The sequence below is a fragment of the Actinacidiphila acidipaludis genome (genome assembly GCF_019890725.1).
Classification (GTDB): domain Bacteria; phylum Actinomycetota; class Actinomycetes; order Streptomycetales; family Streptomycetaceae; genus Actinacidiphila; species Actinacidiphila acidipaludis.
Map to the genome: position 1 here is coordinate 1 of NZ_JAINZZ010000005.1, position 114,657 is coordinate 114,657.

95 protein-coding genes and 2 pseudogenes (1 of these 97 only partly in view) are annotated in these 114,657 nt (G+C 70.7%); 38 read left to right on the forward strand and 59 right to left on the reverse strand.

Annotated features, from left to right (window positions below):
- Nucleotides 1–441 precede the first annotated feature (441 nt).
- From K7862_RS05995 to K7862_RS06010, 4 genes are all read right to left on the reverse strand, one after another.
- Nucleotides 442–1,203, reverse strand: a complete 762-nt coding sequence (locus tag K7862_RS05995; RefSeq protein WP_222961545.1) for a carbohydrate ABC transporter permease — start codon at nt 1,201–1,203, stop codon at nt 442–444.
- Nucleotides 1,204–1,304: 101 nt separating this feature from the next.
- Entirely contained in the window at nt 1,305–2,300 is a 996-nt protein-coding gene (locus tag K7862_RS06000; protein ID WP_222961364.1) for a carbohydrate ABC transporter permease, read from the reverse strand.
- Between the two features lie 189 nt (nt 2,301–2,489).
- Nucleotides 2,490–3,734: a sugar ABC transporter substrate-binding protein gene (locus K7862_RS06005; protein ID WP_222961365.1), complete on the reverse strand. Its 1,245-nt coding sequence runs from the start codon at nt 3,732–3,734 to the stop codon at nt 2,490–2,492.
- A gap of 62 nt (nt 3,735–3,796) precedes the next feature.
- A complete protein-coding gene (locus tag K7862_RS06010) occupies nt 3,797–5,743 on the reverse strand; it encodes a glycoside hydrolase family 127 protein (RefSeq protein WP_222961366.1) in 1,947 nt (648 codons plus the stop codon).
- Between the two features lie 260 nt (nt 5,744–6,003).
- On the opposite strand from K7862_RS06010, the gene K7862_RS06015 reads away from it, so the two are divergent.
- Nucleotides 6,004–7,023 (forward strand): LacI family DNA-binding transcriptional regulator, encoded by a 1,020-nt coding sequence (locus tag K7862_RS06015; protein ID WP_308011867.1) that lies wholly within the window; start codon nt 6,004–6,006, stop codon nt 7,021–7,023.
- Nucleotides 7,024–7,085: 62 nt separating this feature from the next.
- Here K7862_RS06015 and K7862_RS06020 read toward each other — a convergent pair whose 3' ends face one another.
- Nucleotides 7,086–8,822, reverse strand: coding sequence for an RICIN domain-containing protein (locus K7862_RS06020; protein WP_222961367.1), 1,737 nt, complete (start codon nt 8,820–8,822; stop codon nt 7,086–7,088).
- Between the two features lie 416 nt (nt 8,823–9,238).
- Between K7862_RS06020 and K7862_RS06025 the strand changes: the two genes are divergently transcribed.
- The 7 genes from K7862_RS06025 (at nt 9,239) to K7862_RS06055 (ending at nt 18,246) form a co-directional block, all read left to right on the forward strand.
- Nucleotides 9,239–10,420 carry a GH12 family glycosyl hydrolase domain-containing protein gene (locus K7862_RS06025; RefSeq protein WP_222961368.1) on the forward strand — a complete coding sequence of 394 codons (1,182 nt, stop codon included), beginning with the start codon at nt 9,239–9,241 and terminating at the stop codon, nt 10,418–10,420.
- 163 nt (nt 10,421–10,583) lie between these two features.
- A complete protein-coding gene (locus K7862_RS06030) occupies nt 10,584–12,119 on the forward strand; it encodes a glycoside hydrolase family 43 protein (protein WP_222961369.1) in 1,536 nt (511 codons plus the stop codon).
- Between the two features lie 365 nt (nt 12,120–12,484).
- Complete coding sequence (locus tag K7862_RS06035; RefSeq protein ID WP_222961370.1) at nt 12,485–13,777, forward strand: ABC transporter substrate-binding protein; 1,293 nt, start codon at nt 12,485–12,487, stop codon at nt 13,775–13,777.
- A gap of 11 nt (nt 13,778–13,788) precedes the next feature.
- Nucleotides 13,789–14,724 (forward strand): carbohydrate ABC transporter permease, encoded by a 936-nt coding sequence (locus K7862_RS06040; protein WP_222961371.1) that lies wholly within the window; start codon nt 13,789–13,791, stop codon nt 14,722–14,724.
- Nucleotides 14,724–15,635 carry a carbohydrate ABC transporter permease gene (locus K7862_RS06045; RefSeq protein WP_222961372.1) on the forward strand — a complete coding sequence of 304 codons (912 nt, stop codon included), beginning with the start codon at nt 14,724–14,726 and terminating at the stop codon, nt 15,633–15,635. The genes K7862_RS06040 and K7862_RS06045 overlap by 1 nt, the downstream gene beginning before the upstream one ends.
- A gap of 48 nt (nt 15,636–15,683) precedes the next feature.
- The gene (gene arfA / locus K7862_RS06050; RefSeq protein WP_222961373.1) at nt 15,684–17,183 is read left to right on the forward strand and encodes an arabinosylfuranosidase ArfA; all 1,500 of its coding nucleotides are present in this window, start codon (nt 15,684–15,686) and stop codon (nt 17,181–17,183) included.
- Nucleotides 17,184–17,520: 337 nt separating this feature from the next.
- On the forward strand, nt 17,521–18,246 hold the full coding sequence (locus K7862_RS06055; protein ID WP_222961547.1) for a FadR/GntR family transcriptional regulator: 726 nt from the start codon (nt 17,521–17,523) through the stop codon (nt 18,244–18,246).
- Between the two features lie 28 nt (nt 18,247–18,274).
- Here K7862_RS06055 and K7862_RS06060 read toward each other — a convergent pair whose 3' ends face one another.
- The 4 genes from K7862_RS06060 to K7862_RS06075 all read right to left on the reverse strand — a co-directional run bounded on the left by K7862_RS06060 (nt 18,275) and on the right by K7862_RS06075 (nt 24,446).
- Entirely contained in the window at nt 18,275–19,708 is a 1,434-nt protein-coding gene (locus K7862_RS06060) for a non-reducing end alpha-L-arabinofuranosidase family hydrolase (RefSeq protein WP_222961374.1), read from the reverse strand.
- Between the two features lie 181 nt (nt 19,709–19,889).
- On the reverse strand, nt 19,890–21,083 hold the full coding sequence (locus K7862_RS06065; protein WP_222961375.1) for an aldose epimerase family protein: 1,194 nt from the start codon (nt 21,081–21,083) through the stop codon (nt 19,890–19,892).
- Between the two features lie 296 nt (nt 21,084–21,379).
- Nucleotides 21,380–23,170, reverse strand: a complete 1,791-nt coding sequence (locus K7862_RS06070; RefSeq protein WP_262412748.1) for an amylo-alpha-1,6-glucosidase — start codon at nt 23,168–23,170, stop codon at nt 21,380–21,382.
- A gap of 28 nt (nt 23,171–23,198) precedes the next feature.
- On the reverse strand, nt 23,199–24,446 hold the full coding sequence (locus K7862_RS06075) for a sugar ABC transporter substrate-binding protein (RefSeq protein ID WP_222961376.1): 1,248 nt from the start codon (nt 24,444–24,446) through the stop codon (nt 23,199–23,201).
- Nucleotides 24,447–24,726: 280 nt separating this feature from the next.
- Between K7862_RS06075 and K7862_RS06080 the strand changes: the two genes are divergently transcribed.
- A complete protein-coding gene (locus K7862_RS06080) occupies nt 24,727–25,746 on the forward strand; it encodes a LacI family DNA-binding transcriptional regulator (RefSeq protein ID WP_222961377.1) in 1,020 nt (339 codons plus the stop codon).
- A 335-nt stretch (nt 25,747–26,081) separates the two neighbouring features.
- On the forward strand, nt 26,082–27,878 hold the full coding sequence (locus K7862_RS06085; protein WP_222961378.1) for an RICIN domain-containing protein: 1,797 nt from the start codon (nt 26,082–26,084) through the stop codon (nt 27,876–27,878).
- 62 nt (nt 27,879–27,940) lie between these two features.
- On the opposite strand, the gene K7862_RS06090 is transcribed toward K7862_RS06085, so the two are convergent.
- The 9 genes from K7862_RS06090 to K7862_RS06130 form a co-directional block, all read right to left on the reverse strand.
- Nucleotides 27,941–29,875, reverse strand: coding sequence for a DUF8034 domain-containing protein (locus tag K7862_RS06090; RefSeq protein WP_222961379.1), 1,935 nt, complete (start codon nt 29,873–29,875; stop codon nt 27,941–27,943).
- A gap of 100 nt (nt 29,876–29,975) precedes the next feature.
- Nucleotides 29,976–30,929 carry a carbohydrate ABC transporter permease gene (locus K7862_RS06095; RefSeq protein WP_222961380.1) on the reverse strand — a complete coding sequence of 318 codons (954 nt, stop codon included), beginning with the start codon at nt 30,927–30,929 and terminating at the stop codon, nt 29,976–29,978.
- On the reverse strand, nt 30,919–31,833 hold the full coding sequence (locus tag K7862_RS06100) for a carbohydrate ABC transporter permease (protein ID WP_308011868.1): 915 nt from the start codon (nt 31,831–31,833) through the stop codon (nt 30,919–30,921). The genes K7862_RS06095 and K7862_RS06100 overlap by 11 nt, the downstream gene beginning before the upstream one ends.
- Nucleotides 31,830–33,200 carry an ABC transporter substrate-binding protein gene (locus tag K7862_RS06105; RefSeq protein WP_222961381.1) on the reverse strand — a complete coding sequence of 457 codons (1,371 nt, stop codon included), beginning with the start codon at nt 33,198–33,200 and terminating at the stop codon, nt 31,830–31,832. Before K7862_RS06105 ends, K7862_RS06100 begins: the two co-directional genes overlap by 4 nt.
- Before the next feature lie 333 nt (nt 33,201–33,533).
- A complete protein-coding gene (locus K7862_RS06110) occupies nt 33,534–35,516 on the reverse strand; it encodes an alpha-L-fucosidase (protein WP_222961382.1) in 1,983 nt (660 codons plus the stop codon).
- Between the two features lie 65 nt (nt 35,517–35,581).
- The gene (locus K7862_RS06115) at nt 35,582–37,981 is read right to left on the reverse strand and encodes a ricin-type beta-trefoil lectin domain protein (protein ID WP_222961383.1); all 2,400 of its coding nucleotides are present in this window, start codon (nt 37,979–37,981) and stop codon (nt 35,582–35,584) included.
- 140 nt (nt 37,982–38,121) lie between these two features.
- The gene (locus K7862_RS06120) at nt 38,122–39,639 is read right to left on the reverse strand and encodes an endo-1,4-beta-xylanase (protein ID WP_222961384.1); all 1,518 of its coding nucleotides are present in this window, start codon (nt 39,637–39,639) and stop codon (nt 38,122–38,124) included.
- 234 nt (nt 39,640–39,873) lie between these two features.
- Nucleotides 39,874–41,310 carry an arabinofuranosidase catalytic domain-containing protein gene (locus K7862_RS06125; RefSeq protein WP_222961549.1) on the reverse strand — a complete coding sequence of 479 codons (1,437 nt, stop codon included), beginning with the start codon at nt 41,308–41,310 and terminating at the stop codon, nt 39,874–39,876.
- Nucleotides 41,311–41,586: 276 nt separating this feature from the next.
- A complete protein-coding gene (locus K7862_RS06130) occupies nt 41,587–43,029 on the reverse strand; it encodes an arabinofuranosidase catalytic domain-containing protein (RefSeq protein ID WP_308011886.1) in 1,443 nt (480 codons plus the stop codon).
- 673 nt (nt 43,030–43,702) lie between these two features.
- On the opposite strand from K7862_RS06130, the gene K7862_RS06135 reads away from it, so the two are divergent.
- On the forward strand, nt 43,703–45,190 hold the full coding sequence (locus K7862_RS06135) for a ricin-type beta-trefoil lectin domain protein (RefSeq protein ID WP_308011870.1): 1,488 nt from the start codon (nt 43,703–43,705) through the stop codon (nt 45,188–45,190).
- A 138-nt stretch (nt 45,191–45,328) separates the two neighbouring features.
- On the opposite strand, the gene K7862_RS06140 is transcribed toward K7862_RS06135, so the two are convergent.
- The 4 genes from K7862_RS06140 to K7862_RS06155 form a co-directional block, all read right to left on the reverse strand.
- A complete protein-coding gene (locus K7862_RS06140; RefSeq protein ID WP_262412749.1) occupies nt 45,329–47,734 on the reverse strand; it encodes a ricin-type beta-trefoil lectin domain protein in 2,406 nt (801 codons plus the stop codon).
- Nucleotides 47,735–47,873: 139 nt separating this feature from the next.
- Nucleotides 47,874–49,403 (reverse strand): arabinofuranosidase catalytic domain-containing protein, encoded by a 1,530-nt coding sequence (locus K7862_RS06145; RefSeq protein WP_222961387.1) that lies wholly within the window; start codon nt 49,401–49,403, stop codon nt 47,874–47,876.
- Nucleotides 49,404–49,931: 528 nt separating this feature from the next.
- The gene (locus tag K7862_RS06150) at nt 49,932–51,143 is read right to left on the reverse strand and encodes an MFS transporter (protein ID WP_222961388.1); all 1,212 of its coding nucleotides are present in this window, start codon (nt 51,141–51,143) and stop codon (nt 49,932–49,934) included.
- 153 nt (nt 51,144–51,296) lie between these two features.
- Nucleotides 51,297–51,860 carry a TetR/AcrR family transcriptional regulator gene (locus K7862_RS06155; protein WP_222961389.1) on the reverse strand — a complete coding sequence of 188 codons (564 nt, stop codon included), beginning with the start codon at nt 51,858–51,860 and terminating at the stop codon, nt 51,297–51,299.
- Nucleotides 51,861–51,944: 84 nt separating this feature from the next.
- Here K7862_RS06155 and K7862_RS06160 point away from each other — a divergent pair, with 84 nt between their 5' ends.
- Nucleotides 51,945–52,829 (forward strand): NAD(P)H-binding protein, encoded by an 885-nt coding sequence (locus tag K7862_RS06160; protein WP_222961390.1) that lies wholly within the window; start codon nt 51,945–51,947, stop codon nt 52,827–52,829.
- Nucleotides 52,830–52,907: 78 nt separating this feature from the next.
- Here K7862_RS06160 and K7862_RS06165 read toward each other — a convergent pair whose 3' ends face one another.
- Nucleotides 52,908–53,369, reverse strand: a complete 462-nt coding sequence (locus K7862_RS06165) for a MarR family winged helix-turn-helix transcriptional regulator (protein ID WP_222961391.1) — start codon at nt 53,367–53,369, stop codon at nt 52,908–52,910.
- Nucleotides 53,370–53,449: 80 nt separating this feature from the next.
- Here K7862_RS06165 and K7862_RS06170 point away from each other — a divergent pair, with 80 nt between their 5' ends.
- Nucleotides 53,450–54,388 (forward strand): NAD-dependent epimerase/dehydratase family protein, encoded by a 939-nt coding sequence (locus tag K7862_RS06170; RefSeq protein ID WP_308011887.1) that lies wholly within the window; start codon nt 53,450–53,452, stop codon nt 54,386–54,388.
- Nucleotides 54,389–54,422: 34 nt separating this feature from the next.
- On the opposite strand, the gene K7862_RS06175 is transcribed toward K7862_RS06170, so the two are convergent.
- Nucleotides 54,423–55,298, reverse strand: a complete 876-nt coding sequence (locus tag K7862_RS06175; protein ID WP_222961393.1) for a LysR substrate-binding domain-containing protein — start codon at nt 55,296–55,298, stop codon at nt 54,423–54,425.
- A gap of 87 nt (nt 55,299–55,385) precedes the next feature.
- Here K7862_RS06175 and K7862_RS06180 point away from each other — a divergent pair, with 87 nt between their 5' ends.
- Entirely contained in the window at nt 55,386–56,597 is a 1,212-nt protein-coding gene (locus K7862_RS06180; protein WP_222961394.1) for an MFS transporter, read from the forward strand.
- A 304-nt stretch (nt 56,598–56,901) separates the two neighbouring features.
- Nucleotides 56,902–57,792 carry a D-alanyl-D-alanine carboxypeptidase family protein gene (locus K7862_RS06185; protein ID WP_308011871.1) on the forward strand — a complete coding sequence of 297 codons (891 nt, stop codon included), beginning with the start codon at nt 56,902–56,904 and terminating at the stop codon, nt 57,790–57,792.
- 135 nt (nt 57,793–57,927) lie between these two features.
- On the opposite strand, the gene K7862_RS06190 is transcribed toward K7862_RS06185, so the two are convergent.
- Nucleotides 57,928–58,836, reverse strand: coding sequence for an MmyB family transcriptional regulator (locus tag K7862_RS06190; RefSeq protein ID WP_222961395.1), 909 nt, complete (start codon nt 58,834–58,836; stop codon nt 57,928–57,930).
- Between the two features lie 185 nt (nt 58,837–59,021).
- Between K7862_RS06190 and K7862_RS06195 the strand changes: the two genes are divergently transcribed.
- Nucleotides 59,022–60,065, forward strand: a complete 1,044-nt coding sequence (locus K7862_RS06195) for an NAD(P)-dependent alcohol dehydrogenase (protein ID WP_222961396.1) — start codon at nt 59,022–59,024, stop codon at nt 60,063–60,065.
- A 110-nt stretch (nt 60,066–60,175) separates the two neighbouring features.
- On the opposite strand, the gene K7862_RS06200 is transcribed toward K7862_RS06195, so the two are convergent.
- Nucleotides 60,176–61,312 carry a Fic family protein gene (locus tag K7862_RS06200; RefSeq protein ID WP_222961397.1) on the reverse strand — a complete coding sequence of 379 codons (1,137 nt, stop codon included), beginning with the start codon at nt 61,310–61,312 and terminating at the stop codon, nt 60,176–60,178.
- Between the two features lie 301 nt (nt 61,313–61,613).
- Entirely contained in the window at nt 61,614–62,081 is a 468-nt protein-coding gene (locus K7862_RS06205) for a cupin domain-containing protein (protein ID WP_222961398.1), read from the reverse strand.
- 315 nt (nt 62,082–62,396) lie between these two features.
- Between K7862_RS06205 and K7862_RS37315 the strand changes: the two genes are divergently transcribed.
- Complete coding sequence (locus tag K7862_RS37315) at nt 62,397–63,068, forward strand: DUF3761 domain-containing protein (RefSeq protein WP_262412751.1); 672 nt, start codon at nt 62,397–62,399, stop codon at nt 63,066–63,068.
- Here the strand turns inward: K7862_RS37315 and K7862_RS06215 are convergent.
- The 3 genes from K7862_RS06215 to K7862_RS06225 are packed head-to-tail and all read right to left on the reverse strand — an operon-like array spanning nt 63,065 to nt 64,687.
- Nucleotides 63,065–63,436, reverse strand: coding sequence for a hypothetical protein (locus K7862_RS06215; protein WP_308011872.1), 372 nt, complete (start codon nt 63,434–63,436; stop codon nt 63,065–63,067). The genes K7862_RS37315 and K7862_RS06215 overlap by 4 nt on opposite strands.
- Before the next feature lie 40 nt (nt 63,437–63,476).
- Complete coding sequence (locus tag K7862_RS06220) at nt 63,477–64,127, reverse strand: hypothetical protein (RefSeq protein ID WP_222961399.1); 651 nt, start codon at nt 64,125–64,127, stop codon at nt 63,477–63,479.
- A complete protein-coding gene (locus tag K7862_RS06225; protein WP_262412752.1) occupies nt 64,118–64,687 on the reverse strand; it encodes an RNA polymerase sigma factor in 570 nt (189 codons plus the stop codon). Before K7862_RS06225 ends, K7862_RS06220 begins: the two co-directional genes overlap by 10 nt.
- A 267-nt stretch (nt 64,688–64,954) precedes the next feature.
- Here K7862_RS06225 and K7862_RS06230 point away from each other — a divergent pair, with 267 nt between their 5' ends.
- The 3 genes and pseudogenes from K7862_RS06230 to K7862_RS06240 all read left to right on the forward strand — a co-directional run bounded on the left by K7862_RS06230 (nt 64,955) and on the right by K7862_RS06240 (nt 66,192).
- A complete protein-coding gene (locus K7862_RS06230) occupies nt 64,955–65,446 on the forward strand; it encodes an Asp23/Gls24 family envelope stress response protein (protein WP_222961400.1) in 492 nt (163 codons plus the stop codon).
- Nucleotides 65,447–65,503: 57 nt separating this feature from the next.
- Nucleotides 65,504–65,707 (forward strand): annotated as a pseudogene (locus tag K7862_RS06235) (hypothetical protein); the annotation flags it as partial.
- Between the two features lie 86 nt (nt 65,708–65,793).
- Nucleotides 65,794–66,192, forward strand: coding sequence for an Asp23/Gls24 family envelope stress response protein (locus tag K7862_RS06240; RefSeq protein ID WP_308011873.1), 399 nt, complete (start codon nt 65,794–65,796; stop codon nt 66,190–66,192).
- A gap of 128 nt (nt 66,193–66,320) precedes the next feature.
- Here the strand turns inward: K7862_RS06240 and K7862_RS06245 are convergent, their stop codons facing one another.
- The 3 genes from K7862_RS06245 to K7862_RS06255 form a co-directional block, all read right to left on the reverse strand.
- On the reverse strand, nt 66,321–66,773 hold the full coding sequence (locus K7862_RS06245) for a DUF6069 family protein (RefSeq protein WP_222961401.1): 453 nt from the start codon (nt 66,771–66,773) through the stop codon (nt 66,321–66,323).
- Between the two features lie 138 nt (nt 66,774–66,911).
- The gene (locus K7862_RS06250; protein WP_222961402.1) at nt 66,912–67,610 is read right to left on the reverse strand and encodes a peptide deformylase; all 699 of its coding nucleotides are present in this window, start codon (nt 67,608–67,610) and stop codon (nt 66,912–66,914) included.
- Between the two features lie 16 nt (nt 67,611–67,626).
- Entirely contained in the window at nt 67,627–68,907 is a 1,281-nt protein-coding gene (locus K7862_RS06255; protein ID WP_222961403.1) for an MFS transporter, read from the reverse strand.
- Between the two features lie 329 nt (nt 68,908–69,236).
- On the opposite strand from K7862_RS06255, the gene K7862_RS06260 reads away from it, so the two are divergent.
- Nucleotides 69,237–73,391, forward strand: coding sequence for a S8 family serine peptidase (locus K7862_RS06260; RefSeq protein ID WP_222961404.1), 4,155 nt, complete (start codon nt 69,237–69,239; stop codon nt 73,389–73,391).
- A gap of 148 nt (nt 73,392–73,539) precedes the next feature.
- Here K7862_RS06260 and K7862_RS06265 read toward each other — a convergent pair whose 3' ends face one another.
- The gene (locus K7862_RS06265) at nt 73,540–75,219 is read right to left on the reverse strand and encodes a ricin-type beta-trefoil lectin domain protein (protein WP_308011874.1); all 1,680 of its coding nucleotides are present in this window, start codon (nt 75,217–75,219) and stop codon (nt 73,540–73,542) included.
- Nucleotides 75,220–75,377: 158 nt separating this feature from the next.
- The gene (locus K7862_RS06270; RefSeq protein ID WP_222961406.1) at nt 75,378–75,578 is read right to left on the reverse strand and encodes a hypothetical protein; all 201 of its coding nucleotides are present in this window, start codon (nt 75,576–75,578) and stop codon (nt 75,378–75,380) included.
- A gap of 513 nt (nt 75,579–76,091) precedes the next feature.
- Here K7862_RS06270 and K7862_RS06275 point away from each other — a divergent pair.
- Together K7862_RS06275 and secY are read left to right on the forward strand one after the other, a co-directional pair.
- Complete coding sequence (locus K7862_RS06275) at nt 76,092–76,604, forward strand: hypothetical protein (RefSeq protein ID WP_308011875.1); 513 nt, start codon at nt 76,092–76,094, stop codon at nt 76,602–76,604.
- A gap of 367 nt (nt 76,605–76,971) precedes the next feature.
- Nucleotides 76,972–78,288, forward strand: coding sequence for a preprotein translocase subunit SecY (secY, locus tag K7862_RS06280; protein ID WP_222961407.1), 1,317 nt, complete (start codon nt 76,972–76,974; stop codon nt 78,286–78,288).
- Nucleotides 78,289–78,367: 79 nt separating this feature from the next.
- Here secY and K7862_RS06285 read toward each other — a convergent pair whose 3' ends face one another.
- The 4 genes from K7862_RS06285 to K7862_RS06300 form a co-directional block, all read right to left on the reverse strand.
- On the reverse strand, nt 78,368–78,844 hold the full coding sequence (locus K7862_RS06285; RefSeq protein WP_222961408.1) for a hypothetical protein: 477 nt from the start codon (nt 78,842–78,844) through the stop codon (nt 78,368–78,370).
- Nucleotides 78,845–78,979: 135 nt separating this feature from the next.
- Nucleotides 78,980–79,675, reverse strand: a complete 696-nt coding sequence (locus tag K7862_RS06290) for a hypothetical protein (protein WP_222961409.1) — start codon at nt 79,673–79,675, stop codon at nt 78,980–78,982.
- On the reverse strand, nt 79,672–80,841 hold the full coding sequence (locus K7862_RS06295) for a hypothetical protein (RefSeq protein ID WP_222961410.1): 1,170 nt from the start codon (nt 80,839–80,841) through the stop codon (nt 79,672–79,674). The genes K7862_RS06290 and K7862_RS06295 overlap by 4 nt, the downstream gene beginning before the upstream one ends.
- A gap of 227 nt (nt 80,842–81,068) precedes the next feature.
- Entirely contained in the window at nt 81,069–81,785 is a 717-nt protein-coding gene (locus tag K7862_RS06300) for a G1 family glutamic endopeptidase (protein WP_222961411.1), read from the reverse strand.
- Between the two features lie 252 nt (nt 81,786–82,037).
- Here K7862_RS06300 and K7862_RS06305 point away from each other — a divergent pair, with 252 nt between their 5' ends.
- Nucleotides 82,038–83,579: a sulfatase family protein gene (locus K7862_RS06305; RefSeq protein ID WP_222961412.1), complete on the forward strand. Its 1,542-nt coding sequence runs from the start codon at nt 82,038–82,040 to the stop codon at nt 83,577–83,579.
- Nucleotides 83,580–83,669: 90 nt separating this feature from the next.
- On the opposite strand, the pseudogene K7862_RS06310 reads toward K7862_RS06305, so the two are convergent.
- The 6 genes and pseudogenes from K7862_RS06310 to K7862_RS06335 form a co-directional block, all read right to left on the reverse strand.
- A pseudogene (locus tag K7862_RS06310) lies at nt 83,670–84,053 on the reverse strand (GNAT family N-acetyltransferase); the annotation flags it as partial.
- A 56-nt stretch (nt 84,054–84,109) separates the two neighbouring features.
- Nucleotides 84,110–84,478 carry a hypothetical protein gene (locus tag K7862_RS06315; RefSeq protein WP_222961414.1) on the reverse strand — a complete coding sequence of 123 codons (369 nt, stop codon included), beginning with the start codon at nt 84,476–84,478 and terminating at the stop codon, nt 84,110–84,112.
- 147 nt (nt 84,479–84,625) lie between these two features.
- On the reverse strand, nt 84,626–85,402 hold the full coding sequence (locus K7862_RS06320; RefSeq protein ID WP_222961415.1) for a helix-turn-helix domain-containing protein: 777 nt from the start codon (nt 85,400–85,402) through the stop codon (nt 84,626–84,628).
- 411 nt (nt 85,403–85,813) lie between these two features.
- On the reverse strand, nt 85,814–86,023 hold the full coding sequence (locus K7862_RS06325) for a hypothetical protein (RefSeq protein ID WP_222961416.1): 210 nt from the start codon (nt 86,021–86,023) through the stop codon (nt 85,814–85,816).
- 191 nt (nt 86,024–86,214) lie between these two features.
- Entirely contained in the window at nt 86,215–88,068 is a 1,854-nt protein-coding gene (locus K7862_RS06330; RefSeq protein WP_222961417.1) for a glycoside hydrolase family 15 protein, read from the reverse strand.
- Between the two features lie 370 nt (nt 88,069–88,438).
- Nucleotides 88,439–88,945: a ricin-type beta-trefoil lectin domain protein gene (locus K7862_RS06335; RefSeq protein ID WP_222961418.1), complete on the reverse strand. Its 507-nt coding sequence runs from the start codon at nt 88,943–88,945 to the stop codon at nt 88,439–88,441.
- A gap of 169 nt (nt 88,946–89,114) precedes the next feature.
- On the opposite strand from K7862_RS06335, the gene K7862_RS06340 reads away from it, so the two are divergent.
- Nucleotides 89,115–89,720: a dihydrofolate reductase family protein gene (locus K7862_RS06340; protein WP_222961419.1), complete on the forward strand. Its 606-nt coding sequence runs from the start codon at nt 89,115–89,117 to the stop codon at nt 89,718–89,720.
- A gap of 111 nt (nt 89,721–89,831) precedes the next feature.
- Here K7862_RS06340 and K7862_RS06345 read toward each other — a convergent pair whose 3' ends face one another.
- A complete protein-coding gene (locus K7862_RS06345) occupies nt 89,832–91,145 on the reverse strand; it encodes an acyl-CoA dehydrogenase family protein (RefSeq protein WP_308011876.1) in 1,314 nt (437 codons plus the stop codon).
- A complete protein-coding gene (locus K7862_RS06350) occupies nt 91,142–92,272 on the reverse strand; it encodes a ScbA/BarX family gamma-butyrolactone biosynthesis protein (protein WP_222961420.1) in 1,131 nt (376 codons plus the stop codon). The genes K7862_RS06345 and K7862_RS06350 overlap by 4 nt, the downstream gene beginning before the upstream one ends.
- Nucleotides 92,273–92,437: 165 nt before the next feature.
- Between K7862_RS06350 and K7862_RS06355 the strand changes: the two genes are divergently transcribed.
- On the forward strand, nt 92,438–93,061 hold the full coding sequence (locus K7862_RS06355; protein ID WP_222961421.1) for a ScbR family autoregulator-binding transcription factor: 624 nt from the start codon (nt 92,438–92,440) through the stop codon (nt 93,059–93,061).
- Nucleotides 93,062–93,125: 64 nt separating this feature from the next.
- Here the strand turns inward: K7862_RS06355 and K7862_RS06360 are convergent, their stop codons facing one another.
- The 8 genes from K7862_RS06360 to K7862_RS06395 all read right to left on the reverse strand — a co-directional run bounded on the left by K7862_RS06360 (nt 93,126) and on the right by K7862_RS06395 (nt 100,776).
- Nucleotides 93,126–93,821 (reverse strand): HAD family hydrolase, encoded by a 696-nt coding sequence (locus K7862_RS06360; protein WP_222961422.1) that lies wholly within the window; start codon nt 93,819–93,821, stop codon nt 93,126–93,128.
- Nucleotides 93,822–93,934: 113 nt separating this feature from the next.
- Nucleotides 93,935–94,882, reverse strand: a complete 948-nt coding sequence (locus tag K7862_RS06365) for a thioesterase II family protein (protein WP_222961423.1) — start codon at nt 94,880–94,882, stop codon at nt 93,935–93,937.
- 81 nt (nt 94,883–94,963) lie between these two features.
- A complete protein-coding gene (locus K7862_RS06370) occupies nt 94,964–95,890 on the reverse strand; it encodes an NADP-dependent oxidoreductase (protein ID WP_222961424.1) in 927 nt (308 codons plus the stop codon).
- Between the two features lie 60 nt (nt 95,891–95,950).
- Nucleotides 95,951–97,420, reverse strand: a complete 1,470-nt coding sequence (locus K7862_RS06375) for an MFS transporter (RefSeq protein ID WP_262412753.1) — start codon at nt 97,418–97,420, stop codon at nt 95,951–95,953.
- Between the two features lie 11 nt (nt 97,421–97,431).
- Nucleotides 97,432–98,613, reverse strand: coding sequence for an acyltransferase family protein (locus tag K7862_RS06380; protein ID WP_222961425.1), 1,182 nt, complete (start codon nt 98,611–98,613; stop codon nt 97,432–97,434).
- A gap of 180 nt (nt 98,614–98,793) precedes the next feature.
- Nucleotides 98,794–99,219, reverse strand: a complete 426-nt coding sequence (locus K7862_RS06385; RefSeq protein ID WP_222961426.1) for a carboxymuconolactone decarboxylase family protein — start codon at nt 99,217–99,219, stop codon at nt 98,794–98,796.
- A gap of 184 nt (nt 99,220–99,403) precedes the next feature.
- The gene (locus K7862_RS06390; protein ID WP_222961427.1) at nt 99,404–99,967 is read right to left on the reverse strand and encodes a pyridoxamine 5'-phosphate oxidase family protein; all 564 of its coding nucleotides are present in this window, start codon (nt 99,965–99,967) and stop codon (nt 99,404–99,406) included.
- Between the two features lie 92 nt (nt 99,968–100,059).
- A complete protein-coding gene (locus tag K7862_RS06395; RefSeq protein ID WP_222961428.1) occupies nt 100,060–100,776 on the reverse strand; it encodes an SDR family oxidoreductase in 717 nt (238 codons plus the stop codon).
- A 173-nt stretch (nt 100,777–100,949) separates the two neighbouring features.
- Between K7862_RS06395 and K7862_RS06400 the strand changes: the two genes are divergently transcribed.
- Nucleotides 100,950–101,867: a LysR family transcriptional regulator gene (locus K7862_RS06400; protein ID WP_222961429.1), complete on the forward strand. Its 918-nt coding sequence runs from the start codon at nt 100,950–100,952 to the stop codon at nt 101,865–101,867.
- Between the two features lie 3 nt (nt 101,868–101,870).
- Here the strand turns inward: K7862_RS06400 and K7862_RS06405 are convergent, their stop codons facing one another.
- The gene (locus K7862_RS06405; RefSeq protein WP_222961430.1) at nt 101,871–102,803 is read right to left on the reverse strand and encodes an NADP-dependent oxidoreductase; all 933 of its coding nucleotides are present in this window, start codon (nt 102,801–102,803) and stop codon (nt 101,871–101,873) included.
- A gap of 223 nt (nt 102,804–103,026) precedes the next feature.
- Between K7862_RS06405 and K7862_RS06410 the strand changes: the two genes are divergently transcribed.
- From K7862_RS06410 to K7862_RS06445, 8 genes are all read left to right on the forward strand, one after another.
- On the forward strand, nt 103,027–103,434 hold the full coding sequence (locus tag K7862_RS06410) for a putative quinol monooxygenase (protein ID WP_222961431.1): 408 nt from the start codon (nt 103,027–103,029) through the stop codon (nt 103,432–103,434).
- Between the two features lie 35 nt (nt 103,435–103,469).
- Nucleotides 103,470–104,408 (forward strand): SDR family NAD(P)-dependent oxidoreductase, encoded by a 939-nt coding sequence (locus K7862_RS06415; protein ID WP_222961432.1) that lies wholly within the window; start codon nt 103,470–103,472, stop codon nt 104,406–104,408.
- The gene (locus tag K7862_RS06420) at nt 104,405–105,550 is read left to right on the forward strand and encodes an AvrD family protein (RefSeq protein WP_222961433.1); all 1,146 of its coding nucleotides are present in this window, start codon (nt 104,405–104,407) and stop codon (nt 105,548–105,550) included. Before K7862_RS06415 ends, K7862_RS06420 begins: the two co-directional genes overlap by 4 nt.
- A gap of 35 nt (nt 105,551–105,585) precedes the next feature.
- The gene (locus tag K7862_RS06425; protein ID WP_222961434.1) at nt 105,586–106,335 is read left to right on the forward strand and encodes an AAA family ATPase; all 750 of its coding nucleotides are present in this window, start codon (nt 105,586–105,588) and stop codon (nt 106,333–106,335) included.
- The gene (locus tag K7862_RS06430; RefSeq protein ID WP_222961435.1) at nt 106,332–107,336 is read left to right on the forward strand and encodes a beta-ketoacyl-ACP synthase III; all 1,005 of its coding nucleotides are present in this window, start codon (nt 106,332–106,334) and stop codon (nt 107,334–107,336) included. The genes K7862_RS06425 and K7862_RS06430 overlap by 4 nt, the downstream gene beginning before the upstream one ends.
- 141 nt (nt 107,337–107,477) lie before the next feature.
- Nucleotides 107,478–107,720 (forward strand): acyl carrier protein, encoded by a 243-nt coding sequence (locus K7862_RS06435; RefSeq protein ID WP_222961436.1) that lies wholly within the window; start codon nt 107,478–107,480, stop codon nt 107,718–107,720.
- Nucleotides 107,720–109,363: an FAD-dependent monooxygenase gene (locus tag K7862_RS06440; protein ID WP_222961437.1), complete on the forward strand. Its 1,644-nt coding sequence runs from the start codon at nt 107,720–107,722 to the stop codon at nt 109,361–109,363. Before K7862_RS06435 ends, K7862_RS06440 begins: the two co-directional genes overlap by 1 nt.
- 133 nt (nt 109,364–109,496) lie before the next feature.
- The gene (locus K7862_RS06445) at nt 109,497–109,925 is read left to right on the forward strand and encodes a nuclear transport factor 2 family protein (protein WP_308011877.1); all 429 of its coding nucleotides are present in this window, start codon (nt 109,497–109,499) and stop codon (nt 109,923–109,925) included.
- Nucleotides 109,926–109,980: 55 nt separating this feature from the next.
- Here the strand turns inward: K7862_RS06445 and K7862_RS06450 are convergent, their stop codons facing one another.
- A complete protein-coding gene (locus K7862_RS06450; protein ID WP_222961438.1) occupies nt 109,981–110,658 on the reverse strand; it encodes a response regulator transcription factor in 678 nt (225 codons plus the stop codon).
- On the reverse strand, nt 110,655–111,389 hold the full coding sequence (locus K7862_RS06455) for a sensor histidine kinase (RefSeq protein WP_222961439.1): 735 nt from the start codon (nt 111,387–111,389) through the stop codon (nt 110,655–110,657). Before K7862_RS06455 ends, K7862_RS06450 begins: the two co-directional genes overlap by 4 nt.
- 105 nt (nt 111,390–111,494) lie before the next feature.
- Here K7862_RS06455 and K7862_RS06460 point away from each other — a divergent pair, with 105 nt between their 5' ends.
- Together K7862_RS06460 and K7862_RS06465 are read left to right on the forward strand one after the other, a co-directional pair.
- The gene (locus tag K7862_RS06460) at nt 111,495–113,153 is read left to right on the forward strand and encodes an acyl-CoA carboxylase subunit beta (protein WP_222961440.1); all 1,659 of its coding nucleotides are present in this window, start codon (nt 111,495–111,497) and stop codon (nt 113,151–113,153) included.
- A complete protein-coding gene (locus tag K7862_RS06465) occupies nt 113,150–113,419 on the forward strand; it encodes an acyl-CoA carboxylase subunit epsilon (protein ID WP_222961441.1) in 270 nt (89 codons plus the stop codon). Before K7862_RS06460 ends, K7862_RS06465 begins: the two co-directional genes overlap by 4 nt.
- An 85-nt stretch (nt 113,420–113,504) precedes the next feature.
- Here the strand turns inward: K7862_RS06465 and K7862_RS06470 are convergent, their stop codons facing one another.
- Nucleotides 113,505–113,999: an RICIN domain-containing protein gene (locus K7862_RS06470; RefSeq protein ID WP_222961442.1), complete on the reverse strand. Its 495-nt coding sequence runs from the start codon at nt 113,997–113,999 to the stop codon at nt 113,505–113,507.
- A gap of 295 nt (nt 114,000–114,294) precedes the next feature.
- Between K7862_RS06470 and K7862_RS06475 the strand changes: the two genes are divergently transcribed.
- On the forward strand, nt 114,295–114,657 hold the 5' portion of the coding sequence (locus tag K7862_RS06475) for an NUDIX hydrolase (RefSeq protein ID WP_222961443.1). 177 nt of this gene lie beyond the right edge of the window; 363 of the gene's 540 nt are visible here — the first part of the coding sequence; it begins with the start codon at nt 114,295–114,297; its stop codon lies off the right edge, out of view.

Sequence of the window (114,657 nt, forward strand, 5' to 3'; positions counted from 1 at the left end):
ACTGCCTCTGCGACTCCCGGAACGGTCAGAGACGTGATCCATGCGCATGCTTCCTCCTCATGGGGGGTGGGACACAGCGGCGGGCTGTCGCCGTGCGGTGTTCAGGAGGTGACGGTGACGGCTTGTAGGCACCGTGCGGCAGGGCGTTGAACCGGGACCCCGCCGGAGCACCACCCCGGCTGGGGACCCGAGTGGCCGCCCCTGCGGTCAGCCGACGGCGAACAGTGTTGGGCGGAGCGTTCCCACTGTCAACAGTTTCGACCTCATCACCGAAAGCATCGGAACACCACATTCAGAGGCCTGGACGGATATGCACAGCTCAGACACGTCCAACGCTTTGGCCACTGATGCGACTTCAGACCACTGCCACGATTTCTTCCCCTCGGATACCGCACAGATCTCGAAACTTTCGGACCCTCTTCGTGCGCCCTGCGCACGGAGTCAGTCCTTGACGGCTCCGGACGTGACTCCGGCGGCGACGTAACGTTGAGCGAGCACGAGCAGGGCGGTGGCCGGAACGGAAGCGACGACGGCGGTCGCCATGATCGCGTTCCACTCCTGGTTGTTGTTGCCGATGTACTTGTAGATGCCGAGGGTGATCGGCCGCATGCTGCCGCCCCCGTCGAGGGTGTTGGCGAAGACGAAGTCGGACCAGGCCCACAGGAAGCTGAACAGGGACACCGTCACGACCGCGTTGCGGCTGACCGGCAGAACCACCGAGATGAAGGTGCGCCACACCGTCGCACCGTCGATCGTCGCCGCGGCCATGAGTTCGTCGGGGACACCCGACATGAAGGCCGTGAAGATCATGACACCGAACGGCACGGCGATGGTCGAGTCCGCGACGACCAGGCCCCACCAGGTGTTCATGATGCCGAGGTTGAGAAAGATCCCGTAGAAGCCCATGGCCATGACGATGCCGGGAATCATCTGGGCGATCAGCAGCAGCATGCCGACCGTGCCGCCGCCCCGGGGGCGGAGCTTGGCGAGCGCGAAGCCGGCGGGGGCCGACAGCAACAGGGTCAGGGCGACCGTTCCCAGTCCGACCAGCAGGCTCACCCACAGATACGGGAGCTGATCGTCCAGGACCGCGCGGTAACCGCTGAAAGTGGGGTGCAGCGGCAGCAGGTCGGGAGGATCTTTCCGCATGTCCTGCTGCGGCGTCAGTGAGACGTTGATCATCCAGTAGATCGGGAAGAGCATGACCGCGGTCAGCAACAGGCCGATGGCCGTGCTGCGCCGCGACGTGCACCGTCCGCCACGGCGGCGCGCCGGCGATCGGCGGTGGGCGGATGTCGTGGTCGTCACCTGGACTGCCTCCTCTGCACCTGGATGTAGAGCAGCCCGAAGAGGAGCGCGATCAGGATCAGGATGTTGCCGACGGCGGCCCCGGGGCCGAACGCCGGAAGCAGCGAACCGAAGCCCAGCCGGTAGGACCAGGTGGCGAGCGTCGAGGAGGCGTCCCCGGGACCGCCCCTGGTCATGATCCAGATCAGGTCGAACACCTTGAGGGTGTAGATGAGCCCGAGCAGCACGGTGATCGCGGAGACGGGCCGCAGCAGGGGGAAGGTGATCCGCCGGAACTGCTGCCAGGTATTGGCGCCGTCCAGACTCGCCGCCTCGTACAGCTCCGCGGGGATGGTCTGCAGGCCGCTGTAGAGGATGACGAGGTTGAACGGGATGCCGATCCAGATGTTCGCAATGATCACCGAGGTCAGGGCCCACGAGGGGGACGTCAGCCAGTCGACCTTGCCGAAGCCCATCAGGTGCAGGGCGTAGTTCACCACGCCCGACTCGCTGTTGAGCATCCACGACCAGGTCGAGGCGGACACGATCAGCGGCAGGAGCCACGGGATCAGGAACAGGGCGCGCAGCGTCGGCGCCAGGCGGAAGTTCCGGTTGAAGAAGACGGCCAGCGCCAGTCCGATTCCGTACTGGAACAGGATCGACGCGAGAGTGAAGACGAACGTGTTGCGCAGGGCGGTGGCGAACGTCGCGTCCCGCACGACCTGGTGGAAGTTGTCCCACCCTGAGAACGGCGCGTCACCCTGGACGAAGGAACGCACGGTGTAATGCCGCAGGGACAGGTCGGCGTTGCGGTACAGCGGATAGGCGTAGAAGGCCCCGAGATAGGCGATGACCGGGGCCAGGAACGCCCAGGCCGCCGTCCTCGAGGACCACGGACCGCCGCGGTCGCGCCGGTCGTGGGACCCGCGGGCCGACGCGGAACCGGGATCGGCGTCGGGGCCGCCGGGCACGGCCGGGGGCCCCTGCCGTCCGTCGGCATGGGTGATGGTCATGGTCCTCCTCGTTGAAAACCCTGTAGGGACGGGGCCGCGGCACGAGGCGTGCCGCACGCGCCTGCGCGGATGTCGGCCGTCCCACCGGCATGACCGCCGTGCCGCCGGGACGGTCGGCGGCACGGCGGGGTTCGCGGGGTGCCCCGGGCGTGTCACGTCTTTCCCGGGTGGCGCGACGGTGCGACCGGATCAGCTCTGGTGGTTCGCGGCGGCCTTCTGTGCGGCCTCGAGTGCCGACGCCGGGCTCTTGCTCCCGGACAGAGCTGCCTGCACCGCGCCCCACAACTGCTGCGAGATCACCGGGTAGCGCGTGCCGAGGCCGTCGCTGGTACGACCGCGGGCAGCGGCGACCGCCTCGACCCAGGGCTTGAGTTCCGCCGCCGCGGACGTCTGCTGGTTCTGCACCGACTGCGTCGGGGCCACGTAGGACAGCGTGGTGTCGGTGGACAGCAGGTTGGCATCACTGGTCAGGCACGAGACGATCTTCGCCGAGGTCGCGTACCGGGCCGTGTCCTTCTGGACGGGCACGGTCACGAACTCCCCACCCGTGGGGGCGGGGGCAGCGCCTCCGTCGCGCGCCGGGATGGCGATCACGCCGTAGGGGAATCCCGCCTTCTTGGCATTGGCCAGTTGCCATGTGCCGTTCTCCCCGAAGGCGTACTGGCCGGTCGCGAACTCCTGCCAACTGGTGGTCTGGGTGTTGTTCAGCACGTCGTTCGGGGCGAGCCCCTGGTCGACCCAGTCCTTCCAGAGGGACAGTGCCGCCTGGCCGTCGGCGTCGTCGAGGTGGGTCAGGTCGCCCTTGGCGCCCCAGAACCAGGGGAGGAACTGGAAGCTGCCCTCCTCGGTGCCGATCGCCGAGAAGGTGATGCCCTTCCTGCCCACGGCCTTCACCTTCCTCAGTGCCGCGGTGAGCGCGTCCCAGGTCGTGACGGAGGCGGGGTCGACGTGCGCGGCGGCCAGGACGTTCTTGTTGTAGTAGAGCGCCAGGGTGTTGGCCCCGATCGGCACGCCGTAGGGAGCACCGCCCACCACGCCGGCGCCGATGATGTTCTGCTGGATGGAGCCCGTCGGGACACCGACCTCGGTCATCTTGTTGAGGATCCCGGCGTCCACGAGGGTGGAGACCACGGGGTTGTCCACCAGCATCACGTCCGGGGCGTTGCCCTGCTGGGCGGCCAGGAGCGCTTTGTTGCCGAGGTCGGTGGTGTCGTAGGCGGTGCGCTTGACGGTGACGCCCGCTCTCGTCCCGCAGGTGCCGACCAGCTTGGCCCAGGCTGATGAGCCGTCGAACTGCGGATAGGGGTCCCAGAAGGTGTAGGTGCCTGCATCGGCCGAGTTTCCCGGCGCTCCCCCGGATCCGCCGCAGGCGGCTGCGCCCGCGAGCGCGGTGCAGACCGCGACGGCGGCCAGGGCGGTGCGTGTGAGTCTCATGGCGGTCCTTGCTTGACGCGTGAGGAAGTGGGCGACGTCGTGCTGCGGGTTGCGGGAGGCCGTCAGAAGGCCGGGATCCACACCCGCATGGGGCCGTCCTCGCGGTTGGCCCAGGCGTAGTAGGGGATGGCGGTGAGGGTCAGCTCACCCTCCTGGTGGGGGTTGTGGTCCGGGCCGGTGCCGTCGGCCCTGGGGACGGAGCGGTAGGGCCACCAGCCGGCCTCGGCCGGTGTGCGGCGACGTCCGGAGGCGGTGACGACGGTGAGCCCGCCGAGGAGTCCGGGGCGCTCCACCGCGGACAGCGGCCGGGTCGTGTCGATGACGACGTCGTCCAGGCCGCCGCCCGGGTGGTCAACACCTTCGAGGCAGTGGACGAGCGGCCCCCGCTCGATCGCCACACAGCCGCGGACGGCGTCGACGCGGGCATCGGCCCCCACCAGGCGCGGCCGCATGTCCAGCTCGAGAACGACCTCGTCGCCGGGCGACCAGGTACGTTCCAGCCGCAGCCAGCCGTCCCCGCCGGCTGGAGCCTCGATCCGCCGCTGCGCGACGGTCACGGTGTGGCCGGCACTCCACTGCGGGATGCGCAGGGAGAGCGTCCACGGGCGGTCCTGCGGGGATTCCTCGATGATCAGCCGGATGCGGCCCGACCAGGGGAAGTCGGTGTGAGCGCTAACAATCGTGGGCGCACCGCGTACCTCTCCGCCATAGCGGCCCGCGGCGTACTGATGGATCTGCAGCCCCGCGTCGTCCGTCGAGGCGACGTAGTGCTCCAGACTCGCCATCAGCCGCATGACGTTGGGCGGGCAGCACGCGCAGCGGAACCAGCGCGTGCGGCGTGCCGACTGGTCGCCGCCGCCGTCGGTGTGCCCGTCGCGGACCTGCAGCGGGTTGACGTACAGCCAGCGCTCGCCGTCCAGGGCGACGCCTGCCAGCAGGCCGTTGAACAACGTCCGCTCGATCAGGTCGCTGTAGCGGGCCCGCCCGGTCAGCAGGGCCATCCGCCAGCTGAAGTGGACGGACGCGACCGCCGCGCAGGTCTCGCAGTAGGCGCGCTCGGTCGGAAGCTCGTAGGCGTCGCCGAAGTCCTCCTCGTCGTGGTGGGCGCCGAGACCGCCCGTGATGTGCGTCTTCGTGGCCACCATCGCCGACCACAACCGCTCGCAGGATGCCGCCAGTTCCTCGTCGCCCGTCTCCGCGGCGAGGTCCGCGGCGGCCGCGAGCAGGTACAGCTGCCGGACCGCGTGCCCTTCGACGTTCTGCTGCGCTCTGAGCGGCACCCGGTCCTGGCAGTACGCCTCCCCGCCGAGAACACCGTGCCCGTGCCGGTCCACGAAGTGGCCCGCGAGCGTGAGGTAGCGCCGCTCACCGGTCTCCCGGTACAGCTCGACGAGTGCCGTCTCGACTTCGGGGTGACCGTCGAACCCGTCGATCGGTCCGCCAGGCCCGAAGGTCGCGTCGATGTGGTCCGCGAACCTCACCGCCACCTCCAGCAGTTCCTTCTTCCCCGTGCTGCGGTGGTGCGCCACCGCCGCCTGGATCAAGTGGCCCGCGCAGTACAGCTCGTGCCCCCACCGCAGGTCCTCGTAACGGCGACCGGCCCGGGTGACCTGGAACCAGGTGTTCAGATAGCCGTCGGGCTCCTGCGCGGCTGCCACCAGGCCGGTGATCCGCTCGACGTCACGGGCCAGCTGCGGGGTGTCCGCACGGGCCAGCTCCCACGCGGCGGCCTCCAGCCACTTGTAGACGTCGGAGTCCATGAAGGGAAAGTCGCCGCGGTACTCCCCCGGCTCGCCGCCGGCGGCGAGCCGGAGATCGTGCAGGTTGCCCGCCGCCTCGAGCAGCGCGGGACCTTGCGGGATGCACACATCGGCGTTGACGGCGCGGCGACGGTGCCAGAAGCCGCCGAGGATGGCCGCGTTGCCCACCGGACGCAACGCGGTGCGCGCTCCGGCCGTCAGGCGGACGGGGCCCGCCGCGGGGGGCGGGTGCAGAGTGCTGCGAGACATGGATCTCCCCTGGAAGTACGGTCGGCGCCCGGTCGGCTCGGGGCGGGGCTGGGGTTCCGCCCACCGGGAGTCCCCGGCCCGGGCTGAGTCGCTTCTCTCGGCTCGCTGTGCGCAAAGCTTTTCTTTTGCAGAACGTAGAAGTGGCTTGCGTCACAAGTCAAGATGTCTGCGCAGTCCGCCAGCAGTCGGGCATAACACTTGGGATACGGTGTGCCGGCTGGCACTATGAACGCAGTTGCTCCGTGAGCAAAGGATTGCCCGTGACCGAGACCGACCGGCGCCCGACGACGGGCCGCGTGACCCTGGCCGAGGTGGCCGGCATGGCCGGCGTCAGCGTGGGGACCGCGTCCAAGGCCCTCAACGGCAGCGGTCGTATGCGGCCGGAGACGCGCCAGCGCGTGCTGGACGCGGCCCGGCGGCTGGACTTCCAGCCGAACGAGGCGGCCCGCAGCCTGCTCGGCGGCAGAACCTGGACGGTGGGCCTGATCACGACCGACGGGATCGGCCGGTTCAGCACCCCGGTGCTGCTCGGCGCCGAGGACGCGCTGGGCGCGGGCAAGATCTCCGTCCTGCTGTGCGACACCCGCGGAGACGCCATCCGCGAACGTCACTACGTCGAGACGCTGCTGGCCCGTCGCGTGGACGGCATCATCGTCACCGGCCGGCGGACCGATCCGCGGGAGCCCCTCAACGGCCTGCGGGGTGTACCCACCGTCTACGCCCTCACCCCGTCCACCGACTCCTCCGACATGTCCGTGGCCTCGGACGACGAGGGCGGTGCCCGACTGGCCGTGGAGTACCTCATCGGCGCCGGGCGCCGCCGCATCGCTCACATCACCGGCCCGGCCCATCATGCCGCGGCCCGCCACCGGGCCCGGCTGACCGAGGACCTGATCGGTCAGGCCTCCGTCGAACTCTCGGGCGGGCGTGTCCACTTCGGCGACTGGAGCGAGGCCTGGGGCCGCCGCGCCGCGCACACCGTCCTGCGCACGGCTCCCGACACCGACGCCTTCTTCTGCGGCAACGACCAGATCGCCCGCGGCGCCGCGGACACCTTGCGCGAGGAAGGGCACCGCGTCCCCGAGGACATCGCCGTCATCGGCTACGACAACTGGGACACCATGGCGCTCGCCTCCCGCCCGCCGCTGACGACGGTCGACATGAACCTCCCGGAGATCGGCAGGATCGCCGCGCTGCGGCTGCTCAACGCGATCGACGGCCGGGCCGTGAGCGGCGTGGAGACGGTTCCGTGCCGGCTGGTCATCCGCGATTCCGCCTGATCGGCCCCCGCCGGGCCCATGGTGCCGCTGGGCGCCCGTGGGCGCCCAGCGGCCTCGGCGGCTCAGCGCGCGGTGAGCTGCCACAGATGGTCCGCGGTCCCGTTGTCCTCCCACTGCAGGACCTGGGCGCCGCTGCTGGTGCTCATGTTCTGCACACCCAGCAGGAGACCGCTGTTGCTGTTCACGATCTTGTAGGAGCCCGTGCCGTCCGGCACGACGCGCCACAGATGGTCCGCCGTTCCGTTGTCCGTCCAGATCAGCGCGGTGCCACCGTCCGCCGTGCTCATGTTGGTGATGCCGAGCAGCAGCCCGCTGGCCTGGTTGCGGATCTTGTACAGACCGGACCCGGCGGAGACCAGCGTCCAGGTCTGGGTGGTCGAACCGCCGGCGGTGGCCTGATCGACCGGCGTGCCCTGGCTCGTGCCCTGGTTCTGCGTGTCGAGCGCCAGCCCGCTGTTCTTGTTGGTGATCCGGTAACTGCCGTCGAGCGTCCCGGCGCCGCTCGCCGGGGTGATCACGAGGTGGTAGGCGTAGGCGCTGTTCGTGGTCACCGGGACGGTGACGGATCCGTTGCTCACCGCGTAGTCGGCCTCGGACACGGTGGTCGGCCCGGAGACCGCGACGGTGCGCCCGGGGGACGGGGTGTACTCGACCTTGACGTGCACGCCGGATCCGAACGCGGCCAGCCCGCCGAGTCCGTTGACGGTCACCGCCGAGTCCCCGGAGCTGCCGCCGAAGACGACGTCGATCTCGTTGCCTGCGCTGTTGCGGGCCGCCGCGCCGTCGATGCCGGTCTGCGCGGGCGGCGTGGTCACGAGCATGCTGCCGCTCATGTCGGCGTACCACTTGTAGAGCCAGAACGCGCCGTTGGGACTGCCGCCCTGACCGGTGAGCAGGTCGCCCAGCGCCCCGGACTGGTTCCAGAAGGCCAGCTCGGCGTCGTGGACACCCAGCCGCTCGAACTTCGCGATGTAGCCGACCAGGGCTCCGGGGACGCCGACTTCCGCGGGGGCGGCGTACTCCTCGATCGCGATGGGCCGCCGGCTGATGCCGTACTTGTCCTCCAGCGAGGTGACCGTGGCCACGTCACCGGCGATCTTCGAGGCACGGCTCAGCTCGTGCCAGGCGATGATGTCCGGCACGGTGTTCGTGGCGACCGCGTTCCGCAGGAAGTTGTCCATGTCGCTGATGTTGTCGGAGAAGCTCGGCCCCTGGATCGGGGTCGAGGCGTCCTTCGCCCTGATCTCCCGGTAGGTCCTGGTCCAGAAGTCCTCGAAGGTGCCGTTGGAGTTGAGCCAGGTGTTGTCGGACTCGTTCCAGGGCGCGTAGGCGGCCAGGTTGGTGATGCCGGAGGCCTTCGTCTGCGCGATCTGGTCGTCGACCACGCTCAGCCAGTTGCTCCAGCTGAACTGGTACGGCCAGCCGGCGTAGTAGTCGGAGAGGCGGTTGACCACTTTCGCGCCCGCCCGGGCAGCCTTCGGGGCGACGGTGAGGATGTCTCCGGTCGGCTGCTGGTGGCCGCCCTGCGGCTTCTGCACGAAGGTGTTCGGCTTGATCGCCTGCACCAGGGTGTCGGACGGGGTGTTCGCGTTCGCCAGGCCGTACAGACTGCCGGTCGCGACATGGGTGACGGGCCGCAGGACCTGGTCGGCCCGGACGACGAGCGTGGTGGACGGGGAAGCGGCCGCGTGGGCGGCCGGGCCGGTGAACGCGGCCGAGGCCGCCACCAGGACGGCGGCACCGAGACCGACGACGGAAGTCGGCCGGCACGAAGGTCGGGGATGCGCGATTCCACGCATGAGGACATGTCCTCCAGACAGGTGTGTGTGAGGGGATGGCGAGGCCGGAAGACCGCCGTCAGCGACGCCGCCCGTCCTGCGGCGTCGTATCGGCCGGCTTCGGCTCACAGACCGTTGAACAACAGAGCAACAGAGCAACAGAGCAACGGTTTTTCCACCCACAACGTAGGAGCGCCGCGCGGAGAGGTCAAGGGAGCGCACGCCCTACGGCCGGAAGCGCGTCGTGATTGTCAACGGACGCCGATGCGGCGGGGGTTGACACGACGGGCGCGGTCGGGCAGCCTGCCGCCGTTGCTGCGCGCACATCCCTCTCCTCCTCACGGAAGGGCGAGACTCAACCGATGTGATGTTAGCGCTCACCCTCTATCGGGGCCCGCTCCAGCTCCGATCCCCCACAGAGAAAGAGGAGCCAGCCCATGAGAACCCCTCTGCGAGCCTTCCGCTCGACGCGCAATGCTCTGCTGTCAGCCGCGGTGGCCATCGGCCTGGTCGTCGCGGGTCTTGTCACCCTGACGACCGCCCCGGCCGCACACGCCGACACGCAGATCTGCGACCAGTACGGCTCCACGACCATCCAGGGCCGTTACGTGGTGCAGAACAACCGCTGGGGAACCACGGCGACCCAGTGCATCAACGTCACCGGCAGCGGATTCCAGATCACCCAGGCCGACGGCACGGCGACCAACGGGGGCCCGAAGTCGTACCCCTCGGTCTTCTACGGCTGCCACTACACCAACTGCTCGCCGGGTACGAACCTCCCCGCGCAGCTCAGCACGATCTCCAGTGCGCCGACCAGCGTCGCGTTCACCTACGTCGGAAACGCCGTCTACGACGCCGCGTACGACATCTGGCTCGACCCGACACCCCGCAAGGACGGGGTCAACCAGACCGAGATCATGGTCTGGTACAACCACACCAGCCCCGTCCAGCCGGTCGGCTCCAAGGTCGGCACCGCCAACGTCGCCGGGCGCAGCTGGGACGTGTGGACGGGCAACAACGGCTCCAACAACGTGATCTCCTTCGTCGCGCCCTCGGCGATCGGCAGCTGGAGTTTCGACGTCAAGGCGTTCACCGACGAGACGGTCAGCCGCGGCCTCGCCCAGAACTCCTGGTATCTCACCAGTGTCCAGGCCGGCTTCGAGCCCTGGCAGAACGGGGTGGGACTGGCCGTGACGTCCTTCTCGTCCTCCGCGAACATCGGCGGGGGCGGCACGTCCGGTGGGACCAGCACCGGCGGGACCACGGGTGGGACGAGCAGCGGCGGGACCACGGGTGGCACGGGCTCCTCGTCCTGCAAGGTCAGCTTCACCCCGCAGACATGGGCGGGTGGTTACACCGCGAGCGTCACGGTGTCGAACACCGGCTCCGCCGCCGTCAACGGCTGGCGGGTGGGCTTCACCCTGCCGTCCGGCCAGACCGTCACGAGCGCCTGGAACGCCACGATCAGCCCTTCCTCCGGGTCGGTGACCGCGTCCAGCCTCGCGTACAACGCACAGATCCCGGCCGGCGGCTCCCAGTCCTTCGGCTTCCAGGGCGCCTACTCCGGGACCTTCGCCCAGCCCAGCGGCTTCACCCTCAACGGCACCAGTTGCTCCTGACCGCCTCACGCCGCGCCGGCCGCCCACCGCGGCAGCCGGCGCGGCTCGTCGGCTCCCGTGCCTTGACTGCTCTCGCGGTGATCCGTAGTTTCCCCACCGAACGTTCGGACATTGCGGCGAAACAATTCGCCGTTGACCGGCGCCCGGGAAGGGACAACGCGCTGTGCACCTCTACGACAACCCCGTGATCAGCGGTTTCCACCCCGATCCCAGCGTGTGCAGGGTCGGCGACGACTACTACCTGGTCTGCTCGAGTTTCGAGTACTTCCCCGGCCTGCCGATCTTCCACAGCAGGGACCTGGTGCACTGGCGGCAGATCGGCAACGTGCTCGACCGTCCCGGGCAACTGCCGCTGCCGATACCCGGGACGATGGCCTCCCGTGGGCTCTACGCCCCGACGATCCGCCACCATGACGGTCTCTTCTGGGTGATCAACACCAACGTCAGCGGCGGCGGCAACTACATCGTGACGGCTGAGCGTCCCGAGGGCCCCTGGTCGGACCCGGTGTGGATCGACCTGCCCGGCATCGATCCCGACCTGGCATGGGAGGAGGACGGCACGTGCTGGTGCGCCTTCTCCGTCCCCGGAGTCCGTCTGGCCCGGATCGACCCGGTCAAGGGCGAGGTACTGGAGGGGCCTTTCCCCACCTGGTCGGGCACCGGCCTGAAGTACGCCGAGGCGCCCCACCTCTACCGCATCGGCGACTGGTGGTACCTGCTGCTCGCCGAGGGCGGCACCGAACGCGGCCACGCCGTTTCCGTCGCCCGTGCGCGGTCACCCCGCGGTCCCTGGGAAGGCGCGCCGGGCAACCCCCTGCTGTCCCACAGCGGCACCGACCGGCCCATCCAGAGCACCGGCCACGCCGACCTGGTCACCGCGCCCGACGGCACGTGGTGGATGGTGCTGCTCGGCACGCGGCCCCGCGGCTACACCCCCAACTTCCAGGTGCTGGGCCGCGAAACCTTCCTCACACCGGTGGAGTGGGACGCCCAGGGGTGGCCCACCGTGGCTCCCGTCCCCGAGCGGCACTCCGCGCCCGCCGGCGCCTGGCACCCGGTCCCGGAGCTGCCCGCACGCGACGACTTCGACGCCCCCGCCCTGGCCCCGCACTGGATCTCGCCCTACGCCCGCCCCGCCGATGCCTGGTCGCTGACCGACCGGCCGGGGTGGCTCTCCCTCCGGGCCACCGGTCCCACCCTCGACCGTCCCGGGTACACCTTCGTCGGCCGCCGCCAGCAGCACCACGACTGCTGCGTCGGGGTGTCGGTGGACCCGGGCGCGGGGCGCGGCGGTCTGAGCGTGCGCATGGACGAGGCCCACCACTTCGACCTGGAGGTCGGCGGGGGCGAGCTCAGCGTCGTCGCCCGCATCGGCCCGCTGCGCCAGACCGTTGCCCGCCGCCCCGTTCCCTCCGGCCCGCTCACTCTCACGGTCACGATCCGCACCGACGACATCGTGTCGCCGTCGCCCGAGGCCCCCGGAATCGAGCCGACCGGGCCGGACACCATCGCCTTCCGGCTCGGCGATCCCGGCTCCACGGACGCCGCTCAGCCGCTCGCGGAACTCGAAGGGCGCTACCTGTCCACCGAGGTGGCCACCGGATTCACCGGCAGGGTCATCGGCATGTACGCGGTGGACGGGACGGTGGCTTTCGACTGGTTCCACTATGCCCGGGTGCCCTCCGGCGACGTCACCTGAGCCGGCCGGTGTGCCGGCCGCAGGCCCTCGGTGCGCGATGTATTGACGTGCCCAGGCCGACACCCTAGGGTTCCCGAAACGATCGCTCCGAGTTCGAAATATTTCGCTCTCGACTCTGGTGACCCTCGCACGGAAGGGCCGCCGGGAGAGGGGGCACCGCAGGGGCACCACCGCGGGTGAGCGTCTTCCGCACCCCGGTACGCAGGACCGGCGGCGAGGTCACGATGTTAGCGCTCACCCCGATACCGGTCGGTGACGACCGCTTGTCACAGCAGGCACCTGCTTCGGCAGGAAGCACGGCGCGCCCAGCCGACCACCGCTGTTCCCAGCACTCGACGCAATGACGACAGATCAGGGATCCGGGGATGATGAGGAAAACACACAGCGCGACGGCCATCGCCATCGGCCTGGGCTTCGTTCTCGCCACCACGGGCTGTGCCGGCGGCGACGACAACGGCAAGGACTCATCCGGTGGCAAGGTCACGCTGACCTTCTGGGAGAACGCCTCGCCCGGGCCCGGTGCGCAGTACTTCGAGGACGCCGTGAAGAGCTACCACGCGCTGCATCCGAACGTCACGATCAAGATCCAGCGGATCCAGAACGAGGACTTCGACGGCAAACTGCAGACGGCGCTGAACTCGAGCTCCGCGCCGGACATCTTCCTCCAGCGCGGCGGCGGCAAGATGCAGGCCATGCTCGACGCCGGCCAGATCCAGGCGCTGGACCTCACAGCCGCCGACACGGCGAACGTCGGCACGGCGGCCCTGGCCGCCGACTCGGTCGACGGGAAGGTCTATGCCATCCCGCTCGACACGCAGCCCGAGGGCATCTACTACAGCAAGGACCTGTTCCGGCAGGCGGGCATCACCTCGACGCCGACGACCATGGACGAACTCGAGTCCGATGTCGCGAAGCTCAAGGCGATCCATGTCGCGCCCGTCGCCGTGGGCGCCAAGGACGCCTGGCCGGCCGCGCACTGGTACTACGACTTCGCCCTCAGGGAGTGCAGCCGGGACACCATGCAGCAGGCCGGCAAGTCGCTGAAGTTCACTGATCCGTGCTGGACGAAGGCCGGCGAGGACCTCGCCGCGTTCCTGAAGGTCAGTCCCTTCCAGAAGGGGTTCCTCACGGCGTCGTCGCAGCAGGGCGCCGGCTCTTCGGCGGGCATGCTCGCCAACCACAAGGCGGCCATGGAACTGATGGGCAACTGGGAACCCGGTGTGCTCGCCGGCCTGACCCCCGACCAGAAGCCGCTCCCGGACCTTGCCTGGTTCCCGTTTCCCGGTGTGGCCGGCGGGCAGGGCGACCCCAGCGCCATCATGGGCGGCAGCGGCGGATACTCGCTGTCGAAGAACGCGCCGAAGGAGGCCTTCGGCTTCCTCGAGTTCATGGTGACCAAGGAGCAGCAGGAGGCCTACGCCAAGGCGTTCGTCACCATCCCGGTCAACAAGGCGGCCCAGGGCGTCGTCACGGACTCCTACAACATCTCCGCCCTGCAGGCGTTCAACAAGGCCGCCTACTCCATGCAGTTCCTCGACACCGAGTACGGCCAGAACGTCGGCAACGCCATGAACACCGCCGTCGTGAACCTCATCGCCGGCAAGGGCACGGCCGCCGACATCGTCAAGGACACCAACACCGCCGCCGAGAAGGGCTGAGCGGCCCGACCATGAGCAACCCCCTGGGTCGTGTGCGCCGCTCCGGGCGTGGCAGGGTGCGTCTGGAGATCGCGCTGCTGTCCGGACCGGCGACCATCGTGTTCCTCGCGTTCGTGGTCTTCCCGGTCGTGCTCGCCGCGTACTACGGCTTCTACCGCTGGCACGGCTACGGGGCGCCCACCGACTGGGTCGGCCTGAACAACTACCGGCTGATCCTCACCGATCCGGCGTTCCGGCAGGTCCTGCGGCACAGTTTCATGATCATGGTGCTGTCGCTGGTCATCCAGGGACCGCTGGCGATCGCTCTGGCGCTGCTGCTGAACCAGAAGGTCCGCGGCCGCTCGGTCATCCGCGTCCTGATCTTCGTGCCCTATGTCATCTCCGAGGTCGTGGTGGGCACCGGCTGGAGTCTGATGCTGCAGAGCAACGGCGCCCTCAACGACCTGCTGCGGCACAGCGGCCTGGGCTTCCTGCAGGCCGACTGGCTCTCCGACCCCAAGCTGGCCATCTGGACACTGCTGGCCATCATCTCGTGGAAGTACATCGGCTTCGCCGTGATCCTGATGCTCGCCGGCCTGCAGTCCATCCCGGACGAGCTCTTCGAGGCCGCTCAGATCGACGGCGCCTCCTACTGGCAGATCCAGCGCCGCATCACGCTGCCACTGCTGGGGCCGACCATCCGCATCTGGGCGTTCCTGTCGATCATCGGTTCGCTGCAGCTGTTCGATCTCGTCTACATCATCTGGGGTCCGTACGTCTCGGGGACCGCGGGCACATCGACGATGGCGATCTACATGGTCGCCCAGGGCCGTAACGCGGCCAACTACGGGTACGGCAGCGCGATCGCGGTCGTGATGTTCCTGATCACGCTCATCGTCGCCCTGATCTACCAGCGCTTCGTCCTGCGCCGCGACCTCCGTGGCGCCGTCACCGAAGGAAGGACCTGATGAGCGCGACAGCGGGGGCCGGCTACTGGGTTCGCCGCGGCGTGGATCCGGACGCGCCCCTCGAACCGGCCGGGCGTCCTCACGGGCGGCAGCGGCAGAAGTGGACGCAGCCCTTCGTCTACTTCGTGGCGCTGCTCTTCATCGGGGTCTGCGTCGCACCGGTGCTCTACGTCGTGGCCGGCGGGTTCCGAACCAACGCGCAGATCACCACGAGCCCAGCGGCGTTGCCGCACCCCTGGGTCACCGGCAACTACGCCGGTGTCCTGCGGTCCACGACGTTCTGGGGCGAGTTCGCGAACTCCGTCATCGTGGCGCTGGCGAGCACCGTCGGCATCGTCGTGCTCGGCCTCATGGTGAGCTTCGTGCTCGCGCGCTACGACTTCAGACTCAAGGGCGCGATGTACTCGCTGTTCGCCGCGGGCCTGATGTTCCCGCTGGTCATCGCGATCACCCCGCTGTACATCGTCGTCAAGGATCTGGGGCTCGTCGACAACCTGCTCGGCGTGATCGTCCCGCAGATCGCGTTCGGTCTGCCGATGACGGTCATCATCCTGGTGCCGTTCCTGCGCGCCATACCGAACGAGATCGAGGAGGCCGCCGCGATCGACGGCGCGAGCCGGCTCGGCTTCTTCTTCCGCATGGTGCTCCCGCTGTCGGTGCCAGGTGTGGTGACGGTGAGCATCCTGGCGTTCATCGGCAGCTGGAACAACTACGTCCTGCCCCTGTACGTCCTCAACTCCCAGGCCGACTTCACGCTTCCGCTCGGAGTCCAGGCGTTCTCCTCGCAGTACTCGACGGACACGGCGAAGGTCCTGGCGTTCACCTCACTGGCCATGCTGCCCGCACTGGTCTTCTTCTCGATCTTCGAGAGGCGGATCGTCGGCGGTCTCACCGGCGCCGTCAAAGGCTGAAGCACATCATCGCGCGCACCTGGGCCGCCCAGAGATTGGACCACCGCATTGCTCCGCGCCCATATCCACCTCGACCCGCAGGCCGTCGTCGCTCCTGTCCGGCGCCGCACCTTCGGCTCGTTCGTCGAGCACCTCGGCCGCTGCGTGTACACGGGGCTCTACGAGCCGGACCACCCCACCGCGAACCCTGACGGCTTCCGCATGGACGTCGTCGACCTCGTCAGGGAACTCGGAACGACGACCGTGCGCTACCCGGGCGGCAACTTCGTCTCCGGGTTCCGCTGGGAGGATTCGGTCGGCCCGCGTGACCAGCGCCCCGTGCGCCGCGATCTCGCCTGGCACGCGCTCGAGTCCAACCAGGTCGGCCTCGACGAGTTCGCGAGGTGGCTCAAGCTCACCGACTCCGAGCTGATGCTGGCGGTCAACGTCGCCACCCGTGGCATCCTTCCCGCCCTCGACCTGCTCGAGTACGCCAACCACCCGTCCGGTACCGCGCTGTCGGACCTGCGCGTCGCGAACGGCACGCCGGAACCGCACGACGTCCGCATGTGGTGCCTCGGCAACGAGATGGACGGCCCGTGGCAGACAGGCTTCATGACGGCGGACGACTACGGCAAGATCGCCGCGCGGACCGCCGCCGCGATGAAGATGGCCGACAAGAACCTCGAACTCGTCGTCTGCGGCTCCTCGGGCTCCGGCATGCCGACGTTCGGCGACTGGGAGCGCACGGTCCTCGAGCATGCCTACGACCATGTCGACTACGTCTCGTGCCACGCGTACTACCAGGTGCACGACGGTGACCTCGGGTCCTTCCTCGCCTCGGCCAACGACATGGACTACTTCATCGACACCGTCCTCGCGACCGCCGACCACGTCGGGCACAAGAAGCGTTCCGCCAAGAAGATCAACATCTCCTTCGACGAATGGAACGTCTGGTACCTCGAGGAGCACATGGCGTCCCAGGAGGCCGGCGACGAGTGGCGCCACGCCCCTCGGCAACTCGAGGACGTGTACACGGTGGCGGACGCCGTCGTGGTCGGCAACCTGCTGATGACGCTCCTCAAGCGGAGCGACCGCGTCACCTCGGCATCGCTCGCGCAGCTCGTCAACGTGATCGCACCGATCATGACCGAGCCCGGCGGCCCGGCGTGGCGGCAGACGACCTTCTACCCGTTCTCCATCACCAGCCGGCTCGCTTCCGGCGAGGTGATCCGTCCCGCGACCGAGACGCCGGCCTACGCGACGGCGCGTCATGGTGAGGCATCCGTCGTCGACGCCGTGGCGACCGTCGACGAGGATCGCTGCTCGGTCTTCCTCGTCAACCGCGACCTGCGGAAGAGCGCACAGGTCACGATCGACGTGCGCGGCCTCGGCTCGTCGCACATCGCGGAGGCGGTCACCCTCGCCGACGCCGATGTCTACGCGAAGAACACGCTGGCCGAGCAGCACCGGGTGACCCCGTACGCGAACACGAGTGCGGCGCTCGCCGACGGGGTGGTCACCATCGAGCTGCCGCCGGTGTCGTGGACGGCGATCGCCCTCCGCTGAGCGGCCGACCGGGCAGCCCAGGGCAGCCCTGGGCTGCGGTCGGACACAGTAGGGGACTTGGACGCATCTGCACACCCTGATGAGCAGGTCTATTTCCACGTTCCTCGTGGCCGACCGCTGCCGTGTACCGCGGAACTGCCTGTCGCCACGGGCCGTTGAACGCGAGGGACTGAGATGAGTCGTACTCATCGCGGGCATATGCGCCAGTCGGTGTATGCTGCGGCGTTGACGCCGCAGTGGTGGCACGCCGCGTCGCCCGCGACGGAGGACGAAGGAGGGGTCGTTGGATGGCAACCCCGCACCGGCGGCAGCGGACGACAGCGTCCCCGCGCAGGCGGTGGAGCAGACCCCGCCGGCGTACAGGCCCGGATACGAGCTCGTCGCCGAGGACATCCTGCAGCTCATCGCCGACACGAGACTGCAGCCGGGCGATCGGATGCCCACGGAGAACCAGCTGGCCGCGCGCCTGGGCACGAGCCGCACGGTCGTGCGGGAAGCCGTCAAGATCCTCTCGGCCCTCGGGCGGGTGCGTGCGCACAAGGGGCGCGGGCTGTTCGTCGCCAACGACGAGGGAATGCTGGGCTCCTCACGCTGGGGAAGCTTCTTCCTGCCCACCGACCTCGATCACGTCTACCGGCTGTTCGAGTTCCGCCGGGTGCAGGAGGTCGCCGCGAGCCGGCTCGCGGCGACCCGGGCGACCCCGGCGGATCTGCGGGCGATCGAGAAGGCCGCTCAAATGTGCCACGAAGGACACACGACCGGCCGGCGGGACCTGTTCGATCGCGGTGACGACGACTTCCACCTGAGCGTGGCCAAGGCCTCGCAGAATCCGTTCCTGGTGGACGCGGTCCGCGAGGTCCGCCGCCTCCAGCACCAGTCCAGCACCATCGGGCTGCACGGCACCGTCGGCGGCCACGCGGAGGAGGCGGTGGTGGAGCACGAGGCGATCTACCGTGCCATCAGGGAGGGCGACCCGGAGGCCGCGGCCGACGCGGCCACCGTCCACCTGGACCAGACCCTGGAGGACTACCGCCGCGAGATCCAGCGCCGCGTCTTCGGCTGAACCGGGTCCGCCCTTCGCTGATGCGGGTTCAGCGCTGGAGGGTGAGGAGCCCCGGCCGCCAGGGCAGCTGGTCGTAGGGGCCGCCGGCGCTGGGGGACTTGCCCTGGTAGAGGAACTGCAGGTTGCAGGGGTCGATGGTCATGGTCTGGTCGGGGTTGGCGCGGACCAGGTCACCGTGGCTGATGTCGTTGGTCCAGGTGGCGCCGCTGTTGGCCTTGCCGGCGAAGGGGTTGCTCTCGCTGGTGGCCTGGGGGGTCCACGAGCCGTTGAGGCTGGACGCCGTGAAGGAGCGGAAGTACCGGCCGTTGGCCCCGATCGCCTCGACGATCATGAGGTACTGGCTCTGGTCCTTGACCTTGTAGACCTGGACGGCTTCGAAGAGGTTGTTGGTCGAGTCACTCATGACCGCGGTGGCGGACGAGCCGAAGTTGCCCGGGAAGTTCCCGATCGGCATGCTCGCCCGGTAGATCGTGCCGTTGTCGCCGGCGAAGAACAGGTACATGTTCTGGCCGTCGCCGATCAGCGTCTGGTCGATGGGACCGGTGCCGGAGTTGGAGATGCTGCCGGTGAACAGCGGTTGCGGTGATGACCAGCCGTTGGGGTTGGTGGGGTCGCTGGAGGTCCGGTAGAAGAAGGGCCAGGCACCCCACTGGGAGGCCAGGACCCAGATGTTCTTGGGTGCGAAGTAGAACAACGTGGGTGCCACCGTGGACTGGCTCATCCCGGTCTGGGCGGCCGAGGCCATGTCGGACCAGTTCGTGAAGGGTGCGAACCCCATCGAGCCGTAGCCCGATCCCGACACGTTCGAGGCGTAGACCAGGTGCTTGCCGTTGTAGACCACGTCGGTGAAGTCCTTCAGCGACACCCACCCGTTCGCCGGCTGCGCCAGTGCACCCGTCGACGACCAGTGATACGTCGAGGGAAGAGCACACGAACCACCCGTCGGCGGCGGGCTCGACGTACCGGACAGGCCGGTCCACTGCTGGTTGCTGCGGCCGTTGCAGGTCCAGATCTCCACCGCGGTGCCGTTGGCCGTGCCGCCACCCGTGACGTCCAGGCACAGCCCGGACTCCACGCCGACGACGGTGCCGTCGGAGTTCACGCGCCACTGCTGGTTGCTGCCGCCGTTGCAGGTCCAGATCTCCACCCGGGTGCCGGCGGCGGTGGCGTGGCCCGGGACGTCCAGGCACTTGTTGCCGTAGACCGTCAGCGCGTTGCCCGACGTCAGCGTCCACTGCTGGTTGGTCCCGCCCGAGCAGTCGTAGATCTGCAGGGACGTGCCGTCGGTCTGGCTGGAGTTCGGCACGTCCAGGCACCGGCCGGAACCGGTACCGCGCAGGGCGCCGCTGGTGTCCGCCTGAGCGGGGCCGGCGACGAGCATCGCCGCCGACACGACCATGGTCGCGATCACGGCCGCCAGCGCCGGTAACAGGCGCCTGTGGCTGGTGTTTCCTCTGTGCATCAGGGACTCCTCTTCCATGGATCGGCGGTTCCGGTCGCCCCCTGTGGGCAGGCCGGACGATTGGCGTGGGGCCTTGCGCGGCGGCTGGCCGGCGGCATGGGAGCGCTCCCAGATGGCGTTCCAGCGCACCCCGTGGCAGTCAGGATGTCGGTCCGGCTTCAGGGCAGGGCGCGGGACGCGGTCACGGACGCATCGTGGACAGGCCGTAGACCGTGGTGTGCTGGTAGACCTCGCCCGGTCGGAGGACCGGGGACGGGAACGCCGCGTGGTTCGGCGCGTCCGGGAAGTTCTGGGTCTCCAGCGCGAAACCGTAGCTCTGGCGGTAGGCGGTGCCGCCCGTGCCGACCAGCGTGCCGGTCAGGAAGTTGCCGCTGTAGAACTGCACGCCGGGCTGGGTGGTCCACACCGTCAGGGTCCGTCCGCTGCGGGGGTCGACCGCGCGGGCCGCGAGGGCGAGCCCGGCGCTGCGGCCTTGGTCGACCACCCAGTTCAGGTCGTACCCCTGACCGGTCATCAGCTGGGGATCGGCTTGCGCGACCCGCGCCCCGATCGCCGTCGGCCGGGTGAAGTCCATGGGGGTCCCGTGGACGGACAGGAGTTCACCGGTGGGGATCTGGGTCCCGTCGACCGGGGTGTACCGGTCGGCGTCGAGGTGCAGCAGGTGGCCGTAGACGTCTCCTGACGACTCCCCCGCCAGGTTCCAGTACGTGTGGTTGGTCAGATTGACCACGGTGGGCCTGTCGGTGGTGGCGCGGAAGGTGAGTGTCAGGTTGCCGCTGTTGTCGAGCGTGTAGGTGGCCCGTGTCGTCAGCGTGCCCGGGAAGCCCATCTCCCCGTCGGGGCTGACGTACTCCAGACGCAGGCCGACCGAGTCGGGGCCGTGCTCGACCGTCGGTGTCCAGACCTTCTTGTCGAAACCGGCCGTGCCCCCGTGCAGTGCGTTGCCGTTGTTGTTGACCGGCACCTGGTAGGTCGCGCCGTCGAGCGTGAAGGTGCCCTTCGCGATGCGGTTGGCGTACCGGCCGACGAGCGCACCGAAGTACACGCCGCCGCCGGCCTCGGGGCTGTTGTGGGCGACGTAGTCGTCGAGCGTGGCGAATCCGAGCACGATGTCCACCGGGCGGCCGCGCCCGTCGGGCACCTGCACGGACTGCACGATCCCGCCGTAGGTGAGGATCCGGACGGTCAGGCCGCCGGAGGCCACCAGCGTGTAGCGGTAGACGGTCACCCCGCCGATCTGGCCGAAGGCTTCCCTGCTGATCGCCGGCGCGGGCCGGCGGGAGGGCGACGCGGCAGTCGCCACGCCGGGAGTCGCCATCGCACCGACCCCGGCCGCGGCTGCGGCCAGGGCCTGTCGTCTGGACAGAGAGGTCATCGATGAGTCCCTTGCTGGATGGAGGACGGGCAGGGAGTCCGCCTCGTCGGACGCGGCGGCCCCTCCCGTCGGTGAGTGCGCGACCGTCCGTCGCGGCCGCGCCGATGAGCGTGACACACAAGGAATGTGAGCGCTAACAAGAGCGGGGAAAACGCTGAGACGTGCCAGACGGGTCATCAGATCCGACGACGGCACTGTGCACCGCGGCGGACCCGCTGTCAACCCCTGCCACAACCGTCCCTACAGCCGCACGAAAGGTGGCGCGGACATCGCCCCGCCGGCACGAGGGGTGGGCGTCACGGTCCCATGGCCGCCCCCGGCGACGGGATCTGCGCCGAGACCGCGGCGACGCCGCCGGGCATCGCCGCGGCGCGCCTGTGGTGTTCGTCCGCGAGCAGCAGGTACCCGCTGGCAGTCCAGGTGTAGGCCCGGTCCCGCAGTCCCTCTCCGGTGAGCGCGTCGAAGTTCTCGGCGAAGCCGGACTTCTCGCACAACGCACGGAAGCGGCGGCTGACCTCGTCGGCGAGACCGGTGTGGCCCGCCCGGCGCAGGCCGTCCTCGATCAGCACGGTCGAGGGCGCCCAGACCGGTCCGCGCCAGTAACCGTCGGCCTCGTAGAGCGGCGAGTCGGGGTGCTCGGTGGCCAGGCCGTGCGGCGTCAGGTGGGAGGCGATCCGCTCGGCGAGCCGGTCGCCCACCTCGTGCGGCAACCGCTCGCCCAGCACGATCGGCATCAGGTCCAGCAGGCTGCGGCTCTCCGCGAGACCGCCGCCGTACGGCGAACGGCTGCCGAAGCGGTCTCCCGTCCACAGTTGCTCCACCAGGGCCTCCTGGAGCGAGTCCGCGGCGCCCGACCACCGCTCGGCCTCCCCCTGCCGGCCCAGCAGCCCGGCGAGCTGCGACAGCTCGGACAACTGGAGCACGAGGAAAGCGGACAGGTCGGCGGTGACCGCGACGCGCCGGGCGTCGAACGTGGTGGCGTTGTCCCAGCCGCTGTCGTTGCCGTGCTGGTAGTGCGGCAGTCGGCGGCCGGGCGCGGTGCGGGCGGTCAGCCAGAAGTCCGTCCAGCGGGTCAGGTGGTGGTAGGCCGCGGCGAGTTGGCCGGTGCCGGGCGGCCGGGCCAGGCGTGCGCGAAGCCGTCGCAGGGCCCAGCCGTGGATCGGCGGCTTGACGAAGTTGTAGAGGACTTCGGAGTGGGTGACCGAGTCGGGCAGTGCCCCGGTCTCGTCCTGGTGGTCGAAGGGCAGCAGGAACTGGGCCCAGGCCAGGTCCGGCAGGCCCGGCGCGAGCGCGAGGGCGTTGAAGCAGTGGTCCCAGCTCCACACCTTGTCCATCCAGTGCTTGGACATCAGGACGGCGGGGCGGCGCACGAAACCGGCGGGTCGGACCGTGGCCGACCACAGGACGTACGCGGACAGTTCCGCCGCCGGAGCGGTGTCGGCGGGCACCTCGACGACGGCTGCCGCGAAGTTGCGGAACGCCTCCTCGCTGCGTGCCACGACGGTGGCGAACCCGGCGGTGGCGGTGTACGGCCGGCGGGCGCTGTCGATCTCCTCGACGGCGGCCTCCCACTCCGTCTCGTCGAACAGGGCCACGCCCCGGGCGGCCCCGGCCAGTGCCTCCGTGCCCCGCGGGCTCGCGGCGCCCCGCAGGACGGTGACCCGGTAGCGGCGCCCCGTCTCGTAGGAGGTGAAGTGGAACGAGCCGTCGACGGGGTCGCGGTAGAAGTAGGTGCCGCCGAAGGGGGTCAGCTCGGCGGTCACCGACGAGATCAGCATGCCCAGTCCACGGCCGCGCAGCCGGACGGTGTCGGCGCTCTCGTAGGCCAGATCGACGCGTCGGCCGTCGGCCTGCCAGGTCAGGCGGGCGGGCGTGGCCTGCCACACGGTACGGACGCGGTCCCCGGTCTCCGGACCGAGCGGCGTGAAGCGCAGCACCGGGTGCATGCCGTTCTGGTGGGAGACCAGGTGCAGGTCCGACGCCTGGGCGTGCTGCCCGACGACCGGCGAGATGCCGAACCACGAACCGTGGCGGCTGAACGGAATCTCCCGGATCGGGAAGGCGGCGCTGCTGGGCGTGGCGGTCATCGGCGGGCGTTCGGTCCCTTTCGGATCGCTACTTGGACGCGGCGGACTGCGCGGCGGACATCGCGTCCTCCGGCGACTTCGACCCGGTCAGGGCCGCCTGGACCGCGTTCCACATCTGCTCGGAGATCTTGGGGTACTTGGTGCCGAGGTCGTCGCTCGTGCGGCCCCTGGCCGCGCGGACCGCGTCCACCCACACCGTCATCTCCGGGCCGGTGGCCGACTGCTGTTCCTGGCCCGACCTGGTCGGCGCGACGTAGGACAAGGTGGCGTCGGTGGCCAGCAGGTTCCTGGCGCTGGTGAGGCAGGACACGATCTTCTGGGAGGTGAGGTAGCGGCCGCTGTCCTTCTGCACCGGAACGGTGACGAACTCGCCGCCTGTCGGGGCGGGGGCGGTGCCGCCGGACGCCGCCGGGATGGGGATCGTCCCGTAGCCGAAGCCCGTCTTCTTGGCGTTGGCCAGCTGCCAGGTGCCGTTCTCGGCGAAGGCGAACTGGCCGGTGGCGAACTCCTGCCAACTGGTGGTCTGGGTGTTGTTGATGACGGAGTTGGGGGCGTAGCCCTTCTTCAGCCACTCCTTCCACAGCGCCACCGCCGAGACGGCCCGGTCCGAACCGAGGTCGGTCAGCTGCGCCCCCGCGCCCCAGAACCAGGGCAGGAACTGGAAGCTGCCCTCCTCGGTGCCGATGGCGGAGAAGGTGATGCCCTTCCTGCCCGCCGCCTTCACCTTGGCCAGCGCCGCGTTCAGGCTCGCCCAGTCCTTGACGGAGGCGGGGTCGACGCCCGACGCCTTCAGGACGTTCTTGTTGTAGTACAGCGCCAGCGTGTTCGCGCCGATGGGCATGCCATAGGTCTTGCCCGCGCTCTGCCCCGCGGCCAGCAGGTTGGGCGACGCCTGGGTGGTGTCGACGTGGCTCTCGTCGGTGGTGGTCAGGACGCCGGCCTCGGCGAGTGTGGAGACGACCGGATTGTCGACGACGAGTACGTCCGGGGCGTCGCCCTGCTGGGCGGCGAGCAGTGTCTTGGTGGTCAGGTCGGTGGTGTCGAAGGCCGTGCGCTTGACCTTCACCCCTGCCTGGCGCCCGCAGTCGGTCAGCAGCTTGACCCACTTCGCGTTCCCGTCGAACTGCGGATAGGGGTCCCAGACGGTGTACGTGCCGCCCGCCGCGGACGCGGAGGCACCACCGCCCGACGACGATCCGCATGCGGTGAGGGCGGACGCCGCGGTGACGGCGGCCAGCGCCGTGACCGCGAACCGCCGGCGGCTGGGTCTGCTCATGACGCCCGTCCCTTCGTGTCGTGCCCTGCCCGTGTACGGGCAGCGCCGAGGCCGGTCCGCGCGGAGGTCACCGGGTGGGAGCGAGGCGCCGTAGCGAATCGGTTCGACTGTGAACGTAGAACCCGCTCGATGACGCGTCAATACCGTGCGTCGGCCCTTCTGCTGTCCCGCGACGTCGGCATGCCGGCCCGCCCTGTCGGTGCCGATCCCCTCGGAACCCACCCGCCGAACCGTTTCGCACGGAGTATGATCCCGCCCGCGGTACGTCGTGAGGAGCTGCATGAACATCGGGGAGATCGCGCGACGAGCGGGAGTGTCGCGCAGCACGGTGTCGTACGCGCTCAGCGGCAAGCGTCCCGTCGCGGCCGCGACCCGCAGACGCATCCAGGACGTGATCGACGAGCTCGGCTACCGGCCCAACGCCACTGCGCGGGCCCTCAAGGAGGGCCGGACCCGGACGATCGGGCTGGTGATCCCCCCGGCCGGCAACCGGCTCAGCCACATGCAGCTGGACTTCGTCGCCGCCGTCGTCGACGCGGCGGCCCGCGTCGACCTGGACGTGCTGCTGTCGCCCTCCGGGGGCGACCACGACCGCTCCTTCGAACGGCTGGTCTCGGAGGGCCGCGTCGACGGGGTGATCGTGATGGAGATCCGCCTGCACGACACCCGGGTCGACCGGCTCCGCCAGGCGGGACTGCCGTTCGTCGGCATCGGGCACACCGCCGACGAGCGGGCGATGTGCTGGATCGACGTGGACTACGCCAGACTCATCGGGCACTCCGTCCGGCACCTGGCCGACCTCGGCCACCGGAAGGTCGCGCTGATCAGCCGCTCGAAGGAGCTCGTCGCGTCGGGTTACGGCCCGGCGCTCAGGGCCCGCGAGGGCTTCACGGCCGCCATCGCCGAGCGGGGCGTGCGGGGAGTCGAGGTCACCTGCGGGGACGACGCCCGTTCCGGCCAGGAGAGCATCGAGGAACTCCTGCGGGCCCATCCGGACCTCACGGCCGTCACCACCATCAACGAGGCCGCGCTGCCCGGCATTCAGCGTGCGCTGGCCGACGCCGGGCTGGCCGTGCCGTCCGACTTCTCGGTGACGGGCGTGGCCGCGCGGTTGTGGGCCGAGGACTTCCGGCCGCCCTTGACCGCGGCGGACGTCCCCGCCCTCGAGATGGGCGAGCAGGCGGTCTCCCTGCTCGTGCAGCGGATCGCCGAGCCCGGCACCCCGCCCCGGCACATCCTGCTCGCCCCGCCCATCTCCCTGCGTTCCAGCACCGGGGCCGCTCCGGCCGTCCGGGGGTAGCGAGTTCGGCCGGCGGAGCCGCCGGCCGGCCGCTCCCACCTCATTGACCGCCCCGGCCCCCAGCCGTAGCATCCTGCCCGAACCAGTCGAACCGATTCCTGCCAATCGATTCGACGCACGTCTCTCGACGGCTCGCAGCTACCGCGGAACGGGCCGCCGGCCGCACCCGGCGGGTCCCGCCGCCCTCACCACGGTCGGCCGCACGCTCTCGCCGGCCACATCCGCCGTCGGGCATCGGGATCCCGCGCCCTCGACCGACCCTCGCGGCGCACGGCCGCGGATCCACCATCTCGCCGCGTCACGACGCCGTGACGCCAAGCCGGAGGAGGACATCGATGAGGACAAGATCCGCACCGGGCCGTCTGGCCACCGCTGCCGCCGCCGTACTCGGACTCGCAGCACTGATCCTGACGCCCGGCACGAGCCATGCGGCACCGGGTGAATCCCTGAGCGTGCACCTGAGTTCCACCCGCGGACCGTCGACCGGCGTGGGTGAGGGCTTCCTCTACGGCGTCAGCCAGGACGGCACCCAGCCGGCGGACCAGTACCTCCAGCCGCTGGGCCTCAACGCCTTCCGGGGCGGCGGCTGGTTCTCGGGCGGCTGGATCAAGGACAACTACTCCTACGGGTCCGCCACCAAGGCCGACATCGCCTCGATCACCGCGCAGGCCCGCCGGCTGACCCAGCCGCCGTACCACGCCCAGTACCAGGTGCTCCTGAGCGATCTGTGGGGCAACAACGGCGGGCAGCCCTCGAACGAGGTGTACCCGTGTGACAACGGAAACTGCTCGAACTGGTCGAGTTTCATCGACACCACCGTGGGCGCGCTGCAGGCGACAGGCCTGCCGTTCGCCTACGACATCTACAACGAGCCGGACATCTCGGCCTTCTGGACCCGCGGGATGAACAGCACCCAGTACTTCCAGATGTGGGACACCGCCTTCCGGGAGATCCGCCGCGTCGCTCCGAACGCGACGATCGTCGGTCCATCTCTCGCCTTCACCCCGCAGAGCAACCCGGGCGAGTGGAACACCTGGCTGGCCCACGTCAAGGCGGCGGGTACGGTCCCCGACGAGATCACCAACCACGACGAGGGCGACGTCGACGACCCGGTGACGGTGTCGCAGGCGATCGACAACGCGCTGTCCGCGAACGGCGTCTCCGCCCGCCCGCTGTCGGCGAACGAGTACCAGCCCGCGGACCGCCAGACGGCGGGAGTCACCGCCTGGTATCTGGCCCGGTTCGCGCAGTCCGGGTACACCAACGCCATGCGTGGCAACTGGGTGTGCTGCATGACACCGAACCTGACCGGGGTGCTCACCCAGAGCGGCGGGACGTGGCAGCCCAACGGCAACTGGTGGGCCCTGCGCACGTACGCGGACATGACCGGGACCCTGGTCAGCACCTCCGGCCAGGTCAACTCCACGGCGATCTCCGCCGCGGAGGACAGCACGGCCAGGCGCGCGGTGGCCGTGATCGGCGACAGCAACGGGTACACGGGTACCGCCTCCGTGACCTTCGACGGCCTGGCGTCCGTACCCTGGCTGGCGAACGGCGGCAATGTGAACGTGACGGTCGAACGCGTCCCGGACCAGGCCCCGCTCAGCGCGCCGCAGGTGGTGTACAACCAGAACGTCAGCGCCTCGTCCGGTTCCCTGACCGTGCCTTTCACCTTCCAGGCGGCGCACGACGCCTTCGCGGTCTACCTGACCCCCGCCGGGTCCGCGAGCGGTGGTACCAGCGGTGAACTGCACGCGGTGGGCGCGGGCAAGTGCCTGGACGTGCCGAACTCGTCCACCACGGCCGGTACCCAGGTGCAGATCTGGGACTGCGCGGGCGGCTCCAACCAGATGTTCACCCGCACCTCGTCCAACCAGCTGACCGTCTACTCCGGCGGCAGCCAGATGTGCCTCGACGCCGACGGCCGGGGCACCAGTCCCGGTACCAAGGTGATCGTCTACGGGTGCAACGGCCAGGACAACCAGCAGTGGGACATCCGCTCCGACGGCACCGTCACCAGCGCGCTCTCGGGTCTGTGCCTGGACGTGACCGGCGCCGGAACCACCGACGGCACGCTGGTCGAGTTGTGGACCTGCAACGGCGGCGCCAACCAGCGGTGGTCGCTCGGATAGCCCGGATCACACGCTGCCGGCCGCCGGTGGCGGCAGGCAGCGCTGAGACCGCCCTGCCGTGCTCACGACGCGCTCGTCTCGGCCGGATGCCCGTCGAAGGGCGAGCGGTAGGAGGGTGTCCGGGTGCGCAGGGCGAGTCGCAGGGAGAGGCGGATCCGGGACGAGCGCGGCAGGTCGACCCGCAGCCAGGGGCCGCCGACGTCGGTGGTGGCGGACTCGACGGCGGGCGCGCGGTGGCCGTAGTCGTACAGGTCGCCGATCCAGGACGGGTCGGTGCACGTGGAGTACTCCGCCGAGCGGATGGTGTGTTCGGCGAAGGCGCCGGCCTGAACGATCACCGGACGCGCGTGCTCGGGGTCGAGGTTGACCAGCTCGACGACGGTGGCCTCGGGGTCGATGGAGGAGACCAGGGCCGCCACGGACGGCGGCAGGCCCGGACGGCCGGCGGTGGCGTCGTGGTAGCGCAGCCGGGCCTGCTGGAGGCCGCCGTTGTAGACGACCTGCGGGCCTCCCCAGGTGAGGTGGACCAGAGCCTCGGTGACGACGGGGTTGGACTGCTGCCACAGGTGGATGTCGGCTTCCGGGACGTCCCGGTCGCGGTGACGCTCCATGCGGGCCAGGCGGTGGCGTACCTGGGCCTGGGCGGCGGCCAGGATCTTCTCGGGGTAGTCCGGGTTGTCGCCGGCGAGGAAGGCGAGCCAGGGTTCCTCGTGGCCGGCTTCCTCCTTGCTGCGGAAGGGGCGGACCGTTCGCCAGTCGTGGCCGGCGGCCGCGCGCAGGTGCTCGATGCGGGCCCGGTCGGCGGCGCCTGCGGTGTGGTGCCACAGGGCGGTGGGGACCGCCATCAGCATCGGGTTGTGGTCGAACCAGCCCTGGTCGCCGTACCGGAAGGGGACGTGGAAGGTGGGGGTGTGCACGTCCTCACCCAGCTGCGGCATCCACTTGGAGCGGATGCTGGAGTCCGCCTCCGTGAAGGGCATCACCTTGCCGTGGGCGATGATCTCGTCCAGGGCCGGACGGACCAGGTCCAGGCAGGAGTCGTCGCCGGTGACGGCGGCGCCGGCCAGGGCGGCGACGATGGCCGCGTGGCCGACGCTGTACCACCCGTGGGGCCAGGACCAGCCGTAGTGGCCGCCGTACCAGCGCCCTTCGAGCAGTCCGCCGACGTTCCCGTCCGGATCGACGTTGTCGGGCAGGATCCCCCCGTTGGCGGCGGCGCGGTCGCGCCAGGCGCCGACGTACTGCGCGATCCAGTCCGCGTAGCGCCGGTCGCCGGTGAGTATCCAGGCGTTGAGGACCAGGCCGGTGGCGGCGAGGTTGACGGCGGTGTCGCCTGAGCCCATCCGGCGGCGCATCTCCGCGCCGAGCCGCGGGTCGGCGTCGAGCGGGGGCTGCTCGGCGCCGTACGGCAGTATCCAGTCCAGCGGAAAGCCGTACGTGTCCGCTTCCTTGGGCAGCCAGGGGTACGTGTCGCCGTCGAACAGTCCCTCGCGCCGCGGGTCGCTACCGTTGTGCGGGCGGCGGACGACGCGGTGCTCGGGGTCGTAGTTGCCGTGCCGGGGGTCCACGTAGAGCTCCGCGAAGCGCACCGCCCGCCCCCGCCACCGGTCGGGGGCGGCCATGCACAGGAAGTAGAGCAGCAGCAGGCTCTCGCCCTGGTGGAACCAGTCGTAGCCGCGCTCGTACTCGTCCTTGAGCATGCCCAGCTCGGTGAGCTGGCGGGTGACGCCCTCCCAGTGCCGCTCGGCCTGTTCGAGCAGGTCGTCGGCTCCGCCGAGCAGGTAGAGCTGGGGCCAGTTGAAGAAGACCTCGTAGAAGTCGTCGACGCCGTCGCGGGAGGTCAGGGTCCCGCGGTAGCGCAGCCGTCCGTCCGGACCGGTGAAGTCGCGGGCGAACCGGCGCCAGGCCCGGTCGAGCAGGTCGAACAGCTGACGTTGTGCTGTCGCCCAGCCAGGCGGCTCCAGCAGCGGTACCGAAGCCGTGATGACGGGAAGCATGAGGGGATCTCCCATTCAGGGCATGGCGGCGCGCGCCGTCCGTGCGGGACGGCGGAGGACGCCGCGTCGGGGCACCCGCGCGACGGGGTGTGCGGGTCGGTCAGTCCTTGGTGGCGCCGGCGAGCATTCCGGCGACCAGGAAGCGTTGTGCGAAGAGGAAGACCACCAGGACGGGTGTGATCGCCAGCAGGGTCGCCAGAGCCAGTTCGGGGCGTTGGACCTCCAGGGCGCCGGCCGTGGGGTTGAACTGCGGGACCGAGTCCAGCAGCGTGCCCAGGCCCACCTGCACCGGGAGTTGGTCGTCCTGCGGCAGCATCACGTACGGCAGGTAGTAGTTGGTCCAGTTCGCCACGAAGCTGAAGAAGCCGACCAGGGCGATGACGGGAGCCGCCAGCGGCAGCGCCACCCGCCTGAAGACGCCGAACTCCGAGCAGCCGTCCAACCGGGCGGCGTCCAGCAGTTCCCGGGGCAGGGCGGTGCTGAAGTAGATGTACGTCAGGTACACCCCGAACGGGTAGAACGCGTACGGCAGCACGATCGACCACATCGAGCCGATCAGGTGGACCGCGTTGACCTCCAGGAACAGCGGTACGACCAAGGTGGCGTTCGGCATCAGCATCACCACGAGCGTGGCGATCAGCAGCGCGCGGCGGCCGCGGAACTCGGTCATCGCCATGGCGTAGCCGGCCGGTACCGCCACGCACACGGTGATGACCAACGCGACGGAGGAGTACAGGGCGGAGTTGCGCAGCCACCTGAAGATCGCGTCGCCCTGGTAGGCGGTCAGCGCGTCCCAGTTGGCGCGCAGGGCGTGGAAGGAGCCGAAGGACAGGGGGTTGCCGCCGACCAGTTGGTCGTCGGTCTTCGTGGCGGCGAGCAGCAGCCACAGCACCGGCAGGACGAAGAAGGCCACGAACAGCAGCAGGACCAGGGCCGGCAGCGGATTGACACGGCGCCTCGCGGCACGGCCGATCCGCGCGGGTTCCCGCACCGCCGGTCCGGAGCGGATGCCGGCCGGGCCGGCGACGATACCCCACCGGGTGTCAGTCCGCATCGAAGAACCCCGATCTGGCGACGAAGACGCCCGCCACGACCAGCCCGACCACCAGCAGTTCCACCGAGACGGCGGCCGCGGTGTTGACGTCGTTGTTCTGGAAGGCGAAGTCGTAGGCGAGCTGGTTGAGCGAGTAGTCCCGGCCCGCCACGCCGTTGCTGGCCTGGGAGAGGAGCTGCGGTTCGACGAACAACTGGGTGCCGCCGGCGAAGGCGAGGATGACCATGTAGACGATCCACTTGCGCAGCATGGGGATCTGGATCCGCCACGCCGTCTGCAGGGCTCCGGCGCCGTCGATCCTCGCGGCCTCCAGGATGTCGGCCGGGATGTTGTTCAGCGCTCCGTACATCACCACGATCCAGCCGCCGGCGCCGGTCCAGAACGCGATGAGAGTGAACAGGACCGGCAGGTGACCGGGGGCGATGACCTGGCCGAAGGCGTGGTAGCCCAGGGCACGCAGCAGGAAGCCGACCGGGCTGACCGTGGGGTCCAGTACGAACAGCCACACCAGCACGCCGGCCGCCCCGGCCAGCGCGCCCGGCACGTAGTACAGGAAACGCAGGAGCCTGCTCAGCCCCTTCATCGCCATGCGGTGCACCAGCAGGGCCAGCCCGACGACGAACACGACCAGGGAGACCAGCCACCACGCCAGGTAGAGGACCACGTGCCCGACCGCGGGGCCGAAGCGGAAGTCGTCGAAGGCTGTGCTGAAGTTGGACAGGCCCGCGAAGGAATCGGCGTTGTCGGTGAACGCGAAGTAGATCGCGTATCCGGTGGGGACCACGCCGAAGGCGACCAGCAGCACCGTGTAGGCGGCGACGAAGGTGTGCCCGGCGCTGCCGGGCCACGGTGTGCGCGTGCGGCGCGCCGCGGCCCGGCTCGCGCCGGTGGACGGCGCGGTCACCGCGCCACCTTGTAGCCGTCGGCCCGGGCGTAGTTGACGATGGCGTCCTTCCAGGCCGGCAGGAGCGAGGTGACCGTCCTGCCGGCCGTCAGCTTCGGGGTCACCGTGGCCGCCCAGACCGCCTCCTGGCTGAACTGCCCGTAGCCCCAGCCGTCCCACACCTGGTCGGCCGCCGTCTGCAGGGTGCCGGTGATGTCGCCGGCGTAGTAGCCGGAGGACGCCTGCTGGGCGAGCCAGGCCGTGGCGGCCGCCTGGAAGGCCGGGTAGCCGGGCGCCGTCTTGCCCTGGTAGTCGTTCGAGGTCGTCACCCAGGTCATGAAGGCCGTGGCGGCTTTGAGGTTCGCGCTGTGCGCGGAAAGCAGCCAGGTCCCGCCGCCGACGTTGCCGGTCGACGGAGCGGTGTCACCGGACCACTGGGGCAGCGGTGCGGCCGCGATCTGGTGCGCGGGCGTCTTGAAGGTGCCCTGGAAGACCGAGCCGCCGTACCAGGACGGGCCGGCCAGCATCAGGACCTTGCCGGCCTTGTTCTTGTCGAAGTCCGAACTGAAGACGCTGCTCAGCGACATCGACTTGTTCTTGATCAGCGTGTCCAGCAGCGACGCCATCCGGGTGCAGTTCGGGCCGCTGGTGTCGACCGTGACCGCCTTGGGCCCGGTGACCTGGTTGGCCCCGCACTTGCTCGCCCACATGTAGACCTCGGGGGTCCACGGGTCACCTGCCGAGCCGATCAGGTACCCGGGGTGCTCGGTGGCCACCTTCTCCCCCAGGGCCTGGTACTCCTCCCAAGTCCTGGGAACCTGGTAGCCCCACTGCTTCATCAGCGGCTCGTTGTACCACAGCACCGCCTGGGACAGGTCGTTGCGCAGGCAGTACAGGGTGCCGTCGACGGTGCACGGGGCGTTGGCCCCCTTCGCCCAGCCGGACAGCGTCGAGGCGGGGATCCGGCCCTTGTTCAGTGGGGCGGCGAAACCGTCCTGCACCGCCCACGTCGCCTCGTTGTTCTGACTGCTGAAGACCACGTCCGGCCAGCCCTTGCGGGTGCGGTTGAACAGGCTGACCTTCGTGCGCAGGTAGTTGGAGCCGTTGGCGTCGCCGTCGTAGGTGACGATGTCCATCTTCACTTCGGGGTGCTGCCGCTGGTACAGCTTCGCCGCCGGCAGCCGTGTCGAGTCCACCCACACGGTCAGGGTGCCGCCGGTCTGCTTCACGGGGTGGAAGCCGCCGGAACCGCTCGTGCCGCCGCCACCGCCACTCCCGCATGCCGCGGTGACCGCCAGCACGAGCACACCCCCTGCAGCCACGAGCCCGGTGCGTCTGCGAGTCCTCCCGGATGCCTGTGCGCCGACCGCGCGGACCTTCGCTCTCATGCAGCAACTCCCCTACGTCGTGGGCGCGTCGGCCCGGGAACGGGCAGGTGACGGGGTGGCCCGGCCTCACCCGTCAGAGGGCATGCCGCACCTAGGTCACACATAACAAGCGGTAACGGGTGCCGACGTCAACACAATGAGCATGCATATTCCAAGATCTTTCTTCTCAGACCTATGCGCATTCCGCCTAATTAGGCGGCATTCAGGCGGTATTCACTAGAGCCTGGGCATTGAGACAGGGCAAATGAGTACCACTCATGTTGTCGTGGTTGGCTTCCTGAGTATGCTGACGTTCCCGGGGGCAGCGTGGGTGCACCGCCCCCGGGCACAGCGTCAGACCCCGGTGATCGTCCACGCGTTGTTGGTGCTGGAGTTCGGTGTCCACAGCACCGTGGTCGAGCCGGCCGAGGTGCTGCCGGCACCGTCGAGGGCGGTGCCGGTGCCGCGGTTGACGATCTGATAGCGGCCGTTACCCAGGTTGGTGAGCGACCACTGCTGGTTGTTGCCACCGTTCCAGGTCGTCTGCCGGGCGGGGGCGCCGTTGGCGGTGTTGCCCCAGCTGTCGGCCACCATGCCGTTGGTGCGGTTGACGATGCGGTAGTAGCCGTCGCCGAGGTCCACCAACTGCCACTGCAGATTGGTGCTCCCGTCGTAGTTCCACTGCTTGAGGTTGGAGCCCGAGGCGACGTTGCCGCCGCTGTCGAGCACCAGTCCGGTGGTGACGTTGGCGATCTTCACGTATCCGGTGCCGATCCCCCCGCCGCCGAGTGCCGGGATCTGGCCGGAGAAGGTGAGTTTGACCGTGTACGCCAGGGCGCTGAACGGCGCACTGGAGGAAGGCATGGCCAGGTGCAGGCCGGAGCCGTCCTGCGTCGGCGTGGGCAGGTTGACGTAGCTGCCGGCCGCGTTGTTCAGCAGCTGTGCGCTGGTCAGGCTGCTGATGGCGAACTGGTTGGAGTTGAGGGTCGAGATGGTCATGGTGCCGCCCTGCCAGCCCAGGGAGGTCGCGTAGAGCACCTTGTTGTCCTGGCTGCGGGTGAACCGGACGTCCTGCGCGACGCCGGCCTTGGGTCCGCTGAACGAGCCGCCCCCCATGGCGGTCGGGCCCTCGCCGTAGCTGCTCCAGGGGCGGGTGCCGTAGATCGCCTCTCCGAACCGGCCGAGCCAGTCACCCATGCCGCGCAGGATGGTCTGCTGGCCGGAGGGGATGGTGCCGTCGGCCATGGGGGCGATGTTCAGCAGCATGGTGCCGCCCTTGCTGGTCCGGTCGATCAGCGCGTGCAGCAGGGCCTGCGTCGTGTAGTAGCCGATGCCGTTGGTGTAGCACCAACTGGAGGACGAGATGCTGTCGTCGGTGAGCCAGTAGGGCGACATGAGGCCCGCGGGCCCGCCGCGTTCGAAGTCGAAGACCTCGCCCTTGTCGTCCAGGCCGTCCTTGTACGTCGCGGCGACGTCCTTGTTCCAGGACACGGCCTTGTTGTAGTAGTACGCCAGGAACTGCAGCCGGTAGGACTCCTGCACCAGCCCCAGGTCGAAATCCTGCCAGATCAGGTCAGGTTGGTAGCCGTCGATGACCTCGACCAGCTTGTTGTACCAGAGCTGGTTCTCGGCGGCCGTGCCCTGCTGCCCGTACAGGACGCGCAGGGTCGCGTCCGACTGGTACGGCACGTGGTCGTAGTAGCCGTTGAAGTGGTACGCGTGGTGCAGCGACGTCATGAACTTGAGGCCCTGGCCACGGATCGCCTGCGCGTGCAGGTTCACCAGGTCCAGCTTCGGGCCGTGCTGCACGGAGTTCCACGGGTTGGACCTGCTGTTCCACATGGAGAACCCGTCGTGGTGCTCGGCGACGGGGCCGGCGAACCGGGCGCCCGCCGCCTTGAACAGCTGCGCCCACGCGTCGGGGTCGAAGTTGCCGCCCGCCGAAGCCAGTTTGGGGGCGAACTGCACGAAGTTGCCGGCCTTGTCGCGGGCGCCGTCGATGAAGTTGTTGTACGGCCACGCCGACGGGTCACCGTAGGTGGCGATGTGGTGCTGGTTCTCGGCAGATCCGCCGATGTACATGTTGCGCGGGTACCACTCGTTGCCGAAGGCGGGGACGCTGAAGACGCCCCAGTGGTAGTAGATGCCGAACTTGGCGTCCTGGAACCAGGCCGGGGCCGGAGGGTGCTGGTCCACCGACGACCAGCTCGCGCTGTAGCTGCCCGGGCCGTCGGTCGCGGCGGCCTCGGGAGCGAACCGCAGCAGGCCGAACGCGGAGGCCGCGCCGGCCGCCGCCAGCAGCCGACGCCGGCTGATGGGGTGCGAGGAGGAGGACATGGGAGTCCTTTCGGGTTGGTTGACGGGGACGTCCGGGTCGCGGCCCCGGCCGGTCACGGGGTCGCTCAGCCGCGGGTCCACTTCTGGTTGGCGCCGCCGTTGCAGGTCCACAGCTCCAGCAGGGTGCCGTTGCTCGTTCCGTTGCCGGTGGCGTCCAGGCACAGCCCGGACTGGTTGCCGGTGATGGTGCCGTCGGCGTTGACGGTCCACTTCTGGTTGGCGCCGCCGTTGCAGGTGTAGATGTCGACCTTGGTGCCGGCGCCGGTGCCCTGGTTGGCGGCGTCCAGGCAGCTCCCGCCGTAGACCCGCAGTTCGCCGGCCGTGGTGCTGGTCCACTGCTGGTTGCTGCCGCCGTTGCAGTCCCACAGCTCCACCTGGGTGCCGTTGGTCTGCGACTGGTTGGGCACGTCGACGCACCGGCCGGAGGCGGCGCCCGTGATCGGGCCGCTCGTGCCGCCGCCCGGGCCCGGGGTGATGGCCAGGTTGTCGAACTGCGCCGTCTCGCCCTGGCTGGTGGCATAGCCGACCTGTCCGGCGGCGTAGCCGTAGTCGGCGGCCGAACCCACCGCGGCCCCGTCGACGGACGCGGTGATGGTGCTTCCCGAGAAGGCGAGGGACAGCGTGTGCCACCGGTTGGTGCCGAGCGCCGACGTCGTACCGTGGGCCAGCGTGGTGACGTTGCCGCTGGTGTTTGAGCTCAGGATCGACCAGGCGCCGGTGTCGCTCACCCGCAGGTGGTAGGCGTTCAGGCCGGCCGCCCCGCTGTAGCTCTGGGTGTTGGCGCGACCGAGCAGTTCGGCGTACCCGGACTTCTCGAGCAGCACGTCGGAGGAGACGGTGTAGTTCCCCCAGCTCAGGTCGCCGAGCAGGGTGTGCGGGTCGGTCAGCGGGTCCCAGGTGATCGGGGCCTGCGCGCTCATCTGCCGCACGCACATCCCGGTGCGGCCGCCGCCGCAGGACGCGACCTCGAAGGCGCCCTGCCAGTCCATGAGGTACTTGGCCTCGGTGCCGGCGGCATCGCTGTCGAAGGAGTCGCTGTACGGCAGGCTCATCGCGCCGCGGGCCGGACCTGCGGCGGTGCCCTTGCCCTGGCCGGTCGTGGTGGTGACGGTGTACACGCGGCCGGGCTGCACGGTCAGGCTGAAGCTGCCGTTGGCCGGGGTGATGTCCGCTGCGTGCACGAAGTAGTCGGCGGGGTTGGCGGAGTTGACGTTGGTCGACCAGACGTGCACGGTCCCGGTGGACAGGCCGCCGGTGACGTTGAAGTTGAGCGTCTGGGCGGCGCCGGCGTCCATGGTCTCGATGACGGTGGAGTAGTCGGACTTGTTCGTGGACTTCAGCGAGACGTAGCTGCCGTTGCCGCGGTTGCCGCCGATGTAGCCGCTGGAGGAGTCGAGGTACTGCCAGCCCGGCGCGGTGAACTGGCTGGTCTGGGCCATCACCCAGGCGTTCTTGCCGATCGTGTAGGAGCCGGACCACGGCTCGGGGGTGAGCGCGAGGCCCATGGTCGGGTAAGGGAGGTTCGGTGTGACGGCGGCGACCACGGGCCAGTTGAGGTACGCGGTCATCTTGCCGTCGATGTAGCCGCGGTTGATGCCGCGGGCCATCGCGTTCGCGCCGGCGTTGTAGTCGTCGGAGCCGTTCTCGCTGGCCCACAGCTGCTTGCCGGAGGACGTGGCTGACGACGGCACGGTGCAGGTGGTCTGGGCGGACCGGTACCCGCAGGGGTAGTGGGTGCCGATGATGTCGACCGACGAGGCGAAGGCCGGGTTGGAGTCCACGTCGCCCGCGACGGTCCAGTCCGAGTCGGCCGCGACGATTTTGACGCCGCCGTAGCCGTTGCTGTTGAGGGCGCTGCGCAGCTGTTCGTACCAGGAGACGTTGTAGCCGCGCTCGTTCCAGCCGCCGAGGTAGTCGATGGTCAGCCCGTGCTGCTTGGCGCACCCCAGCCAGGAGACCAGGTAGTTGATCATGTCGGTGGACCAGAAGTTGCCGTTGCCGATCCAGCCGGGAGCCCCCCAGGCCAGCCCGTACAGTTTGATGGCGGGGTTGCGGGCCTTGGCCTGCTCCATCAGCCACCATTCGTAGCCGCGGTTGCAGTTCAGGTCGCCCCTGGTGTGCTCGTGGCTCGGCTCGGCGCCCGACGTGGAGTTGGTGTCGCCGCCGATCTCGGTCTTGAGGATCTGCAGGGAGGCGCCGTAACCGGGCCGGAACAGGTAGTCCAGGATCTGGCCGCGCTCGGGCTCGGGGTAGTCGATCAGCAGGCGGCTGTTGCCGCCTCCGCCGCTGATCGCGCCGACGCCGTCGAAGGTCCGGCCGCCGGACGCGCCGTTGATGGTGACCGAGGTGGCCGCGTGAGCCGGTTCGGCGACCGTGGCCACGATGCCGCCGGCGGCCAGGACGAGGCCCGCGATCACGGCCGTGGACGTTCGTATGCGCCGGAACAACCGGCTGAGTGCTGACACAGTGAGGTCCTTTCGGGAGCGTGATGTCGTGCTACGGGTGCCGGATGTCCTGTCCTCGCGACCGCGGCCGGGACGGCGGCCGCGACCGGGACGGCGGCTCCCGCCGTCCCGGCTGCGGGTCGTCGCGGATGACTACGCGATCACCCGAGCGTCCATTGCTGGTTGGATCCGCCGTTGCAGGTCCACAGCTCCGCCAGGGCGCCGTTGGCCGTCGACGCGCCGGTCACGTCCAGACACAACCCGGACTGCACCCCGGTGATCGTGCCGTTGGAGTTGAACGTCCACTGCTGGTTCGCCTGTCCGTTGCACGTCCAGGTCGCCACCTTCGTCCCGGGCGCCGTCCCCTGGTTACTGGCATCCAGACACAGCTGACTGCCGCCGCCGAACACCGTCAGCTGACCGGAGGACGTCCGCGTCCACGACTGGTTCGCCTGACCGCTGCAATCCCAGATCTGCACCTGCGTCCCCGGCGTCATCGACGAGTTCGGCACATCCAGACACTTGCCCGCACCCACCGCACGCAGCGCACCCGACGTCCCCCCACCGGAGCCACCGGTGGTGCCGCCCGTGGTGGTGCCGCCGGTCGAACCGCCGGAGCCGCCGAGGGCGGCGACCGTGGAGTTGTAGGCCGGCTTGGGCTGGTAGTTGCTGTCGTACATGGTGGCCGCGCCGTAGCCGGGGAAGGTGCCGGGGATCCAGGAGTGGCCGTCGTCCACGCCCCACTGGCTCACGCCGACGCAGCGCGCGACCGCCAGGCAGTCGCCGACCACGGTCGCGTAGTCGTTGGCCTGCTGCTGCAGGTTCGCACTGGTGGTGGGGAGCTGGATGCGGTCGTCCAGTTCGGTGACCGCCACGTCCAGGCCCAGGTTGGCGAAGCGCTGCATGTTGGCCAGCATCGACGAGGGGACCTGGCCGTCGATGAAGTGGCTCTCCAGGCCTATGCCGCCCAGGGGCACGCCCTGGGACAGCATCGACTGGGCCAGGCTGTAGAGAGCGTTGCTCTTCGCGTTCTCGCCCTCGATGTTGTAGTCGTTGATGTACAGCTTGGCGTTCGGGTCGGCGTTGTGCGCTGTGCGGATCGCGTCGGCGAGGTAGCCGGTGCCCATCGCCTTGTAGAAGGCGTCCTGACGGAGGCTGCCGTCCTCGTTGAAGGGCTCGTTGATCACGTCCCAGGCGTAGATCTTGCCCTTGTAGTGGTTGACCTCGGTCGTGATGTGGGACTCCATCGCGCCCTGGACCTGGTTCGTCGGCAGGCTGCTGACCCAGCCCGGCAGTTGCGAGTGCCAGACCAGGTTGTGGCCGCGCACGCGGGCGTTGTGCGCCTGCGCCCAGGTGACGATCTGGTCGCCCGGGCCGAAGTTGTACGACCCGTTGGACGGTTCGGTGGTGTCCCACTTCATCTCGTTGCCGGGGGTCACCATGTCGAACTGCGCGTTGGCGATGGACATCTCACCACTGACGTTCAGGTCGCCGTCGGTCAGGGCGGTGCCGAAGTACTTGCCCTTGGCCTCGGCCAGCGACCGGAGCGCGGACGCGGCGTGAGCGGGGGTGGTGGCCGCGAGCATCGCGAAGACCGTCGCCGTCGCCACCGCGGTCGCGGCGGTGAGAACGCCGAGGCGGGTGCGCCGGGATCGGGGCAGTGCTGTGCTGGGGGGCATGCGGAACCTCCATGTGGTTGTGAGTGGTCACCGCCGCCAGGGCAGGTGGGCGTGCCGGTGTGCCGGGCCGCGGACGGGCGCCCGTGGCACGGTTCGGCGGTCTGACGGCGGCTCGTGATCAGGTGGCGCCGGCCTCGCGCCCTCGGCGGTGAGGTGCGCCGGCGGCAGTTGCGGCTGGGGTAGGTCCTGCGGGCAGGGCCCGCAGGACCTCCTCCCCCACCGGATGCGCCGGGGTCAGCGGTAGCCGGCCGCGACGATGTCGGCCTGCACCGCGTTGTCCGTGGCGTCGGACGGGTACCCGGCGACCACGGCTCCTTCGTAGAAGGTGCCGGCGCTCAGGTTGGCGCCGCCGCCGGGCTTGCAGCAGTCGCCGCCGCTTCCCAGGACGATCGCGCCCTGCTTCTTCATGGGGCTGTAGCCACTGGGCAGTCCGCCGTCCCACACGGTGGTCAGGCTGCCGGACTGCGCGTCGGCACCCTTGAGGGCGAACCTCGACGTCCCGTTGTTCTTCAGCATGGCGGTGACGAACTTGCTCGGAAAGGCGCGCTGGCCGCTGTTCCAGGACTGGCTGCCACCGGAGTACAGGCCCCATTCGAGGTCCGCCTGCACCCAGGGGCCGCTGCCGGAGCAGCCGCCGAACCAGCACTCGGTGCCGAAGTTGATGGCGTCCATGGCACCGGCGGCGTCGGCCTTGCGGTCCGTCTCGCTGTTGCCGTAGTCGAAGCAGCAGCCGCTGTTCACATGCGTGCCGCTGGTGACCATGTACGCGCCCTCGGGCGCGCTGCCCGTCGGCACGCCCGTCAGGTGGCCGTCACGCCAGTAGCTGTTGCCGGGGTTGATGTACAGCGAGTACGCCTTCGTCCCGCCGGCCGTCAGCGACTCCGAGGTCGCCTTCGCCGGACTGCTCTGGCTCGATCCGGGCACCTGCGACGAGCCCTGGTACCACAGGTCGTTGCCGTGCCCCGACTGGTCGTAGACCACGGTGATCACGCAGGTGGTGCCCGAGCAGAAGGAGTCCTGCGCCGCCGCGTTGGCGTACCCGCCGGACGCGAGGACGCCGATGTCCCTGGTCGCGCCGTCCGACGAGCGCCTGACCTGGTACAGGTTGCCGCTGTAGGAGCCGTAGAGCGCGCGGACGGTGCTGTGCGCGGCCACGCACGGCGTCCCGCCGGCGGCGTAGAGGTCACAGGAGTGCGAGCCGTTGGACGGCGGCGGCGTCGTCGACGACGTGCTCCACTTCTGGTTGCTCTGGCCGTTGCAGGTCCACAGGATGACGGCCGTGCCGTTGGCGGTGCCGGCCCCGCTGACGTCCAGACACAGACCGGACTGGACACCGGTGACGGAGCCGTCCGAGTTCTGCCGCCACTGCTGGTTGGCCTGCCCGTTGCAGGTCCAGATGATCACCGCGGTCCCGGGCGTGGTCTGCCCGTTGGAGGCGTCCACGCAACGGGTGTCGCCCATCGTCCTCAGCTCACCGGCGGAGCTGAAGCCGAACGCCTGGTTGGCCTGGTGGTTGCAGTCCCAGATGTCCAGGGCGGTGCCCGGGGTGTCCACATTGCCCTTGACGTCGAGGCAGCGGGCCGAGGCCGAACTCACCAGCGGCGCGGTCGCCGCCGACGCGGGCACCGACCACGTCAGCGCGGTGACCAGCATCGTGGCCAGCAGCGCCATCACGCAGGCGGCGGCAGCCGCCGGGAACCGATGTCTGCTCGCCCGAGTGCTGCGGGGCGAAGCGGGGGAAGGCTGCATTGTCCTGTTCCTCGCATGTGTGGGGGGACGAAGATGACAGAGCGTGCACGGGTGTTTCGGGGGGCAGGCGATCGCCGAGGGGCGCCGGAACGGACCGCGCGTCCGAGTGCTCCCGGCGTACTCCCTGTGAGGGGTGGGAGAGGCCGCCGGTCCCGCACGGGCACGTCCGGGACGTGCCCGTGCGGCCCTCGTCTCAGTTCATCCGAGGGTCCATTTCTGGTTGGATCCGCCGTTGCAGGTCCACAGCTCGGCCAAAGCGCCGTTGGCTGTCGACGCCCCGGTCACGTCCAGGCACAGCCCGGACTGCGTGCCGACGATCGAGCCGTCCGAGTTCAGTTGCCACTGCTGGTTCGCACCGCCGTTGCACGACCACGTCTCCACCTTGGTGCCCGCTGTGGTCTGGTTGTTGTACGCGTCCAGGCACAGCTGGCTGCCGCCGCTGAACACCGTCAGCTCGTTGGAGGAGTTACGGGTCCAGTTCTGGTTCGCCTGGCCGTTGCAGTCCCAGATCTGCACCTGAGTCCCCGGAGTGGTCGAGGAGTTCGGCACGTCCAGGCACTTGCCCGCGCCGACCGCGTGCAGCGGGCCGGAGGTGCCGCCTGTGGTGGAGTTGGCGTAGCCGACGGAGGTGATGTTCGCCTGGACGGCGTTCTCGGTGGCGTCGGAGGGGTAACCGGAGGTCATGACGCCTTCGTAGAAGGTGCCCTGGGCGCCCTTGCTGTTGTCGCCGCCGGTGCCGAGGATGATCGCGCCCTGCTTCTTCATCGGGTTGTAGCCCGAGACGTTGGGGCGGACGCCGTCGTAGAAGGTGGACAGGCCGCCGGACTGGGCGTTGCCGCCGCGGATGGCCCAGTGGTTCGGGCCGCCCTTGATGATGGCGGTGGTGTACCGGTAGTTGATCGTCGGGTCGCCCGCGTTGTAGTGCTGATCGACGCCGGAGAACAGGCCGTTCTCCAGGTCGGCCATGATCCAGGGGCCGTTGCCGGAGCCGTAGCCCCAGACCTTGATGTTGCCGAAGTAGATGGCCTCCATGGTGCCGTTGCCGTCGTCGTTGCTGTTGGTCTCGGCGTTCCCGTAGTCGAAGCAGCAACCGCCGTTGTAGTGGGTGCCGTCGAAGATCGCGTACATGCCCTCCGGATTGTCACCGGTGGCGATGCCGCTGGTGTGGTTGTCGCGGTAACCGGTCCCGGGGGCGACGAACACCCCGTAGGCCTTGTGGCCGCCGACCGTGGTGGGCGCGGCGGTGGCGTTGGCCAGATTGTCCGGACCGCCGGCGGCACCGCCCGCCGGTGCCTGAGTGAGGTTGTTCCCCCGCCCGGACTGGTCGTAGATGACCGTGATCACGCACGAAGTACCGGCACAGAACGAGTCCTGCGCGGACGCGTCGGCGTAACCACCGGCGGACAGCAGACCGATGTCCTTCGTCGCGCTGTCCGACGACCGCCGTACCTGGTACAGCGGACCGCTGTAGGACGAGTACAGAGCCCGCGTCGTGCTGTGCGCCGCCACGCACGGAGTACCACCGGCGGCATAGATGTCACACGGTTCGGACGTGGCAGCACGAGCGGTTCCGGTGGTGGCCGTCAAACCGGCCAGCGCACCGGCCACCAGGGCGGCCGCGGCTCCTGCGCGGGCGAGCACGGTGAGCCTGGAGGGGCGCGATCGGCCGGGTGGACGGGCCGGTGTTCCCTCCGTCACGGCGCCGAGCTCGTCGCGGCTCCGGGCCGTGACGCCGGGGGCCCGCACCACCCGGCTGGCGAGCCGCAGAACGTGTCGCATACGCGTGGTTCTCAATCTGGACTCCCTACCTGCGGCGCTCTGACCAGGGCTTTGTTAGCGCTCACAAAGACTCAGCGACCACGCCGCTGCGAAGTGGGACTGCTGAGAGGTTTCGGGGTGAGACGGTGCTCTCCCTCTCGCGGGTCTGTCAAGAGTGCTACACGTTCGGCCCGTTCAGCGGGCCTGGGCGGCCTCATCGGCAGGAGTGGACCCGGCGGCGAACGGCGACCGCGCCGGGACCGGCGGCTCTCACGGCATCCGGTCGCACTCCGCTCGTGAGACCGCACCACTCCGGTATCGGCCACCCGTTGCCCTCGATTCCGGCGGGCAGGCCGGCGTCGGCGTGACCAACGTGACGCATGCGGGAGGGGTTGACAGGGGCATGCGGCATGATGCACGCTGCCGCCGTTACCTGTACGACACATAGCCTCTGATGCATGGGCATGTGTCGGATACCCTTTCGCATGTTAGCGCTCACAGCTCCCCGAGCGCGGCATTCCTTGGCCGTCACCCCCCACCGCCAGGAGAGAACGCCGTGAGAAAGAGGATTCCGCGTCTGACCGCGGGCTTGGCAGCCACCGCCGTGCTCTCGGCCGGGCTGCTGGCGATCGGGCCGGCCGCACATGCCGCTCCTGCGGCGAGGCCGGCAGACGCCGCACCCGCGGCGGCAGCCGCGTCCACCAGCCAGTTCCACGGCGTCAACTGGGCCGACCCGAACGACAACTTCATCACCGGTCCCAACATTCCGGTGGGCCTGTCGGCGTCGGACAGCTACGCGACCGTGTACACGAAGTCGACCGCGATCCTGAAGGGCTTCCAGGGTCTGGGAGCGAACACCGTGCGCATGGGCTTCAACGCCGCGACGACCTCCGGCTCCTGGTGGAACAGCTACACCGCGGCCCTGGACGCCGCGACCGCACTGGGCATGAACGTCATCGTCGCGCCCTGGTTGCAGGGCGGGAAGGTCAGCGACACCGCGTCGTTCACGCAGATGTGGGACACGATGATCAACAAGTACGGCGGTCACGGCAACTTCTACTTCGACATCATGAACGAGCCGTACGGCTACAACGCCGGCGAACTGACCGACTTCGAGGCCGCCTGGCTCGCCCGCTACCCCAGCCTCCCCCGAGGCCACGTGATCGTGCCCGGGCTGTACTCGGACGGGAACCTGTGCGCCGTCGGCTCGGACACCAGGCTGTCCGGCACCCTGCTGTCGATCCACATCTACGGCATGTTCGGCGACTCCCACACCACCGAGGCCGCGTGGGTCGACGACTTCACCGGGAACCTGTGCGGGCACGCCGACCGGGCCGTGCTCACCGAGTTCGGCGTCCCCATGAACACCGGGTTCGACTACGACGGCCCCAAGGACGGCGTCAACGACCGGTCGTACCTCTACGCCATCACCGACACCGTGCGCGGTCTGGGCATGGGCTCCGTGCTGTGGACCGGCGTCAGGGAGGCGAACCAGACCCAGGGACCGGGCCCGTGCGAGAACGCCTCGTGCGCCGTCACGGCCCTCAGCGGCAGCGGTACCGATCTCTCGGTGCACGTCACCAACCAGTCCGGGCTCGACCGGCTCCAGTGGGGCTGGGGCATCGGCACCAACCCCGGAGGCGGCGGCACCGGCGGCAACAGCGGCGTGCTGCGCGGCACCGGCTCCAGCCGCTGCCTCGACGTCCCCGGCGCCGGCTCCGCCAACGGCACGCAGACCGAGATATGGGACTGCAACGGCGGTGCCAACCAGTCCTGGACCCTCGACGCCGCCAGGGAACTGGTGGTGTACGGCGACAAGTGCCTCGACGCCTACGGCAACGGCTCCTCTCCGGGCACCAAGGTCGACATCTGGGACTGCAACGGCGGCGCCAACCAGAAGTGGAGCCTCAACGCAGACGGCACGGTCACCAATGCCCTCTCCGGCCTCTGCCTGGACGTCACAGGAGCCTCGACGGCCAACGGCGCCATGGTCGAGCTGTGGACGTGCAACGGCGGCAGCAACCAGAAGTGGAGCCGCCAGTAGTCCGCGGCCGGGTGGCGTCCAGGGCAGGTGCGACGGCGCGCCTGCCCTGGACGCACGGCGGCCGACACCCGCCCTGTGGTGCGGCAGGGCTACGGCCACGGCCGCTGTCGGCGACGCGCCCTCACGCGGTACCTCTCGTCAGGACAGCGTCCATTGCTGGTTGGATCCGCCGTTGCAGGTCCACAGCTCCGCCAGGGCGCCGTTGGCCGTCGACGCCCCGGTCACGTCCAGACACAACCCGGACTGCACCCCGGTGATCGTGCCGTTGGAGTTGAACGTCCACTGCTGATTCGCCTGCCCGTTGCACGTCCAGGTCGCCACCTTCGTCCCCGGCGCCGTGCCCTTGTTACTGGCATCCAGACACAGCTGACTGCCACCGCCGAACACCGTCAGCTGACCGGAGGACGTCCGCGTCCACGACTGGTTCGCCTGACCGCTGCAATCCCAGATCTGCACCTGCGTCCCCGGCGTCATCGACGAGTTCGGCACATCCAGACACCTGCCCGCACCCACCGCACGCAGCGCACCCGACGTCCCCCCACCGGAGCCCGTCACACCCGCCTGGGCCATCACCTGCTGTGCGCCGGACGGCCAGCTGGCGCCGCTGACCTGGACGTTTCCGGTCAGGACGTTGTTGTGCGGTGAGCCGGTGGCGACCTGCGTCGCCCCCGCGTTGTACCAGTTCCCGGAGAAGGTGCTGTCGCTGGTGTTGTTGGTGCTACTGGCGTTGGTGAAGGCCCACACACCCGAGTCCTGGATCACGTTGTCGCTCAGGCTCACGTAGCGCGAACCCTCGTCGAGGTACAGGCCGACCGTGTGCTGGTTGTCGTAGACGTAGTTGTGGTCGATGCTGGCACCCGGGTTGGCGGACAGGTTGTAGATGCTGCCGCCGTCGTGGAAGACCTTCTTCGTTCCGTGCACCAGGTTGTAGCTGACCACGGTGTTCTTCAGAGTGGTGGCCGTGGTGTAGACCGGCTGGTAGTCGTACAGGCCGCGGTTGCGGTAGTCCTGACTGCCCCCGGCGTCGTTGGCGCCCCAGCCCCAGCCGACGTCGATGCCGTCGTAGGCGAGGTCGGCGACCTCGTTGTGGCTGATCACCGCGTGGGTGACGTAGGTCGACAGGATGCCGGCCATGTCCTTGTAGTCCTTGGCCACGTCACTGATCCGGTTGCCCTGGATGGTGATGTTCTGGTCGGTCATCGCGGGGTTCGACGGGTGGTGGGCGTCGGGCTGGACGCCGCCGACCACGATGCCCGCTCCGGAGTCGTCGGTGAAGGCGCTGCCCGCGACCGTGACGTTCGAGGCGCCCAGGCCCACGCCGGAGGCGTGGGCGTCGGCGTCGTTGCCGATACCGAGACCGACCTGGCCCAGATGGGCGAAGGCGTCACCGGTGAAGGTGATGTTGCCGGCGGCGGAGACCTGCACGGCCGCCGGAACCTGGTTCCAGCTGTTGCGGGCGGCCTCGAAGAGCCGGCATCCCGACTGGCAGGACGTCATGAAGTCCGAGGGCTGCGCGAAGGTCCGGGCCAGGAACGTACCGCTCTGCTGGTCCGCGTAGCCCACGCTGCTGCTGGGCTGCAGCCATGTCGTGTGCTCGAAGGCGATGCCCTGGAAGGTGATGTCGTGGGCCGGGCTCGAGTAGCTGCCGCCGACCTGGAGCAGCGAGCTGAGCTGCGGCAGTTCGATGTCGTGCGCGGTGGGCGACCAGCCGGCGGGCGCCTTGTAGTACAGCTGTCCCGCCTGCGGGTCGAGGTACCACTGGCCGGCGTTCTTCAGGAACGCGTAGGAGTTCTCGAGCTGCAGGGAACCGCCCGCGAAGGGGCTGGCCAGGGTGTCGTAGCCCCAGTTGTTGTTGTTCCACGCCGGCTGCTGCATCGTGACCGTGGAGCCGCTGATCGACTGCACCGGGGCGTAGCGGTCGGTGAAGGAGTTCTGGCTCTCCACCTCGATCCGGTTCTGCTGCGGCAGCGTGGCCAGGTAGTCGAGTGCCGCGTTGACGAGGGTCATCCCGCTCGCGGTGACGCGTACGTCGTTGCGCGAGATCGTGACGGCGGCCCGCGGGGCGAGCAGGTTGTCCACGTACAACTGCCGCGAGTCGGTACCGGCCGGCACGGACGCGGCGTAGATGTTGTTCGCCGAGTCCTTCAGCGACCATCCCGTCACCTGCCGACCGCCCGAGATCACCGGCGTCACACCCGGGGCCGCCTGCCAGACCACGGCGTGCCCGTTGCTGCCGGAGTCCGCGGCACCCAGCGCGAGCGGTGCGGAGAGCCGGTACGTGCCGCCCGCCAGCTGCACCACGATGTCGCCGGTCATGTTGCCGTCGAGGGCCTCGACGGAGGCCTTCGCCTGCGTCAGCGAGCAGGGGGCGGCCGCGGAGCAGGAGGTGCCGCTGCCGGTGGGCGAGACGTACACGGTGGTCATGGTCGCCGCGTGCGACGTCACGGCGGGAGCGGCGGCGACGACGCCGGCGGCCAGCGCCGCGACGATCACCGCCCGCAGCGGTCGGCCTTCCGCAGGGCGTCTGCGCAGGGTGAACATCATGAAGGGCTCTCTCTCGGGGGGATGAACTTCACGGGGCCGCCCCCGGCCGGTACGGGCCGGGGACGGCTCTGGCGCGCGACGGACGGCGGCCGCGCGGGAACGGGCCGGCCCGTGGCTCAGCCGCGGGCCGTGCGTGTGATCAGCCGCGCGTCCATTTCTGGTTGGCGGCGCCGGTGCACTGCCACAGCTGGACGAGGGTGCCGTTGGCGGTGCCGTAGGCGCTGGCGTCCAGGCACAGACCGGACTTGACGTTGGTGACGCTGCCGTCGGAGTTGAGATTCCACTGCTGGTTGCTCTGGCCGTTGCAGTCCCAGATGATCGCCCGGGTGCCGTTCGCGGTTCCGTTGGCCTCGTCGTCCAGGCACTTGTTGCCGTACACCCGCAGTTCCCTGGCACTGGTCACGGTCCACTGCTGGTTGGTGCCGCCGTTGCAGTCCCACAGCTCGGTCTGGGTGCCGTTGGTCTGGCTGAGGTTCGGCACGTCCAGGCAGCGGTTGGCGTTGCTGTTGCGCAGCGCCGTGCCGTTGCCGGGGGGCGTGGTGGTGCCGTTGCCGCCGTATCCGGCGGCGGTGATGCTCGCCTGCACAGCGTTCTCGGTGGCGTCCGACGGGTATCCGCCGGTGATGGCGCCTTCGAAGAACTCGCCCTGGCCGGACACGCTGTTGTCGCCGCCTGTTCCCAGCAGCAGGGAGCTGTCGGTCTTCATCGGCGAGTACCCGTTCGGCAGGCCCCCGGAGTAGGTGGTGGTGAGCCCGCCGCTGGTCGCGTCCCCGTATTTCAGTGTGAAGTTGCTTGTCCCGTTGTTCTTCTCCCAGGCGCTGACGAACGGGTAGTGGACGCCCTGGTTGTTGGCGTCCTTGTTCGAGCCGCTGCCCGTGTGGTACATGCCGTTCTCCAGGTCGGCCTCGACCCAGGGGCCGGTGCCGACGCAGCCGCCGAACCAGCAGGCGTTGCCCCAGTAGATGGCGTTCATGGTGGCGTTGCCGGTGTCCGTGTGCGAGTTCTCACCACTGCCGTAGTCGAAGCAGCACCACTGGTTGGTGTAGTTCGACGAGGTCACCATGTAGATGCCCTCGGGCTGGGAACCGGTGGGGGCGCCGCTGGCGTGGTCGAGCCGGTAGCCGGTGCCGGGGGTCGACTTGATGCCGAAGACCTGGTGGCCGTTCAGGGTGACGGGCAGCGCCGCCGCGTCGGCGCCGATGTCCGAGCCGTTGGGCCCCGGGCCCTTCCAGTAACCACCGGAGGAGATGGGCAGGTCGTTGTGCCGGCTGGTCTGGTCGTAGATCTTCGTGACGGTGCACGAGGTGCCGGCGCAGAAGGACGTCTGGGACGAGGCGTCGGCGTAACCGCCGGCGGACACCGGGCCCACGTCGTGGTAGGTGTGATCGGAGGAACGCTGAACCTGGTAGAGCGGTCCGCTGTAGGCCGCGAACAACGCCCGGGTCGTGGAGTGCGCCGCTATGCACGGGGTGCCGCCGGCGGCGTAGATGTCGCAGGGCAGCGACGAGGCCGCGGCGGCCCGGACGCCGGCCGCGGTCTGTGCGGGCGGACCGCTCGCGGCGGCCCGTCCGCCGAACACGGCCACCGCCATGGCGAGGACCAGCAGAAGCACCGCCACGGGTCTGGTGCGGCCGAGGCGGGCAGGCCCGGAAGTCGTGGTGTGATGCATCGGAGCCTCCTTCGAGGAGAGGTGTGGGGGGACAGCGGTCTCCCGCGGACCGGCGGGAGAGCGGCGGGAAACGTCTGTGCCCTGGCCTGGGCGTGCGGACACGCTGCTTGTCGCGTCCGTCCGCTCACGTCACCGCTGCCGGGGATCCGGGCAGGATGAGTCAGGCTCATGGGCAGGGGCGGGCGGAGGACCGCCCGGAAGCGGCCCGGACATCTCGCGGGAGGACGGCGGGGCGACTCGGTCCAGACGAGACCGGTCGCCGGCACGAGCCCTCCGCTGGTCCCAGCGGGAGCGGCGAATGGAGCCGGGTCAGGGCTGGTTTCGGGTCACAGGGACACTCCTGGAGGTGAGGAACGTGGCCGCTCCGTTAAAGTGAGCGCTCACATTCGCCGTGGGGGGTCACAGGCGTGCGCGATCGGCCACCAGGGGTGCACCCTGGCGTCCTGCCGGAATGAGACTGACACATCGTTCGGCAGTACCTCAAGGGGCGTGCAGCACCAGCCTGTTGTGGTGTCGGGCCCGGCCGGGCTACTCCCGCGTCACGCGCCCGTTGAGCGGCTCTTCCGCGAGCAGAACGGCAAGACCCACGGCCGCCAGGCATCCACCCACCAGGGCGGTGCTGTGCGGGCCCCGGGCGTCCAGAAGGCGTCCGCCGAGCAACGACCCCAGGGCGATGCCCACGTTGAAGGCGGCTGATCCCGTCGCCGAGGCGACGTCCACGTGTCCGGGGGCGATGCGCAGGACCCGGCTGGTCAGAGCGGTGATCATGGCGGAGACGGCGAAGCCGAGCACCGCCACGCCCGTGACCGCCGCGGGCGCGTGCGAACCGGCGACCGCCAGCAGCACCAGAGCCGTGGCCACGAGCCCGACCGACAGGGTCATGGTGGCACGGGCGTCGCGGTCCGCCAGCGTCCCCGACGCGCTGGTGCCGATCAGGCCCGCCACTCCCCCCACCGCGAGGACCGCGCCCACGGTCTCCGGGGCGGTCCCCGTGACGCGCGTGAGGAAGACGGAGACGTAGGTGTAGAAGGTGAAGAAGCCGGCGACGACTAGCGCGACCGCCGTCACCAGCAGGGCGAAACGAACCCGGCTGGGCTCCGGCGCCCTGGCGGCCGGGTTGGCCTCGACCGGGGCGGTCGGCAGCAGGGCCACCACCACGGCTCCGGCGGCGAGACAGAGGGCGCCCATCGCCGCGAACGGCACCCGCCAGCCGGCCTGTTGCCCGAGCCAGGTGCCGGCCGGCACTCCCGCCACCTGGGCGAGAGACGATCCGCTGAAGAGGGCGGCCACCACCTTCGCCCTGACCTGCGCGGGGAACATGCCCGCGGCGGTGGCGGCGACCACCGACCAGATGACCGCGTGGGTGAGCGCGATGAGGACGCGGGCCACGAGCAGCGAGCGGTAGCCGGGAGCGACGGCACACAGCACCGTGCCCGCGCTGTACGAACCCAGCAGCACCGCCAGCAGCAGGCGGCGGGGGACGCGGCGTGTCAGGGCGGTCAGGGGCACGGCGGTGACCGCGACGACGAGGGAGTAGCCCGTCACCAGCAGCCCCACCGACGGCAGCGAAACCCCCAGTCCGTGCGCGATCTGCGGCAGCAGTCCCACGGGCAGGCTCTCGACCGTCGTGCAGGCGAACAGCGCGGTGGCAAGCGCGGCCACCGCGAGCGCGGCCCGCTGTCGGCTGATCGGACCGGCGGTCGTCAGCTGCGCCTGCGCCGCGCTCACTCCCCCGGTCATGGCCCGTCCACCCCCGCACTCGACACCAGGACCTCTGACCGATTGTTTCGGAGTGCTTTCCGAATGTCGAGGGGGATTCGTCGCGTGCCGGTCCGTCAGGTCACCCGCGTCGGGCCGTCCCGGGGTGCCGGCCGCGCCCGGCCCGCCCGGGCGTCACGACGCGCGGTGGCGGACGCCTTCGAGGAAGAGTGCGACGTGCCTGCGCCAGTCGGCGGTGCCCGTCATGTTGGCCATGGCACCCCGCGTGACGAGGACGAAGTCCTCGGCGGCGAAGTCGGCGCGGAGATGGCCGGCGTCCACGGCGCGCCGCACGATGCGCTCGGTGATCCGCGAGAAGTCCGTCTTCTCCGCCGCGATGTCCTTCCACCGTGGCTCTCCGGGACCGAGCAGCGCGAAGCGGAACGCGGCGTCGTTCTCGGCAGACTCCAGGTAGCCGTAGAGCAGCGTCTCGAACGCGGTCCACGGGTCCTCGGTCTCGTCCGCGGCCCGGGCGATCGCGGTCATCGACTCGAACCGGCGGCCGATGATCGCCGCGAGCAGGGCCTGCTTGTCGGCGAAGTGCCGGTACAGGGTGCCGACGCCGAGTCCGGCGCGCTCGGCGATCTCGTCCACCTGCACGGCGTCGCCCCGCTGGGCGAACAGTTCGCCGGCGGCGTCGAGGACGGCCTCACGGTTGCGCCGGGCGTCGGCGCGCAGCGGGCGTTCGGAAGCGGTCATGGTCGATCCACTGTAGTTGACGATCCGCGAGCGTCGTCCTTATATTCGGAACCGGAGTTCATGTTCCGAATAACGGAGGTTCCGATGATCGTCGTCACCACACCGACCGGCCAGATCGGCGGCGAGCTGGTCCGTCTGCTGCTCGAACGCGAGGAGCGGATCCGGGTCGTCGTGCGGGACCCGGCACGCCTGGACGACGCCGTTCGGCAGCGGGTGGAGATCGTCAGCGGTTCCCACGACGACCCCGCGGTGCTCGACCGGGCGCTGTCCGGGGCCGAGGCGCTGTTCTGGCTCGTCCCGCCGAATCCGCTGGCGCCGAGCGCGGAGGCGCACTACGTCCCCTTCGCGCGGGCAGGCGCAGCCGCCGTCGCCCGCCACGACGTGGGCCATGTGGTCGGGGTCTCCAGCGCCGGGCACGGCTGGCCCGAGCCGGCGGGCGTCCTGTCGGCCGCCTTCGCCATGGACGCCGAACTCCGCACGTCCGGTGCGGCGTACCGGGCCCTGTCCATGCCCTTCTACATGGAGAATCTGCTGCGCCAGCGCGCCCCCCTCTCCGAGCACGGCGCGTTCTCCCTGACGTGCGCGGGCGACGCGCCGCTGGCGACCATCGCGACGCGGGACGTCGCCGCCGTCGCCGCGGACCTGCTCACCGACCTTTCCTGGGCCGGACAGGACGACCTCCCCGTGTTCGGCCCGGACCGTCTCACCCCCGAGGGGATGGCCGAGGTGATCAGCCAGGAACTCGGACGCCCGGTCGCCTACCGCCGGATGGGCCTGGACGACTACGCGACGCTGCTGCGCTCCCAGGGCGCGAGCGAGCAGGCGGTCGGCGACCTCACCCAGGCGTTCGCCGCCCAGGACCACGGCATCTACGACGCGGACTGGGCGGTCGCGGCACCGGCTCCGACGGACTTCAGGACCTGGTGCCGGGAGGTCCTCAAGCCCGCCGTGCACGCCGCGAGCTCATGACCGGCACTCGGGACCCGGCACCCGGCCGCGCGTCGCGAGCCTGAACTCACCGTTCTCCCCGCGCAGTTGCGGTCGGCGTCAGCGCTCGTCCCGGTCTCGTCCTTCGGGGGGAGCGAGTACGGTCCGCAGCGCCTGCCGCAACTGCGTGGCCACGGCCGGGTCGAGCGGGGCGAGGAACCTGCCCTCCGCCGCCACGTAGGCCGCGTCGGCCTTCCGGTAGAGCGCGAGACCGCGCTCGGTCAGCTCGATCGCGTTGCGCCGGCGGTCGTTCGGGTCGGGTCTGCGGGTGACGGCGCCCCTGGCCTCGAAGGCGTCGATCAGGGCGACCATCGTGGTGCGGTCGACGCCGAGCTTGGCCGCGGCCTCCTGCTGCGACATGGGCGCGCGGCCGACGAGCACGCGCAGCACACCGAAGTCCTTGCTGTCGATCCCGAGCGGGGCGAGCGCGGCGTCGGTCAGCGCCGTCAGCCGCAGGTGTGCGTGCTTGACGAGGTAGCCGAGGGCGTCGTGCGGCTCCATGGGGGGCGGGGGCGTTGGCATGACAGCATCGTATTCCGTAAGCTGATAGTCAGCAGCACTGACAATCAGGGGCACGGACGAAGGAGACGGCATTGATTCTCGTGACAGGCGGTGCGGGTTTCATCGGTTCGCACACCGTGCGCGCGCTGCACGGGATGGGAGAGGAGTGCGTGCTCCTCCAGCGCCGCACACCCGCCGTCCCGGCGAGGCTGGCCGACCTGCGGGTGGACATGGCGCAGGGGGACGTCGCCGACCTGGAGAGCCTGCGTGCGGTGGGCCGCCGGCACACCATCACCGGGATCGTGCATCTGGCCGTCACGCTGCCCTGGGAGGCCGGCAACGACGACGCGATCGCGGCCGCGGGCCGCACCCTCGACGGATTCCTCAACATCGCGCGCGTCGCGCGGGAGTGGGGCGTGCGGCGCGTCGTCACCGCCAGCACCATCGGTGTCTACGGCGGCGTCGCCGTCGACGGCGCGCTCAGCGAGGACCTGCCCCTGCCGACGGGACACTTCCACGTCATTCCGACACTGAAGAAGGTCACCGAGCTGCTGGCCGGCCAGCTCGCGGCCGAGGCCGGCGTCGAGTTCGCCGCCGCACGCATCTCCGGCACCTGGGGTCCGGGCGGCCATCTGCCCGATCCGTTCTTCCCGGCTCCCTCCCTCGCCCACGCCGCCGCGCATCGCGTCGCACCCGACCTGACCGGCCTGGCACGCCCGCCGTACGCCGAGGACGCCCTCGATCTCTGCTACGTCAAGGACACCGGCCGCGCACTCGCGCTCCTCCAGCTCGCGCCGGCGCTCCACCACGCGATCTACAACGTCGGCTCGGGCCGTGCCACGAGCAACGCCGAGGTGATCGCCGCGATCGCCTCCGTCGAGCCCGCGTTCCAGTTCGGGCTGCCCTCAGGGGACGTCCCGCCAGCACGTTGGCTCGACACGACCCGTCTGCGCGAGGACACCGGGTTCAGCCCCGAGTACGACACCGCCGCCGCGGCCGCTGACTACATCGCTCACCTGCGGGCGGGCAGCCCACGGTGATCAGAAAGCTGTCGTCCTGTCAGGGGACGCCGCGTCAGGTCCGGTACGCCGCGATCAACCGCTCCAGCAGAGCGGTGGTGGCCTCGCCGGGCGCGGTCCGGGTCACGGCGTTGAATTCCCAGACGATGCGCTCTTTCAGAGGGACGACCGCGATGCCCTCGCTCGGCGGGATCAGCAGTTCGGGGAGCAGCGCGACGCCGAGACCGTTGGCGACGAAGACCGGGATCGCGTGGGTCTCGGTCACCTCCGCCGTGACGTCGCGCACCACGCCGCGTGCGCCCAGCGCGGCGTCGAGGACGTCCCGGTTGCCGAAACCGGCGGGCGCGTCCACGAAGGGCTGGTCGGTAAGGTCCGCCAGCGCCAGTTCCGGGCGCGAGGCGAGGTCATGGCCGGCCGCGACGACCACCGCGTAAAACGTCGTGGCGAGCCGGTGCACGGCGAGCCCGGGGGCGGTGGTCGCCGGAAGCCCGTACAGACTGAGATCGAGGCGCCCCCGCCGCACGTCGTCGGCCAGTTCCGCCGAGCCGGACGCGGACGCGCGCAGACGCAGGTCGACGAGCGGGTGCTCGCGGTGGAAGGCGCCGATGACGCGCGGGATCGCGAGGTAGCTCACGCTGGAGAACACCCCGATGCGCAGCTCGCCCCGCAGTTCACCGCGCGGGTCGGCCGCGGTGCGGGCGCGCGCCTCGGCGTCGGCGAGCGCGCGCAGCGCGGGCAGCACCGCCGCTCCGGCGGAAGTGATCCGCACTCCGCGCTGGTCCCGCTCGAAGAGGGCAGCGCCCAGCTCTCGTTCCAGCGCCCGCACGCCGGCGGAGACGGTCGACTGAGCCGCGTAGACCCGCTGCGCGGCCCGCGTGAAGCTCAGCTCGTCGGCGACCGCGATCGCGTACTCGACCAGTCGGGTTTCCATCGCTCCAGGCGCTCCATCGTCCGCATCGATGACTGTGAGCAAGTGTATGCGTTGGACGCGATGGCAGGAGCCGTCGAGCATCGAGGCATGACAACCATCGCGGCACCCGCCCAGACGCGGACCCCGGAAGGGCGCCGGCATCGAGCCGGGTTCTGGATCATCGCGCTCGTCTTCAGCACCGAGCTCGCGTTCTGCGCCCTCCCCACACCCCTCTACGCGATCTACCAGCAGCGGGACGGCTTCCCGACGATCGTCCTGACCGTCGTCTTCGCGGCATACGCCGTCGGGGTCATGCTGAGCCTGTATCTCGCCGGCCACGTCTCCGACTGGTTCGGACGCCGGCGCGTGATCCTCGGCTCGCTCCTGATCAACGTGCTCGCCGCGATCCTCTTCCTGGTCCGGAACGACGTCGCCGGCCTCATCGGCGCCCGCTTCATCAGCGGACTGGGCATCGGCGTGCTCACCGCCACGGCGACCGCACACCTTTCGGAGCTCGGCGCGGCGGCCAACCATGCCAGAAGTCGCGTCGCCCTGGTGTCGACCTTCGCCAACCTCGGCGGCATCGGCCTCGGTCCGCTGATCGGCGGTTGCATCGCGACGTGGTCCACGCGACCGCTCGTCACCCCGTACGTCGCCTTCGCCGTCCTGCTGGTCGCCGAAGGGATATCGGTCGCGTTCGTTCCCGAGACGATCGTGCGCCCTGAGGAGCGTCCCGCCTACCGGCCGCAGCGGGTCGCGGTCCCGGCCGCGGGCAGGGCGACGTTCTGGGCGGCCGGGGCGGCGGCCTTCGGAGCGTTCGCGGTGTTCGGCACGTTCATGGGACTGTCCTCGACCTTCCTCGTCGGTCTCCTCGGGCTGCACTCGCACCTGCTCGCCGGCCTGGCGCCATGCGTCGTCTTCATGGCCGCCGCCGTCGCGCAGATCGTCACCGCGCGGCTGGCGCGGCGTCCGCAGATCGGACTCGCCATCGCGCTCGCCGCGCTCGGGCTCGGGAGCATCGGTGCTGCCGCCGTCGTCTCCTCGCTGCCGCTCTTCCTCGCGGGCGGCGGGGTCGCCGGCGCCGGGATCGGCATCCTGTTCCGGGCCGCCCTCGGCACCGTCGCCGCGGTGGCCGACCCGGAACGTCAGGGCGAGGCCCTCGCCGGTGTCTTTCTCATCGCCTACGCCGGCATGACCGTCCCGCCGCTGCTCACCGCCGCCGCGCTCCGGGTCTGGCCCGCGGTCGCCGTGCTCGTCGGCCTCGTCACCCTGGCCGCGGTCCTCGTCGCGGTCGCCGGCTCCCGGATGCTGAGCCGGTGAGACCGGTGCACGCGGTCCAGCCGCACGGTGCTCCTGCTCCCCCCTTCGGCCCGCGCACCTTCGACGAGTTCCAGCGCCGCGCTCCGGTTTCCTGAATCTCCGCACCCTGTCGTGGTCCGCCTTGGCCTCGCGCCCCGCGGTGCGGGAGTCCGTCGACTCCGACCACGACTACCGCTGTCCATCGCGGCCACGGCTCCCCTAACCTGCCGGGACGGCGGCATCCGTCCGGCTGCGCCGTGCGTCTCACGTTCGGGCCGCACACTCCCATGTGGCCCTGGTGTCAGGACAATTGGAGCCACTCATTGTGATAACCAGCAGTAAGGCCCTGCGCCGCACGACCGTTGTGGCGGTCGCCGCCGGGGCGGTCGCGGCCACCGGGGCGCTCGCCGTCCCGGCCCAGGCGGCCACACCCGCACCGCCCTCGATCGTGGCCAAGGGCGGCTTCGTGATGAACAACGCGTCGGGCGCGGCCTACTACGCCAAGGCCGCGGACACCCGCCGGTCCACCGGCTCCACCACCAAGATGATGACCTTCGAGGTGGTGCTGCGGCAGAAGCACCTCAACCTGGACTCCCGGGTCACCGTCCAGAAGGCGTACAGCGACTACATCGTCAGCAAGAACGCCTCGTCCGCCCACCTGATCGTCGGCGACAAGCCGACGGTCCGGCAGCTTCTCTACGGGATGATGCTGCCCTCAGGCTGCGACGCGGCCTACGCGCTCGCCGACAAGTACGGCGTCGGCACCACCCGCGCGGTCCGGGTCAAGCAGTTCATCGGGCAGATGAACTCCACGGCGAAGTCGCTGGGCCTGCGCAACACCCACTTCGACTCCTTCGACGGGATCGGCAACGGCTCGAACTACTCCACGCCGCGCGACCTGACGAAGCTGGCGAGCAACGCCATGAAGTTCTCCACGTTCCGCTCCGTGGTGAAGACCCGCACCCTGAAGACCAAGGTGACCACCAGGACCAACGGGTACCGGTACTACAGCTGGACCAACACCAACACGCTGCTCGGCACCTACAGCGGCACGATCGGTGTGAAGACCGGCTCAGGACCGCAGGCCGGGTACTGCCTGGTCTTCGCCGCCACCCGCGGCAGCCGCACGGTCATCGGCACCGTCCTGGCCTCGTCCTCCGTCACCCAGCGGGCGGCGGACGCCAGGAAGCTGATGGACTACGCCTTCAAACGCTGACGACGCGCCCGCGAACCACCGAAGGCCCCACGCACCATGCCACAAGCGCGGGGCCTTCGCCGCAGGGCGGGGCTTGAAGATCTCGACCCGCTGAGAGCGCCTGGCTTCGGCTTCTGCCTCCGGATGCCCGGCGGCTCACGCCGACGGTGTCCGGAGCGTGGCGTCGGTGCCCCAACTGACCAGCAGGCGCAGGGACTCGGCGGAGGGCGAGCCTGGTTCGGCGTGGAAGGTCACCAGGGACAGGTCGGGGTCGTCCGGGAGGCGGAATCCCTCGAAGTACAGCTGGATGTCGCCGACCAGCGGGTGGTGCAGACGCTTGACGCCGTGGTTCTTCTCCTTGACGTCGTGCAGCGCCCACATACGGCGGAATTCGTCGCTCTTGACGGAGAGTTCACCGACCAGGGCGGAGAGTTTGGGGTCGTCGGGGTAGCAGCCGGCGTCGGTGCGCAGGGCGCGCACGACGTCGATCGCCTTCTGCTCCCAGTCGGCGAACAGATCACGGTAGTCGGGGCGGAGGAACACCAGCCGGGCCCAGTTGCGCTCGGCGGCCGGCAGCTCGGACCAGTCGCCGAAGAGCGCGGCGGCCGCGCGGTTCCAGGCGAGGATGTCGGAGCGTCGCCCCACGACATAGGCCGGGACGCCTTCCATCGAGTCCAGGAGCTGCCGCAGCGCCTGCCGGGTCTGGGGCTGGCGTGCCGCCGGCTTCTTCTTGTGCTCCTTCGGCTTCACCAGGTGGGTGAGGTGGGCGTACTCGGCGTCGGTCAGACGCAGGGCACGGGCGATGGAGCCCAGGACCTCCGTGGAGACGTTGCGGCCGTTGCCCTGTTCCAGGCGCGTGTAGTACGCGACGGAGACCCCGGCGAGCTGGGCGAGCTCTTCGCGGCGCAGCCCGGGCACCCGGCGGTGGCGTCCGGCGCCGGAGAGTCCGACGTCCTCCGGCTGCAGCCGGGCCCGCCTGTTGCGCAGGAACTCGCTCAGCTCGGCCCGGCGGTCCAGGGGCCGGCCTGCGGTTGCTCCGGGCTGATCTTCACTGCCACCTTCCATACCACCAGTATCGTTGCCGTTCGCTGGTCGTACGCAGGACAGCCTGACCCTGCCAGTAGTACGCACGGCAGTCGTACGAAAACCGGGGGGAAGGTTCTTCCCCTCGATCCGGGTCAGACTCGGAGCGTGCAGATCGTGCCCGGCAGCAAGGCATCGGGCACGCGAACCGCGAGGAGAACCACGGCATGACCACTGTCGCCGCATACGCCGCGCCCGCCCCCAAGGCCCCCCTGGAGCGGACCACGATCGAGAGGCGTGCGGTCCGCGAGAACGACGTCCTGATCGACATCAAGTTCGCCGGCATCTGCCACTCCGACATCCACCAGGTCCAGGACGGCTGGCGCCCCGGTACGTTCCCGATGGTGCCCGGACACGAGATCGCCGGCGTCGTCTCCGAGGTCGGTCCCGGTGTGACGAAGTTCGCTGTCGGCGACCGTGTCGGCGTCGGCTGCATGGTCGGCTCCTGCCAGGAGTGCGACTACTGCAAGGCCGGTCTGGAGCAGTACTGCGCCAACGGCGGCCCGATCTGGACGTACAACGGCACCGACAAGGACGGCACGCCCACGCACGGCGGCTACTCCGAGAAGATCGTCGTCGACGAGAACTTCGTCGTCCGGATCCCGGACGCGCTGTCCCTGGACGTGGCGGCTCCGCTGCTGTGCGCCGGAATCACCACGTACTCGCCGCTGAAGCACTGGAACGCCGGCCCCGGCAGGAAGGTCGCGGTCGTCGGCCTGGGCGGCCTCGGCCACATGGGCGTGAAGATCGCTCACGCGCTCGGCGCCGAGGTCACCGTGCTGTCGCAGTCGCTGCGCAAGAAGGACGACGGTCTGCGCCTGGGCGCCCACCACTACTACGCCACGAGCGACCCCGAGACCTTCGAGAAGCTGGCCGGCACCTTCGACATCGTCCTGAACACCGTCTCGGCGGGACTGGACTACGCCCGCTTCCTTTCGCTGCTGCGCACGGACGGCGCGATGGTCAACGTCGGCCTCCCGGAGGAGACCGTGGAGCTCGACCTCAAGTCCCTGTTCGGCCGGCGCCGTGTGATGACCAGCTCCAACATCGGCGGCATCCCCGAGACCCAGGAGATGCTCGACTTCTGCGCCGAGCACGGTCTCGGCGCCGAGATCGAGCTGATCTCCGCCGACCAGATCAACGACGCCTACAAGCGTGTCCAGGCGAGCGACGTGCGCTACCGCTTCGTGATCGACACGGCAACCATCTGATCTTCCCCCGCGCCGGCCGGGCCCTGTCTTCCGGCCGGCACGCCGGGGTCGGTCCGAGGCGTGCGCGCCCGGTGGCACACCTTCTGAGGTACACCATGGGTCCACCCCACCTAGGAGGACGCGTAGGGGTTGATCAGAGGGCTGACGTCAGCAGCCACCTGGGACCGTACCGGGCGCATCTTGGGCCCGGCCACGTAGTACGTGCCTCGGGCTTTGCCTCGCGGTTCGAGCCACCCAGCGTGGCACAGCATCCGGATGTCACGGCTGGCCGGCTGTTCGGACAGTTCAGCGTCCTCCTGGTACAGCGAACGCCGCACCCGCTGGTTGAAGAAGGCGGGCTGCAGGGCGAACAGCACCCGCTCGTCATGGCCCTCTTCTGCGATCGCCCGACCGAGGGCGACCCATGCCTTGGACTGGGTGTCCACCAGTCGCTGGGCGTACTGAGCCTGCTCATGATGGGCGCGCAGGCAGAACCGGATCCATGGGTGGGTGTCGCGTTCGGGTGACCACTGCGGCCCGCCTACTTCCTTCAGGACGTCGTAGTAGGCGTAGGTGTGGTCGGGATAGCCCAACCACTCCTCGATGGAGGAGAATTCCGGCGGCATCAACGCCTCACGGGAGAAGACCAGGGTGGAAAGCGCCCGTGACATCCGTCCGTTGCCGTCGTGCCAGGGATGAATCTTGACCAGGTTCAGGTGCGCCATCGAGGCGCGCACATGAACCGGCGCGTCGAGGTCTCCCTGGTTCAGCCAGTCCACCAGTTCGGCCATCAGGCTCGGTACCTCCCGGTCGCCCGGGGCCGTGTAGTCCCGCACGTCCGGCCTGCCCGGGGCGTTGACCCACACCTCACGGTTACGCCATCGTCCGGGACGCTTGTCGAGATGCCTGCTCTGGATCATGAAATGTATGCCGTTGAGGAGGCCCTCGTCGTAGGTGAAGTGCGGCGCGTCGGACAGCGACTGGATGTAGGTCATGGCCTGCTGGTATCCGGCGATCTCCCCGGTGACTTCCTCGCCGGCTTGCAGCGGCTGCTCGCCCGTCATGATCGCTTCCACGTCGTCGACGCTCGCGGTGTACCCCTCGATGGTGTTGGACCCCGCTACGGCGCGGGCGGCCATGTGCCGCCGCAGGGGGCGGTCCCATTGCAGCTGGGCAGCCAGGTAGATCCGCAGCTGCTGACGCATGCGCTCGATCTCCTGCAGGACTTTCTCATCCTGGCCGTCCAGGTCAGGCACGCTGTACAACATGCCGCAATTAAACCATCATCCCTTGATGGCTTAACGCTTGAGTGCAGTTCGTGACCATGTCCGGCCAGGCAACCGTCCCCGGGGCGTCGCCGGCGATCACACCGAAGGCGGTCATCGGGCCACCTCGGCCCTCCTCGCCCAGGAGCCGCCTCGTCGCGTCCAGAGACAAGATGGCCATCCGCACGCGAACCGTGCCGCCGAGCGTGCCGGGCTGAGCATTACCAAGGACGTCTCCGTCGTTGGCTACGCCGACCCAGCGGGGCTCGATCTGATCTGTCCCCTCATCAGTAATAGGGCCCCATCAGGGGGCCGACCGCCAGTCCGGGAGGTCGATGAGGTGCACGTCATAGCGGTCCTGCACGGGAACGAGGGACGCGAAATCCAGCTCGCCACGGCTGATGGCGGCCAACTGCTCGAAGTAGGCGAACCGTTCGATCCCAGGGCTGAGGAAGACCACGACGTCCGCCGTCTCGCCCTCCGCCGCCCCGAAGGCGTGCGGCAGACCTGGCGGAATGATGACGAGACCGCCCTTCCCCACGGTGGTCACGGCGTCTCCTAGGCGGAAGACCATCGTCCCGTCCAGCAGGTAGAACGTCTCGTGGGACAGCTTGTGACGGTGCGGAGGCGCCCCGTCCGCGCCGGATGCGAGGGTCAGCCGGCTGGCGCTCACGGCGCCGCCGTCGGCGAGCAATTCGAACGTGCCGTCCGTGAGCGACGCGGTGCCGGCGTCACCCGGCTGCACGACAAGTGCGGTGGTCGTGTCTTCCATGGCGCTCTTCCCTTTCAGGGCGATCTCCGCCGGGCCACGCCGAGGGCCGTCACCTGGCGCGCATTGAAAGAAGGACCCTTCGGCGGCGGCACTCGGGTGGATGCGCGGGCGCCCTCATTTTAGTTTCAGACCTGGACATCTTCGAGCGGAAAGACGCCCCCAGCGGCGCCGCCACGCCTGCCCTCGTTCCGGCGTCTGAGCCTCGCCCGGTATCAGCGGCTGTGCGGTGTTCGGTAACGAATCGGTGACTTCGGGCATTCGATTCCGAGGCCGCTGCCACGATCACCCACACACACGACCGAGGGGGGAACACTCATGCACGCCCGCAAGGCTGTTGCGATCATCGCCTTACTCACCGCCACCTGCGCAGGGGTCGCCGCCTGCAACCCGGACGCCACCACCGACAGCAGCCGGACGGCGGCTCCCACCGCGACCGCGGCCACAGCCGACACGGCCAAGGCGGTGCCGAACTTCGTCGGCATGGGCCTGCAGGACGCACAGGACGCCGCCCAGGCCAAGGGCTTCCACGACCTGACCTCACACGACGCCACCGGGCAGGGCCGGCATCAGATCCTCGACCGGAACTGGACCGTGTGCGACCAGACGCCCGCCGCAGGCTCCCCCGCCGCCGGCAGCGTCACGATCGACATGGGCGCGGTCAAGACCGACGAGACATGCCCCTCCGCCTCGCCTTCCGCATCACCCACCGCGTCACCCAGCCCGACCCCGTCACCCACCCCGGCCCCCACATCCCCGCACCCCAAGCCCAGCCCCAGGCCGACGCACCACGCGAGCACCAGCAGCGGCGGCAGCGGAGGAACGTCGTCCAGCAGCGGCGGGAGCGGCGGCGGAAGCACGCACACAGATCCGCCGGTCGACGACCACGGCGGAGCAACCGCGCTGTGCAACGACGGGACGCTGTCCTTCTCCGCCCACCATCGCGGCACCTGCTCCCACCATGGCGGGGTCGCCGTGTTCTACCACTAGGGGGCCGGGGCATCCGCGTCCGGCGGTGGTGGCCCGATGATGCGGGTGACCGTGACCACCACCTCGACGGGCTCTGGTGACCCGTCCCCGCTCACGTGGGAGACCACCGCTGCCCGCACCTGATCGCGCACGTCGCGGGCGACGTCCAGGGCCCGGCGGTCCCGGTCGAGCACGCATCGGACGTCGAGACGCCAACCGGCGGAGCCGGGGACACGGTCGGCGCGGACACCTCCCTGAGACGACGGGGACGACGGGGACGGCGCGCCGACGGCGCGCCTGACCCAGGTGGCGGCTCCGGCCAGGCGCTGGCCGAGGCCGGGCTGCAGTTCCGCGACGCCGGGCACGGCCAACGCCGCCCGTGCGGCCACGTGTTGGACGCTCGACGTGTCGCTGTGGTTCATCATCGGCTCACGCGGTGCGTCGGCGGGCAGCGGCCGGGAACGCGACCGGTTCGAGGATCGACACGAACGTCACGTCGATCCGCCCGACGGCCAGGCCGAGTTGCTGTCGGGCGGCGTCGGCGACGGCTCGGCGTACCTCGGTTCCGCGCTCGGGCAGGGGCAGTTCGAGGGTGGCTGCCAGTGTCATGGCGACATCCACGACGAGGCCGTCGCTGTGGAGCGTGAGGCGGCAACTGGCCGCCCGGACGCCGTGGATACGGTCGGCGGCACCGCGCAGCACCTTGGCCGCCTGGACCTCGGCGATGCGCAGGTCCCGCCCGGGGTCGTCCAGCGGAACCATCCGGCCGAGCCGTGCCTCGGCGCGTACGGCGGTGATGACCCGCTGCGCGACCACGCGGGCACTGGGACGCTGCGTGCGCAGGGTGCGAGTCGCCCGGTCGAGGGCTGCCAGCCCCTCGACCGCCTGCCGGCAGTACGCGCAGCGTGCGGTGTGCGGATCGGGGTCGTCCGGATGCGCGCGGGCCTGTTTCCAGGCGTCGCCGACCAGCCGGCCGCAGGGCAGCCGCTCGTCACCGATCAGGCGCGCCGGGTCGTACCCCCGCGCCCGGCCGTCGGATCCGGGCCGCGCGGACAGGGCGCGGGCGTCGTCTACCGCCATCCGGCCATCTCCTGGGTCAAGGTCCGCCTGGCCCTGAACAGGCGGCCGCGGACCGTCGGCTCGCTCATGCCCACCACCTGCGCGATCTCCGCGTAGGACAACCCGTGCAGCTCCCGCAGGATCCAGCAGGCCCGCTGGTCGGGCCGCAGCCGGCCGAGCGCCGCGGCCAGCGCGTGCGTGGCCGCGTCGCTCTCCGCCGCGCGCTCCGGCTCTCCGCTCGCGTCGCGAGCCGCTGCCTCGGGCACACTGTCCAGCGGCACGGAGGGCGGGCGAACGCGCAGGACGGTGAGGCAGCGGTTGGTGACGACGCGGTACATCCACGTGCCGAACGCCGCGTCCCCGCGAAACCCCGGCAGGCTCCGCCATGCCCGGAGGAAGGCGTCCTGCACGGCTTCCTCCGCGTCCGGGAGATTGCCCAGCATGTGGTAGGCCAGCGCCAGCAGCGGCGCGCTGTGACGGTGGACCAGTGCGGCGAAGGCGTCGTCGTCGCCCTCGGCGGCCCGGGCCGCCAGCACCGAGTCGTCCGGCTCAGCGGCTTCTTCCCCGTTCGGCAGCCGCAAGGACGCACCTTCCGTCCCGTCCGGGTCACGACCCGCGGTCCCGGGCGGGGAGGGCGCTCCGTCTGCTGGCGCATTCACAGATCACTTCCTACGGGTTCCGGCATCCGGCGGCCCGCGAAAGGTGCTCCGCGGGGCCACCGACCGTCGCGAGGCGAGCCCGGCTGAACTGCGTCACATAAAAGTGTGACGTTTTCCACCCATTTGTGTCCAACCTAGTGACGGGCGATCCACCAGGTGCCCACAGCCTCCAGCAGAGGAGCGGACGTCATGACCGACACGGCAACCCGGGCCGACCACGACACGCGCCGGACCGGCGACTCGGCGCGGCACAAGGACGGGCTCCGCCCGCCGGAGGACCGCGGTACGACCACGATCGCGGACAGCGTCGTGGAGAAGATGGCGGGCATCGCCACCCGCGAGGTCCCCGGCGTCCACAACCTCGGCGCGGGCATGGCACGGACCATCGGCGGTGTGCGCGAGCGGATGCCGGGCACGCAGCCCAGCATCACCCGCGGCGTGCACGTCGAGGTGGGCACAGAGCAGGCAGCCGTCGACCTCGACGTGGTCATCGACTACGGCTACTCCATCGCCGATGTCGTCTCCGACGTCCGCGTCAACGTCATCTCCGCGCTGGAACGCATGACCGGCCTGGAGGTCGTCGAGGTCAACGTCGCCGTCGACGACATCGAGATCGACGATGACAGCGGCGGTGACGGGGGCCGCGACGACCGGGAGAGCGGCCGGCGACGCGTGGCCTGACAGGTCGTGCGGCCGGTGCAGGGAGAGAACCGAGGAGAACCAGAACCGAGGAGAACCATGACGTCCACATCGACAGGGCTGCTGACCGGTCTTGCGCTGGGATTCGCGGGATACTTCGGCGGTTTCGGCGCGTTCGTCGTGGTCGCCGTGGTGGGTCTGGCGGGCCTGGCCATCGGTTACCTGCTGCACCACGGCGACAGTGCCCCGGACTACCTCCGCAGCCGCGGGCAGGACCTGCGCCGCGGTATGGACCGCCGGCGTGGCCCGTCCCGGCGACGCGACAGTGACGACGACCCCGGAACCCGCTCACCGGCCGGTTCCCGCGACGGCCACAAGGTGCGCGTGCGGTGAACGCCCGACCGCCTGACCTGCGACTCGTCGAAGGCGGTGCCGAGCGACTGCCCCCGGCCGCCGTACGGGGCGCGACCGTGGTCCCCGACCGTGTTCTGGCCCGGCTCACCGACCAGGCGGCTCGTGAGGCCGTCACACGCCACGAGGGCGCGCCGCCCGCCCGGGCCGGTCTTCGTCCGCCTCAATCGTCCGTCAGCGTGCGGGGCGGTGCGGCATGCATCGCGGTCTCCGTGGACCTGACCTGCCCCGTTGACACCGCGGGAGTCTGTGCTGCGCTGGCCGCCGCCATCGCCGAACGTGTCCACGACCTGACCGGCCTGCCTGTCGCCGACACCACGGTGTCCGTCCGTCGGCTCGTCCTCAAGGAGAGCCTGCGACAGCGTCGCGTCCGCTGACACCGCGGCATGACAAGAGGCATGACCCTGTGGTGCCCGTTCAGGACGGCACCCCGCCCGGCCGCCTGCGGGGTGCCGTCCGCGGTGGGCCGGCCCGCACACGCGGGCGCACGCGGGCGCCGGCCCGCTCACCGTGCCCGCAGGCGTCGCGCGACCACGGGGACGATGATCGCGCCGGCGATCAGGTGCGCGGCGGCGAGAACGAGCTGGGTCGACGTCGCGGTGTCCGCCGCCGTGAGCGGCGCGGCGAGGGACAGGGCGAGCAGCGGCAGCGCCGTGCGCAGGTACAGCCGCGCCGGGTTCTTCGCGAACCGGGCGATCAGCACGACGGCGAAGGTGAACCAGAACGTGACGACCATCGTCCCCATCGCGAACATGCCGACGGTGATCGTCGACGCGTGCTGCGAGCCCAGGCCGGCGGCCCGCATCGGCACACCGGCGGCCCGGGCGGCCAGGCCCCAGAGTTCGACGACGACGCAGGCCGCGAGCGCCGCCAGGTAGCACACCTGCCAGACCGGGCGGCGCGCCAGGAAGGAGGCGGGCGGCGTCGGGGATGTACGCGGTGCAGAGGTGACGGACATGGTGTTCCTCCCGGAGACTCGGATCCTGCGCCTGCACAGAGGCGTCGAACGAGCCGGATGGAATTCGACACCGCCCGCCGGTGAATCCGGGAGAACGTTCCTGACGAGTCGCAGGGCCCGAGTCCTTCGGGCCGGTGCTCAGAGCCCGTTCGGCGCGGGATCGGACTGGGTGTCCGGCAGGGGGAACCCGAGCTCCCGGGCCGCGGTGGCAGGGCTGGGCTGCCGCCAGTACTGCGCCACGGCCTCGTGGGTCGACAGCGACCGGGTCTCGGCATGGTCGAGGTAGAGCGTGCCGTCGAGGTGGTCCGTCTCGTGCTGGACGATCCGGGCCGGCCAGCCGGAGAACTCCTCGTCGCTTGCGTTGCCGTACTGGTCCTCGCAGCGCAGCCGGACCCGTTCGGGCCGTGCGACCACGGCCTGCCAGCCGGGAACGCTCAGACACCCCTCGAAGAACGCGACCCTGCGCTCGCCCACCGGCTCGTAGACCGGATTGACCAGCACCCGGAAGGGCAGCGGCATCCGGCCCCGCACCTCCCGTACGTCCGCGGGCACCTCCGGCCGGGTCCCGCGCAGCTCGGGAGGCAGTTCGACCGGGTCCTCGATCACGGCGATCCGCAGGGGCAGCCCGATCTGCGGCGCCGCCAAGCCCACCCCGGGGGCGGCGCGCATGCACTCCTTCATCGCGTCGACGAGGCGGGCCAGCCGCTCCTCGCCCAACTGCCCCTCGTACGGCAGGGTGGGCTGCCGCAGCACCGGCACCCCCGCCCGGACGATGGGCAGCGGGCGCTCGCCGGTAAGAAGCTCGTCGACAAGGTCGGCCATCGCGTCGATTCCCATTGATCCAGTATTCCCTTCACTCCACCAGGGCGGTCTCGCCCGGTCGGCGCCGCGCTGAGGCTTCCCCGCCCGGCTGCGAGGGGCGGGTGCGCTCGGCCCACGCGGCGAGGGGAGGGCCGGCTACGCCGAGGGCCGCGAAGAACGCGCCGAGCAGCAGCCACCCCGCGTGCCCGAGCCCCAGGACCGCTCCGGTCAGGACCACGGGCGCGAGGGCCTGGACGGCGTCGAAGCCGATGCCGAGGAGGCCCTGGTACTGCCCCTGCGCATGATCGGGTGCCAGACCGAAGCCGAGCGCGACGCCGGCCGAGGACTCCCACACCTCCCCGACGCTGTGCACGCCCACGGCCAGGAGGGCGAGCGCCGGAGCCACCCAGACGGGAACGTCGGCCGTCAGCGCCATCAGCGGGCAGCTGACCAGGAACAGGAACCCGGCGAGGCGGAACGCCCGGCCGCCCTGGCGCGGGGTCTCCACGGTGGATCCGAGTCTGCTCTGCAGCAGCACGCAGACGCCGCTGTTGGCCGCGTAGACCGCTGCCACCGTCCAGCGTGGTGCGTCGGTGTGGGCGGTCAGCCAGATCGGCAGCAGCAGGGAGACGGTCTGGTACTGCAGGCCCATGGCGCTGTGGAGCGCGACGAAGGACACGTACGGCCGGTCGCCCAGGACCGACCACCGGCGGTGCTCCTCGGGCCGGGGCAGCGGCCGGTAGTTCGGGACCCCCGCGAACACGATCAGCCCGGCGCAGGCGAAGCTGGCGGCGTTCGCGAGGATCAGCCCGGTGTAGGCGGGGCGGGTGCCGATCTCGATGGCGAAGGCCGCCCCCAGGGTGCCCACGACGACACCGAGGTTGACGAACGTGCGGAGTCTGGCCCGGAAGGCTGCCGGGCGTTCCCCGCCGGCCCGGGCGACGAGCGCACCGCCCGCGGCGCCGCTGGCCGTGGCCGCCAGCCGGTCGAGGGTGGCGACGAGCACGAACGCGAGCCAGCTGTGAATGGTGACGAAGGCCGCCATAGTCGCGGCCTGCAGCGCGAGGGTGACCAGCCAGATCGTGCGCGGCCCGTACCGGTCGGCCAGATTCCCCGCCGGAACACCGGCCGCCAGCCCGCCGAGCCCGGCGATCGTCAGCCCCGCTCCCACCTGGGCCGCGGGGAGGTGCACCACCAACGTGAAGTAGAGGACGGCAGCGGTGTTGAAGAGACCGTTGCCGACCCTGCTGACGAAGCAGGCGATGATCAGGGCTCGCTGCGCACCGGACTCCGGCCCATCGGGTATCCGTTGCGTGGACGCCCTCCTGATCATGCAGGTCAGGTTAACAGCGGGCCGTGGGGGTCAGGAGTGTGCGGGCGGCGTCGCGAGGTAGGGGGCGTTCTCCGCGAGCTTCGGGTCCAGCCCGTACGCGTTCTGGCCTCTGTCGCCTTCCGAGCACAGGCCCCGTGGCCCACCTGGCGGCATCGTGCCGCATGGCGCAATGCGGCCACCTTCTGGATCTTGCGGCAGCAGTCGCCCTGTCGGCACGGTGCCATCTGCACCGTCCGCCGGTCCACCGACCGATCAGGGCGGAGCGCCACCACCACCAGGGAGGTCGCTCCATGACGCGTGCCCACAAACCGGGCAGACGTTCTCGCACGATGTCTTTCGCCGTTCTCGCCGTCACCGCCGCCATGCTCCATCCGTCAACCGCGGCCGCCCGCCCCGCCCCTGGCACACCGCCCGCGCAGCAGTCCGGCCGGAACGCCGCATCGTCCACCCAGCCGCAGGTCAGGACACCGCTCGGACCGGGGACGGCGGCCCAGCCGGCCGCGCAGCGGCACGGCGTGGTGCCCGGCCAGGTCGTCGTCACCTTCGGTGCCGGCACATCGGTCACCGGGCGAGGCTCGTCGACCGGCCGCACCTCCGCGCGAACGCCCGCGACGGACAACGCGGCGGTGAACCAGGCCCTCGGCAAGGTCGGTGCACTCTCCCTGCGTCCCGTCCTGGGCGCCACGGGCCAGGCCGCCTCGGCGGCGCGCGGGACCGCCGCCCCCGCCGCGGACTCCGCGCTCCCCCGCACCTATGTGGTGCAGACCTCGGACCGCGACTCGGCGGCCGTCGCGAAGCGGCTGCGCACCACACCGGGCATCGCCGCCGCCGAGCCCGACCGCTACGTCAACACCCTTGCCGTGCCCGGTCAGCAGCTCCCCGCCGCCGCGCTGAAGGCGGCGAGTGCCGCCGCCAGGGCCCAGGCGGCGCAGCGGACGAACATCACGCCGGGCGGCGCCTCCGGCTCCGCGATTCCCGCCAACTACGCCCTCGCCGACTCGGCGCAGGCCCTGCTCAACGCGGGTGGAGTCGACGCGGCCGGCTCGTTCGCCCTGCTCAAGGGCGCCTACGGCCAGGACCCGGGCGCCGGCGAGATCATCACCAACGTCTCCCTCGGGGACCTGGTGGACGCGTCGATGGTCGGTGACGGCAACCCGGAGGCGGTCGACAGCGGTGCCACCACGATCCTCCAGGACGGCCAGCGCTACCTCGATCTGCCGTCGATGCCGCTCATCCCGACCTATGTCTCCGACGGTCAGGGCGGTCTGAGCGGTACCGCTTCCGTCCAGGGTCAGGACCCGGCCCTGGACGAGGTCCTGCTCGACTTCAGCGTGATGAGTCCGCTGCCGCACGACGAGCAGCGTCCCGACCGGGTGGGGGCCGGCTACACCGACCTGCTCGGCATCGCCCCCGGCGCCAAGTACCGGCTCGTGGTGCCGCAGACCCCGACGATCGACCAGATCGCCGCGGCGCTGATGGCAGCCGCCGACCAGACCCCGCACCCGAACGTGATCACCGCGAGCCTCGGGATGGGCGACGACGCGTTCGGCTTCGCCTCCCGTTACCTGGAGGACGACCCGGTGATCCGCGCCGCGGTGCGGCAGATCGTCCGGCGCGGCATCGTCGTCGTCATCTCCTCCAACGACGGCACCCGCCTCTTCACCCACGCCGCCGTCGGGCCGGACGGCGGCAGCACCGCGACCGAACTGGCGCCCGGCGAGTCCGCGGCCACCGACCCCGACGACGTCGCCTTCTCGGGTGCCGACTCCCGTGATCCCGACACCGGTGCCATCGCCGCGGGCGGCACCACCCTCGACGACACCCTCTCCGCGCCGGACGGCGACCCCACCGTCGCGGAGACCCGGGTCAGCGGCTTCGGCACGTTCTCGTCCGGCTTCGGCAGCCGCGTCGACCTGTCCGCGCCCAGCGACAACATCCCCGCGTTCGTCCACCCGACCAGGACCGCCTTCGCGCCCGCGGGCGGCCCCTCGGACGTGAACGTCGCCCTCAACGGCGGCACTTCGGCGTCCGCGCCGGAGATCGCCGCGGCCGCGGCCGTCGTCCTTCAGGGAGCACGGCTCGCCGGCCACTCCATGACACCCGCCGATGTGCGCTCCCTGCTGGAACGCACCGGCCGCCAGGTGGCCACGCCCGCGCAGATCGACCGCACGCTCCACGTCGGACCGCAGATCGACGTCACCGCCGCCACCCAGGCGGCACTCGGCGGCAGGTCCGCGGCCGAGCCCGCGCTGGTCAGGCTCTCGGTGGCGCACCACGTGATGATCGGCGGCCTCGGCGGGACGTTCACCGAGACCACCGACCCGAACCGTATCGACCTCGGCGATGTCGCCTCGGGCGGCACCGGGGAGGGACTGGCCGGGCCGGTCACCGTCGCCGGAGACGTCGTCGGCGTGCCCGCCGGCGCGCACCCGCAGTACCGGCTCACCGAAGGCACGACCGTCTGGCGCTCGGACTCCCCCGGAATCCGGGTCACCCCGCGGCAGTTGCTGTCCGCGGCACACCTGCCGATCGTCTCGGCGAGCGACCGCGACGTCCGCCTCCGCTACGACGTCCTGGTGGGCGGGCGCGTCGTCGCCACCGCCTCCCGGACGCTCACCATCGGTCCCAGCGACGGCACGTATGACGTGGCGCCCGCGCCGACGGGCCCCGCGGTCGCGGCACTCGGGCATCCGGTCACCGTGCACTACGACCTGACAGGTGTCCGGGGCCTGTCCCGCCCGGCCATCGCCGTCTCCGGCGTCGGGCACTGGAACCCGCTGCTCGCCCCGATGTTCGATCCCGCCTGGACCCTGCCGCTGACCGGCGGCTCCGGCACGGTCACCATCCCGGCCGACGCCTTCCACGGCGGGAGCGGCATCTACGGCATCGGCATCGTGATGGCCACCGGAAACGCTCTGACCAATGTCTACGGCGACTTCGCCCCCATCCGCCTCGGCACCGGCACTGCGGCCGCCCGGGCGGCGACGCCGCTGCTCACGGACAGCAGCGGGGTGCCCGCGCACCAGGCGGAGGTCTCCCGCGCCCACCCGGAGGTCCGGGTCGGATACGACGTGCGGGGCGTGCCCGGCGCCACCGGTGCGGAGGTGGAGTTCTCGGCACCCGGCCCGACGCAGAACGGCCCGTACGAGAAGTACAGCAGCTTCAACAACCCCAACGGGTCGCAGCCCGACGACGACGGCATCGACGCGCCGTCCACGCTGCACGTGACACTGCCGGGCACCACCGGAAACCCCCGCCTGAGCCTCGTCGACCTCGGGCTGCCCACCTCCGAGTACTACAACGTCCGCGTGCTCGCGACGGACAGCCGGCACCGGGTCGTCGGACAGGCCTCCCCCGCCGTGGAGTTGGAGGCGGACGACGGTCTCGCACCGGACGGCGACGAAATAGCCGACTTCGCCGTCGCGGGCAAGGACTCGCTGGTCTCCCTCCTCGGGGCGGACGGTTCCGTCGCGCTGCGGCCCTACGACCCGGCCACCGGCACCTACGGCCCCGCGCTCGCAACCGACGGTCCCGGTGCGAGCTACGCGGTTCTCGGCGCGTCGTCCGACAGCCACCGTGCCCTGGTCGCCCACCGCGGCAGTCCGGACGGGGACGTGGACCTCCAGGTCTGGGACACCGCCGGCCGGAGCGTGGTGGCACGGCAGACCCTGCCCGCAGGCGACCTCCGGTTCATGAACGGCCAGGTCGACACGGCCAGGAACCGGGGCGTCGTCCTCGTCCAGCGCAAGTCCGACCAGAGCTACGCCCTGCTGTCGCTGGACCTCGCCACCGGCGCCGCGTCCGCCCAGATCCCGATCCCGGTCGCGGGCGCCGGCATCACCGACCCGGGCGCGGCCCCCGTCCAGTGGAGCGAGATGGCCATCGACCCCACCGACGGCTCGGTCGTCGTCCTGCCCACCGGGCCGGTGAAGTGCGCGGGCCAGGTCAACGCCCCGCGCATCGACCTCGCCACCGGGGCCGTCACGCTCGCCGGCACCACCGCACGCTGCAGCCACGGGCTGGGCATCGACGACACGGGAACCCCGTACAACGCCTCCAACTCGGGTTTCAGTGTGACCCTGCCCATGCCCAGCCTCATCACCAAGCTGGACCCGGCCGACGACTCACCCGATCCCGTCACGGTCCGTCAGGACCGCGGTTTCGAGCTGAAGATCGACGGGCAGCGCGACCTCGCCCTGGAGAAGTTCAACGGCCCTGAGGGCGTCAGGTATCCGGGACTGCCCGCCGTGGTCTTCGACAACGACGCGATGGGGCAGACGCTGGTCGTCGACCTCGCGACGGGCGAGCGGGTGAAGACGGTCATCGGCACGGTCGCCTACGACGACGGCAGCCCGCTGATGGCCTTCCCCATGCCGCCCACGACGGCCTCGCTGGACAGCACGTCCATGCAGCTCGACGTATCCCAGCGGACCGCCTACTCGATCGGCTGGAACCGGCAGCAGATCCAGCAGTTCTCCTACTGACGACGGCTGAACCCGGCCGGCCCGCAGTCCGGTTGGGGAGAACACGATCGGACGGCGGGGACGGACGGCGCGCGAGGACGCGCCGTCCCTCCCCGCCGTCACCAGCCGGGCGGCGACCGCCTGCTGTGGTGCCGGCGGCCGAATGCGCTCAGGCCAGGGCGAACTTCTGGGCGGCCGAGCCGTTGCAGTCCCAGATCTGCAGCCGCGTGCCGTTGGCGGTCGCGCCCGACGGGGAGTCGATGCACCGGCCCGAAGTCGGGTTGCTCATCGATCCGTCGCCGTTGACGACCCAGTTCTGGTAGCCCCCGCCGTTGCAGGTCGCGAGCTGGAGCTTGGTGCCCGCGGCGCTGTTGCCTCCGGCGATGTCCAGGCACTTGCCGAGGGTCTGCAGGGTCTGGCCGTTCCAGGTCCACTTCTGGTCCAGTGACGTCGCCTGCTGGCAGTCCCACAGCTGGACCGCGGTGCCGTCGCCACCGGTGTCGTCACCCGCCACGTCCACGCACTTGCCACCCGGACCGTAGATCGGGGTGCCGATGGCGAACTTCTGGGCGCCGGAACCGTTGCAGTCCCAGATCTGCAGCCGCGTGCCGTTGGCGGTGCCGCCCGACGGGGAGTCGATGCACCGGCCCGAGGTGGGGTTCCGCAGCGAGCCGTCAGTCTGCCGCACCCAGTTCTGGTAGCCGCCGCTGTTGCACGTGGCGAGCTGCAGCGGTGTGCCGGCGGCGCTGTTGCCCCCGGCGATGTCCAGGCACTTGCCGAGGGTCTGCAGGGTCTGGCCGTTCCACGTCCAGTGCTGGTCCTTGGCCCCCGACTGGCAGTCCCACAGCTGGACCGCGGTGCCGTCGCCACCGGTGTCGTCACCCGCCACGTCGACGCACTTGCCACCAGGACCGGTGATCGTCTGGCCGCTCACCGAACCGCCGCCACCGCCGCCCCCGGAACCGGGGCCCTTGTTGTACACGGCCACCGAGTCGATGACGAGTTTGCCGCCGGAGACCGTGGCCGCGTTCGGGCCGCCGCCGAAGGCGTCGGGGAAGCCGCCGCCCATCGCCAGGTCGTAGATGATGAAGAACGGGTGGTCGACCGCGTTGGCCCAGGTGGTCGCGTCCACCTGGTTGGCGTTGATCGTGTAGAAGTTGTTCCCGTCGAGGTAGAACCGGATCTGCTCCGGCGACACCGAGCGGTCGATCTCCGTCGCGTAGTCGTGGAAGCCCGTCTGGCAGCCGGGACAGGCGCGTTCACCCGAGCCGATGCCCGTCGACTCGTTGCACGGCCCGCCCGGGTTGACGCCGCAGTGGAGGGTGCTGAAGTCGGAGCTGCGGCCGTTGATGTCCTCCATGATGTCGACCTCGCCGGAGGTCGGCCAGGTCACCCCGCTGCGCAGGGGGGAGCCGAGCATCCAGAAGGCCGGCCAGTAGCCCGCGCCGTTGGCGGTGGTGACGTTGGGCTGCTGCAGCACGGACTCGATGCGGACGATGCCGCCGGCCGGGGCGCCGAACGTCGCCGCCTGGGTCTCCACCCGGCCGGACGTCCAGCCCGCGCGCGGGTCGGAACCGGAGTGGTTGGCCTGCAGCACCAGGTGACCCTGACCGTCGTAGTAGACGTTCGAGGTGCTGTTGGTCATGGTCTCGATCTCACCGGTGCCGAAGCTGCTGCCCGGTCCGGTGTCGTACTTCCAGAGGCTCTGGTCGATGCCGGTGCCGGACCCGCCGTTGAAGTCGTCGCTCCAGGTGAGGGTGAAGCCCGAGGGCGGCGCGGGCACCGCCGCCTGGGCGTTCGCTGTGGCGACGACGGTGGCCGCCACCGTGGCCGCGACGACGGGGAGCACTGAGAGCGCTCTCTTCCACGCGCGGCGTCGCCGCCCTGCATGGTTCACATGCATGTGTTCTGACCTCCGAAAGGGGGCATGGGGGTGTGTGTCTGCTCCGCGACCTCTGCGGGCCCCGGCTCGGCCGGGGACGCTGCGCGGCGTTGCTCTCGCGGCCCTTACGTGAACTGCCTGCGGTGGTCGGCGGTGTCGTTGGCGCCGGCGGTGCCGTTGCCGAACGGCAGGGTCTGGACGGCGTGGCCGACGGGTACACCGGGGACGACATGGGCGCCGCGGACGACGTGGGCGGTGGACGTCGGATCGGCGCCCGCACCGGGGGCGTGGACCGCTTGGCGGCCGGCAGGGAACGCCGGCCGCACGGGAAGGGGGAATCCTGTCGCTGCCGCGGTGGGGGCGGACAGCGGGGAACGCCGGTAGACCACAGGGACCCTCCCGTGTAGAGGGGAGCTCGTCACCGAGGTGACGATTGTGGGGGGTGGTGCTGCGTGTGCGATTCTGCGCGGGTGAACCTATTGGACTGAACCAATAGCGTCAAGGTCCCCGGCCACCTCTTTCGCTGGGGGGCACCAGGCCTCGGGTGGACCGCGGGTCGGTGAGAGCGGCACCGTCGTGCAATCGACCGCGACGGTCGGACCAACTCCGGTGCCGGTGCGGTAAGTTGGTGCGCCGCTCAGATGACCGCCGGGTCACCCGGGCGCGGCCCTCGAGCACGGCCCATCTCCAGTCCTGGCTCACTCACCGAACGGGGACAAGCAATCCATCGCCGTACGCGTGCCCGCGTTGCGCCGGCCGCTCTGTCCCTCGCAGCCGGCGTGCTTCTCGGCCTTGCGGGCCCCGTCACCGGCACGTGGGGCAATCCCGTCTGCTCCGCCGTGAGTATCACTTTTTCCAGCGGCTGGCCGTGGGCTTGCTATGCGTTCCTGGTGGGTTGCTTCCGTCGGTCCAAGGTCGAATCGATCGTGTTGTCGGCCCTGGGGCTGACGGTCGGAGTGGCCGCCTACTATCTCGCCAAGAAAGCGAGCCCCTCGGTTCCGGGCGGCGGATGGGAACACGGCGCCGCCGGCACGGGACAGGCGCTCGTGTGGGTGGCAGCGGCTTTCGTCCTCGGTGCACCCGTGGGATTCTTGGGAAACGTCGCACGAACACCCGGAATAGGCGGCCTTCCGTTCCGTCTGCTCGTTCCCCTGATCGCCTGCTTCGAAGCCACCGAGCGATTGGGCACAGAGGCCCGTGCGCAAGGGACGGCGTTCTCCGTGACCTGGAACGTGACGCGCGTCGCCGCGGTCGTGTGCGCCGCCGTTCTCGTCGGGCACACGGTGTGGAGCTGGTGGACGCGGCGGAGCCGCGGGGAAGAGGGAGTGGACGCCGGCATGCCGGGGAAGTAAGGCGCAGCCGCCCGAAGTGGAGTACCTCGGCGCACCCGGCACGGGCCGGCTGTCGCCCGGCATCCCATAGCTGGAGCCAGGCCGTACGGTCACACGACGGGCCTGGCCCGCGATCAGGGCAAGCACAGCCCGGATGCTGGTTCACCGAGCGTGACGGAATTCCATCGCTGCGGCGGCCATGGTTCAGGGTGGCGGAAGTATGGCACATGGGTGAGGTCCAGCGAACACGCGCAGGCCTCTGAATCCGTCTGCGCGTAGCGGTCTGACGGTATTTTGACCCAGACAAACTGGGACATTCCCCCCATCGGTCAGTCCCACCCGCCCAGCGAGCGGAACTCCCCGCCGGAGTCCGAGTGCAGGAGGCAGTGTGCTCACCGCGTTCGCCCGGGCCTTCAGGACGCCCGACCTCCGCAAGAAGATGCTCTTCACGCTGGGCATGCTGGTGGTCTACCGGCTCGGCGCACATGTGCCTGTGCCGGGCATCGACTACAAGGTGGTCACCAACTGCATCAGGGACACGAAGGGCAACAACACTCTCTTCGGCCTGGTCAACCTCTTCAGCGGCGGCGCGCTGCTGCAGCTGACCATTTTCGCGCTCGGGATCCTGCCGTACATCACGGCCAGCATCATCCTTCAACTGCTGACCGTGGTCATCCCGCGCCTCGAAGCCCTGAAGAAGGAGGGTCAGGCCGGCACGACGAAGATCACGCAGTACACGCGCTACCTGACGGTGGCACTCGCCGTGCTGCAGGCCACCGGCCTGGTGGCCACCGCCCGCTCCGGCAGCCTCTTCTCGACCTGTACCCAGGCGTCGCAGATCGTCCCGAACCAGTCGGTCTTCACCACCGTGACCATGGTCATCTGCATGACCGCGGGCACCGGCCTGGTGATGTGGCTCGGTGAGCTGATCACCGACCGCGGCATCGGCAACGGCATGTCGCTGCTGATGTTCGTCTCGATCGCCGCCGGCTTCCCCGGCAACCTGTGGGCGATCAAGGTCTCCGGCAAGATCGCCGGTGGCTGGGTCGAGTTCCTCGCGGTCATCGCCATCGGCCTCGTGATCATCGGCCTCGTGGTCTTCGTCGAGCAGGCCCAGCGCCGCATCCCGGTCCAGTACGCGAAACGGATGATCGGCCGGCGTTCCTACGGCGGCTCGTCCACCTACATCCCGCTGAAGGTCAACCAGGCGGGCGTGATCCCGGTCATCTTCGCCTCGTCGCTGCTCTTCATCCCGGCACTGATCGTCCAGTTCTCCGGTTCGAGGGCCGGCTGGGCACAGTGGATCAGCCGCAATCTGACCAAGGGCGACCATCCGCTCTATCTGACGGCCTATTTCCTGCTGATCATCTTCTTCGCCTTCTTCTACGTCGCGATCTCCTTCAATCCCGAGGAAGTCGCGGACAACATGAAGAAGTACGGTGGTTTCATTCCGGGCATCCGGGCCGGTCGTCCGACCTCCGAGTACCTGAGCTATGTGCTCAACCGGATCACGTGGCCGGGTGCGCTGTACCTGGGCCTCATCGCTCTCGTTCCCACGGTCGCCATCGCGATCTTCAACGGAAGCAACGGCAACTTCCCCCTCGGGGGCACCAGCATCCTCATCATCGTCGGCGTGGGCCTGGAAACCGTGAAGCAGATCGAGAGCCAGCTCCAGCAGCACAACTACGAGGGGTTCCTCCGCTGAAAGGTGGGCCGTGGCCACGCGGTCCCGGAGTCGCGCCACCCGTTGCCGCGGTCCTCGACGGCGGCCTCGTCCTGGTCACCTACGCGGCGTGGCACTCGGATGTGGCCTCCCGGCGGAAGCTCCAGTTCGGAGGGGCGCCCACGCCGCTGGAACCGGTCAACGTCAGCCTGTAACAAACCTCGACCTCCTGCGGGGCTTCGGGTCTGCCGTACCCCTTGTGCAGGAGGAACGTCACCACCGTGGTGCCGCCTTCGGACCTGACGTCGGCAGCGCTTATGGTCGTCCCTCTCGGCGCCGGTACCGCGCGGGCACGGTCGCCGGTGACGGTGCCGGACCTCGCGGTTTTGAGGAGCGCGGAGGCGTAAGCGTTGGCCGCGGTTTCGACGTTCCGCTGCGCCTGCTCTCTGCTGATCTCGCCGACCGGCGGCGGCTTGGGGACGGTCGCGAACGCGTACAGGAGGAAGGCGAGGCCGAGGATCGCCGCAAGGAGGGTTGTGACGGCGATCGCGGTGGCAGGGGAGCGGCGCTGTGGCCGAGCGTCCGCGGTGGATTCCATCTGCGCCTCTCGTGCAGGCCGACGGCGGGGGTGCCGACCGCCTGCGCGGCGGCCAGCATGTGCCGCCATGGTGGGGTGAGTACTTCGCCGCCGCCGTCGGACGGTCGACGGGCAGCGCCGGCACGCCTGATGTAGCTACCGGTTGCGGGACCCGACCGCCCAGGCGATGACCGCCGCGACGGCCATCCCTGCTCCGCCCAATGCCGCGTAGGCCCTGCGGCGGCCCGCGGCCGCCCTGGCCTCCGCCTTCGGCGGCCCGGTTTCGGGAGATGCCGGCGCCCGCTCGCCGCCCGCGGAAGGCGGCACTGGCCGCGGCGCCACGCGGCGCTCCTCCAGCAGTTCCCAGTCCAACGGCCGGCCCGGACCGGTTCGGCGGACGTGGAAGGAGCACGTGGGCGCAGGCCCTGGCCATGCCAGGTCAGCCCGCCAGAATTCTCGCAAGTGCCCGGCGCACTCCTCGGCGCCACGGCCCAGGACGTCGTCCGTGACCGTACCCGCCTGCGCCGCGCGCTCGACGACGCCTTCGACGACCGGGACGGGCCGCCCGTGCTCGTCTCGCGGCCGGTCGCCCTCCGCCCCCAGGTCGGCGGCCTCGGCGAGCCGCACCCGGAACAGCACGGCGAAGTCCCCCACCGCCGTTCCCTTCACGGCTCGCCGACGGGCCTGCCCCGGGGCCATCGGTGATCCTCCGGCCGTCTCCCACAGCAGATCGACCAGGCCCGCATCGCACAGGAAGTCGGGAGCCGCCACGACCTGGAAGCCGGACCGGCGGCCCCGGCTGATCAGGAACGGCCAGAAGTCGGCTTCGCCGGCGCTCTCCGCAGACGTCACGTGAGCCTCGTTCCCCGGTTCTCAGGACGCTGCTCGACGTCGTTCAAGAGCCGCACGGTCCGGTGCAGGACGAAGTGCGCGGCGGACATGTCGTCCCGCACGGCGTTGACGCTGCGCCGGCGGAACGACCTCTGCAGCCTGCGCGCCTTGCGCAGTTCACTCGGCGGAACGTCCAACGCTCGTCCCGCCAGCGACGAGGTCGCGGTGAGGAATCCCGCGAGCATGTGCACCGGAACCTGGATCCCGCGCGAGGACAACAGGGCGGAAAGCGGGGTCGCGACTCCCGCGGTGAAGGTACGGCGGATCGCTCCACGGCTGCCGGCCGTGGCGCCGGCCCCGGTCCGGCGACGCTCCTCCGCCGCCACCTCGTAGGCGCGCGCCAAGAGGTCGGGCAGGACCGCTCCGAACGCCAGGTCGACGTTGTAGGGCTCGGGTCTCCTGTTGGCCCGCTTTCTCATCTCTCCGGTCGAGTCCAGGAACGCGAACTCCAGGCCGACCGAACTCACCGGGAGCAGTCGGATGCGTCCCGGAGGGACGGCCATCCGACGCGTCTTCCAGGTGCGGCGACTGGCCACGAGCGAGGAGAAGTGGGGGTGCCGCATGAGCCGCTCGCGGATCTGCTCCAGGGTGTAGTGGCCGGCCAGCAGGTCCCATTTGGTGATGACGAAATGAATCGGGCCCGTGGAATTCTGCATCAGCAGGAAGGTCCTCGACATCTGGTCCAAGAAGTCGGATTCACCGCGCATCATCTCCAGGATGCGGCGGCCGTCGAGCAGTCCCAGCAGGGCGTCGGCCTCCCGCAGGGTGTCCACGAACTCCTGCGACGCGCCACCGTCTCGCACCCCGGTCAGTGACTCGCCCGCGTAGTCGATGTAGCGCACCTTCATCGCGGTGAATTGCCCATGCGGGCTGATCACCTTGCAGGAGAAGACCCACTCGGGGATGTCGCCGGGCAGCGTCGACGGCGGCCAGTCCGGGCCTGGGTCGGCGACCTGCCGGAAGACCTCCTCCAAGCGGTTTTCCTTACGGACGTCGTCCAGGCTCAAATGACAAAGCAGCCCGGGATGGTGGACCTTGAGTGTCTGCCACAGCGCGGCGAGGTACACCGTCTTGCCCGCGCCGGACGGTCCCAGCGTGACAACGGTGTAGGCAGCCGGCTCTTCCACGTCTCTCCCCCTGGGCCTCGCAAGCGGCACTTCGCCCAGCCTAGGGAACCGCGGAGACAGCCACGCGGAATTCCCGAGGAACCCTGCGGGCCATCCGGGCAGCCGCGGGAACGAGGAGGCCGCATTACGCGGCCGTAGGGGCTCTTTCGCGGAACCGCGGAACCGCGGAAGTGCCGTGCCGCAACCTGCGTGCGCTGGGGCGGGTGAGCGCCCCAGCGCCGGTGCGGCTACTCCCGCAGGTAGGTCTCGCTGAAGCTGGTGCCGCTGGAGCCGAGCGCGCTGGTCCGCGCCTCGTAGGCGCCGTTCGACGGGTCGAGCGCGACCGGGCCGTAGGAGCCGAGGGAGTTTCCGTTGACGGTGGCCGACGTGAAGTTGAGGGTGCCGAAGTTCGGGTACGCCCCGGTCGGCGACTCGATGATGACTTCGGCGCTGGTCCGCTGGGCGGAGAGCGACTTGGACGTGGTGTAGGTCCAGCCGCGCGTCGAGTCGTTCAGCTTGAGGGTGTACTTGCTGCTTCCGGCGTAGGTCACCGAGGCGGTTATGTGGTCGCCGGCCGACACCGGGTACGAACTGGTGCTCAGGTACACCGGGTTCGCCGGGTACATCTCGTACCAGGCCTGGTGCACCGCCCGGCCGCTGGAGCAGTCCGTCGCCACGCCGGTCTGCTCCACGGTGGACGAGCCGTAGCCGTCGATACCGACCCAGGGCGCATACAGGTCGTTGGTGGAGTTGCAGGTCGCGTTCGCTTCGGTCCAGGCCGCCGAGACCGAGGTGAAACCGCTGCCCTGGGCGGCGTAACCGCCCCAGTTGTAGCCGTTGATGTTGTAGTGCAGGGGGCGGAACGACAGTCCCGGCGCGGCCGCCGCGCCGACCGGCACGGCGGTGGCCGCAAGGCTGGCCGCCGCTACCGCAACGGTGGCGACGCGGGACAGGATTCTGCGCATGCTGGCTCCTTGGTGGGGGGGAACAGGATGCTCAAAACGCCACCCCTGGGCCGTGTGAGGAACTTGAGGCGGCAGTACAGAATCACCGACCGCCATGCACCTGTCAATAAGGCGTCCTTCACCGCGTTCCGTTGAACTGCTGTGCCCCAGAGGTGACTCCCGCGTGCGCGGCCCTCCCCCGTCACAGAGTTCCCACAAGGTCGGGCCCTACCGTGCGGCGCTCCGGTCCGCACGGAAGAAGGAGCTGGTGTCATGACCTATCGGCTGCGACGGCGCCGCCGGGCCCTCGCGCTCTGCGCGGGGTTCGCCTCGGTGCTCCTCCTGGGCGCGTGCACGAGCAGCGGGGCGCGCCGAGAGGGGCCGGCGCCGTCCGTCCCGGCCTCCGCCTCGACGGCACCGGGCGCCCAGACGAAGCCCAACATCGTGTTCGTGCTCACCGACGACCTGTCGTGGAACCTCGTGTCCTCCATGCCGCACGTCGAGGAACTGCAGCGGGACGGGACGACGTTCAGCGACTACTTCGTGACCGACTCACTCTGCTGCCCGTCGCGGTCGTCGATGTTCACCGGCGACTACCCGCACAACACCGGCGTGTTCACCAACAACGGCGACGACGGCGGCTACGCGGCGTTCAACCGCAACGGCGACGAGAAGAAGTGCTACGCGCCCGCCATGCAGAAGGCCGGCTACCGCACCGGCTTCATGGGGAAGTACCTCAACGGCTACCAGCCGGCCGACACCGACGGCACCGGCAAACCGTACGTCCCGCCGGGCTGGAGCGAGTGGGACGCGGCCGGCAACGGCTACCCGGAGTTCGACTACGACCTGAACGAGAACGGCAAGGTCGTCCACTACGGGCACGAGCCGTCCGACTACCTGACGGACGTGGTGGGGCGCAAGGCGAAGTCGTTCATCGACGGCGCCGCGACCGACCACAAGCCGTTCATGCTCGAACTGGCCACGTTCGCCCCGCACGCGCCGTCCACCCCCGCACCGCGCGACGCGCACCTCTTCCCCGGCATCAAGGCGCCCCGCGGGCCCGCGTACGACACCGCGCCGTCACCGGTGCCGGCGTGGCAGCGCGGCCTCATGCCGCTGTCGGGCAAGGAACAGCGGTCCATCGATGAGAAGTTCGCCAAGCGCGTACGGTCCGTGCAGGCCGTCGACGACATGATCGCCGGCGTGCGGGCGGAGCTCACCGCGAAGGGCCTCGCCGACAACACCTACCTGGTGTTCACGTCGGACAACGGCTTCCACATGGGCGAGCACCGGTTGCGGCCGGGCAAGCAGACGGCCTACGACACCGACATCAAAGTCCCGTTGATGGTGGTCGGGCCGCAGGTGCCGGCGGGTCGCACGGTGTCCCAGCTCGCGGAGAACGTCGATCTCAGCCCGACGTTCCAGGATCTCGCGGGGCTCGGGGCGCCCGCCGTCGCCGACGGCCGCAGCCTCGCCGCGCTGCTGCACGGGTCCTCCCAGGTTTCCGGCTGGCGTCGGGCCGTGCTCGTCGAGCACCACCACCCCGGGTCCGCGAAGGACGATCCGGACGCGGCACCGGCCAACAGTGGGAACCCGCCGACGTACGAGGCGATCCGTACCGCCGACGCGGTGTGGGTGGAGTACGCGGACGGCGAGCGCGAGTACTACGACGTGGCCTCGGACCCGGACGAGCTGCACAACCGCGCGGCGTCCCTCACCGCCGCTCAGCGCACGTCACTCCACTCCGTGCTGGTCGCCCTCCAGCACTGTGCGGGTGCGGCCGCCTGCGCGAAGGCCGCGGCGCTCAGCCCTTGATGCCCTGGTGGGCCTGGGAACCCCTGAGGACGAGCCCGACCATGGTCGCGTCGGCCGTCGTATCGGCGACGAACGCCGCGAGACGCAGCATTACGCCAGGCCCTTGCGCATCAGCGTGCACATCGTCTCGTACCGCTGGAGCGAGCCGTCCTCGGCCTGCACGTCCCAGGAATCGAGCTCGCGGCCGAAGGCCCGGTAGCCCAGGCGTTCGTAAAGGGCGCGGGCACGCGGGTTGCCCTCCTCGACGCCGAGTTCGGCGCGGGTCAGGCCCCGGGCTCCGATCCGCTCCTCGGCGGCGCGGACCAGCAGCGTGCCGATCCCGCAGGACTGCGGGGCCGGGTGGACGCCGAGTTGCCAGAGCGTGCCGGCGCCGGGCTTGACCATGTAGTCGATGCCGCCGACCGCCACGGGGAGCCCGGACGGCGCGCACACGGCCAAGTAGTCGATCTCACCCGCCTCGGCCCGTCGGATCTGGTGGACGAGGTCGCGCACGTGCGGTGCATGGGATCACGCCCGGACAACTCAGGGCATCAGCACTGGCGGCGAAGTTCCCGCCAGGCATCGGTGAAGGAGAGCGTGACCGCACCGACCCAACTCGGATCCTCAGGGTCGTCCCAGGTCGCCGGCTCTGCCAGGAGCGACGGGATCCCGGGGCGTGGAACCGGTGGGCCGTAGTCAACTCCGGTGTGCCCGTCCGGTGCGGTCCAAGGCTCGATGCGGTGCACGTGCACCCAGCCGCGATCGACCAAATTGAGTACACCGCGTATCAGGTCGTCCTGCTCGTAGTCTTCGCCGTCCTCGATGTCGCCTTCGGCGTAGGCGAGAATGCCCCAAGCCTCCTGCGCGCAGATCATCAGCGCGTGTTCTATCGGGGTGACGTTCGACCACACATCGTTCATGCGGAGAGACTGACAGAGCGCAGCCTGGTCTGCTGCTCCAGCCCTGACCTCCCTGGCGATGGACCCACCATGGCGGGCCGGGCCCGGTCCATCTCGGAGCCGGAGCACTCCGGCCGGAGGCACCTCCCTGACCTGATCTCCGCGGCCCTACCCCTGTCCGGGCGGCCGGTTGTACGCATCGAGGGTCGCGCGATTGGTCGACGGGTCCTGGAGCACCATCTCCCACGGCCCGGTGTTGACGTCGAACTCCTTGCCGAACCCCACCCACTTGCCGGACATGCGGCGGCCCGTCGGCTCGACCAGCAACTGGACCGCCCCGTGGTAGCGGGCCCCGCGGTAGTAACCATCCGATGCTGTCTGTTCGGTCCACGTGCCCGTGACGATGTTCCTGTCGACCTCCAGGTCCATGGTCAGGGGGGAGTCCGACGAGCCGGGCAGCGACCGCACCGTGAGCCGGTCGCCGTGCTGCAGGACGACGACGTGGTGAGTACCGATGAACGACCCGTCGCGGCCGGAGCTGAAGTATTCGTATCGGCTGAGCCACACCCCGGAGTAGTTTCCGTGCTCGCTGCGCGGCGCCGTGTGCGCGTGCGTGGCCACCTGGCTGGCCGGCGGTGCGATGCCGTCCGGACCCGGAGTCACGTCGTGTCCGCCTTGCCCGTCCTCTGAGACGCGGGCTTCTGGTACGGGCACGGAGAAGCCGAGGGATGCCAGGGGCAGCCCGGTGACGGCTTCCAGCGCACGGGCGTAGATCGGCCGGGGCTGGACGATGACGCCGGATTCCCACCGCTGCACGAGGCGTTTGCTGGCGTCGTTGGGCTCTCCGGCGCGGGAGCCGGCCTCACGGATGGCTCGGGCCATGTCGTCCTGAGACAGCAACATGCCCATGCGGATGGCGCGCAGAGTGGCGTTCGGTGTTGCCATGCGATCACGGTAGCTGGAATACGTCGCGAGTGACACCGAAATGACGCCCTGCGTGTCCCCGGAATGACGCCTTACGTGACGCCGCGTCAGGCGACATTCCAGCGTCACAGTGACGGCATGACTGCGAAGCGTACCCACCCGGGGCTGACGATCCGGGTCTACAGGATCAACCCGCTCACGGGCAGCCGCACCACGGTCAAGGAACGAACCCAGCTCGCTGCCGCCGACGAACCGGTCACCACCTGGGCATGGCCCGCCTGCTCCTGCCCCCACTGCCGAGGACGCTGGATCAGCCCAGCTCCCGGCCGGCGAACGAGCCCGACATCAGTTGTCCATGATCAGTAGCCTGCTGGAGTGAACGACCCCATCCTGCCGGGATCTGGTCGTCGGCCGGCGGGGAGGCACTCCGACTCAACCTCGCTCGCGGCCCCGCTTGATCCACTCGTGCATGATCGAGCATGCCACACCGGGTCCGAGAACCATGGCCACGAACCACAAGAGCGCGCTGGCGGGCGAGTAGACGCGGTACTGCCAGCTCTCCGGCAACGCTGAAGGTGCCGCGTACAGGATGACCAACGCGGCCCATGTCGCCGCGATGACAGCCAACGTGCGCTTCTTCATCGTCTACTACTCCCGAGGGCGCACCCAACAGTTGAACGTGTTCAAGAGTAGCGGCCCTCGACGGTACTACGTGATGGCAGGTACCCCTCGAGATCTCATACACCGGCTGTGGCGGTTCCGCATGAAGAGGAGCGGCCGTCAGCGGATGGGCACGGGCACTCCAGCGCCTCCTCGCGGTGCCTCAGGGCCGTTCAGCCCAGGGCGCGGTCGAGGTTGAAGGCGGCGCTGATCAGGGACAGATGGGTGAAGGCCTGCGGGAAGTTGCCCAGTTGCTCGCCCGTGCGGCCGATCTCCTCGGCGTAGAGGCCGACATGGTTGGCGTACGTGAGCATCTTCTCGAAGGCCAGCCGGGCCTGTTCGGTGCGGCCGGCCCGGGTGAGCGCCTCGACGTACCAGAAGGAGCAGATCGAGAAGGTGCCCTCGGTGCCGCGCAGGCCGTCGGGGCTGACGCCCGGGTCGTAGCGGTAGACCAGCGAGTCGGAGACCAGGTCGGACGTCAGCGCGTCCAGCGTGGCCAGCCACTTGGGGTCCGTGGGCGAGACGAACTTGGCCAGCGGCATCATCAGCACGGACGCGTCCAGGACGTCACCGTCGAGTTGCTGCACGAACGCCTGCCGCTGGCGGGACCATCCGCGCCGCATGATCTGCCGGTAGATCGCATCGCGGTTGCGCTGCCAACGGGTCAGGTCGGCGGGCAGGCCGCGCCGGTTGGCCAGCCGGATGGCCCGCTCGATCGCCACCCAGCACATCAGCCGCGCGTACACGAAGTCGCGCCGGCCACCGCGTGACTCCCAGACGCCCTCGTCGGGCTGGTCCCAGTGGTCGCACAGCCAGTCCACCACCGCACCGACCTGCTCCCAGTGGTCGCTGCTGATGGGCCGGCCCCACTTGTCGTACAGATAGACGGAGTCGATCAGCGCGCCGTAGATGTCCAGCTGCAGCTGGCTCGTGGCCGCGTTTCCCACCCGCACGGGTGCGGAGCCCAGGTACCCCTCCAGATACGGCAGTTCGGACTCCGGCAGTTCGCGGCGCCCGTCGATGCCATACATGATCTGCAGCGGCCCGAAGACGGGATCGGGAGGACCGGCGCTGCAGGCGGACAGGAAGCCCATGAACGCCTCGGCCTCGCTGGTGAATCCGAGCCGCAGCATCGCGTACACGCAGAACGCGGCGTCCCGCACCCACACGTAGCGGTAGTCCCAGTTGCGCTCGCCGCCGATGCCCTCCGGAAGGCTGGTCGTGGGAGCGGCGACGAACGCGCCGGTCGGCGCGTAGGTGAGCAGCTTCAGGACGAGCGCCGAGCGGTGCACCATCTCGCGCCACCGCCCGTGGTACTTCGACTGGTGGAGCCAGCTCCGCCAGAAGCGCACGGTCTCCCCGAACTCCTCCTCGGCCTCGCCTTGCGGGCAGACCTTCGGGTCGTAGTCCGCGCTGTCCGTGCCGAGGTGGTCGAGGGCGAACACCGCCGACTCGCCTTCGACCAGTTTGAAGCGGCCGGTGACGTCCCGGCCGTCGCAATCCAGAGAGACCGTGGAGGTCAGGCCCAGGGACAGCGTCGGGGACTGGAAGACCGCCTCGTGACCGCGCAGCCGCGCGGTGTGCTCGTCTGCGCCGTAGTTGAATCGGGGCGCGATGCGAGCGGTGAACGGCAGCGTGCCGCGCACGCAGATGACCCGCCGGATCAACCGGTGCCTGCCGCCTTCGCGCGACTCGTCGACGACCGGCATGAAGTCCTGGATCTCGGCGACTCCGTCGGCGGCGAAGAACCGGGTGATCAGCACGTTCGTGTCGGGGAAGTAGAACTGGCGGGTCCGGGCCGGCACGTCCGCGGCCAGTTCGAAGGCGCCGCCGCGCTCGGAGTCCAGGATGGACGCGAAGACGCTGGGCGAGTCGAACCGCGGGCAGCAGTACCAGTCGATGGTGCCGTCGGTGCCGACGAGTGCGGCAGTCCGAAGGTCGCCGATCAGGCCGTGCTCGGCGACCGGCAGATAGCCGTCGGACAGGGCGCTTCCGGGCTCCCCGGGCCCTGTGGGTTCGAAGGCCATGGCGCCGCCTTCCTCCTCGGCCGTCGTGCTCCCGTTTCGAGCGTACGCCGACACGGTGCGGCTGACCTGCCGAGCAGCGCCGACCGCCGGCCGGCCCGCCGAGCAGCACCGACCGCCGGCCGGCCCGGAACGACGGCGCAGGATTTCGTCTCGGGCGGATCGCGGGTGGCGCGACGCGTTCGTGCCGTGGCCGGCGGTGACGCGCAGGACCGGACCTCTCGGCGCGACCGGGCTTCGACACCGCGGTCGCGGCCAAGAGGTCCTGGCCGTGCACGTCGTTTCGCCGATTCCGTGGGGCGGGTCAGAGCACGGTGCGCGTCCGCTTTCCGCGGGAACGCGCCGGCAGGGCCCTCATCACGTCATGGAAGGGTCAGTAGTGGGTGCCGTTCCAGGTCCATCGTGCGACCTCGATGCCGGACTGGCCCCAGGGGGTCGAGTAGACGGCGTCACCGTTGGCCGAGGTCCGCAGGTCGTTCTCCCCGCTGTACGTCGAGAGCTCGCTGTAGTCGCCGTTCCACAACTGCCCGGCGTTGAGGCCGCTGTCGCAGGCGCTCAGCCACACGGCGTTGGTGTCGGTCTTGTCGTCCGTGGTGAGGCACTTGCCGGTGGCGGCGCTCTTCAGCTGGCGGTAGGTGATCCCGCTCGGGTAGGCGGTGTACGAACTGCCCCAGTTCCAGTAGGTGCCCGGCGACTCGTCGCAGGGGCCCGACCAGACGTTGCTGGTCGTGGTGGAGCCGGTGAGGCAGTTGCCCTCGTAGGCGTTCTTGTACACCCAGTCGGTCGCCGCGAACGAGCTCGACATCGAGCCCGCCGCGGTGAGCAGGAGGGCGGCGAACATCACGGGCAGGGTCAGTCGCAGGGTGTTCCGAGTTTTCATGATCGCGAGGATTGGGGGCGCAGGCGTTGATCCTGTGAATCGAACATGAACATGGCACGTCGCGGCGGTCACACTCTCGACATGCACGCGTCAGCGGCGGCGCCGTGGCGGGCGGCCGATGAGTTTGCGGCAGGTGCGCGGTCTACCTCGCAACCGAAAGGAGCGCATCATGCGCAAGATCATCGTGTGTATGTTTCTGACGCTGGACGGTGTCCTGCAGGCGCCGGGCGGTCCGGACGAGGACACGCAGAGCGGGTTCGAGTACGGCGGCTGGCAGAAGCCGGTGTCCGACGACGAGGTCGGCGAGGCCGTCGCCGGCTGGTACGAAGCGTCCGACGCGATGCTGCTCGGCCGCAAGACGTACGAGATCTTCGCTTCCTACTGGCCGACGGCCGATCCCGGCAACCCGTTCACCGAGCGGATGAACAGCATGCACAAGTACGTGGCGTCCCGGACCCTGACGTCGGTGGAGTGGCAGAACTCCACGCTGCTGGAGGGTGACGTCGTCGACGCCGTCCGCGCGCTCAAGGCGTCCGACGGCGGCGACATCAACGTGGTGGGCAGCGGCGACCTCGCCCAGACCCTCATGCGCCACGGCCTCGTCGACGAATACCGGCTGACGATCCATCCGGTCGTCATCGGCACCGGCAAGCGCCTGTTCGCTGACGGAGCGATCCCCACGGCGCTGGAGCCGGTCAGCGTCTCGACGACGAAGAGCGGCACGATCGTCGGCGTCTACCGGCCGAGCGGTGAGCCCACCCACGACAGCTACTGAACGGCATGCCCGAAGACACCGCTGGTCCCGGACGACGCGACGGGGACGCCGGCGCGCGCCCACCGGAGTGGGGCCGGTGGGCGCGCGGGCCGGGCGAGCGGGGCCGCGCGGCTACGCGAGAAGTTCCCTCGCGTAGAGGTCGGCGGCCGCCTGGAACCGCAGGACGGCGTGCGAGGCGATGGTGTGCACGTCCCGCCAGCAGCGCTGCACCGTGCTGGTCGCGTCGCAGATGTGGGGCCCGCCGGATCTGACCAGCCGTTCCACGGCTGTGACGAGCAGGTCCACCGCGACGGCGGCGTCCCGGTGGTTGCGGGCCACGGCCGGTGGGGTCACGGGGTCGGCGTCGGCCCGGCGCGCGGCGGCCGTCAGGAGCAGCTCCGCGGCGTCGATCTCGGCGGAGCTGCGGCTCAGGTCGGCGCTGAGCGAACCGGTGAGCGGCGCTTTCGCCGCCGCCCAGTCCGTCCAGGAGCGAAGCGCCGTCCGGGCCGCGCCGAGCGCGGGCGCGCAGAGGACCAGGCCGCCGACGAGCAGCGCCGGCGCGGTGTGGCAGCGCGGCCCTGCCGTGCCCTGCCCGGGCGTCCCGGCTGCGCCGCCGCGGGCAGCGTGCGCTCCGGCGCCCGCGGTCCGTGCGCCGGACGCCACGTCCGCGAAGTCGAACGAGCGGTGGGCCCGGACCACGGTCGGTGCCAGAGTCACGGTGTTGCTGCCGGTGCCGCGCAGGCCCGAGCTGTCCCAGGTGGCGGTCACGTCGACCGACGCGGTGGGCACGGCGAACACCCGTGCCGCGTCCGGCGTGGCGGCCTGGCCCGGCGGCGTCCCCGCCTGCGGCCCCGGCTGCCCTTCCAGTGCGGCGTCGACCGTGGCCGCGAGCAGCACCCACTCCGAATCCCCGACGGCGCTGACGCACTCCCAGCGGCCGCTGAGCGACCAGTGCGAGCCGTGGCGCACTGCCCGGGCCGCGTGCGGCACCAGGCCGGCGGCGATCCGGGTGTCCGGCGAGGCGGTCCACACCTCGTGCCGGCCCTGCTCGGGCAGCAGCGCGGCGTACCGCCCGTGGTTCGCCCACAGCGCGGCGCACCACCCGGCCGACGAGCAGTTCTCGGCGAGCTCCGCCACGGCTCGCAGCAGCGAGGTGAAGTCGCCCTGGTGGCCGCCGTGTTCACGGGGCACGAAGTGGGCGGGGAATCCGGCCCGGGTCACCGCCGTCACGGTCTCCGGGGCCAGCCCCGAGTTCCGGTCGGCGGCCGCCGCGTGCCGTGCCGCTGTCGCCCCGGCTGCGCGCAGCCGCTCCGGCCGCGGCCATGCCGTACCCGACTCGGGGGCGGCCGTGCGAGCCGCCGCGGCAGCGGCGGCGGAGGGCGGCGTGGCCGCGAAGGGGGTGGTGAACGTCGGCGCGGTCACCGGGGCTGTCGCCGTCTGCGTCACCGTCGGCCCCTCTGGGCCGGGATGAACGGGCGCGTGCCCCCTGGCCGCGCGTCCCCCCGCTCCCCCGGTTCGGCGCGCTCCACCGGTTCCGTCCGCTCCCCCGATCCGGCCTGTTCCGGCGCTCCGGCGGGTCTCGACCAGACCGTCGTGCCGACCGCGAACGGCCTGCCGCCCTGGTGGACGCTGACCCGCAGCCGGCGCAGCGACGCGCTGCCGGTCGGTTCCGCGGCCTCCTCCAGGACCAGCCGGGCCGGCTGGTCGAGTTCACCGAAGGCCAGGCACCGCACCTCGGAGGAGACCAGGACCAGCGGGGAGTCCCACAGCCCCTCGTTGACCACCAGGTAGCCGAGTTGGCGGAATCCCTCCAGGGCCACCATGACCGGGACGTGGTCGCTGGGGTGGTCGAAGTAGATCGCGTGGTTCGTGTCGACCCGCAGCAGCCAGTCGAGGTCCACCGGATCCCGTTCGAGCACCATGTCCTTGGTGCGCAGCCTGCCGACGGCGGCGGGGGTCACGTGGCGCGGCACCCAGGGGACGCCCACCGTGTCGCCGCCGGGTTCCGTGCGGCCGCGCGCGTCCCTGTGGCGTAACAGCGCGTACATCCGGTCGTCGACCGCGATGCCGCTGATCATGCCGCTGCCGCAGACCCGGCCGCCGACGCTGAGCACCACGTCGAGCCGCATGCCGTAACGCCGCGGCGGGCGGCTGGCGTCCCAGGTCCACCGCGCGTCCAGGACGACGTTCAGCGGGGTGGCGCCGACGTTCAGGGGCGCGGTGTCGTCCAGGGAGAAGTCGAGGGCGTCGCCGATGAAGTGGTGGGTCAGCGGGATCGCCAGGTAGGTGTGCGCCAGGTAGACGAACATCTGGCGGATGGTCTCGGCGAAGAGCAGCGGGTCGGCGCGGCCGGCCGCGTCGGGGTGGTAGAGAGCGTGGTCGCGGGGCCACTGCGCGGCGACGATGAACGTCGTGTCGTCCAGCCGGGCGCTGTCGGTGAGCAGGACCTCGGCGACGGAGGCGCGGTGCACCAGGTTGCGGGGCACCGGTTGCATGAAGGCGAGCCGGTGGCCGCCGTGGGCGAGCGGCTCGGGTGTGGTGTCTCTCAAAGGTGGCGCGTCCGTACTCTGCATCACAATCCCCCTTGTGATCTCATGGTGCGCGAACGAGCGCGGTCCCGGGGGGTAGCCCTCCGGGGGTCTCTAAAGATACCTTCATGAAGGTATTATGGGGAAGGGCCTCCCACCAGCGAGGCTCCGACAGCGCGCGCACAGCACCTCTGTACGAAGGGATGGGGCATGAGGCAGGGAACCCGTCAGACACCCGCCGCCGGCGACCTCAAACAGGAGCGGGCCATCCGTACCCGTGCCCTGATCCTGGACGCGGCGGCCGAGACGTTCGCCAACAAGGGGTATCCGGACACGACCATGCTCGACGTGGCGCAGCTGACCGGCGCCACCAAGGGAGCGGTGTACTTCCACTTCGCGAACAAGAACGCCCTGGCCGCCGCGGTGGCCGACGAGTTCTACACGCGGCTGTCCCTGCTCGCCGAGGAGGTCGAGGGGCTGGGCCTGCCGCCGCGCGCCGCGGTGGGCGAGCTGCTGCTACGCACCGGTGCGCTGTTCCGTGACAACAAGATCGCTCAGGCCGGTGCGCGGCTGCAGTTGGAGCACTCGCTGATCGACGTGTCGCTGCCGACGCCGTTCGTCGGCTTCCTGACGTTCATCTCCCGCCTGCTGCACTTCGCGGAGGCCGACGGCGACCTGCCCGAGGGCGCGGACCCCGACGTGCTCTCGCGCGTGCTGGTCTCGGCCTTCTTCGGCGCCCAGCACATGTCCTGGGTGCTCAACGACCGCCAGGATGTGGTGGACCGGGTCCAGGAGATCCTCGGCGCGGTACTGCCCGCGACGACGCCGGCCTGACGGGACGCACCGGCACCGGCCTGACGGGACGTCACGGCGGACCCCGCGCACCGGCGGTCGCCCGTCAGCGTCGGCGGCCTCGCGCGGCGAGCGCGTCCAGGCCCGGCAGGGTCCGGCCGCCCGCCCGGGCCACGTGGGCGCGCAGGACCGGGTCGGGGCCGACCGCCACCGGATGGCCGACGGCTCGCAGGAGTTCGAGGTCGGAGGCGTGGTCGCCGTAGGCGTGGCAGCCGGCCGGGTCGATACCGCGGGCAGCGGCCCAGGCGGTCGCCGCGTCGGCCTTGGCGGCGCCGATCATCGGCCGCCGCACCTCCCCGGTGAGCCTTCCCTCGCGCACCACCACCGGCGTGCCCAGCACCGCGGTGGTGCGCAGGTGTTCGGCGATCGGATCCAGGCACGGGAAGAACGAGCCGGAGACGAGCACGGTGGCGTCCCCGGATGTCTGGTGGCGGCGCAGCGCCTGGGTGCCCGGCCCGTGGTAGAAGCCGCCGGCCCGCTCCTGCTCCGCGTACCAGGCCCGTCCCTGCACGGCGAGTTCGGCGGCCGAGGCGCCCGCGTAGAGCGTGTAGTACGCCCGGTTCGCCGCCTCCCGCGTCGCCCCGCGGTCCTTGAGCGTCTGGATGGCGCGGTAGGCCTCCTCGTAGTCGGCGGCCGGCCGGCCGGTGGCCGCCAGGTGGAAGCGCAGGAAGCCGAACATGGTCTTCTGCGTCACCAGCGTCTCGTCGACGTCGAAGAACGCGGCGCGGCTGACCGGCGTCATGAGTCTCCTCGCAAGGGGGTACGGGACAGCGAACAGGACGGACTTCCGGGCGGTACGCCGGGCCTGACGCGAGAGTAGAACCACCGGCCGGGTGGCGTCCGCCGGAAGGAGGGTCACGGGCGCGGTGCGTCCGGTCCGGCGTCGTCGCCCGCGCCGAACCGGCGGATCTCGCCCACCACGCCGGCCACGACCTCGGCGGTCTGCCGCAGGAAGTAGAAGTGGCCGCCCTCGTACAGGTGGCGCCCGCCCGGCCGCTCGGTGACGTCGGCCCAGGCGGCGAGCCGGGACGGCGGGACGACGGGGTCGTCGCGGCCGCCGAACACCGACAGCGGCACCTGGGTCCGGGGCGCGTGGGCGGGCGGCCGCCACCGCTCGGCCAGCCGGAAGTCGCCGCGTACCCGGGGGACCAGACGCGGCCAGACCGCCTCGGCCAGGGCGCGTCGGGGCAGGGCGCCGAACTCGGCCAGCACGGTGCGCAGTTCACGGTCGGTCAGGCGGTCCACGGAGCGGTCCGGCGCCGGTCCGGCCCAGGGGTCCGCGGGCGGCCGGCAGGCGGAGACGCCGTACCAGCGTGGCAACGGGTACCCGGAACAAGGGAGTTGGCGGAGCATCTCGTAGGCGACGGCGGCGCCCATGCTGTGGCCGAACAGCACGTAGGGGCGGTCCAGCCGGGAGGCGGCGGCGGCCAGGAAGAAGCGGGCGAGCGAGGGGGCGTCGCCGGCCGGGGGAAGGTGCGCCAGCCGGCGGCGGCCGGGAGCTTCGAGCAGGCAGATCTCCCACGAGGGCGGGAAGTGGGGGATCCAGTCGGTGTAGACGCGATGGGTGCCGGCGGCGTGGTGCAGGAGGAACACGCGCAGGTCCGGGTCCGCTACGGGGCGCGGCACCACGACGGCATGCTCCGTCGCCGGCGGCGCCGCAGCCGCTTCCGGGCCAACGCCCGGGCCCGCGTTCACTTCTGCGCCCGCGAACCCGTTGGCGTCGGCGTTCCCGTTGGCGTCGGCGTTCCCGTTCGCGGAGGCGCCCAGGTTCAGATCAGTGCCCGTGTTCACGTCTGTGCCCATGTTCACGCGCCTCCCTTCGGGCATCGGGGGGGGGTGGCGCGCGCCGCGTTCGAGATGGGGGGCGCGGCGCGCGCCGGGTCCTCAGGGGGTGAGGACGACGCGGCCGCGCAGGCCGCCCTTGGCGACCAGCGTGTGCGCCTCGGCGGCGTCGGCGAGCGCGAGTGTCCTGGCCAGGCGCAGCGTGAGCGCCCCGGTCTCGACCTGGAAGATTAGCTCGGCCAGTTGCCCGGCGTCGCTGTGGACGGACACGGCCTGGACGTCGATGCCGCGTTCGGTCGCGGGCGCGGCGGGTCCGAACACCCCGACGTAGCGCCCCCCGTCGCGGACCGCGGCCAGCGCGCCCGCGCCGATCAGCGCCGTGTCGAGGACCGCGTCGACGCCGCCGGGCGTCAGTGCCCGCAGCGCTCCGGCGACGTCCTCACCGCGGGCGACCAGGGTCGCGCCCGCGCCGCTGACGAAGTCGCGGTCGGCGGGGCCTGCCACGCCGAGAACCGTGATGCCGCGCCGGGCGGCCAGCTCCACGGCGAAACCGCCGACCGCGCCGGCGGCGCCGGTGACCGCCAGGGTCTGGCCGGCCGAGAGGTCCAGCAGGTCCAGCGCCTGGACGGCGGTGAGTCCGTTGAGCGGCAGGGTCGCCGCCCGTTCGGACTCCACCCCGGCGGGGGCGGCGGTGACGGCGTCGGCGGACAGCACCACGTACTCGGCCTGCGTGCCGCTGAGCGTGGCGAACCAGTCCGACAGGCCGATCACCGCATCGCCGGGCGCCAGGTCCGTGACGCCGTCACCGATCGCGTCGACGGTGCCGGCGACGTCCCAGCCGAGGGGGTAGGCCGTGAGTTCGGGCAGGAAGGCGGACAGGGCACCGGACCTGGTGGCCAGGTCCACCGGGTTGACCGAGGCGGCCGCCACCTTGATGCGTACCTGGCCCGCGGCCGGCTCGGGCACCGGCAGTTCGGCGACCTCCAGGACGTCGGGTTCCCCGAACGTCCTGACGACGATTGCGCGCATGGAGAAATGACCTTTCAGCAGAAGGGCGGGCAGGGGCGGTGCAGAGGAAGGGGCGGGGTGTCAGGCTTCGAGCGGCGCGACGCGGCGTGCCCTGGGCAGGAAGTGGAACAGGGCGAGCACGAGGGCGCCGACGAGCAGCACGCTGCCGTTGACGAGCGTCGCGGTGCGCACCCCGGACAGCACGGCCCACGCGTCGCTGTGGCCCGGGTGCGGGCGGGAGGCCTTGGCGGTGGCGATGGTGCTCAGCACCGGCACGCCCAGGGTCAGGCCGACGAGCTGGGTGAGGGTCGCCAGGCCGGTGGCCAGGCCCTGCTCCTCGTCGGGCAGCCCGGAGGTGGCCGTCACCATGAACGAGACGACGGCGGTGATGTGGCCGTAACCGGAGATCGCGGTGCCGACCAGGACCAGGGTGATCCAGCTCTTGCCGTCGCCGACGAAGACCAGCAGGAAGCTCGCCGACGCCTGGATGACCAGGCCGGTGAGCAGGCCGCCGGGACCGCTGACCCGGCCGATGAGCCTGGGTGCGAAGGTGCCGCCGGCGAAGGCGGCCGCGCCCAGCAGACCGAAGGTCAGGCCGGTGACCAGTGGGGAGTAGCCGAGGACCCGCTGGAGGTAGAGGGTCATCAGGAAGGTCAGGCTGCTGGCCATGGTGAACGTGACGATGCCGCCGAGGTTGCCCCAGCGGACCGTGCGCCGCCGCACCACGCGCACGGACACCAGCGGCTCCTCGGTGCGCAGTTCGATCAGCCAGAAGACCACCAGCAGGACCGCGCCGGCGGCCATCGGCAGCAGGGTCCGGGCGCTGGTCCAGCCCTTCTGCTGCGCGGTGCTGATGCCGTAGACCAGCGCGAGTAGGCCGGCGGAGACCGTGACCGCGCCGGGCAGGTCGAGCCGGGCCGAGCCCTGGGTGCGGCTCTCCTTGATCACGGACAGGCCGATGATGAACACCGCGGCGCCGACGGGCACGTTGATGAAGAAGGTCCAGCGCCAGCTCAGCAGGTCGGTGAGCACACCGCCGAGCACCGCGCCGGTGATGAAGCCGGCCGACAGCATGGCGCCGTTCAGGCCGAGTGCCTTCGCGCGCAGTGGCCCCTCGGGGAACGTCGTGGTGAGCAGCGACAGCGCGGCGGGGGTGACGATCGCGGTGGCCAGGCCCTGGAACACGCGGCCGGTGACCAGCATGCCGGGTGAGGTGGCCAGGCCGCCGACCAGTGAGGCGGCGGTCAGCATGGCGATACCGGTCAGGAACAGCCTGCGGCGGCCGAACAGGTCGGCGACCCGGCCGAACAGCAGGGTGAAGCCGGCCGCCGCCAGCGAGAAGGCGGTGGTCACCCATTGCAGGGAGCCGAGCGAGAAGTGCAGGCCGGTGCCGATGTCGGGCAGGGCGACGTTGAGGATCGAGAAGTCGGCGGCGAGCATGAACTGCGCGCCGAGCAGCAGGATCAGCACCAGCCGCTGACGGGAGGTCATCCGGGGCGGGGAGTCCGCCACCGGGGCGAAGCCCTCGGACTGGTCGACGGTTGTGGACATGGAGGTCTCTCCTACGCGATCGAGGCGGGTTGGGGGGGAGCGGTGGCAGGCGTTGCGGGCTGGGCGGCGGAGGACGTGCGCGCCTGGCTGAACAGGCGGACCAGCGGCAGCTCGACGGCGTAGTACAGGAGCGTCGCCAGGGCCAGCGCCACGGTGAACATCAGGGCGGTGACGCCCAGCGCCTGAGGGGTGTCCCAGGAGCGGGTGGCGCCCAGGGCGTAGTGGACCCAGCGGATCACCAGTTGGTGGACCATGTAGAACGCGAAGGAGACGTTGCCCAGCCACACCGCGACCGGGCCGCGCCACGGCGAGGGACGCCCTTCGATGTCGGCGACGGCGGCGGTCGGTATGAGCAGCGCCAGCGGCACCAGCGCGCCGGCCACCAGGCCGAACAGGTACGGCAGGTACGAGGAGCCGACGTATCCGGCCAGGGACAGCACGCTCGCCGTCCGCAGCCCGATCCGCGGCCAGCGCCCGGCCTCCACGATCAGCGCGAGCACGATGCCGAGCAGGAACTCCAGCATCCGTACCGGCGGCAGCGTGTAGACGAACCACATGCGGTCCTCGCTGACGGGCAGGCCGGGCACCGGCGGGCCCTGGTGGAAGGCGGCGTCGGCGATCACCGGCATCAGCCACACCAGGGCGACCAGCGCGACGGCGGCCGGCCACAGCATGCGCGCGCCGATCCGGCGGGCCAGCGGCAGCAGCAGCGGGAACGAGAGGTAGAAGAAGGCCTCGCACCCCAGCGACCAGCTGGGGATGTTCATGCTGAAGAACACTCCGCCGCGCGGGAACCAGTCCCCCAGCAGGAACAGGTTCGGCAGCGAGTCCAGGCCGAACTGGTCGAAACTGCCGGTCAGGGTGAGTCCGCTGATGGACAGGAAGACGAACGCCGCCACCCAGGTCACCAGGTGGTTCGGCACGATCTTCACCGCGCGGCGACGCCAGAAGCGGCGGGCGGTGTCGTTGCCGCGGGCTGTCCAGGTCAGCAGGAAGCCGCTGAGCAGGAAGAAGAAGGTCACGCCCACGCCGCCCTGGCTGGCGGAGTGGGACATCCAGCGGTTGACGCCGGGCGAGGCGAAGACCGCCACCGCGTATATGTGGAAGGCGAAGACCATCAGCGCCGCCACGGCGCGCAACCCGGTCAGGGACGGAAGTCTCTCCCGGCGGGAGATCGGTGGGGACACGCTCACGGTGATCGATTCCTGCTTTCCGGTACCAAGGGGATTCCAGTGGATTCCGCGGGGGTTCCGGCTGTGTGCCGGCGGGAATTCGGGCCGGTTCGGTGGCCCACTGGGGACGCTACTGGGCGGGCCATTCCGGCGGAATTCCGCTTATGGCCCGCCCGATGTCTCTTAAGGAGTAGTCGAAAATCAGCCGGCGGCGCGGCCCGCGAGGCGGGGGGCGTCGGGCAGGTCGCGGTGCGCGGCCAGGACGGGCCGCGCGACGGCCAGCGCGTTGAGCGTCCTGGGAACGCCGGCGTAGAGGCTGACCTGAGCGATGGCCTCCACCACCTCGGTCTCGGCGGCGCCTGCGCGCAGCGCTCCGGCGACGTGGAAGGCCAGTTGGGGCGCGCAGTCGCCGAGGGCCGCGAGCATGCACACGGTGGCGATCTCGCGGGTGCGCAGATCCAGTCCCGGCGCGCCGGTCAGCGCGCCGAGACCGTGCTCGATGTGGGCGCCCAGCCCGGGCGCGACGTCGCGGATCGCCTCCCAGGGCGGGGCGTCCGCCTCGGCGGCCAGCGCGCGGAACACGGCGGCGCCGCGGCTGGTGCCCTCGCGGGCGGCGTGCGTGGTCATGGTGCTCCTTTCGGGGCGTACGGAGTGTGTCGTTCGTGGTGTCCGGGCGCGCCCGAAGGGCGCATCGCGGTGTCGCGCACGCGGAATGCCCGCGCCGCGCCGGGGTGCGTAGCGTGGGGTGGGCCCCCGGTACGGGTACGTACCGGCGCGGCCGGCGGCCTTGCGGCGTGCCGGCGGCGGGAGTTCAGGCCGTGCGCTGCGGTGCGGCCTCGCGCAGGACGCGGCCGGTCAGCCAGACGTCGCGTCCCCAGGCGGGCTCATCGAAGATCTTCACCCGGGCCGCGGAGAACACGAACAGCCGCAGGGCCGGGTTGTCGAGGGAGCCGTGCGCGGGGCCGTCCGGTCGGGCGGCCCTGCGCACGGCCGCGGTGAACCCGGGGAACCGGTCGCCGAACACCTCGGCGCCCCGGTGCAGCAGGTCGCCTTCGGCCGGCCGGCACGGGCCTTGCAACTGCAGGCCCTGCCTGGTGCCGGGCGCGCCGTCCTGCCGGGTGTCGGCGACGGTCACCGCGACCTGGCCGTCGCTGTTGGCGAGGTTGCGCGCGTGCTCGGAGTCGGGGCGGGTCAGGAAGTACAGATGGAGGTCGGCGTCGTATGCGAAGTAGGCGTTGTGCAACCAGGGGACTCCGTTGTCGCCGACGGTCGCCATGGACAGCAGTCTGGTGCCGTCCAGCAGGCGCTCGATGGATTCCGTCACGGCCAGGAAGCCGAGGGGCCATTGCGGGCCCTGTTCCAGTTCGATGCGCATGGGGAAGCGGTTCTCCTCCGCTGGTCGAGGGGGCGGCGCCGGCGGCGGCACCGGGGGAAGACGGACGGCCGCCGGCGCGGTTCCGCGGGGGTTCAGGACAGGAAGTGCCCGCCGTCGACGGTGACGACCGAGCCGGTGCTGAAGCCGTTGTTCATCAGGTACAGGTAGGTCTGCGCCACCTCGGACACCTGGCCCACCCGGCCGACCAGCAGCTTGTCGCCGAGCCGGGCGTAGAACTCCTCGGGCTCGTCGATGCTGCCGTCCCACAGTTCGCTGCGGGTCGGCCCGGGACGGACCACGTTGACCCGGATCGGGCCGAGCTCGACGGCCAGCGCGCGGCCCAGCGCCTCCGAGGCGCTGGTGATGCTCGCGGTGACGGTCCAGCCCTTGGCCGGGCGGGCGCCGGCGCTGCCGGAGCTGAGCACGATCGAGCCGCCCTCACGGATGCCCGCGGCACCGTGCCGGGCGGCGGTGAACGCGCCCCAGTAGCGGACCTTGAAGTACTCCTGGGCCTGCGTCATGTCGGTCTCGGCCAGGGACTTGATCTGCAGCGGGTCGCCCGCGGTGTAGACGAGGTGGTCGTAGGGGCCGACCTGCCCGAAGAAGGCGACGACCGCGGCCTCGTCGGTGACGTCCAGGCGGTGCCCGCTCACCGTGTCCGGCAGGTTCTTCAGGGCGCGGTCGATCCGGTCCTGGCTGCTGGAGGCGATGACGACCTCGGCGCCGTCCTCGGTGGCGAGCCGGGCGACCGCGAACCCGATTCCGGAACTTCCGCCGACAACGACGACGCGTTTGCCTGCAAGGCTCATTATCCGTACCTTTCCGAATGGTTCGGGGAGTGGAATTACCTCTGCGAACACAGTGCGGGCGGTGCGGTTCGGATGTCCAATGCCTTATTCGTTCCCTGTGATGCCCGAAAGACAAGAGGCGTACAGGCCGGCTCGCCGGTGAGGAATCACCGCGATGAATTACGGAGGCGACCGTGGACCTCGATCTGAGGAAGGTCCGGTATTTCGTGGCGGTCGCGGACCGGCTGCATTTCGGCCGGGCCGCGGCGGACCTGCACATCACGCAGCCCGTGCTGAGCCGTCAGATCCGCGCGCTGGAACAGGACATCGGGCTCGACCTGCTGGTGCGCGACCGCCGGTCGGTCGAACTGACCGCGGCGGGACGGGAGTTCCTGGGCGACGCCCGCGCGATGCTCGCCGCCGCACGGGCGGCCAGGCACCGGATGTACCGGGCGGCGGGCGGGCAGGCGCGGCTCACCGTCGGATTCGGCTGGGGGATGGCGGTGACCAGGGTGATCAGCGCCTTCACCGCGCAGCGGCCCGAGGTCACCGTGGACGTGCGGCACCTGGCCGGCGAGGAGCAGACCGGGGCGGTGCTCGACGGCACGGTGGACGTGGCCTTCGTGCGGATGCCGGTGGCCGAGCGGGGCATCGCGCTGACCCCGCTGGGCAGCGAGAGCCTGCTCGCGGTGCTGCCGGCCGCGCACCGGCTGGCCGGGCGGCCGGCGGTGCTCAGCACGGACCTGCTCGGCGAACGGCTGGTCCGGCGGGCGCCGTCCGGCCGCGCCGCCGCGGCCGACCGCGCCGAGGTGGTGCGCGGTGCGGCCTCCCTGCTGGAGGCCGCACCGCGCACCGGGTCGGTGGAGGAGATCCTGGAGTCGGTGGCGCGGGGCCACGGCCTCACGCTGCTCCCCCGGTCGGCCGCGCGTTTCTACACCCGGCCCGACATCGCCTACACCGCGGTCCTGGACCTGCCGCCGAAGGAGATCTGCCTGGCCCGCTCCGCCGCCGACCGCTCGCCGCTGGTCGCGGCCTTCGGCCGCACCGCGCAGTCGGTCGGCTGGGCGGCCGCGGAACCCCCGGCGGCGCTGCCCGCGCCGGTGCCCGCCTGAACCTCAGGGTTCCAGGACGATCTTGCCGGTCGCGCGGCCGCTCTCGGACAGCTCGTGCGCGGCCGCGGCGTCGGCCAGCGGCAGCACCCGGCCGACGTGGGGGCGCAGCCGGCCCTCCTCGGCCAGGGCGGCCATGGCCTCCAGGCCCACGTAGTCCGGCTCCACCGAGATCCCGGCGAACCGGAAGCCGGCCGCCCGGGTGCGCTCGGCCAGCGCGGCGTCCATCCGGTCGATCGCCGTGACCAGCAGCCCGCCCGGGCGCAGCGTGGCCAGCGAACGGTCGGCGTACTCGCCGCCGATCAGGTCGAACGCCACGTCCATGTCCTTGGCCGTCTCGGCGAAGTCCACCGTCCGGTAGTCGATGACCTCGTCGGCGCCGACGCCGCGCACGAAGTCGTGCTTGGCCGCACTCGCGGTGGCGACGACGTGGGCGCCGCGGGTCTTGGCGATCTGGATGGCCAGGTGGCCGACGCCGCCCGCGCCGGCGTGCACCAGTACCCGCTCCCCCGGGCCCACGTCGGCGACCTCGGCGAGCGCCTGCCACGCGGTGAGCCCGGCCATCGGCAGTGCGGCGGCCTGTGCGTGCGTGATCGAGGCGGGCTTGCGGGCGAAGTGCCGGTTGGGCGCCGCGACGTACTCGGCGTAGGCGCCGGCCCCGCGCGGGAAGAAGGGCATCCCGAAGACCTCGTCGCCCTCCTGGAAGCGGGAGGTGCCGGGCACCACGTGCTCGACGACGCCGGAGACGTCCCAGCCCAGGACGAACGGCGGCTCGCCCAGCAGCTTGAAGCGGCCGCTGCGGATCAGCGGCTCGACCGGGTTCACGCCGATCGCCTTGACCCGGACGAGCAGCTCGGACGGCAGGGGGACCGGCTGGTCCACCTCCTCGAGACGCAGGACCTCGGGGCCTCCGAACGTGTGCTGGACGATGGCGCGCATACCGGTTCTCTCCCTGGTCGTATCGCCGTTGCGGAACGGCCGGACGGTCTTGGCGTGACAACTCCTGATGGTCCGTCCGGCATTCCGCGATGTTTCCAAAGTAGTAGTGCCGGTACGGCGTTCGAACCCCTGTCTGAACCCCATCGGAGAATTTCCCCCGGGCCTCGCGCTTCCTAGGGTGAATTCCGTGAGCCACCCGTTCGACTCCCTGAGGAGAAAGACCATGACCGTTCAGCAGGACATGCCCGTTCCCGCCGTGAACACCCAGGCGCCGCAGACGCTGGGCTCCGCGGGCGACGACGGGATCATTCTCACCGTCGTGGCGAGTTTCGAGCAGATAGCCGCCGAACACCGCGCGGAATTCCTGGAGTCGGCGCAGCGCGAGGCGTTCCTGTCGCTGCGGGACGAGCCGGGGACCATCAGCTACCACATCGTTCCCGACCGCGACGACCCCACCCGTGTGGTGTTCCAGGCCACGTTCACCGACGACGCCGCGTACGAGCAGCACCAAGGGAATGCGCCGGCCCGGGAATTCCTGGAGATGGTGGCGCGGAACAACATCAGCGGCCCGAACATCTACGTCTGCAATTTCTCGGTGCCGAACGTCAACCATCCCGCCCGCGGTCAGTGAGCCATCAGCCACCCGTCCTCTTCGATGGAGCAGGCATGACCGACAACACGCCTACCGTAATGATCACGGGCGCCACCGCCGGACTCGGCCGCGCCCTGGCCCGCGACCTCGTCGCCGGCGGCCGGCGCGTGCTGGTGCACGGGAGGGACGGCGAGCGCGTCGCCCGGCTCGCCGCCGAACTCGGCCCCCGCGCCGTCCCGTGCACGGCCGACCTGTCCTCGCTCGACGAGGTGGAGCGGCTGGCCGCCGAGGTCCGCGGGCTCACCCCCCGCCTCGACGTCCTGGTCAACAACGCCGCGGTGGGATTCGGCCCGCCCGGCCAGACCCGCCAGACCAGCCACGACGGCCACGAACTGCGCTTCGCCGTCAACTACCTGGCGCCCGTGGTGCTCACCCGGGCCCTGCTGCCGCTGCTCACCGCCACCGCGCCGGCCCGCGTGCTCAACGTCGGGTCGGTGGGGCAGGCGCCCTTCGACCCGGCCGAGGCCCCCTACTACGACGCCTACCAGGGCGTCACCGCCTACCGGCGCTCCAAACTGGCCCTGGCCGCCTTCACCTTCGACCTCGCCGAGGAACTGCGCGGCACCGGCGTGACCGTGAACTGCCTGCACCCGGCGGGCTTCATGGACACCTCGATGGTCCGCGAGAGCGGGGTGCGGCCGCACTCCACCGTCGCGCAGGGCGCGGCTCCCGCGCTCCGCCTGATCACCGACCCGGCGCTGACCGACGTCACCGGCGAGTTCTTCGACGGCTTCTTCCCCGGCCGGGCCCGGCCCGAGGCGTACGACCCGGGGTTCATCTCCCGGCTGCGCTCGGTCACCGACCAGGTCACCGGCCGCGTCGAGATCCCCGACGGCGTCTGCCCGTACACCTTCCGGTCCGCCCAGGGCGTCCTGCCGCTGGCCGGCGCGGCGGCGAACGGCTCGCTGCCGGTCGGCGGCGGCGTCACGTTCCGGCTCAAGGGGGCGTCATGACAACCGCCGCCTCCCCCGCGCCCACCGCCACCCCGGTGCACGCGGCGTCCACCCCGTCGTTCGTCGCGTCCGTCGACGACCGTCTCGGGCCGGCCGCCTCGCGCTTCTTCGGCGACGGCCACCGGCGCGTCAGATACCGCTTCACCGACATCCTGATCGATCCGGGCCCGGAGGGCGCGATCACCGCGACCGCGGGCGTGCTCTGCCCGCCGGACTGGTCGCTGAAGGCAGGCGCCACCCAGCGCCCGCACCTGAGCACGATCGACGCGCTGGTGATCGGCGGCCGGCTGGCGGAGCTGTTCCTGACCCGCAGGCACCGGCTGACCGCCACGCAACGCTCCCTGATGTGGCTGCGCCGGGTCGAGATCCGCGCCGGGCGGGCGCCCGACGAGGAGGACCTGGAGTCGCTGCGCGCCGAGGGCAGCCCGGCCGGCACGCGCCCGCACGAGCAACTCGCGGGCACCGCGGTGACGGTGATGACCTGCCGGGTCGGCGGGATGCGGGTGAGCTGCGAAGTCGTCCACCCCTTCGGGCGGCCGGTCGTCCGCCCGGTCCTCCACCCGCTGTTCGACCAGGCCGGCCCCGCGGCCACCCAGCTCGGTGACCTGGCCGCCGCGGGCCTCGGCGCCGGTGACCGCGCCGCAGGCCCCGTCCCGTACCCCGCGCCGCCGGGGCTGTACGGCGAGGGGTTCCGCACCCGCAGGCAGCCGATCCGCGACATCACCCTGCAGGTGACCGCGGACCGGCAGCGGGCCGCCGCGACCGCCCGCCTTACCCCCGTCCCCGGCACCACGCCGGGCAGCGGCGGCCTGGAAGGCGCCTACCAGCCGTCGGTGTCCTTCATCGACGCGTTCGTGATCGCCCTCCAGCTCGGCCAGGTGCTGCTCTACGACCTGGACGGCCTGGACCGCGCGCACAGCAACACCTTGTGGATGCGGCGCACCGTCCTGGAGTGCGACACCCCCGAGCGCCCGGCGACCGGCCCGTTCCCGGTGACCACGGAGCTCGCCGGCAGCACCCTGCTCGACACCCGCGACGGCGCCCGGTGGCGCACCGCCGACATCACCGCCGCGTGCGCGGGCGTGCGCGTCCTGTGCTCCGTCACCCACGAACTCCCGCGTCCGGCAGCCCTGTCCGGCTGACCGCCCGCGCCCTACACGAAAGGGCGATTGCCCCCATGAGGCTCGGCATCTCAGGAACCTATTCGTCCGGCAAGACCCTGACCGCGCTCGCCCTGTCCCACTACACCGGCCTGCCGCGGACCACGGCCAGGACCATGCGGGAGATACTCCCCGACGCGGCGCCGGGCAAGACGCTCGAGGAGTGCACCGCGGCCGAACTGCTGCAGATGATCGTCGTCCGCCACACCGAGCGGGTGAAGTACGAGCACCAGCTCGCCGCCGGCTTCGTCTCCGACGGCTCGTCGCTGCAGGAGTGGATCTACGGCGCGCTGCGCGTCAAGGTCGGCATCAACCCCAACGACTCGGCCGCCCTCGGCGACCGGGACGTCGAACGGACCGCCGAACTGGCGTTCTTCGATGACGTCATGCGTCAACTCGGCGTCTCCTTCAAGCAGCACGTGCAGCGCGGCTTCGACGCCTTCGTGCACCTGCGCAACGAGCTCCCGCTGTCGGCCGACGGCCACCGGCCGGTCAACGACCGCTTCCGCACCATGGCCGACGCGCGGTTGCTGGAGGTCCTGGACGAGCTGCGGATCCCGGTGCACGTCGTGTCGGGAACGCTGCCTGAGCGCCTGCGCGCCATCGCCGCCGCGACCGGGCTGCGTCCGGTCACCACCGAGGACCAGGCCGTCGCCGCGGCCCGGGCCGAGTACCAGCGGATCGACACCACGATCGAGACCCGGCGGACGGCGGCGCCCACCGGCCGGCCTCCGGTCCACCGGCCGGTCGCCCGGAGCCGGGCATGAGCACGCCCACCGCCGTGCTCGAAGGGCTGGGGACCGCGCTCCCGCCCCGAGTGGTGACCAACGCGGAACTGGCCGAGCGGCTCGACACCTCGGACGAGTGGATACGCACCAGGACCGGCATCGCCGAGCGCCGGATGGTCGCTCCCGGCGTCGCCACCAGCGATCTGGCGGTGGAGGCCGGCGAGCGCGCCCTGAAGTCGGCGGACGTCCACGAGGTGGACCTGGTGGTGGTCGCCACCACCACGCCGGACCACCCCTGCCCGGCCACCGCCCCCGACGTGGCGTCCCGGCTGGGCCTGGGCCCGGTCCCCGCCTACGACATGGCGGCGGTCTGCTCGGGCTTCGTCTACGCGCTGTCCGGCGCGGCCGGGGCGATCGCCGCCCGGCAGGCCGAACGGGTGCTGGTCATCGGCGCCGAGACGTTCAGCTCGATCATCAGCCCCGAGGACCGCTCGACCGCGGTCATCTTCGGCGACGGCGCCGGAGCGGTGGTGCTGCGCGCCGGCTCGGCCGAAGAGCCGGGCTCGCTCCTCGGCTTCGACCTGGGCAGCGACGGCGCGCTCGCCGACCTGATCAAGATCCCCGGCGGCGGCTCGCGGCAGCGTGCCACCGGGCTCCCACCCGACGCCGACGACTCCTGGTTCACGATGCAGGGCCGGCCGGTGTTCACCAACGCGGTCAAACGCATGGCGGGTTCGGCCGGTGCGCTGCTCCAGCGCGTCGGCTGGCCGGTGGACTCGGTGGACCGTTTCGTCGGTCACCAGGCCAACGTCCGCATCCTGCACGCGGTCGCCGAGCAGCTCGGCGTCCCCGCCGACCGCGCCGTGATCAACCTGGACAAGGTCGGCAACACCTCCGCGGCCTCCATCCCGCTCGCGATGGGCGCGGCGGCGGCCGACGGCGAACTCACGCCCGGCGACCGGGTGCTGATCAGCGCCTTCGGCGGCGGCGTCACCTGGGGCTCGGCCGCCCTGGTCTGGCCGGACCTGACGGCCCTGTAGGGCCGCCGGCCGCCACGCAGGACGCACCGCGACCGCACCGCCCGGCAGGCGACGACGACGCACGACGGCACACGACACGGGAACGACCCGACGACCGACCCCACGGACGACCCGGACACCCCGGGGGACAAGGAGCACACGATGTCACAGCAACTGCTCGACTGCCTCATACAGATGATCGTCGACAAGTACGGCCTGGACGCGGCCCAGCTGTCACCGCACACCCGCTTCGAGGACCTGGAGTTCGACTCGCTCGTGATGCTGGAACTGGCCGTCGCCCTGGAACTGCGCCTGGGGATCCCGGTCTCCGACGAGGAACTGCTGTCGGTGGAGTCCATCGGCGAGGCCGTGGAACTGCTCGACGCGAAGGTCGTGGCCGCGTGATGACCGAGTCGCCCGGACCTCGGGCCGTGGACGAGCCCGAGGTGCTGATCGTCGGCGCCGGACCGGTCGGCGTCGCCCTGGCCTGCGAACTGCTCCAGCAGGACGTGCGGGTCCGGCTGATCGACCGCCGGGCCGGCATCGACGAGTCCGACCCGCACTCCAAGGGCATCCTGGTCTGGCCGCGCAGTCTCGAGGTGCTGGCCAGGATCGGCGTCGCGGGCCGGCTGGCCGCCACCGGCCACCGCAGCAAGGGCGTCAACTACTACTCCGAGGGCCGGCTGCGCGGCACCGCGCACATGCACCGGCTGGCCGACTCGCCGTACCCGTTCGTCCTGACGCTGCCGCAGCGCGAGACCGAGCGGGTGCTGCGCGACCGGCTCGCGGAGCTGGGCGGGACCATCGAGTTCGGCACCGCGCTGGTCGGCCTGGACACCTCCGGTGAGCTGCCCGAGGCCCGCCTGGTCCGCGGCGGCGCCGCCGAGACGGTGGTCCCGCGCTACCTCGTCGGCGCCGACGGCCCCGGCTCCATCACGCGCGAACTGCTGGGCATCCGCTTCGACGGCGAGGCCATCGACGTCACGTACGCCATCGCGGACGCCCCGATCAGCGGCGACGTCCCGGAGAACGCCCAGTACTACTACTCGCGTGACGGCGTCGTGGCCCTGGTGCCGCTGGCGAACGGGTACTACCGGATCGCCGCCAACATCCCGCACCGCGGCCCCGACGAGGACAACCCCTCCCCGCAGTTGCTGGAGGAGGTGATCAACCGGCGGGCCCACACCCGCTTCACGGTCGGCACGCCGCTGTGGACCCGGTCCTTCAGGCCCCGGCTCGGCCTGGCCGAACGCTTCGGCAACGGCCGCTGCTTCCTCGTCGGCGACTCCGCGCACGTGATCAGCCCGGCCGGCGGCCAGGGCATGAACATCGGTTTCCAGGACGCGGCCAACCTCGGCTGGAAACTGGGCGGTGTGGTGCGGGGCCGGCTGAACGAAGCCGCGCTGGACACCTACCACGCCGAACGCAGCGTCGGGGCGGTGCGGATGGCGAAGACCTCCGCGGCGCAGGCGCGCTTCGCCATGCAGCGCAAGTCCGCGCGCATCGCGGTGCGCGACGCGGTGTTCGTCGCCGCGCGGTGGACCGGCCTGCTGGACCGCATCCTGGTGCCGCTGCTCGCGCAGACCGACGTCGACTACGCGGAGAGCGTGTCCGACCCGCTGTTCCGCCGCATCGCCCATCCGGCCCGGCCCGGGCAGCGCGTCCCGCTGTTCGCCGCTCCCGGTGGCGGCGACACGAACGGCGCCGCGGAGCCGGCGGGCGGGGGGTTCGGCGGCATCCCGCCGCTCGACCCGTACCAGTACACCGTCGTCCTGTGGCCGGGCCGCCGTACGCCGGCGGACTGGAGCACCACCGCCGCCGGGCTGCTCGACCGCTTCACCGGGCAGGCCCGTGTCCTCGACCTCGGAGCGGTGCCCGCGGCCGCGGCACCCGCGCTGCGGAGGGCGTTCGGGAACCGGCCGGTCATCGCGACGGTCCGTCCCGACGGCCACCTGGCGCACCTGGCCCCGGCGACCGCGCCGGAGCAGGCCCAGGCCTTCCTGCGCTCCATCGCGCCGGACCGGACCGCGGTGCCGAGCCTGGTCTGACCACGGCCACGCGGCCGCATCCGCACCGCACACCGTCATCCAGCCCCTGCTCACCCCGTTTTGGCCCCCTGCCACGACCACGACCGACCGACCGACTGACCGACTGACCGACTGACCGACCGAGGAGACATCCGTGTCCAGCAGCACCGCAACCATCACCGCCGACTCCAGCCCCACCGAGATCGTCCAGGGCTTCTTCACCGCCTTCGGCAGCGGTGACCTCGACAGCCTGCTCGCCCTGTTCGCCGACGAGGTGGACTGGGACGTCCCCGGCGCACCGTCCGTGCCGTGGACCGGGCGGCGTACGACCAAGGCCGAACTGGCCGAGTTCTTCGCCGTCGCCGGCCAGGAGGTGGCGGCCACCGAGGAGTTCGCCGTGGACACCGTGGTCGCGCAGGGCGTGACCGCCGTGGCCCTCGGCCGCTTCACGCACGTGATCCGCCGCACGGGCAAGAAGTTCTCCTCGCAGTTCGCCCTTCACGTGACCGTCGCGGACGGGCGGATCACGCTGTACCACATGTTCGAGGACGGGCACGCGGCCGCCGAGGCGTTCGCGGCCTGAGCCGGGCCCGCCCCGCCCACGGCTCCGCCCCTGCCTGAGCGCAGCCGGACCGGCGTCACCGCTGCCGGACCGGCCTGCCCGGCAGGGAGCGGGGCTGGGGCGGAGCGATCAGCGAGGCGTCGACCGCCTTGTTGACCGCGTCGATCCGGGACACCGCACCCAGCTTCTCGAAGACGTTGCGCAAGTGGCGCTTCACCGTGCCCTCGGTGATGCTCAGCCGGCCCGCGATCTGGCGGTTGCTGAGCGCGTCGGCGACCAGGGTCAGCACCTCGCGCTCGCGCGCGGAGATGCGCCCGTCCTGGGCGCCGGCGCCCGGCAGCGCGGCGAACTGCGAGACGGAGATGAGCACTTCGTCGCCCTCGCGCATGCATCCGCGGATCACCGACACCAGGTGCTGCCTGCTCACGCGCTTGTTGAGGTAGCCGCGGATGCCCAGGGCCAGCAGTTCACGCACCAGATCCGGGCTCTCGTGCATGCTCAGCACGATCACCCGGGTGCCCGGCGAGACCATCAGGACCTGCGGCACGGTGACGTCGACCGGCTGGCCCGGCATCTCGACGTCCAGCAGGAGCACGTCGGGCCGCAGCCGGCCGCAGAGCGCCACCGCCTGCGCCCCGTCGGGGGCGTCGGCCACCACCTCGAAGTCCGCCTCCAGTTGGAGGCACTCGCGCAGCGTCTCACGGAGGATGACATGGTCGTCGGCGAGCAGCACGCGGATCCGGGTCCCGGTCACGCGTGCTGCTCCGTCCTCGCGGCGGTCCCGGCCAGCGGGAGGCGCACGGTGACCCGGGTTCCCCGGCCGGCCACCGACTCGATGCGGGTGACGCCGCCCAGGCCGTGGGCGCGCTCGCGCATCGAGACGAGCCCGAAGCCGCCGTGGCCGGGCGGGACCAGCGCGCTCTGGTCGAACCCGACGCCGTCGTCGTCCACCACCGCGGTCACCGCGTCAGGGGTGATCCTGGTCCGCACGCGGACGGTGCCCGCGCGGGCGTGCGCGAACGCGTTGCGCAGTAACTCGCACAGGATCAGGAAGAGCTGGCCGCGGTGGCCGGGGGGCAGCCACGACTCCTCCCCTTCGGTGCGTACCCGCACCCGGGTCCCGGCCGGCGCGACGCCGCCCGCGAAGGCCCGCAGATCGTCGGCGAGCCGGCCGCGGGAACTCCCGGCACCGGACAGCTCGCCGCTGAGTTCGCGGACCACCCGCATCGCCTCGGACACCGCGCGCAGGCCCTGCTCCAGGCGCTCTCCCGCGCCCTTGGGGTCGTCGTGGACGAACAGTTGCGCCAGTTCCAACTGCCGCAGTGCGACAGCCAGTTCGCTGCCCACGCGGTCGTGCAGCTCACGCGCCACGTGGCGCGGGTCGCGCCAGGTGTGCCGTTCCAGGACGACCGGCGGGCGGCGGGCCGCGGTCGGGGGGCGGGGCGGTGCGTCGCTGATCGTTGCCTTGCCGTGCGGCTGCTGCATCGGACGGCCCTTCCTCTCCTGGGGCTGCTATCACGACAATAAAATACCTTCACGAAGGAATCAATACCTGTCAGGCCGAACACCGATCGAACGGAGGTCCCAGCGATGACCGTGATGGAGGAACGACCCGGTCCGGTCACGGCGACGGCGCCCGCACCCGCGGCGCCCGCACCCTTGGCGGCAACGGCAACGGCAACGGCACCCGTGTCCGCACCGGACGCGCACGCCAGGCTCCGGGAGTTGCAACGCCTCAGGGCGCGCGCCCACGAAGGCCCCGACCCGCAGGCGACCACCCGCCAGCACGCGCGCGGCAAGCTCACCGCACACGAGAGGATCGCGCTCCTGCTCGACGAGGGGTCGTTCACCGAGGTCGAGTCCCTGCGGCGGCACCGCGCCACCGGCTTCGGCCTGGAAGACAAGCGGCCGTCCGGCGACGGCGTCGTCACCGGATGGGGCACCGTCCACGGCCGGACCGTCTTCGTCTACGCGCACGACTTCCGGGTGTTCGGAGGCGCCCTCGGCGAGGCGCACGCGCAGAAGATCCACAAGCTGATGGACCTCGCGGCGGCCGCGGGCGCACCACTGGTCAGCCTCAACGACGGGGCCGGGGCCCGCATCCAGGAGGGCGTGTCCGCGCTCGCCGGCTACGGCGGCATCTTCCGCCGCAACGTCCGCCTGTCCGGCGTGGTCCCCCAGATCAGCGTGATACTGGGACCCTGCGCCGGCGGCGCGGCCTACTCCCCCGCACTCACCGACTTCGTCTTCATGGTCCGCGGCACCTCGCAGATGTTCATCACCGGCCCCGACGTGGTCCAGGCGGTCACCGGCGAGCAGGTCGGCCTCGACGGCCTCGGCGGCGCCGACGTGCACGCCACCTTGTCCGGCGTCGCCACCGCAGCCTACGACGACGAGGAGAGCTGCCTGCACGACGTCCGCTACCTGCTGTCGCTGCTGCCCGCCAACAACCACGAGCTCGCCCCGGCGCACGAAGCGTCCGACCCGGCCGACCGCTCCTGCGACGCGCTGCTGGACCTGGTGCCCGCCGAGGCCCAGCACGCCTACGACATGCGGGCCCTCATCGAACAGGTCGTGGACGACGGCGAGTTCTTCGAGGTGCACTCCGCCTGGGCGCCCAACCTGGTGTGCGCGCTGGCCCGGCTCGACGGCCAGGTCGTCGGGCTCGTCGCCAACCAGCCGGCCGCCATGGCCGGCGTCCTCGACATCGAGGCCTCCGAGAAAGGCGCGCGCTTCGTGCAGTTCTGCGACGCGTTCAGCATCCCGCTGGTCACACTCGTGGACGTCCCCGGCTTCATGCCCGGCGTCGGCCAGGAACACGGCGGCATCATCCGGCACGGCGCGAAGCTGCTCTACGCCTACTGCAACGCCACCGTGCCCCGGATCCAGCTGATCGTCCGCAAGGCCTACGGCGGCGCGTACATCGTGATGGACTCCCGCTCCATCGGCGCGGACCTGTCCCTGGCCTGGCCGACCAACGAGATCGCCGTGATGGGCGCGGAGGGCGCCGCCAACGTCGTCTTCCGCAAGGAGATCGCGGCCTCCGACGACCCCGAGGCCGCCCGCGCCCGGCTCGTCCAGGAGTACCGCGACGAGCTGATGCACCCGTACTACGCCGCCGAACGCGGCCTGGTGGACGAGGTGATCGACCCGCGCGAGACCAGGGCCGTGCTCATCCGCTCCCTGGCCATGCTCCGCGCCAAACACGCGGACCTGCCCGCCCGCAAGCACGGCAACGCGCCGACATGAGCGCACCGGCCTCTCACGCGAACGCGCCGGCCACCGCGCTGGTGGGCGCGAGCGGGACGTCCCCCCATCAGGCCGGGACCGCCGCGGCGTTCCGCGTGGTCCGGGGGGACGCGACCCCGGCCGAACTCGCCGCACTCGCCGTCGTCCTGCTCAGCGTCAGCCGGCCGACCGACCAGGGCCCGGACGCCACCACGGAACCGCCCCGCGCGGCCTGGCACCGCCCCCGCCACGCCCACCACCGGTGCCCCCGCTCCTGGCGCCGCTGAGCGTGTCCTGCGGCTCCCCTTTCGGGAGCCGCAGGACACGTGGAAGTCGTACTGCCATGAAGTGCTACGGCAGCACGCCCTCAGATCACGTGTCGTACCCGTACCACGTCTGGTCCGGGTAGGGGCCGTACGGATAGATGTTGATCGCCGCACCGGCCGCGGTGGAAGCACCGGGAACGGACATGGCCCAGCCCTGGATCGTCGACAGGGAGTCACTCCGGCTGCCGTACCACCACGTGAAGAGCTCCGTGTTCGGATTCCCGTTCGCCGCGTACGAGCCGCAGTTGCGAAGGGTGAGCTGGGCGGTGCTCCCGGGCACGTACGTAGCGCACAGATCGGTGTTCGTCGCGGGCTGAAGGTAGAACCATCCCGGATGGCTGTCCGAGGACTCCTCATGCCAGTACTGGTCCGGGTAACCCCCGCACGACCACTGGTCGATGACCTGCCCCGCATAGATGTTGTCACCGGGGATGGACATGCACAGACCGGAGTTGCCGTTCTGGACCGTCATCGGCGAACCGGTGGACGCGGAAGCGGTGGCCGTGCTCGCGAAAAGCCCGATGGATGCCAGGAGACCCACCCCGAGGGCGTACCACCTGCGGCTTCGCTTCCGCGGGTCTAACGCTGCTGACATAGTGATCCCTTCCGACTGGGGACTGCAGGCCGACGGCCGCCTGAGCGGTGTTCGCCGGTGGGCCGGGCATGTGTGCCACTTCGCGGCGCCCTGCTGACGCGAGACGATCGCCCCGGCTGCCTGACGGCGAGGCTAGGCGCACACGTCCTACGTCCGTCCTAGATCCGTCCTAGGGGTGCGGATCGCTTGCCTCACGTGCTCGTCGGCCAGGGGTGTCAGTGGAGGCTGGGATCGTGCTTTTGTGAGTGAACTGGTTGAGCGTGTCGATGAGCATGACCGCGTGCTCGGAGTCGTCGACCGGGACGAGGCGGTGCGTAGGAACTGGCCGCATCGCATTGCGACGACGATCTGCCGTGACGGCGACGGGCGGATCCTGGTGGTGCGACGGGCCGAGACGATGTCCCGGTTCCCGGGCTACTACGACGTGATGGTCGGCGGTGGCGTGAACGTGGGCGAGTCGTATGAGCATGCGGCGGCCCGCGAGCTGACGGAAGAACTGGGCGTCAGCGTGCCGGTGCGTTTCCTGTTCAAGTTCCTCTGCCGGGACGGGATCAGCCCCGTGTGGTTCGGGGTGCACGAGGCTGTCGTGACAGACCCTTTGGTC

What these genes read in the sequence shown, in the direction of transcription:
- K7862_RS06330 (WP_222961417.1), bottom strand. Translation starts at nt 88,068, where the DNA reads ATGGCCTTCGAACCCACAGGGCCCGGGGAGCCCGGAAGCGCCCTGTCC.
- K7862_RS06095 (WP_222961380.1), bottom strand. Translation starts at nt 30,929, where the DNA reads ATGCGGACTGACACCCGGTGGGGTATCGTCGCCGGCCCGGCCGGCATC.
- K7862_RS06435 (WP_222961436.1), top strand. Translation starts at nt 107,478, where the DNA reads ATGTCACAGCAACTGCTCGACTGCCTCATACAGATGATCGTCGACAAG.
- K7862_RS06245 (WP_222961401.1), bottom strand. Translation starts at nt 66,773, where the DNA reads ATGTCCGTCACCTCTGCACCGCGTACATCCCCGACGCCGCCCGCCTCC.
- K7862_RS06040 (WP_222961371.1), top strand. Translation starts at nt 13,789, where the DNA reads ATGAGCAACCCCCTGGGTCGTGTGCGCCGCTCCGGGCGTGGCAGGGTG.
- K7862_RS06375 (WP_262412753.1), bottom strand. Translation starts at nt 97,420, where the DNA reads ATGTCCACAACCGTCGACCAGTCCGAGGGCTTCGCCCCGGTGGCGGAC.
- K7862_RS06160 (WP_222961390.1), top strand. Translation starts at nt 51,945, where the DNA reads ATGATCGTCGTCACCACACCGACCGGCCAGATCGGCGGCGAGCTGGTC.
- K7862_RS06305 (WP_222961412.1), top strand. Translation starts at nt 82,038, where the DNA reads ATGACCTATCGGCTGCGACGGCGCCGCCGGGCCCTCGCGCTCTGCGCG.
- K7862_RS06365 (WP_222961423.1), bottom strand. Translation starts at nt 94,882, where the DNA reads ATGGGCACAGACGTGAACACGGGCACTGATCTGAACCTGGGCGCCTCC.
- K7862_RS06425 (WP_222961434.1), top strand. Translation starts at nt 105,586, where the DNA reads ATGAGGCTCGGCATCTCAGGAACCTATTCGTCCGGCAAGACCCTGACC.
- K7862_RS06285 (WP_222961408.1), bottom strand. Translation starts at nt 78,844, where the DNA reads ATGGAATCCACCGCGGACGCTCGGCCACAGCGCCGCTCCCCTGCCACC.
- K7862_RS06035 (WP_222961370.1), top strand. Translation starts at nt 12,485, where the DNA reads ATGATGAGGAAAACACACAGCGCGACGGCCATCGCCATCGGCCTGGGC.
- K7862_RS06195 (WP_222961396.1), top strand. Translation starts at nt 59,022, where the DNA reads ATGACCACTGTCGCCGCATACGCCGCGCCCGCCCCCAAGGCCCCCCTG.
- K7862_RS06200 (WP_222961397.1), bottom strand. Translation starts at nt 61,312, where the DNA reads ATGTTGTACAGCGTGCCTGACCTGGACGGCCAGGATGAGAAAGTCCTG.
- K7862_RS06335 (WP_222961418.1), bottom strand. Translation starts at nt 88,945, where the DNA reads ATGAAAACTCGGAACACCCTGCGACTGACCCTGCCCGTGATGTTCGCC.
- K7862_RS37315 (WP_262412751.1), top strand. Translation starts at nt 62,397, where the DNA reads ATGCACGCCCGCAAGGCTGTTGCGATCATCGCCTTACTCACCGCCACC.
- K7862_RS06045 (WP_222961372.1), top strand. Translation starts at nt 14,724, where the DNA reads ATGAGCGCGACAGCGGGGGCCGGCTACTGGGTTCGCCGCGGCGTGGAT.
- K7862_RS05995 (WP_222961545.1), bottom strand. Translation starts at nt 1,203, where the DNA reads ATGCTCTTCCCGATCTACTGGATGATCAACGTCTCACTGACGCCGCAG.
- K7862_RS06175 (WP_222961393.1), bottom strand. Translation starts at nt 55,298, where the DNA reads ATGGAAACCCGACTGGTCGAGTACGCGATCGCGGTCGCCGACGAGCTG.
- K7862_RS06355 (WP_222961421.1), top strand. Translation starts at nt 92,438, where the DNA reads ATGAGGCAGGGAACCCGTCAGACACCCGCCGCCGGCGACCTCAAACAG.
- K7862_RS06350 (WP_222961420.1), bottom strand. Translation starts at nt 92,272, where the DNA reads ATGCAGAGTACGGACGCGCCACCTTTGAGAGACACCACACCCGAGCCG.
- K7862_RS06190 (WP_222961395.1), bottom strand. Translation starts at nt 58,836, where the DNA reads ATGGAAGGTGGCAGTGAAGATCAGCCCGGAGCAACCGCAGGCCGGCCC.
- K7862_RS06090 (WP_222961379.1), bottom strand. Translation starts at nt 29,875, where the DNA reads ATGCTTCCCGTCATCACGGCTTCGGTACCGCTGCTGGAGCCGCCTGGC.
- K7862_RS06120 (WP_222961384.1), bottom strand. Translation starts at nt 39,639, where the DNA reads ATGCCCCCCAGCACAGCACTGCCCCGATCCCGGCGCACCCGCCTCGGC.
- K7862_RS06020 (WP_222961367.1), bottom strand. Translation starts at nt 8,822, where the DNA reads ATGCGTGGAATCGCGCATCCCCGACCTTCGTGCCGGCCGACTTCCGTC.
- K7862_RS06105 (WP_222961381.1), bottom strand. Translation starts at nt 33,200, where the DNA reads ATGAGAGCGAAGGTCCGCGCGGTCGGCGCACAGGCATCCGGGAGGACT.
- K7862_RS06415 (WP_222961432.1), top strand. Translation starts at nt 103,470, where the DNA reads ATGACCGACAACACGCCTACCGTAATGATCACGGGCGCCACCGCCGGA.
- K7862_RS06410 (WP_222961431.1), top strand. Translation starts at nt 103,027, where the DNA reads ATGACCGTTCAGCAGGACATGCCCGTTCCCGCCGTGAACACCCAGGCG.
- K7862_RS06395 (WP_222961428.1), bottom strand. Translation starts at nt 100,776, where the DNA reads ATGAGCCTTGCAGGCAAACGCGTCGTCGTTGTCGGCGGAAGTTCCGGA.
- K7862_RS06070 (WP_262412748.1), bottom strand. Translation starts at nt 23,170, where the DNA reads ATGACCGCCACGCCCAGCAGCGCCGCCTTCCCGATCCGGGAGATTCCG.
- K7862_RS06180 (WP_222961394.1), top strand. Translation starts at nt 55,386, where the DNA reads ATGACAACCATCGCGGCACCCGCCCAGACGCGGACCCCGGAAGGGCGC.
- K7862_RS06300 (WP_222961411.1), bottom strand. Translation starts at nt 81,785, where the DNA reads ATGCGCAGAATCCTGTCCCGCGTCGCCACCGTTGCGGTAGCGGCGGCC.
- K7862_RS06390 (WP_222961427.1), bottom strand. Translation starts at nt 99,967, where the DNA reads ATGCGCATCGAACTGGAACAGGGCCCGCAATGGCCCCTCGGCTTCCTG.
- K7862_RS06230 (WP_222961400.1), top strand. Translation starts at nt 64,955, where the DNA reads ATGACCGACACGGCAACCCGGGCCGACCACGACACGCGCCGGACCGGC.
- K7862_RS06000 (WP_222961364.1), bottom strand. Translation starts at nt 2,300, where the DNA reads ATGACCATCACCCATGCCGACGGACGGCAGGGGCCCCCGGCCGTGCCC.
- K7862_RS06250 (WP_222961402.1), bottom strand. Translation starts at nt 67,610, where the DNA reads ATGGGAATCGACGCGATGGCCGACCTTGTCGACGAGCTTCTTACCGGC.
- K7862_RS06145 (WP_222961387.1), bottom strand. Translation starts at nt 49,403, where the DNA reads ATGCATCACACCACGACTTCCGGGCCTGCCCGCCTCGGCCGCACCAGA.
- K7862_RS06025 (WP_222961368.1), top strand. Translation starts at nt 9,239, where the DNA reads ATGAGAACCCCTCTGCGAGCCTTCCGCTCGACGCGCAATGCTCTGCTG.
- K7862_RS06315 (WP_222961414.1), bottom strand. Translation starts at nt 84,478, where the DNA reads ATGAACGATGTGTGGTCGAACGTCACCCCGATAGAACACGCGCTGATG.
- K7862_RS06125 (WP_222961549.1), bottom strand. Translation starts at nt 41,310, where the DNA reads ATGGCGCTGCTGGCCACGATGCTGGTCACCGCGCTGACGTGGTCGGTG.
- K7862_RS06405 (WP_222961430.1), bottom strand. Translation starts at nt 102,803, where the DNA reads ATGCGCGCCATCGTCCAGCACACGTTCGGAGGCCCCGAGGTCCTGCGT.
- K7862_RS06005 (WP_222961365.1), bottom strand. Translation starts at nt 3,734, where the DNA reads ATGAGACTCACACGCACCGCCCTGGCCGCCGTCGCGGTCTGCACCGCG.
- K7862_RS06440 (WP_222961437.1), top strand. Translation starts at nt 107,720, where the DNA reads ATGACCGAGTCGCCCGGACCTCGGGCCGTGGACGAGCCCGAGGTGCTG.
- K7862_RS06420 (WP_222961433.1), top strand. Translation starts at nt 104,405, where the DNA reads ATGACAACCGCCGCCTCCCCCGCGCCCACCGCCACCCCGGTGCACGCG.
- K7862_RS06385 (WP_222961426.1), bottom strand. Translation starts at nt 99,219, where the DNA reads ATGACCACGCACGCCGCCCGCGAGGGCACCAGCCGCGGCGCCGCCGTG.
- K7862_RS06085 (WP_222961378.1), top strand. Translation starts at nt 26,082, where the DNA reads ATGAGGACAAGATCCGCACCGGGCCGTCTGGCCACCGCTGCCGCCGCC.
- K7862_RS06080 (WP_222961377.1), top strand. Translation starts at nt 24,727, where the DNA reads ATGAACATCGGGGAGATCGCGCGACGAGCGGGAGTGTCGCGCAGCACG.
- K7862_RS06060 (WP_222961374.1), bottom strand. Translation starts at nt 19,708, where the DNA reads ATGCACAGAGGAAACACCAGCCACAGGCGCCTGTTACCGGCGCTGGCG.
- K7862_RS06325 (WP_222961416.1), bottom strand. Translation starts at nt 86,023, where the DNA reads ATGAAGAAGCGCACGTTGGCTGTCATCGCGGCGACATGGGCCGCGTTG.
- K7862_RS06370 (WP_222961424.1), bottom strand. Translation starts at nt 95,890, where the DNA reads ATGCGCGCAATCGTCGTCAGGACGTTCGGGGAACCCGACGTCCTGGAG.
- K7862_RS06340 (WP_222961419.1), top strand. Translation starts at nt 89,115, where the DNA reads ATGCGCAAGATCATCGTGTGTATGTTTCTGACGCTGGACGGTGTCCTG.
- K7862_RS06155 (WP_222961389.1), bottom strand. Translation starts at nt 51,860, where the DNA reads ATGACCGCTTCCGAACGCCCGCTGCGCGCCGACGCCCGGCGCAACCGT.
- K7862_RS06075 (WP_222961376.1), bottom strand. Translation starts at nt 24,446, where the DNA reads ATGAGCAGACCCAGCCGCCGGCGGTTCGCGGTCACGGCGCTGGCCGCC.
- K7862_RS06010 (WP_222961366.1), bottom strand. Translation starts at nt 5,743, where the DNA reads ATGTCTCGCAGCACTCTGCACCCGCCCCCCGCGGCGGGCCCCGTCCGC.
- K7862_RS06460 (WP_222961440.1), top strand. Translation starts at nt 111,495, where the DNA reads ATGACCGTGATGGAGGAACGACCCGGTCCGGTCACGGCGACGGCGCCC.
- K7862_RS06360 (WP_222961422.1), bottom strand. Translation starts at nt 93,821, where the DNA reads ATGACGCCGGTCAGCCGCGCCGCGTTCTTCGACGTCGACGAGACGCTG.
- K7862_RS06165 (WP_222961391.1), bottom strand. Translation starts at nt 53,369, where the DNA reads ATGCCAACGCCCCCGCCCCCCATGGAGCCGCACGACGCCCTCGGCTAC.
- K7862_RS06205 (WP_222961398.1), bottom strand. Translation starts at nt 62,081, where the DNA reads ATGGAAGACACGACCACCGCACTTGTCGTGCAGCCGGGTGACGCCGGC.
- K7862_RS06150 (WP_222961388.1), bottom strand. Translation starts at nt 51,143, where the DNA reads ATGACCGGGGGAGTGAGCGCGGCGCAGGCGCAGCTGACGACCGCCGGT.
- K7862_RS06260 (WP_222961404.1), top strand. Translation starts at nt 69,237, where the DNA reads ATGTCTTTCGCCGTTCTCGCCGTCACCGCCGCCATGCTCCATCCGTCA.
- K7862_RS06110 (WP_222961382.1), bottom strand. Translation starts at nt 35,516, where the DNA reads ATGTCCTCCTCCTCGCACCCCATCAGCCGGCGTCGGCTGCTGGCGGCG.
- K7862_RS06430 (WP_222961435.1), top strand. Translation starts at nt 106,332, where the DNA reads ATGAGCACGCCCACCGCCGTGCTCGAAGGGCTGGGGACCGCGCTCCCG.
- K7862_RS06465 (WP_222961441.1), top strand. Translation starts at nt 113,150, where the DNA reads ATGAGCGCACCGGCCTCTCACGCGAACGCGCCGGCCACCGCGCTGGTG.
- K7862_RS06065 (WP_222961375.1), bottom strand. Translation starts at nt 21,083, where the DNA reads ATGACCTCTCTGTCCAGACGACAGGCCCTGGCCGCAGCCGCGGCCGGG.
- K7862_RS06320 (WP_222961415.1), bottom strand. Translation starts at nt 85,402, where the DNA reads ATGGCAACACCGAACGCCACTCTGCGCGCCATCCGCATGGGCATGTTG.
- K7862_RS06220 (WP_222961399.1), bottom strand. Translation starts at nt 64,127, where the DNA reads ATGGCGGTAGACGACGCCCGCGCCCTGTCCGCGCGGCCCGGATCCGAC.
- K7862_RS06455 (WP_222961439.1), bottom strand. Translation starts at nt 111,389, where the DNA reads ATGCAGCAGCCGCACGGCAAGGCAACGATCAGCGACGCACCGCCCCGC.
- K7862_RS06140 (WP_262412749.1), bottom strand. Translation starts at nt 47,734, where the DNA reads ATGATGTTCACCCTGCGCAGACGCCCTGCGGAAGGCCGACCGCTGCGG.
- K7862_RS06255 (WP_222961403.1), bottom strand. Translation starts at nt 68,907, where the DNA reads ATGATCAGGAGGGCGTCCACGCAACGGATACCCGATGGGCCGGAGTCC.